General features: G+C 67.3%; 105 protein-coding genes, 1 pseudogene and 1 riboswitch (2 of these 107 only partly in view). Of the genes and pseudogenes, 49 read left to right on the top strand and 57 right to left on the bottom strand.

Annotated elements, in window-relative coordinates; all coding sequences use genetic code 11:
- Positions 1-1,106, bottom strand: the 5' portion of a protein-coding gene (locus tag ACQP2D_RS31790) for a leucyl aminopeptidase (RefSeq protein ID WP_433679596.1). 442 nt of this gene lie to the left of the window's left edge; 1,106 of the gene's 1,548 nt are visible here — the first part of the coding sequence; the start codon lies at positions 1,104-1,106; its stop codon lies beyond the left edge, outside the window.
- A 204-nt stretch (positions 1,107-1,310) separates the two neighbouring features.
- Between ACQP2D_RS31790 and gcvT the strand changes: the two genes are divergently transcribed.
- A complete protein-coding gene (gene gcvT / locus ACQP2D_RS31785; RefSeq protein WP_433679595.1) occupies positions 1,311-2,411 on the top strand; it encodes a glycine cleavage system aminomethyltransferase GcvT in 1,101 nt (366 codons plus the stop codon).
- A 57-nt stretch (positions 2,412-2,468) separates the two neighbouring features.
- A complete protein-coding gene (locus ACQP2D_RS31780) occupies positions 2,469-3,569 on the top strand; it encodes a branched-chain amino acid aminotransferase (RefSeq protein WP_433679594.1) in 1,101 nt (366 codons plus the stop codon).
- A 13-nt stretch (positions 3,570-3,582) separates the two neighbouring features.
- On the opposite strand, the gene ACQP2D_RS31775 is transcribed toward ACQP2D_RS31780, so the two are convergent.
- From ACQP2D_RS31775 to ACQP2D_RS31755, 5 genes are all read right to left on the bottom strand, one after another.
- Positions 3,583-4,296: an MBL fold metallo-hydrolase gene (locus ACQP2D_RS31775; RefSeq protein WP_433679593.1), complete on the bottom strand. Its 714-nt coding sequence runs from the start codon at positions 4,294-4,296 to the stop codon at positions 3,583-3,585.
- Between the two features lie 130 nt (positions 4,297-4,426).
- Positions 4,427-5,176 (bottom strand): adenosylcobinamide-GDP ribazoletransferase, encoded by a 750-nt coding sequence (locus ACQP2D_RS31770; RefSeq protein WP_433679592.1) that lies wholly within the window; start codon positions 5,174-5,176, stop codon positions 4,427-4,429.
- Between the two features lie 4 nt (positions 5,177-5,180).
- A complete protein-coding gene (gene cobT, locus ACQP2D_RS31765; RefSeq protein WP_433679591.1) occupies positions 5,181-6,299 on the bottom strand; it encodes a nicotinate-nucleotide--dimethylbenzimidazole phosphoribosyltransferase in 1,119 nt (372 codons plus the stop codon).
- A 172-nt stretch (positions 6,300-6,471) separates the two neighbouring features.
- Positions 6,472-7,026 (bottom strand): bifunctional adenosylcobinamide kinase/adenosylcobinamide-phosphate guanylyltransferase, encoded by a 555-nt coding sequence (gene cobU, locus ACQP2D_RS31760; protein ID WP_433679590.1) that lies wholly within the window; start codon positions 7,024-7,026, stop codon positions 6,472-6,474.
- 76 nt (positions 7,027-7,102) lie between these two features.
- A complete protein-coding gene (locus ACQP2D_RS31755; RefSeq protein ID WP_433679589.1) occupies positions 7,103-8,086 on the bottom strand; it encodes a helix-turn-helix domain-containing protein in 984 nt (327 codons plus the stop codon).
- A gap of 86 nt (positions 8,087-8,172) precedes the next feature.
- Between ACQP2D_RS31755 and ACQP2D_RS31750 the strand changes: the two genes are divergently transcribed.
- On the top strand, positions 8,173-8,331 hold the full coding sequence (locus tag ACQP2D_RS31750; protein ID WP_433679588.1) for a hypothetical protein: 159 nt from the start codon (positions 8,173-8,175) through the stop codon (positions 8,329-8,331).
- A 61-nt stretch (positions 8,332-8,392) separates the two neighbouring features.
- On the opposite strand, the gene ACQP2D_RS31745 is transcribed toward ACQP2D_RS31750, so the two are convergent.
- Positions 8,393-9,064: a DUF3043 domain-containing protein gene (locus tag ACQP2D_RS31745; RefSeq protein ID WP_433679587.1), complete on the bottom strand. Its 672-nt coding sequence runs from the start codon at positions 9,062-9,064 to the stop codon at positions 8,393-8,395.
- A gap of 173 nt (positions 9,065-9,237) precedes the next feature.
- On the opposite strand from ACQP2D_RS31745, the gene ACQP2D_RS31740 reads away from it, so the two are divergent.
- Together ACQP2D_RS31740 and ACQP2D_RS31735 are read left to right on the top strand one after the other, a co-directional pair.
- Positions 9,238-9,588 carry a HesB/IscA family protein gene (locus ACQP2D_RS31740; RefSeq protein ID WP_040688522.1) on the top strand — a complete coding sequence of 117 codons (351 nt, stop codon included), beginning with the start codon at positions 9,238-9,240 and terminating at the stop codon, positions 9,586-9,588.
- A gap of 206 nt (positions 9,589-9,794) precedes the next feature.
- Positions 9,795-10,763, top strand: a complete 969-nt coding sequence (locus ACQP2D_RS31735; protein ID WP_433679586.1) for a carbohydrate kinase family protein — start codon at positions 9,795-9,797, stop codon at positions 10,761-10,763.
- A 95-nt stretch (positions 10,764-10,858) separates the two neighbouring features.
- Here ACQP2D_RS31735 and asnB read toward each other — a convergent pair whose 3' ends face one another.
- Complete coding sequence (gene asnB / locus ACQP2D_RS31730) at positions 10,859-12,802, bottom strand: asparagine synthase (glutamine-hydrolyzing) (protein ID WP_433679585.1); 1,944 nt, start codon at positions 12,800-12,802, stop codon at positions 10,859-10,861.
- A gap of 531 nt (positions 12,803-13,333) precedes the next feature.
- Here asnB and ctaC point away from each other — a divergent pair.
- Together ctaC and ACQP2D_RS31720 are read left to right on the top strand one after the other, a co-directional pair.
- On the top strand, positions 13,334-14,386 hold the full coding sequence (gene ctaC / locus ACQP2D_RS31725; RefSeq protein WP_433685825.1) for an aa3-type cytochrome oxidase subunit II: 1,053 nt from the start codon (positions 13,334-13,336) through the stop codon (positions 14,384-14,386).
- A gap of 13 nt (positions 14,387-14,399) precedes the next feature.
- The gene (locus ACQP2D_RS31720) at positions 14,400-14,816 is read left to right on the top strand and encodes a cytochrome c oxidase subunit 4 (protein WP_354961057.1); all 417 of its coding nucleotides are present in this window, start codon (positions 14,400-14,402) and stop codon (positions 14,814-14,816) included.
- A gap of 64 nt (positions 14,817-14,880) precedes the next feature.
- On the opposite strand, the gene ACQP2D_RS31715 is transcribed toward ACQP2D_RS31720, so the two are convergent.
- The 20 genes from ACQP2D_RS31715 to ACQP2D_RS31620 all read right to left on the bottom strand — a co-directional run bounded on the left by ACQP2D_RS31715 (position 14,881) and on the right by ACQP2D_RS31620 (position 33,878).
- Positions 14,881-15,606 carry an SUKH-4 family immunity protein gene (locus ACQP2D_RS31715; RefSeq protein WP_433679584.1) on the bottom strand — a complete coding sequence of 242 codons (726 nt, stop codon included), beginning with the start codon at positions 15,604-15,606 and terminating at the stop codon, positions 14,881-14,883.
- Between the two features lie 113 nt (positions 15,607-15,719).
- Positions 15,720-16,544, bottom strand: a complete 825-nt coding sequence (locus ACQP2D_RS31710; protein ID WP_433679583.1) for an SDR family NAD(P)-dependent oxidoreductase — start codon at positions 16,542-16,544, stop codon at positions 15,720-15,722.
- A 143-nt stretch (positions 16,545-16,687) separates the two neighbouring features.
- On the bottom strand, positions 16,688-17,965 hold the full coding sequence (locus ACQP2D_RS31705; protein WP_433679582.1) for an FAD-binding oxidoreductase: 1,278 nt from the start codon (positions 17,963-17,965) through the stop codon (positions 16,688-16,690).
- 52 nt (positions 17,966-18,017) lie between these two features.
- The gene (locus ACQP2D_RS31700) at positions 18,018-19,577 is read right to left on the bottom strand and encodes an alkaline phosphatase D family protein (protein WP_433679581.1); all 1,560 of its coding nucleotides are present in this window, start codon (positions 19,575-19,577) and stop codon (positions 18,018-18,020) included.
- A 73-nt stretch (positions 19,578-19,650) separates the two neighbouring features.
- The gene (locus ACQP2D_RS31695) at positions 19,651-20,115 is read right to left on the bottom strand and encodes a nitroreductase/quinone reductase family protein (protein WP_433679580.1); all 465 of its coding nucleotides are present in this window, start codon (positions 20,113-20,115) and stop codon (positions 19,651-19,653) included.
- A 154-nt stretch (positions 20,116-20,269) separates the two neighbouring features.
- A complete protein-coding gene (locus tag ACQP2D_RS31690; RefSeq protein WP_433679579.1) occupies positions 20,270-20,509 on the bottom strand; it encodes a hypothetical protein in 240 nt (79 codons plus the stop codon).
- A complete protein-coding gene (qcrB, locus tag ACQP2D_RS31685) occupies positions 20,506-22,131 on the bottom strand; it encodes a cytochrome bc1 complex cytochrome b subunit (RefSeq protein WP_433679578.1) in 1,626 nt (541 codons plus the stop codon). Before qcrB (ACQP2D_RS31685) ends, ACQP2D_RS31690 begins: the two co-directional genes overlap by 4 nt.
- A complete protein-coding gene (locus ACQP2D_RS31680; RefSeq protein ID WP_433679577.1) occupies positions 22,128-22,253 on the bottom strand; it encodes a hypothetical protein in 126 nt (41 codons plus the stop codon). The genes qcrB (ACQP2D_RS31685) and ACQP2D_RS31680 overlap by 4 nt, the downstream gene beginning before the upstream one ends.
- Positions 22,254-22,439: 186 nt before the next feature.
- Entirely contained in the window at positions 22,440-23,312 is an 873-nt protein-coding gene (locus ACQP2D_RS31675; protein WP_433679576.1) for a hypothetical protein, read from the bottom strand.
- Between the two features lie 294 nt (positions 23,313-23,606).
- Positions 23,607-24,296 carry a phosphoribosylanthranilate isomerase gene (locus ACQP2D_RS31670; RefSeq protein ID WP_433679575.1) on the bottom strand — a complete coding sequence of 230 codons (690 nt, stop codon included), beginning with the start codon at positions 24,294-24,296 and terminating at the stop codon, positions 23,607-23,609.
- Positions 24,297-24,362: 66 nt separating this feature from the next.
- The gene (locus ACQP2D_RS31665) at positions 24,363-25,088 is read right to left on the bottom strand and encodes a lysophospholipid acyltransferase family protein (RefSeq protein WP_433679574.1); all 726 of its coding nucleotides are present in this window, start codon (positions 25,086-25,088) and stop codon (positions 24,363-24,365) included.
- Between the two features lie 134 nt (positions 25,089-25,222).
- Positions 25,223-26,236 carry an ROK family protein gene (locus ACQP2D_RS31660; protein ID WP_433679573.1) on the bottom strand — a complete coding sequence of 338 codons (1,014 nt, stop codon included), beginning with the start codon at positions 26,234-26,236 and terminating at the stop codon, positions 25,223-25,225.
- The gene (locus ACQP2D_RS31655) at positions 26,233-26,697 is read right to left on the bottom strand and encodes a hypothetical protein (RefSeq protein WP_433679572.1); all 465 of its coding nucleotides are present in this window, start codon (positions 26,695-26,697) and stop codon (positions 26,233-26,235) included. The genes ACQP2D_RS31660 and ACQP2D_RS31655 overlap by 4 nt, the downstream gene beginning before the upstream one ends.
- The gene (locus ACQP2D_RS31650; RefSeq protein ID WP_433685824.1) at positions 26,694-27,947 is read right to left on the bottom strand and encodes an ArsA family ATPase; all 1,254 of its coding nucleotides are present in this window, start codon (positions 27,945-27,947) and stop codon (positions 26,694-26,696) included. The genes ACQP2D_RS31655 and ACQP2D_RS31650 overlap by 4 nt, the downstream gene beginning before the upstream one ends.
- Positions 27,948-27,985: 38 nt before the next feature.
- Positions 27,986-28,423: an SRPBCC family protein gene (locus tag ACQP2D_RS31645; protein WP_433679571.1), complete on the bottom strand. Its 438-nt coding sequence runs from the start codon at positions 28,421-28,423 to the stop codon at positions 27,986-27,988.
- 45 nt (positions 28,424-28,468) lie between these two features.
- Entirely contained in the window at positions 28,469-28,852 is a 384-nt protein-coding gene (locus ACQP2D_RS31640) for a polyketide cyclase / dehydrase and lipid transport (RefSeq protein WP_433679570.1), read from the bottom strand.
- A gap of 273 nt (positions 28,853-29,125) precedes the next feature.
- Positions 29,126-30,253: a glycosyltransferase family 4 protein gene (locus ACQP2D_RS31635; protein ID WP_433679569.1), complete on the bottom strand. Its 1,128-nt coding sequence runs from the start codon at positions 30,251-30,253 to the stop codon at positions 29,126-29,128.
- A gap of 774 nt (positions 30,254-31,027) precedes the next feature.
- Positions 31,028-31,969 (bottom strand): hypothetical protein, encoded by a 942-nt coding sequence (locus ACQP2D_RS31630; RefSeq protein ID WP_433679568.1) that lies wholly within the window; start codon positions 31,967-31,969, stop codon positions 31,028-31,030.
- A gap of 63 nt (positions 31,970-32,032) precedes the next feature.
- Positions 32,033-33,058 (bottom strand): NlpC/P60 family protein, encoded by a 1,026-nt coding sequence (locus ACQP2D_RS31625; protein WP_433679567.1) that lies wholly within the window; start codon positions 33,056-33,058, stop codon positions 32,033-32,035.
- A 244-nt stretch (positions 33,059-33,302) separates the two neighbouring features.
- Positions 33,303-33,878, bottom strand: coding sequence for a C40 family peptidase (locus ACQP2D_RS31620; RefSeq protein ID WP_433679566.1), 576 nt, complete (start codon positions 33,876-33,878; stop codon positions 33,303-33,305).
- 604 nt (positions 33,879-34,482) lie between these two features.
- Here ACQP2D_RS31620 and ACQP2D_RS31615 point away from each other — a divergent pair.
- Both ACQP2D_RS31615 and ACQP2D_RS31610 read left to right on the top strand, forming a co-directional pair.
- Positions 34,483-36,252, top strand: coding sequence for a DEDD exonuclease domain-containing protein (locus tag ACQP2D_RS31615; RefSeq protein ID WP_433679565.1), 1,770 nt, complete (start codon positions 34,483-34,485; stop codon positions 36,250-36,252).
- Positions 36,253-36,257: 5 nt separating this feature from the next.
- Positions 36,258-36,533: an Lrp/AsnC family transcriptional regulator gene (locus ACQP2D_RS31610; protein WP_433679564.1), complete on the top strand. Its 276-nt coding sequence runs from the start codon at positions 36,258-36,260 to the stop codon at positions 36,531-36,533.
- An 81-nt stretch (positions 36,534-36,614) separates the two neighbouring features.
- On the opposite strand, the gene ACQP2D_RS31605 is transcribed toward ACQP2D_RS31610, so the two are convergent.
- The 3 genes from ACQP2D_RS31605 to ACQP2D_RS31595 form a co-directional block, all read right to left on the bottom strand.
- Positions 36,615-36,905 (bottom strand): hypothetical protein, encoded by a 291-nt coding sequence (locus ACQP2D_RS31605; RefSeq protein WP_433679563.1) that lies wholly within the window; start codon positions 36,903-36,905, stop codon positions 36,615-36,617.
- Between the two features lie 151 nt (positions 36,906-37,056).
- Positions 37,057-38,118, bottom strand: coding sequence for an anthranilate phosphoribosyltransferase (gene trpD / locus ACQP2D_RS31600; protein ID WP_433679562.1), 1,062 nt, complete (start codon positions 38,116-38,118; stop codon positions 37,057-37,059).
- 70 nt (positions 38,119-38,188) lie between these two features.
- Positions 38,189-38,614 (bottom strand): hypothetical protein, encoded by a 426-nt coding sequence (locus ACQP2D_RS31595; RefSeq protein ID WP_433679561.1) that lies wholly within the window; start codon positions 38,612-38,614, stop codon positions 38,189-38,191.
- A gap of 255 nt (positions 38,615-38,869) precedes the next feature.
- On the opposite strand from ACQP2D_RS31595, the gene ctaE reads away from it, so the two are divergent.
- The 4 genes from ctaE to qcrB (ACQP2D_RS31575) all read left to right on the top strand — a co-directional run bounded on the left by ctaE (position 38,870) and on the right by qcrB (ACQP2D_RS31575) (position 43,242).
- Positions 38,870-39,481, top strand: coding sequence for an aa3-type cytochrome oxidase subunit III (ctaE, locus tag ACQP2D_RS31590; protein ID WP_433598635.1), 612 nt, complete (start codon positions 38,870-38,872; stop codon positions 39,479-39,481).
- A gap of 61 nt (positions 39,482-39,542) precedes the next feature.
- Positions 39,543-40,424: a cytochrome bc1 complex diheme cytochrome c subunit gene (gene qcrC / locus ACQP2D_RS31585; RefSeq protein ID WP_433679560.1), complete on the top strand. Its 882-nt coding sequence runs from the start codon at positions 39,543-39,545 to the stop codon at positions 40,422-40,424.
- A gap of 23 nt (positions 40,425-40,447) precedes the next feature.
- Complete coding sequence (gene qcrA, locus ACQP2D_RS31580; protein WP_433685823.1) at positions 40,448-41,623, top strand: cytochrome bc1 complex Rieske iron-sulfur subunit; 1,176 nt, start codon at positions 40,448-40,450, stop codon at positions 41,621-41,623.
- Positions 41,620-43,242, top strand: a complete 1,623-nt coding sequence (qcrB, locus tag ACQP2D_RS31575) for a cytochrome bc1 complex cytochrome b subunit (protein ID WP_433679559.1) — start codon at positions 41,620-41,622, stop codon at positions 43,240-43,242. The genes qcrA and qcrB (ACQP2D_RS31575) overlap by 4 nt, the downstream gene beginning before the upstream one ends.
- 58 nt (positions 43,243-43,300) lie before the next feature.
- Here qcrB (ACQP2D_RS31575) and ACQP2D_RS31570 read toward each other — a convergent pair whose 3' ends face one another.
- Positions 43,301-43,819 (bottom strand): polyadenylate-specific 3'-exoribonuclease AS, encoded by a 519-nt coding sequence (locus ACQP2D_RS31570; RefSeq protein ID WP_433679558.1) that lies wholly within the window; start codon positions 43,817-43,819, stop codon positions 43,301-43,303.
- A gap of 107 nt (positions 43,820-43,926) precedes the next feature.
- On the opposite strand from ACQP2D_RS31570, the gene ACQP2D_RS31565 reads away from it, so the two are divergent.
- Positions 43,927-45,312 carry a class II 3-deoxy-7-phosphoheptulonate synthase gene (locus tag ACQP2D_RS31565; RefSeq protein WP_433679557.1) on the top strand — a complete coding sequence of 462 codons (1,386 nt, stop codon included), beginning with the start codon at positions 43,927-43,929 and terminating at the stop codon, positions 45,310-45,312.
- An 82-nt stretch (positions 45,313-45,394) separates the two neighbouring features.
- Here the strand turns inward: ACQP2D_RS31565 and pknB are convergent, their stop codons facing one another.
- Positions 45,395-47,368, bottom strand: coding sequence for a Stk1 family PASTA domain-containing Ser/Thr kinase (pknB, locus tag ACQP2D_RS31560; RefSeq protein WP_433679556.1), 1,974 nt, complete (start codon positions 47,366-47,368; stop codon positions 45,395-45,397).
- A gap of 151 nt (positions 47,369-47,519) precedes the next feature.
- Here pknB and ACQP2D_RS31555 point away from each other — a divergent pair, with 151 nt between their 5' ends.
- Positions 47,520-47,888, top strand: a complete 369-nt coding sequence (locus ACQP2D_RS31555) for an Rv2175c family DNA-binding protein (RefSeq protein WP_433679555.1) — start codon at positions 47,520-47,522, stop codon at positions 47,886-47,888.
- A 248-nt stretch (positions 47,889-48,136) separates the two neighbouring features.
- Here the strand turns inward: ACQP2D_RS31555 and ACQP2D_RS31550 are convergent, their stop codons facing one another.
- The 4 genes from ACQP2D_RS31550 to ACQP2D_RS31535 form a co-directional block, all read right to left on the bottom strand.
- Entirely contained in the window at positions 48,137-49,102 is a 966-nt protein-coding gene (locus tag ACQP2D_RS31550; RefSeq protein WP_433679554.1) for a phytoene/squalene synthase family protein, read from the bottom strand.
- Positions 49,099-50,682, bottom strand: a complete 1,584-nt coding sequence (locus ACQP2D_RS31545; RefSeq protein ID WP_433685822.1) for an alpha-(1->6)-mannopyranosyltransferase A — start codon at positions 50,680-50,682, stop codon at positions 49,099-49,101. The genes ACQP2D_RS31550 and ACQP2D_RS31545 overlap by 4 nt, the downstream gene beginning before the upstream one ends.
- Positions 50,683-50,875: 193 nt before the next feature.
- Positions 50,876-52,459: a phytoene desaturase family protein gene (gene crtI / locus ACQP2D_RS31540; protein WP_433679553.1), complete on the bottom strand. Its 1,584-nt coding sequence runs from the start codon at positions 52,457-52,459 to the stop codon at positions 50,876-50,878.
- Positions 52,460-52,482: 23 nt separating this feature from the next.
- Positions 52,483-53,631 (bottom strand): polyprenyl synthetase family protein, encoded by a 1,149-nt coding sequence (locus tag ACQP2D_RS31535; RefSeq protein WP_433685821.1) that lies wholly within the window; start codon positions 53,629-53,631, stop codon positions 52,483-52,485.
- A 174-nt stretch (positions 53,632-53,805) separates the two neighbouring features.
- Here ACQP2D_RS31535 and ACQP2D_RS31530 point away from each other — a divergent pair, with 174 nt between their 5' ends.
- Positions 53,806-54,867, top strand: coding sequence for a methylenetetrahydrofolate reductase (locus tag ACQP2D_RS31530; RefSeq protein WP_433679552.1), 1,062 nt, complete (start codon positions 53,806-53,808; stop codon positions 54,865-54,867).
- 259 nt (positions 54,868-55,126) lie between these two features.
- Here the strand turns inward: ACQP2D_RS31530 and ACQP2D_RS31525 are convergent, their stop codons facing one another.
- Together ACQP2D_RS31525 and ACQP2D_RS31520 are read right to left on the bottom strand one after the other, a co-directional pair.
- Positions 55,127-55,579, bottom strand: coding sequence for a hypothetical protein (locus ACQP2D_RS31525; RefSeq protein ID WP_433679551.1), 453 nt, complete (start codon positions 55,577-55,579; stop codon positions 55,127-55,129).
- A gap of 37 nt (positions 55,580-55,616) precedes the next feature.
- Complete coding sequence (locus tag ACQP2D_RS31520) at positions 55,617-57,035, bottom strand: helix-turn-helix domain-containing protein (RefSeq protein WP_433679550.1); 1,419 nt, start codon at positions 57,033-57,035, stop codon at positions 55,617-55,619.
- A 267-nt stretch (positions 57,036-57,302) separates the two neighbouring features.
- Between ACQP2D_RS31520 and ACQP2D_RS31515 the strand changes: the two genes are divergently transcribed.
- The 4 genes and pseudogenes from ACQP2D_RS31515 to ACQP2D_RS31500 form a co-directional block, all read left to right on the top strand.
- The gene (locus ACQP2D_RS31515) at positions 57,303-57,686 is read left to right on the top strand and encodes a hypothetical protein (RefSeq protein ID WP_433679549.1); all 384 of its coding nucleotides are present in this window, start codon (positions 57,303-57,305) and stop codon (positions 57,684-57,686) included.
- Positions 57,683-58,081 (top strand): hypothetical protein, encoded by a 399-nt coding sequence (locus tag ACQP2D_RS31510; RefSeq protein WP_433679548.1) that lies wholly within the window; start codon positions 57,683-57,685, stop codon positions 58,079-58,081. The genes ACQP2D_RS31515 and ACQP2D_RS31510 overlap by 4 nt, the downstream gene beginning before the upstream one ends.
- 99 nt (positions 58,082-58,180) lie before the next feature.
- Complete coding sequence (locus tag ACQP2D_RS31505) at positions 58,181-58,609, top strand: hypothetical protein (RefSeq protein WP_433679547.1); 429 nt, start codon at positions 58,181-58,183, stop codon at positions 58,607-58,609.
- 407 nt (positions 58,610-59,016) lie between these two features.
- A pseudogene (locus ACQP2D_RS31500) lies at positions 59,017-59,505 on the top strand (methylenetetrahydrofolate reductase); the annotation flags it as partial.
- 99 nt (positions 59,506-59,604) lie between these two features.
- On the opposite strand, the gene ACQP2D_RS31495 reads toward ACQP2D_RS31500, so the two are convergent.
- Genes ACQP2D_RS31495 through ACQP2D_RS31440 form a run of 12 tightly spaced genes read right to left on the bottom strand, consistent with a single transcriptional unit; the run spans position 59,605 to position 72,243 of the window.
- Complete coding sequence (locus tag ACQP2D_RS31495) at positions 59,605-60,756, bottom strand: LLM class flavin-dependent oxidoreductase (protein WP_433679546.1); 1,152 nt, start codon at positions 60,754-60,756, stop codon at positions 59,605-59,607.
- Complete coding sequence (locus ACQP2D_RS31490) at positions 60,753-61,559, bottom strand: DUF1684 domain-containing protein (RefSeq protein ID WP_433679545.1); 807 nt, start codon at positions 61,557-61,559, stop codon at positions 60,753-60,755. Before ACQP2D_RS31490 ends, ACQP2D_RS31495 begins: the two co-directional genes overlap by 4 nt.
- Positions 61,556-62,935 carry an NtaA/DmoA family FMN-dependent monooxygenase gene (locus ACQP2D_RS31485; protein WP_433679544.1) on the bottom strand — a complete coding sequence of 460 codons (1,380 nt, stop codon included), beginning with the start codon at positions 62,933-62,935 and terminating at the stop codon, positions 61,556-61,558. The genes ACQP2D_RS31490 and ACQP2D_RS31485 overlap by 4 nt, the downstream gene beginning before the upstream one ends.
- Before the next feature lie 55 nt (positions 62,936-62,990).
- A complete protein-coding gene (locus ACQP2D_RS31480; protein WP_433679543.1) occupies positions 62,991-64,661 on the bottom strand; it encodes a dipeptide ABC transporter ATP-binding protein in 1,671 nt (556 codons plus the stop codon).
- Positions 64,658-65,530 (bottom strand): ABC transporter permease, encoded by an 873-nt coding sequence (locus tag ACQP2D_RS31475; protein ID WP_433679542.1) that lies wholly within the window; start codon positions 65,528-65,530, stop codon positions 64,658-64,660. Before ACQP2D_RS31475 ends, ACQP2D_RS31480 begins: the two co-directional genes overlap by 4 nt.
- Positions 65,523-65,654 carry a hypothetical protein gene (locus tag ACQP2D_RS31470; RefSeq protein ID WP_433679541.1) on the bottom strand — a complete coding sequence of 44 codons (132 nt, stop codon included), beginning with the start codon at positions 65,652-65,654 and terminating at the stop codon, positions 65,523-65,525. The genes ACQP2D_RS31475 and ACQP2D_RS31470 overlap by 8 nt, the downstream gene beginning before the upstream one ends.
- Positions 65,647-66,651 (bottom strand): ABC transporter permease, encoded by a 1,005-nt coding sequence (locus ACQP2D_RS31465; protein WP_433679539.1) that lies wholly within the window; start codon positions 66,649-66,651, stop codon positions 65,647-65,649. Before ACQP2D_RS31465 ends, ACQP2D_RS31470 begins: the two co-directional genes overlap by 8 nt.
- A gap of 2 nt (positions 66,652-66,653) precedes the next feature.
- On the bottom strand, positions 66,654-68,273 hold the full coding sequence (locus tag ACQP2D_RS31460; RefSeq protein ID WP_433679538.1) for an ABC transporter substrate-binding protein: 1,620 nt from the start codon (positions 68,271-68,273) through the stop codon (positions 66,654-66,656).
- Positions 68,270-69,421, bottom strand: coding sequence for an LLM class flavin-dependent oxidoreductase (locus ACQP2D_RS31455; protein ID WP_433679537.1), 1,152 nt, complete (start codon positions 69,419-69,421; stop codon positions 68,270-68,272). Before ACQP2D_RS31455 ends, ACQP2D_RS31460 begins: the two co-directional genes overlap by 4 nt.
- Before the next feature lie 6 nt (positions 69,422-69,427).
- Positions 69,428-70,402 (bottom strand): ABC transporter substrate-binding protein, encoded by a 975-nt coding sequence (locus ACQP2D_RS31450; RefSeq protein WP_433679536.1) that lies wholly within the window; start codon positions 70,400-70,402, stop codon positions 69,428-69,430.
- Positions 70,403-70,420: 18 nt separating this feature from the next.
- A complete protein-coding gene (locus tag ACQP2D_RS31445; RefSeq protein ID WP_433679535.1) occupies positions 70,421-71,224 on the bottom strand; it encodes an amino acid ABC transporter ATP-binding protein in 804 nt (267 codons plus the stop codon).
- A complete protein-coding gene (locus ACQP2D_RS31440) occupies positions 71,221-72,243 on the bottom strand; it encodes an amino acid ABC transporter permease (RefSeq protein WP_433679534.1) in 1,023 nt (340 codons plus the stop codon). Before ACQP2D_RS31440 ends, ACQP2D_RS31445 begins: the two co-directional genes overlap by 4 nt.
- A 10-nt stretch (positions 72,244-72,253) precedes the next feature.
- Positions 72,254-72,347: riboswitch (SAM riboswitch) on the bottom strand.
- Positions 72,348-72,674: 327 nt separating this feature from the next.
- On the opposite strand from ACQP2D_RS31440, the gene ACQP2D_RS31435 reads away from it, so the two are divergent.
- On the top strand, positions 72,675-73,388 hold the full coding sequence (locus tag ACQP2D_RS31435; protein WP_433679533.1) for a hypothetical protein: 714 nt from the start codon (positions 72,675-72,677) through the stop codon (positions 73,386-73,388).
- Positions 73,389-73,559: 171 nt separating this feature from the next.
- On the opposite strand, the gene ACQP2D_RS31430 is transcribed toward ACQP2D_RS31435, so the two are convergent.
- From ACQP2D_RS31430 to ACQP2D_RS31410, 5 genes are all read right to left on the bottom strand, one after another.
- On the bottom strand, positions 73,560-74,726 hold the full coding sequence (locus tag ACQP2D_RS31430; protein WP_433679532.1) for a glycosyltransferase: 1,167 nt from the start codon (positions 74,724-74,726) through the stop codon (positions 73,560-73,562).
- A gap of 217 nt (positions 74,727-74,943) precedes the next feature.
- The gene (locus ACQP2D_RS31425) at positions 74,944-75,609 is read right to left on the bottom strand and encodes an LppM family (lipo)protein (protein WP_433685820.1); all 666 of its coding nucleotides are present in this window, start codon (positions 75,607-75,609) and stop codon (positions 74,944-74,946) included.
- Between the two features lie 99 nt (positions 75,610-75,708).
- Positions 75,709-76,779 (bottom strand): carotenoid biosynthesis protein, encoded by a 1,071-nt coding sequence (locus tag ACQP2D_RS31420; RefSeq protein ID WP_433679531.1) that lies wholly within the window; start codon positions 76,777-76,779, stop codon positions 75,709-75,711.
- Positions 76,776-78,344, bottom strand: a complete 1,569-nt coding sequence (locus ACQP2D_RS31415) for a phytoene desaturase family protein (protein ID WP_433679530.1) — start codon at positions 78,342-78,344, stop codon at positions 76,776-76,778. The genes ACQP2D_RS31420 and ACQP2D_RS31415 overlap by 4 nt, the downstream gene beginning before the upstream one ends.
- Positions 78,341-78,958, bottom strand: a complete 618-nt coding sequence (locus ACQP2D_RS31410; RefSeq protein WP_433679529.1) for a GNAT family N-acetyltransferase — start codon at positions 78,956-78,958, stop codon at positions 78,341-78,343. Before ACQP2D_RS31410 ends, ACQP2D_RS31415 begins: the two co-directional genes overlap by 4 nt.
- A 172-nt stretch (positions 78,959-79,130) precedes the next feature.
- Here ACQP2D_RS31410 and ACQP2D_RS31405 point away from each other — a divergent pair, with 172 nt between their 5' ends.
- The 24 genes from ACQP2D_RS31405 to ACQP2D_RS31290 all read left to right on the top strand — a co-directional run bounded on the left by ACQP2D_RS31405 (position 79,131) and on the right by ACQP2D_RS31290 (position 106,714).
- Positions 79,131-79,571 carry an SAV_6107 family HEPN domain-containing protein gene (locus tag ACQP2D_RS31405; protein WP_433679528.1) on the top strand — a complete coding sequence of 147 codons (441 nt, stop codon included), beginning with the start codon at positions 79,131-79,133 and terminating at the stop codon, positions 79,569-79,571.
- A gap of 122 nt (positions 79,572-79,693) precedes the next feature.
- On the top strand, positions 79,694-80,116 hold the full coding sequence (locus ACQP2D_RS31400) for a DUF3040 domain-containing protein (protein ID WP_354958034.1): 423 nt from the start codon (positions 79,694-79,696) through the stop codon (positions 80,114-80,116).
- Between the two features lie 448 nt (positions 80,117-80,564).
- Entirely contained in the window at positions 80,565-80,996 is a 432-nt protein-coding gene (gene mraZ / locus ACQP2D_RS31395; RefSeq protein WP_330253784.1) for a division/cell wall cluster transcriptional repressor MraZ, read from the top strand.
- A gap of 216 nt (positions 80,997-81,212) precedes the next feature.
- On the top strand, positions 81,213-82,190 hold the full coding sequence (rsmH, locus tag ACQP2D_RS31390) for a 16S rRNA (cytosine(1402)-N(4))-methyltransferase RsmH (protein ID WP_433679527.1): 978 nt from the start codon (positions 81,213-81,215) through the stop codon (positions 82,188-82,190).
- The gene (locus ACQP2D_RS31385; protein ID WP_433679526.1) at positions 82,187-83,023 is read left to right on the top strand and encodes a hypothetical protein; all 837 of its coding nucleotides are present in this window, start codon (positions 82,187-82,189) and stop codon (positions 83,021-83,023) included. The genes rsmH and ACQP2D_RS31385 overlap by 4 nt, the downstream gene beginning before the upstream one ends.
- Positions 83,024-83,025: 2 nt before the next feature.
- A complete protein-coding gene (locus tag ACQP2D_RS31380) occupies positions 83,026-84,933 on the top strand; it encodes a peptidoglycan D,D-transpeptidase FtsI family protein (protein ID WP_433685819.1) in 1,908 nt (635 codons plus the stop codon).
- An 89-nt stretch (positions 84,934-85,022) separates the two neighbouring features.
- Positions 85,023-86,681 carry a UDP-N-acetylmuramoyl-L-alanyl-D-glutamate--2,6-diaminopimelate ligase gene (locus ACQP2D_RS31375; RefSeq protein WP_433679525.1) on the top strand — a complete coding sequence of 553 codons (1,659 nt, stop codon included), beginning with the start codon at positions 85,023-85,025 and terminating at the stop codon, positions 86,679-86,681.
- Positions 86,678-88,216, top strand: a complete 1,539-nt coding sequence (locus ACQP2D_RS31370; protein WP_433679524.1) for a UDP-N-acetylmuramoyl-tripeptide--D-alanyl-D-alanine ligase — start codon at positions 86,678-86,680, stop codon at positions 88,214-88,216. The genes ACQP2D_RS31375 and ACQP2D_RS31370 overlap by 4 nt, the downstream gene beginning before the upstream one ends.
- The gene (mraY, locus tag ACQP2D_RS31365; RefSeq protein ID WP_433679523.1) at positions 88,213-89,289 is read left to right on the top strand and encodes a phospho-N-acetylmuramoyl-pentapeptide-transferase; all 1,077 of its coding nucleotides are present in this window, start codon (positions 88,213-88,215) and stop codon (positions 89,287-89,289) included. The genes ACQP2D_RS31370 and mraY overlap by 4 nt, the downstream gene beginning before the upstream one ends.
- 49 nt (positions 89,290-89,338) lie before the next feature.
- Positions 89,339-90,784, top strand: coding sequence for a UDP-N-acetylmuramoyl-L-alanine--D-glutamate ligase (gene murD, locus ACQP2D_RS31360; protein ID WP_433679522.1), 1,446 nt, complete (start codon positions 89,339-89,341; stop codon positions 90,782-90,784).
- Complete coding sequence (ftsW, locus tag ACQP2D_RS31355) at positions 90,781-92,322, top strand: putative lipid II flippase FtsW (protein ID WP_433679521.1); 1,542 nt, start codon at positions 90,781-90,783, stop codon at positions 92,320-92,322. The genes murD and ftsW overlap by 4 nt, the downstream gene beginning before the upstream one ends.
- Positions 92,313-93,431 (top strand): undecaprenyldiphospho-muramoylpentapeptide beta-N-acetylglucosaminyltransferase, encoded by a 1,119-nt coding sequence (gene murG, locus ACQP2D_RS31350; RefSeq protein WP_433685818.1) that lies wholly within the window; start codon positions 92,313-92,315, stop codon positions 93,429-93,431. Before ftsW ends, murG begins: the two co-directional genes overlap by 10 nt.
- A gap of 95 nt (positions 93,432-93,526) precedes the next feature.
- On the top strand, positions 93,527-94,966 hold the full coding sequence (gene murC / locus ACQP2D_RS31345; RefSeq protein WP_433685817.1) for a UDP-N-acetylmuramate--L-alanine ligase: 1,440 nt from the start codon (positions 93,527-93,529) through the stop codon (positions 94,964-94,966).
- A 6-nt stretch (positions 94,967-94,972) separates the two neighbouring features.
- On the top strand, positions 94,973-95,677 hold the full coding sequence (locus ACQP2D_RS31340; RefSeq protein ID WP_433679520.1) for a cell division protein FtsQ/DivIB: 705 nt from the start codon (positions 94,973-94,975) through the stop codon (positions 95,675-95,677).
- Positions 95,678-96,043: 366 nt separating this feature from the next.
- Positions 96,044-97,282 (top strand): cell division protein FtsZ, encoded by a 1,239-nt coding sequence (gene ftsZ, locus ACQP2D_RS31335; RefSeq protein ID WP_433679519.1) that lies wholly within the window; start codon positions 96,044-96,046, stop codon positions 97,280-97,282.
- 38 nt (positions 97,283-97,320) lie between these two features.
- Positions 97,321-98,046, top strand: a complete 726-nt coding sequence (pgeF, locus tag ACQP2D_RS31330; protein WP_433679518.1) for a peptidoglycan editing factor PgeF — start codon at positions 97,321-97,323, stop codon at positions 98,044-98,046.
- A 62-nt stretch (positions 98,047-98,108) separates the two neighbouring features.
- A complete protein-coding gene (locus ACQP2D_RS31325; RefSeq protein WP_433685816.1) occupies positions 98,109-98,828 on the top strand; it encodes a YggS family pyridoxal phosphate-dependent enzyme in 720 nt (239 codons plus the stop codon).
- Positions 98,829-98,963: 135 nt separating this feature from the next.
- Entirely contained in the window at positions 98,964-99,740 is a 777-nt protein-coding gene (locus ACQP2D_RS31320) for a cell division protein SepF (RefSeq protein WP_433679517.1), read from the top strand.
- Positions 99,741-99,864: 124 nt separating this feature from the next.
- Positions 99,865-100,155 (top strand): YggT family protein, encoded by a 291-nt coding sequence (locus ACQP2D_RS31315; RefSeq protein WP_040688811.1) that lies wholly within the window; start codon positions 99,865-99,867, stop codon positions 100,153-100,155.
- An 80-nt stretch (positions 100,156-100,235) separates the two neighbouring features.
- Entirely contained in the window at positions 100,236-101,093 is an 858-nt protein-coding gene (wag31, locus tag ACQP2D_RS31310) for a DivIVA-like cell division protein Wag31 (RefSeq protein WP_433679516.1), read from the top strand.
- 89 nt (positions 101,094-101,182) lie between these two features.
- Positions 101,183-101,383 carry a hypothetical protein gene (locus tag ACQP2D_RS31305; protein ID WP_433679515.1) on the top strand — a complete coding sequence of 67 codons (201 nt, stop codon included), beginning with the start codon at positions 101,183-101,185 and terminating at the stop codon, positions 101,381-101,383.
- A 294-nt stretch (positions 101,384-101,677) separates the two neighbouring features.
- Positions 101,678-104,809, top strand: coding sequence for an isoleucine--tRNA ligase (gene ileS, locus ACQP2D_RS31300; protein WP_433679514.1), 3,132 nt, complete (start codon positions 101,678-101,680; stop codon positions 104,807-104,809).
- Positions 104,810-105,257: 448 nt separating this feature from the next.
- Positions 105,258-105,701 (top strand): NlpC/P60 family protein, encoded by a 444-nt coding sequence (locus ACQP2D_RS31295; protein ID WP_433685815.1) that lies wholly within the window; start codon positions 105,258-105,260, stop codon positions 105,699-105,701.
- Positions 105,702-105,754: 53 nt separating this feature from the next.
- Positions 105,755-106,714 (top strand): hypothetical protein, encoded by a 960-nt coding sequence (locus ACQP2D_RS31290; protein WP_433679513.1) that lies wholly within the window; start codon positions 105,755-105,757, stop codon positions 106,712-106,714.
- A 114-nt stretch (positions 106,715-106,828) separates the two neighbouring features.
- Here ACQP2D_RS31290 and ACQP2D_RS31285 read toward each other — a convergent pair whose 3' ends face one another.
- Positions 106,829-107,704, bottom strand: a complete 876-nt coding sequence (locus ACQP2D_RS31285; protein ID WP_433679512.1) for a UTP--glucose-1-phosphate uridylyltransferase — start codon at positions 107,702-107,704, stop codon at positions 106,829-106,831.
- Between the two features lie 429 nt (positions 107,705-108,133).
- Between ACQP2D_RS31285 and ACQP2D_RS31280 the strand changes: the two genes are divergently transcribed.
- From ACQP2D_RS31280 to ACQP2D_RS31265, 4 genes are all read left to right on the top strand, one after another.
- On the top strand, positions 108,134-109,612 hold the full coding sequence (locus ACQP2D_RS31280) for a DNA polymerase IV (protein WP_433685814.1): 1,479 nt from the start codon (positions 108,134-108,136) through the stop codon (positions 109,610-109,612).
- A 96-nt stretch (positions 109,613-109,708) separates the two neighbouring features.
- Positions 109,709-110,212: a hypothetical protein gene (locus tag ACQP2D_RS31275; protein WP_433679511.1), complete on the top strand. Its 504-nt coding sequence runs from the start codon at positions 109,709-109,711 to the stop codon at positions 110,210-110,212.
- A gap of 125 nt (positions 110,213-110,337) precedes the next feature.
- Positions 110,338-113,595, top strand: coding sequence for an arabinosyltransferase domain-containing protein (locus tag ACQP2D_RS31270; RefSeq protein ID WP_433679510.1), 3,258 nt, complete (start codon positions 110,338-110,340; stop codon positions 113,593-113,595).
- 97 nt (positions 113,596-113,692) lie between these two features.
- Positions 113,693-113,925 carry the 5' portion of a type II toxin-antitoxin system HicB family antitoxin gene (locus tag ACQP2D_RS31265; RefSeq protein WP_433679509.1) on the top strand. It continues 169 nt past the right edge of the window, so only the first 233 of its 402 coding nucleotides appear in the window; it begins with the start codon at positions 113,693-113,695; the stop codon falls past the right edge of the window.

The following is a 113,925-nucleotide window of genomic DNA, read 5'->3' as shown; positions in this document are numbered from 1 at the left end:
GCGCGCACGATCGCGTCGGCCAGGATGAGGCGGCCCTCGGCATCGGTGTTCAGCACCTCGACGGTCTTACCGCCGTACTGGGTGAGCACATCGCCGGGACGCTGGGCGGTGGCCGATGGCATATTCTCCGCCATCGGGACGGTCGCGATCACGGTGACCGGCAGCTCCAGCTTGGCCGCGGCGACGGTGGCCGCGATGACCGCGGCGGCGCCCGCCATATCCGAGGTCATATTCTCCATATTCGCGGCGGGCTTGATGGAGATGCCGCCGGTGTCGAAGGTGATGCCCTTGCCGATCAGCGCGACCTTCTTCCTATCGCCGCCGCGATAGGTCAGGCGGACCAGTCGGGGCGGGCGTGAGGAGCCCTTGCCGACGCCGAGCACACCGCCGTAGCCGCCGTCGGCGAGCGCCTGATCGTCGAGCACCTCCACCTGCAGCCCGGCGGACTCGCCGAGAGTCTTTGCGCGGGCGGCGAATTCGGCCGGGTACAGGTGGCTGGGCGGGGTGTTGACGAATTCGCGTGCGGTGGCGATCGATTCGGCGACCACCCAGTCGTGCTCGAAACCCTTGCGATAGGACGCGCTCGGATCGCCGACCAGGAGCTCGACCTTGCGCACCGGCTGCTCATCCGGCTTGCCGTTGGCGCTCTCGGATTTGAACGCGGTGAATGTGTAGGCGCCGAGGAAGAAACCCTCGGCGGTCGGGCCGATGCCGCCCTCCAGCCCCGACAGTGTCGTCACGACCCGGCCGACACCGGTCAGCGAGCGCGCGGCCACGCCGGCCGAGCGGCGGATCTGCTCGGCATCGATCTTGTCCGCGGCGCCGAGTCCGACGGCGAGCACACTCTTCGCACCCAGACCGGCGGGCGCCGGAATCCGGGTCAGTTCCTCGGCCTTGCCCTTCGCGCCGACGGCGCGCAGCTGTTCCTGAAGCGCGGCGCGTACCTCCGCGGTGAGGATGTTGTCGACGAAGTCGTCCTCCAGGGTGGCGATCGTCGGGCCGTCGTCACCGGACACCAATCCGATCACCAGGACGTCGGTGTCGGGGCCGATGGTGTCGACCAGGTCCAGTTCCGGTCCGAGCGAGCGATCTGCAACAGCGGTCATGGGCACAGGCTATTAGGTCGACGCTCGGTGGCGCACTGCGACATCACCGGATCGGGGTTCGTACCTGCGATTGTGGCAGTACCGGAAGCCGACGGCACGGCGCACACCCTGCCGGAGGACGGTCCGGCCCTGCTGCCCATGTGGTTCCGGGGCTGATCCACGGCGCGGGCGCGGGCGGGCCGGAGGCGGCGTTAAGCTCGCCGGGTGACCGAGACGAATCTGCTGCAAGGCCCGATCCATGACGTCCACGTCGAGCTCGGGGCGAAGTTCGCGCCGTTCGGCGGGTGGCAGATGCCGGTGTCGTACGCGGGGACCGTCGGCGAGCATCAGGCGGTGCGCACGACCGTCGGCCTGTTCGACGTGAGCCATCTCGGCAAGGCGACGGTGCGCGGCGCGGGTGCGGCGGCGTTCGTGAATTCGGCGCTCACCAATGATCTCGGCCGGATCCGGCCGGGCAAGGCGCAGTACACACTGTGCTGCGCGCCCGACGGTGGCGTGATCGACGATCTGATCGCCTACTACGTCAGCGATGACGAGATCTTCTTGGTGCCCAATGCCGCGAACACCGCGGCGGTTGTCGCCGAGTTGCAGAAGGTCGCGCCCGAGGGCATCACGGTGACCGATGAGCACCGCGACTACGGTGTGTTCGCGGTGCAGGGCCCGCGTTCGACGGAGGTGCTCACTGCGCTCGGGCTGCCGACCGATATGGAGTACATGGCCTACGCCGACGCCGATTGGGGCGGGCGACGGGTGCGGGTCTGCCGAACCGGATACACCGGTGAACACGGTTATGAGCTGCTGCCGCGTTGGGCCGATGCCGAGCCGTTGTTCCGTGCGCTCGTCGAGCAGGTCCGCGCACAGGATGGACAGCCGGCCGGACTCGGCGCACGCGATACGTTGCGCACCGAAATGGGTTACCCGCTGCACGGACATGAACTGTCCCTGGAGATTTCGCCGGTGCAGGCGCGCTGTGGGTGGGCGGTCGGCTGGAAGAAGCCCGAGTTCTGGGGCAAGGGTGCACTGGAGCAGGAGAAATCGGCCGGGCCGCGGCGAATCCTATTGGGACTCAAGGCACTCGATCGGGGCGTGCTGCGGCAGGGACAGTCGGTATTGCGCGACGGCGTACCCGTCGGCGAAACGACCTCTGGCACCTTCTCGCCCACGCTGCAGATCGGCATCGCCCTGGCTTTGCTCGATACCGACGCGGGCATCGAACCGGGTGCGCAGGTCGAGGTCGACGTCCGCGGTCGCCGACTGCGCTGTGAGGTCATCCGCCCGCCGCTCGTCCAGGTCCGCACCTCCTGATCGGGGCTTGCCGAACACGCGCGCCGCGGCGTGACGGCGCCGGATAGGATCAGGCGCATGACCGTTGCCGCACAGTTCACCCGTGTTCCGCATCCCGCGCCCACTCCGGCGCAGCGGGTAGAGGAGATCCTGGCGGCACCGGGTTTCGGTCGCTTCTTCACCGACCACATGGTTTCCATCGACTACACCGAGGGCGAGGGGTGGGGCAATGCCCGCGTCGAGCCGTACGGGCCGCTGGCGTTGGATCCGGCGACCATGGTGTTCCACTACGGCCAGGCCATCTTCGAGGGACTGAAGGCCTACCGTCAGCACGACGGCAGCGTCTCCTGTTTCCGCATCGACGCGAATGCCACGCGTTTCCGCAAGTCCGCGCGCCGGATGGCGATGGCGGAACTGCCGGAGGAACTATTCATCGAATCCGTGCGCCAACTGCTCGAGGTCGACGGCGGCTGGGTGCCCGCGGCCGGTGGTGAGGAGTCGCTGTACCTGCGGCCGTTCATGTTCGCCACCGAGGCCGGGCTCGGCGTGAAGCCCGCCTCCGCCTACAAGTACCTGCTGCTGGGTTCGCCTGCGGGCGCGTACTTCCCGCGAGGTGTGAAGCCAGTGCGGGTCTGGCTGTCCACCGAATACGTGCGCGCGGCACCGGGCGGCACCGGCGAGGCGAAGGTCGCCGGTAACTACGCGGCCTCGCTGCTCGCCCAGGCGCAGGCCTCGGAGAAGGGCTGTGATCAGGTCGTCTGGCTCGACGCCTGCGAGCGCCGCTACGTCGAGGAGATGGGCACCAACAACCTGTTCTTCGTCTTCGGTTCCGGCTCCGAGGCGCGCCTGGTGACTCCCGAACTGTCCGGTTCGCTGCTGCCCGGCATCACCCGGGACTCGCTGCTCACCCTCGCCGCCGATTCGGGCTATGTGGTCGAGGAGCGCAAGGTTTCGGTCGAGGAGTGGCGCAAGGGCGCCGAATCCGGTGAGATCACCGAGGTTTTCGCGTGCGGGACCGCCGCGGTGATCACCCCCGTCGGCTGGGTTCGCTCCGCCGAGGGCGAATTCTCCGTCGGCGGTGGCGAACCCGGTGAGGTCACCATGGCGCTGCGCGATACGTTGACCGGCATCCAGCGTGGCACCTTCGCCGACATCCACGGGTGGATGCGCGGCATGTAGGTGGCCTCGGCGTTCAGCTGGGCATGAACATGCGCCATTCCTCCAGGGTTTGCGGCCGCATGACGTAGTTGCTCTCCTTGACCGAGGACAGGGACGCGGAGGGTTCCTCGGAGTACCAGTGGCCCGGGTAGACGACCGGGTCGCCGGACAGATTCGCGAGATAGCGCAGGCTGCGGAACATTTCGTCGGAGTCACCGCCGGGGAAGTCGGTGCGGCCGCAGCCGTCGACGAAGAGTGTGTCGCCCGCGATGAGGCGATTGTCGAACAGGAAGCACTGGCTGCCCGGTGTATGGCCGGGGGTGTGCAGCAATTCGATATCGAAGGCGCCGACGCCGACCTTGTCGCCGTGCTCGTGTCCGGTGAGCTCACTCGGTGCGATGCCGGTGACATTGGCGACCCAGGACAGCTCCTGGGCATTGACGTGCACCGGAACGCTCGTCTTCTCGAGCAGTTCCCGAACTCCGCGCAGGGTGAATCCGAGCATGGTCCCGCCGACATGATCCGGATGGTGATGGGTGGCGAGCACCCCCGTCAGCCGCAGTCCGTCGCCCTCGGCGATATCGACCAGATCTCCCGCCGCATACGCCGGATCCACCACCACACACTCTCCGGTCTCCCGGTCGCCGATCAAATAGGCGAAGTTCCGCATCTGAGTCGCGATCGGATCACCCACGGCGAAGTCCCGACCGGATAACAGCTGACGAAAGTAGAGGCGCTCGGAAGACATACCGCCCACCTTATTGCCCGACCCAGACAATGCGCGCACCACGCCAGCTATCTCCTGGTGCGGAGTGCGCCGGACGGCCCGGCCGGGCTGCTGGACGAGGGCCGGTTGGTGCTGGTTCGCGGCGGGTGGGTCAGGTGCCCAGGGATAGTCCGGCTGCGCTGATGGCGACGGAAATCTCGAGTGTCGCGCCGAGGATATCCCCGGAGAGGCCGCCGAAGCGGCGCGTGGTATGTCGGACCAGCTGGGCCGAAATACCCAGGGCGACAAGGACAACGAGCGGACCGAGCCAGCGGTGCTCCGGGACCGTCAAGGCGCTGGCGACGAGGGCGAGCGCCACCCAGAGCGCGATGGTGATCGGGCGCTGGGTGCCGGCGACCAGTGCGCCGAAGCCGGTGTCGGGGGCGGCCTCGATGCCGCGGCGACAGGCGAGCACCACCGCCACCCGGCCGACGGCCACTGCGAGCACCACCGCGAACCAGCGGTCGGCCTGCACCAGCCCGGCGAACGAAAACGCCTGGATCCCAACGGCGAATACGATCGCGGCCACCCCGAACGGCCCGGCCCCACCGCTCTTCATCACCTGCCTGGCGCGCTCGGGCGAGCCATAGGACCCCAACCCGTCCATCGTGTCGGCCAGCCCATCCACATGCATCCCCCGAGTGATCAGCGCCAACCCGGCAACCACAACCAACCCCGCGAGCGGTGCACTCGACCCGGCCCACACCAGCACCCACAGCATTCCGGCAGCAGCCCCGCCCAATCCGGCCCCCACCAACGGCGCCAGTGCGATCGCCCGCCCGGCCGCCCCACGATCGACACTGTCCGGCCCCCGCACCGGCAGCACCGTCAGCCAGGACACCGCAAGCCGCAAACCGGCCACCTGCCTATTTCCGCAGGTCCGGTTGCCCGGTCGTGTCAGGGACAATGCTGGTCACGGCTTCGGCTTCGGCTTCGGTGGCCGAATCGGCTGTGCTCACACCGGCGTCCGCGAAGGTCGCCATTTCGGCGAGGGTGGCCACGGCGGCGCGCAGGATGGGGAGGGCGGTGAGGGCGCCGGAGCCCTCGCCGAGGCGCATGTCGAGGTCGAGGAGGGGGTCCAGGCGCAGGTGCCGTAGCGCGAGGGTGTGGGCGGGTTCGGTGGAGCGGTGGCCCGCGAGCCACCAGGCGCTGGCGCCCGCCGCCAGGTCCTCCGCGACCAGGGCGGCCGCGGTGACCACCACACCGTCGAGGATGACGGGGGTGCGGCGGATCGCGGCTTGGGCGAGGAAACCCGCCATGGCGGCGAAATCGGCGCCTGCGGCCACGCGCAACAGCTCCACCGGATCCTTGGCGACCGGGCGGGCGCGGCGCATGGCATCGCGGATCGCGGCCACCTTGCGGACCCAGCCCGCATCGTCCACCCCGGTGCCGCGGCCGACGGCGGCGATCGGCTCGGTATCGGTGAGGGTCGCGATGAGGACGGTCGCCGGAGTGGTGTTGCCGATTCCCATATCGCCCGCGATCAGCAGGTCGGCGCCCCCGTCGATCTCCTCGTCGGCGATCGCCGTGCCCGCCGCGAGTGCCGCCTGGATCTCCTCGTCGCTGAGCGCGTCCTCACGGTCGATCGCCCCGCTGGACCGGCGCACTTTGTGCGCGTCGACCCGCGCATCGGTATCGGCGTCGACGGAGATATCGACGACGCGGACGGTCGCGCCAGCCACCCCGGCCAGCGTATTCACCGCCGCTCCGCCGCCGAGGAAATTGGCGACCATCTGCGCGGTCACCTCACTCGGGTATGCCGAAACACCATGGCGCGCAACGCCGTGATCCCCGGCGAACACCACCACCCGCGCCCGCTCGAACTGCTTCGGCGGACATACTCCCTGGCATGCCGACACCCAATTCCCCAGTGTTTCCAGCCGCCCGAGCGCGCCACCGGGTTTGGTCAGCTGCGCCTGCCGCTGCTCCGCCGCCGCCCGAATTGCCGCGTCGGGTGGCGTAACCGGTCCGAATCCGTCTGTCACTATCGAGCCTTTCCGGGTCGGGGCAGTTCATTCCTACACCGCGCAGTCCTTATCCGGCCCAATCTTGCCGCCACCGCCGTCCACTCGCTCAACCACCCTGCGCCTGTCGTCCGCGAACAGCCGCAGATCCGCCTCCCCGCGGTGGCGCGGACCCGCGATATCCCGTGCGGCCTTACTTCAGGCGCAGCGGCAGGCCCGCGACGATGAAGAAGGCTTCATCACAGGATTGCGCGAGGCGCTGGTTGAGGGTGCCGATTTCATCGCGGAACAGGCGGCCGGAGCGGGTGGCCGGGATGACGCCCATACCGACCTCGGGGGTCACGATCACCAGGCGGCTCGGATAGGCGGCGACAGCGGTGACGAGGGCGTCCGTGTCAGGGGTGATGGTGCCGCGCGGGGCGTCCCAGGCGGCGCGGGCATCGATGCGGGCGGTGAGCCAGGTGCCGATATCGTCGATCAGTGTGGTTCCGGCCGGGGGAGCGGCGCTCAGCACCGCTGCCGGATCGGCGCTTTCGAGTACGGTCCAATCCGCGGGTCTGCGGTCGCGGTGGCGGGCGATGCGTTCGGCGAAGTCGAGATCGGTCGGATCGGGAATCGCGGTGGCGATATAACGCACCGGGCCGCCTTCGGCCGCCAGCACTTCCGCGAACGCGGACTTGCCGGACCGCGCGCCGCCGAGTACCAGGATGCGGTGCGGGCGGTTGTTGGCAGGTGAGCTGTCCGACACCGCAGCACCGTATCAATTCGGCCATTGTGGTTGCCGTTGACCGCGGCGACCTAGGGCGCGGGCCGCGTTGGCGTGCTCAGGAGCGTTGTTCGGTCGCCTCCGCGGCCCCGAAGCGGCGGCGGTACTCGGTCGGGGCGATGCCGACGACCTTCTGGAAGTGATGCCGCAGCAGCGCGCCGGAACCGAAACCGGCTTGTGCGGCAATCTGTTCCAGACCCTCGTCGGTGTCCTCGAGCAGGTGCTTGGCGTAGAGCACGCGCTGGTTGGTCAGCCATTTCACCGGGGTGGTCCCGGTTTCGGCGGCGAAGCGGCGGGCGAAGGTGCGGGTGGACATCACCGAGCGGGCGGCGAGATCGTCGATCGTATGCGGCAGCTCGAGGTTTTCGCTCATCCACTGCAGGGTGGAGCTGAGGCTGTCGGAGGTGCATTCGGGCACCGGGCGCTCGATGAATTGGCGCTGTCCGCCATCGCGCTGTGGCGGCACCACCATGCGCCGGGCGATCGCGTTCGCGACCGAGCTGCCGATCTCCCGGCGCACCAGGTGCAGGCAGGCGTCGATGCCCGCCGCCGTGCCAGCGGAGGTGATCAGATTGCCTTCGTCGACGAACAGCACATCGGGATCGACGGTCGCCTCCGGGAACTGCGCGGCCAACTGGTCCACATAACGCCAGTGTGTCGTGCATTTGCGACCGTCGAGCAGTCCTGCCGCTCCGGCCAGGAACGCCCCGGAACACACGGTGAGCACGATCGCCCCGGCATCCGAGGCCGCGCGGATCGCGTCGATGACGCGCTGGTCGAGCCCCTTTTCGAAGGCGGAAGCGGGGAAGGCCGGAATCGCCACCAGATCGGCCTTCGCCAACTCCTCCAGCCCGTACTCCGGCGTAACCGTGATACCCGGCGTGGTGGACGGCAGCGGCTTGCCCGGTTCGGCACCGCACACCTTGAAATCGAATCCGGGCAGTCCGTCCGCGGTGCGATCGAGCCCGAAAACCTCACAGACCACGCCGAATTCGAACATGGCCAAGCGCTCCGAGAGCACAACGGCGACCTTGGACAGCATGGCTACAGGCTACCTGGCTGAATCTTTGCGGACAATGTCAGTACAGCCACTTTCGGCGGTAAATCATCGCGCGCAAAATTACTGCCATGATTACTTTTCTCGTAAGTATGGCGGTCGTGGTGGGCTTCGCGGTCCTCATCACGCGAGGAGGCGCCCGCGCCGGATCAGCGAATGTCATCGATCGTGACGCCCAGCGTCTGCAGTCCGATCTGTCCGCGATCCTCGCCCGCTCACACCACCACTGACCCGGAAACGCCGACAGCCGCACACCTCCTGGAGGCGTGCGGCTGTCGGGACGTGATGGATCTAGACCGCGTCGCCGGGGCCGACGCGCGGCTTGGGTGCCCGCATCTTGCGGATCTGTGAGGCGCGGACGAAGGCATACCAACCCAGCTTGTACCCGGTATCGGTGCTGTCCGGGAAGCGCTCCCGGACCCGCCCGTTGACGATCCGGCCGAGCAGGAACCCCTCGGCGATCATGAACACCATCATCACCAGCATGGCCAACGTCACAATGGTCTGCAGCGCGGGCGCCACGAACATCGACAGGATCAGCACCAGCGCCATCGGCATGAACAGCCCGACCAGGTTGCGCCGGGCGTCGACGATGTCACGCACGTACGCCCGCACCGGACCCTGATCCCGGGGCAGCAGATATTTGTCCTCGCCGGCGAGCATCCTGGCGCGCCGATCCTGGGCGGCCAAACGGCGCTCGGCCGAGGCCGCCTTGCGCTCTTCGCGGTTGCCGCGCGTGGCCTTGCGCCGGGCGCGCGCCTCCTTGGCGGTGAGCGGTGCCGGAGCGACCGGGCCGCGCCGCTTGCCTTGGGCGTCACGACGTTTCGGGGTGGGGCGGCCCTTGCCTTCGGTGGCGGTGGCCGCTTTCGAGATGGAGACTGCGGTCGAGCCGCCGTCCGAGCCCGCCGTCTGGTCGGCGCTCTCGTCGGTGGTGCTGGACTCGCCGCGACGGAACAATTTCACGCGACCAGGCTATTCGATGCAGTATGCAGCCGGAAATGTGGTCGGTGGGAGGTTGTGTCCACGGTCGGGTCCGGTGGTGGCAAGATGGGGGAATAACAGCCCGCTGAGTGGTGTTGACAGCCACGAGCCGTGCGCTGTTCACGGGTTGAACACAGCTGTCCTGAGGAGAGTTCATGACTGTGCAAGACGAGACGACCACCCACGGTGTGACCCTGACCGACGCCGCCGCCAGCAAGGCGAAGGCGCTGCTGGACCAGGAGGGTCGCGACGACCTCGCCCTGCGTATCGCCGTGCAGCCGGGCGGCTGTGCCGGCCTGCGCTATCAGCTCTTCTTCGACGACCGCTCGCTCGACGGTGACCTGACCGTCGACTTCGGCGGGGTCAAGCTGGCCGTCGACCGGATGAGCGCGCCGTACGTGCAGGGCGCCTCGATCGACTTCGTCGACACCATCGAGAAGCAGGGTTTCACGATCGACAACCCGAACGCGACGGGTTCCTGCGCCTGCGGCGACTCTTTCAACTGATCTCCGACAGTCTGTCGCCGGGTCCATCCGCGACCCGGCGATTTGCCGACCGCTCGTCCACCATGAGAATCGTGCGGCACTCGCTGATCGGCTGAATATTGGCAGCGGCGGGCAGGCGTATCCAGGGAGACGGGAAGGTACGGTAAAGGCGGGATCTTGTTTCCCGAGTCTTCACCGTCTAGCCGCCTACCGAAGGGCTCAGCTTCGTGTCTATCGCCGTGTCCGCGTCCATTGCGACCGACCATCTCATGCGCTTCCCCGGAAGGTTCGCCGACGCGCTGCTGGCCGATCAGCTCGACCATGTATCGGTGAGCTTCCTCGTCGATGATCTGCAGATCCGCAAGGGCGGGGTCGGCGGCAATATCGCCTACGCCATGGGCGTTCTGAACCGCACACCGCTGCTCGTCGGCGCGGTCGGCGCGGATTTCGGGGAGTACCGCGCCTGGCTGGAGAAGAACGGCGTCGACTGCTCCACCGTCAGGATCTCGGAGCGGGCGCATACCGCGCGCTTCGTCTGCACGACCGATGACGATATGGCCCAGATCGCCTCGTTCTACCCGGGGGCGATGAGCGAGGCCCGCGATATCTCGATCGGTGAACTCGCCGAGGATCACACGCTCGATCTGGTGCTCATCGGCGCCAATGATCCTGAGGCCATGCTGCGGCACACCGCCGAATGCCGCGAACTCGGCATCCCGTTCGCCGCCGACCCGTCCCAGCAGCTGGCCCGCCTCGACGGTGACCAGGCCGTCCAGCTGATCGACGGCGCCGCATACCTTTTCACCAATAAGTACGAGTGGGCGCTGCTGCTGCAGAAGACCGGTCTGAGCGAGGAGGAGGTCGCGCGCAAGGTCGGCATCCGCGTCACCACCCTCGGCAAGGACGGCGTGCAGATCGTCGACCGCGACGGCACCGAGGTGACCGTCGGCGTGGTCCCCGAGGTGAACAAGGTCGAGCCGACCGGCGTCGGCGACGCCTTCCGCGCGGGCTTCCTCACCGGCCACACCGTCGGACTCTCGCTGCAGCGCTCCGCCCAATTGGGTTCTCTAATCGCGGTTCTCGTCCTCGAGACCATGGGCACCCAGGAGTGGACCCTCAGCAAGGACGATGCCCTCGAACGCCTCACCGCCGCCTACGGTCCCGAAGCCGCCGCCGATATCAAGCCCCTCCTCTGACCTTCCTGGACCGCTCGCACAACGGCCGCATCTACCACGAAAGGTAGGTGCGGCCGTTTGTGTTGCGCCGCGCGCCGATTCGCGCGCGGCAACGACTACAGCGAAACCGGGTAGACCGGTTCCTGGATATCGGGGGTGATGCGGTGTTCGACGAAGATGCCGTGCCAGATCATGAACACGAGCAGGGTCCAGAGGCGGCGGCTGTGGTCGCCGCGGCCTGCGCGGTGGTCTTCGAGCATGCCCTTGATCGCGCCCTTGTCGAGCAGGTGATCGGTCTGCGATTCGGCGATCTGCAGGTGGGCCCAGTCGTAGAGTTCGGTGCCGCGCAGCCAATGCCGCAGCGGGACCGGGAAACCCAGTTTCGCGCGGTGCAGCACATGCGGCGGGACGATGCCCTCCAGCGCCTGGCGCAATGCGTATTTGGTGGTCTCCTTGGTGATCTTCTGCTCGTACGGCAGCTGTTCGGCCACCTTCAGCACCTCGGAGTCCAGGAACGGCACCCGCAGCTCGAGCGAATTCGCCATGGTCATCTTGTCGGCCTTGACCAGGATGTCGCCGCGCAGCCAGGTGTAGAGATCCAGATGCTGCATGCGCGCCACCGGATCCCAGCCGCGCGACTGCGCGTAGATCGGCGCGGTGACGTCCTGGTGGGTCCACTCCGGCCGGAATTCCCGCAGCACCGCACGCAACTGTGCGTCGCTGAAGCTGCGCGCGTTGCCGTAGTAGCGCTCCTCGAGGGGGAGTGAGCCGCGGTGCAGCAAGCTCTTGCCGCGCGTACCGTCCGGAATCCGCTCCGACAGCCGACCGGCCAGCTTGCGGACCCCGCGCGGCAGATATTCGAAGGGCTTGAGCGACAACGGTTCCCGGTAGATCGTGTACCCGCCGAACAGCTCGTCCGCGCCTTCACCCGAGAGCACCACCTTGACGTGCTTGCGCGCCTCCTTGGCCACGAAGTACAGCGGCACCAGCGCCGGGTCGGCCACCGGATCGTCCAGGTACCAGACGATTTCGGGGATCGCCGCGGCGAATTCGGCGGGGGAGACCACCTTCACGATATGCCGCGCGCCGATCGCCTCTGCACTCTCGGCCGCCACATCGACCTCGGAGTAGCCCTCACGCTCGAAGCCGGTGGTGAAGGTGATCAGCTTCGGGTTGTGCCGCATGGCCAGCGCCGCGACCGCAGTGGAGTCGATACCGCCGGACAGGAATGAGCCGACGGTCACATCCGCGCGCATGTGCTTGGCGACGGAGTCCTCCAGCGCCTCGGCGATCTCCCGGTAGCGGGCGTCCGCCGAGCCGGGAGCGAAGGCCCGCACCTTGAACTGCGGGTCGAAGTAGCGGGTGATCTTCGGCGCCTCGCCCGCCCGCACGGTCGCGTAGTGCCCGGATTCCAGGCGGCGGATGTCCTTGTGCAGCGTCTCCGGTTCCGGCACGTACTGCAGCACGGTGTAGTGCTCCAGCGCCCGCGGATCCAGAGCATCGGAGAGTCCGAGCGCGGGCAGCAGCTCCAACAGGCTCTTCTTCTCACTGCCGAACGCGGTCCCGCCGGGGCCGGTCGCCAGGAACAGGGGCTTGATGCCGAACGGATCGCGGGCCAGGAACAACTCCTGGGTCTGGGTATCCCAGATCGCGAACGCGAACATGCCGCGCAGCTTGCGTACGGCCTCTGGGCCCCAGTAGTGGAAGGCTGCGACGATCGCCTCGCCGTCGCCCTCGGTTTCGAAGATCTTGCCGTCCGGGAACTCCTCGGCATGCGCCTTAGCGAGCTCCGCGCGGATCTCGATGTAGTTGTAGATCTCGCCGTTGAAGGTCAGCGCGTAGCGCTCCCGATTCTCGGCCGGACCCCAGCGCAGCGGCTGGTGTGAATGTTCGATGTCGATGATCGACAGGCGGTTGAAGCCGTAGATCACATGATCGTCGTGCCAGGTGCCACGCTCGTCCGGGCCGCGATGGCGCACGCAGTGCAGGGCGTTGTACACCCGCTCCACGACGTCGTCGGTTGCCGCATCAGATGTCAGAAATCCGAGCAGTCCACACACGGCGTCGGCAACCTCGTTTCCTACTTGGTACGGGCACTGGCCCGAATCACTGGGTGGCTGCGCCCGATAGTGGTGGGCGCACAGGGCGAAATCTCGTGTCCGAGTATGCCGCACCGGGCGGATTCGTGTATCGCGCCACCGGATCGTCCGCGATCACCGGTCTCGCCGACCCCCTCGCATCCGGCATCCGAAATGTTGTGTCCGCCTGCGTCGCACGTGCCGAATCCGGTCGCGGGGCCCGCGCTGTACTGGGACGATGTCCGAGTGACCGGACCCGCCCCGGGATCGGTGGAGTGTCGAATCCGACCCGACGTCAAACGGGGCGCCGGTTTGGTCTACGCTGCGTAGTACTCAGGACATTCTTAGGTGGATCGCCCGCCGAAGCGGGCGGGCCGACCGGAATGCCCTGAAACGTGCTTAAGACGTACCGCCGGGCGATCGCAACCCGGGCGGTGCACTGTCGGAATGTGTGGCGACCAGGAAGGCGTGAGCGTGGCGCACAAGGCGAGCGAAGAGATCGGGGCACGACCCGTGAAGGGTCGGCAGGGCCGCATCCTTCGGCGGGTCGGCTTGGCGGTGTCCTTGGGGATCACCGCGATGCTCGTCTCGGGCTGCTCGATCGACAATGTTTGGCTGCGATTCGGCTGGCCCTCGGGTGTCACGCCGCAGGCCACCCGGATGCGGGAACTGTGGACGTGGTCGGTCATCGCGGCATTGGCGATGGGTGTGCTGGTATGGGGTCTGACCTTCTGGACCGTCACCTTTCACCGCAAGAAGAAGGACTCCCCGGAGTTCCCGCGCCAGACCGGTTACAACGTGCCGCTGGAGCTGACCTACACCGCCGTGCCGTTCGTCATCATCGCGGTGCTGTTCTACTTCACCGTGGTCGTGCAGAACTACGTGCACGAGAAGGTCGCCAACCCGGACGTGACCGTGGACGTGACCGCCTTCCAGTGGAACTGGAAGTTCGGCTACCGCAATGTCGACTTCAAGGACGGCTTCCGCTTCGACGGTATCGATAAGGCCCGCGAGGACGCCAACCAGGAACAGCTCGAGGAGTACAAGGAGCGGACCAAGGACGGTCACCCGCAGCCGGGCCCGGTGCACGGCAAGCCGGAGAACGACATCCTGTCCTACCTGCACTACGACAAGGTCGAGACCGTCGGCTCCAGCAGCGAGATTCCGGTGCTCGTGCTGCCGACCGGCAAGATCATCGAATTCCAGCTGGCCGCCGCCGACGTGGTGCACGCCTTCTGGGTGCCGGAGTTCCTGTTCAAGCGCGACGTGATGCCGAACCCGAAGGAAAACCACTCGGATAACGTCTTCCAGATCACCAAGATCGAGAAGGAAGGCGCGTTCGTCGGCCGCTGCGCCGAGATGTGCGGCACCTTCCACTCGATGATGAACTTCGAGGTCCGTGCGGTGTCGCCGGAGAAGTTCACCAAGTACATTGATGCGCGCAAGGCGGGGAAGACCAACGCCGAGGCGCTCGAGTCCATCGGTGAATCCCCGGTCGCCACCTCCACCCAGCCGTTCAACACCAAGCGCGATACCAAGAGCGCGGCCGCGGCAGAGAGCAAGTGAGGACTGATCTGATATGAAGATCGAAGCGCGGATTTTCGAACTGCTCACGGTGTTCTTCGTGATCGTGGCGATCGTGTACGGCTACTTCACCGGCCAGTCGCGGACCGGTGTCGAATGGGCCGGCACCACCGCTACGGTGCTGACCGCCGGTCTGTCGCTGATCATCGGCACCTACTTCCGGTTCGTCGCACGTCGTCTCGACCTGCGTCCGGAGGACTACGAGGACGCCGAGATCGTGGACGGCGCAGGCGATCTGGGCTTCTTCTCGCCCGGCAGCTTCTGGCCCATCACGCTGGCCGCGGCGGGCTCGATCACCGCCCTCGGCCTGGCCTTCTTCCAGTTCTGGCTGATCGGCATCGGCGTGGTCTGCATCCTCGGTGCGGCCGCCGGTCTGGTCTTCGAGTACTACCTCGGCCCGGAGAAGCACTGAGCGAGTAGCTCTTTCCGAAGCGCCCTGCCGGATTCCGGTGGGGCGCTTCGGCGTTTCCGAGCGGTCAGCTGGGGAAGCTGTTGATCAGTTCCACCCAGAGCGATTCCCGGCCATCGGGTCCGGTCAAATTGTCGATCTCCGCCATGGCGGCCAGCACCGCCGCTATATCGACGTCGGTACGTTCCCACACCTGCTCGCATTGCTCGAGGTACGCCGCGTGGATGGCATCGGCGTCCTCGCCCCGTTCGATCAGCGCGACGCGGGTTCCTGGAAATGGTGGTTCGGTCTCGGTCACTTCCCGCAGGATCCGGCTGGCGGCTCGCCACCGCCAGGCGACCTCGAGGAACTGGGCGACCGAGGAGTTGAGATAGGTGACGGCGGGGTTGTAGAGGTCCGGGTATCGGTCCTGCATCACCGGCGGCAAGTCGGCGGTCGTGAGTGGCGCCTTCTTCAGGCCGAACACCGTCCCGTCACCGGCGAGCGCCCCGATCATCGGGGTGAGCGGGTGCCGCCCCCATCGACCCAGCCGATAGAGCCGTCGATCCGCGGTGAGCAACCGACGCTCCTGGTCGCTGGCGATGGCCGGGGTCAATTCCGGCTTGACCCCGAGCTGTGGATCGGCCGCCATGGGCGTATCGCTCGGCATTCCCCAGGCCCGCAACGCGGCCCGATCGCGCTCCGGCAGGTTCCACATGGCAACGCTGTCCGGCATCCGCACGCGATCGTCGGTAACCAGCGAGTCGACCGGTGCCCGAAGTACGAGCCCCAATCGCTTCTCAACAGTGTCCACGACATATGTCTACCCGTTTGCCCAGCAATTCCGGCTACTGCTGAGCCGCAGGCGTGGATTACGACGAGACCGGACGGTCGCTGGTGGAGCGGGGCCAGCCCACGCAGCACGGGCTACAACGAGGCGAGGCGCGACAGGAGACGGTTGGTGGAGCGGGGCGCTACCCCCGCCAGCCCGCGCAGCGTGCGGGCGAAGCGGGGTTCGAGATGGGCCGGGCGGGTGCGGATGGCCGTTTCGATGAGCCGGGCGGCATCGGTGGGCTCCAGCGCGGGTTCGGCGACGAAGTGCGCGATGGTTCCGGATTCGGGTTGGACGGCCGGATACCGGACACTGGTCACCTGGATGCCGCGGGGCGACAGTTCGGCGTCCACGCACTGTCCGAAGGTGGTCCAGGCGGCCTGGGAACTGGCGTAGGAGGCGAAATTCGGTGCGGCGCCGGTATTCAGGCTCCACGGGCCGACATTGATCACGTGGCCGGAACCGGACTCCAGCATGGCGGGCAGCAGACCGAGGGTCAGGCGCAGCGGGCCGAAGTAGTTGGTGGCCATCATGCGCTGGTAGTCGCGGAAGCGGTCCAGCGATGGGGATACCGGGCGACGCACCGGGCGGCCCGCATTGTTGATCAGCACGTCCACGGTGCCGAATTCGGTCAGCACCCAATGCACGAGCTCGTCGACATCGCCCAGTGCGGAGATATCGCAGCGGAACCACCCGGCATGACCGCCCGCGTCGACGATCTCATTGCAGGCGGCCACGAGCCGGCCCCCGCGCCGGGCCACGAGCAGCAGCTGAGCGCCGTGGTCGGCAAGAAGGTCGGCGGTGGCGCGGCCGATCTCGGAACAGGCGTCGGTCACGAGCACCCGCAGGCCCTCGATGGATTCGGGACGCTGCCGCTTACGGTCGGGCAGCCGGGCTGGGGCGGGGCGGAATTCGAGCATCAGAGCAACCTTCATTCAGATGGGCTGAACCAACGCATCGACACCCCGCCGACAGTGTCGAAGTCGACCGCTGACGCCAGCGATAGCTGTGCCGCCGAAGGACGGTGAAGCTATTTGCTGGCGACTATGCGGCGCGACACAGTCTAATCCGCGGAGTCGTACCGCAGGGCGCGTTCGGAAACGCAGATCTCATCGATTCCGGTGACGATGTCGCGCAACAGTTCTGAGGGCAACGCCGATGGCCGCAAACGACAGGTAAAGGTGATCAGTCCGTGATCTTCGACCGACAGCCCGCGCGCCTGTGCCTCCTCGCGCAGGTACTTCGAGCGCACGCCGTAGGTCATCGCGGAGATGACGGTGAAGCAGCCGGTCCGTTCCCGGTGTCCGGCAAACAGGTCGTGCAGTCGGTAGAAGACCGAGGTGTAGGTCGACAGCGGCGCGAAGATCGCGACCCGGTAGGCCGGGCCGCGCTCCGAGGAGCTGATCACGGTATCGGCCAGGTACTCCGCATCGCGCAGCGTCAGCACCTTCGGGGCGAACATGAGTGCGCCGGCGGCGGCATTGCGCACGGGTGCGCCCGCGCGTCCACCCGCCGCGGAGGCGATGGCGCCCAACGACTTCCTGGTCTTGGAGCCGACCTCGCGACGCGCGCGCAGCGATCGGGTCGGGGTGGTCGGATACAGGCTCGACCACTGACCGAAGCGCACGGTCCCCAACTGCACATGTCCGGTGCCGACCGGTCGTGACACCTTCAGCGGTGCGGTATCGACCCAGCGACCGACCTGGAGTGCGACATTGCCCGGCCGGGCGATTTCGGCGTAGGCGTGTTCGACGAAGGAGTCGAAGTCGAGGAACCGGTCGGCGTCGGTGGTGAGCCAGGTGTGGTCCTTATCGATATCGATCACATCCAGGGTGAGCGCGGTGATGATGCCGGCGCGCCCGCCCGCGCCGAGGATCCGGTGGAAGCGCTCGGTGTGGTGGTTGCGCCCACAGGTGCCGATGCGCCCGTCCGGATCGACGTACTCGAGATCCACGATCTGATCGATGAACATGCCGTACTTGTGCGATGCCGTGCTCACGCCGCCGACCGAGGCGAAACCGCCAGCGGTGATATCGCGGTGGTCGCCGATGATCGGCAGACCGAGCCCGTGTGCGCCGAGGCGGCGATCGATATCGGACAATTTGGCGCCGGCCTGCACGCGCACGGTGCGTCTGCCGAGGTTGATATCGAGCACCGCGTTCATCTTTCGCAGCGACACCACCGTGCGTGGATCGGGTAGCAAAAGACCATCGTCGATCGGTTCGCCGCCGCGCACCATGAGGTTTTCCGCTCGACCGCGTGAATTCCGCACAGTACGAACGACATCCGCGGTGTCACGAGGTAGATATTCTTCGGCGGCGACAGTGTGCGGCGTGCTCATGGATCGAAAGCTAACCACAGCGCGGGCTCCGATGCTCGTTCGATCTCGACGGTTAGCGAATCGGCGGCGCGAGCCGCTGGCTGAACAGGACAGATCCGGTCGCATCGCAGAGGTTGACCGTCAGTTCCCTTGACTTGCCGTCGATCAATACCTCGCCGAAATGTTGGTAGCTGTCCAGTGGCGAGGCGTTCTGGATGGTGGGGGCGTGTACGAATACCGCCTCCGGACCGAAGGTGCCGTCCAGCGGATTCGGGCCGAACGCACCGGCATTCAGCGGTCCGGAGACGAACTCCCAGAATTCGTCGAAGTCGGTGAACGCGGCGCGCTCCGGCGCGTAGTGGTGGGCCGCGGTGTAGTGCACATCGGCGGTCAGCCAGACCACGCCGCCGACCTTGTTCGCTTTGATGGCCGAAAGCACCTGGGCGATCTCGGTTTCCCGTCCGGACGGTGCGCCGTTGTCACCGTTGGCGGGGCCCTCATAGGCCGTCACCTGCTGTTCACCGTCCTTGACGACCAGACCGAGCGGCAGGTCATTGGCGATGATCTTCCAGGTGGCCTTGGCATCGCGCAGACCCTCGATCAGCCACTTCGTCTGTTCCGGACCGAAGATGCGACCGTTGGGTCCGTTGTCGATGTCGTTGGTGTCCTTATAGGTCCGCATATCCAGCACGAAGATGTCCAGCAGCGGGCCGTAGGAGATCTTTCGGTAGAGGCGTCCGTCCACCGCCTCATTGGGCTCCAACGGCATCCACTCGTGGAAGGCCTGCCAGGAGCGGGTGGCGAGGGTGTCCATGCTGCGCTCGGTATAGCCCTTGGTCTCGGCGACCAGGCCGCCGTGGTACCAGTTGTTGACGGTCTCGTGGTCGTCCCACTGGACCACCTGGGCGACCGCGGAATTGAAGCGGCGGTAGTTCTGGTCGGTCAGGTTGTAGGCGTAGTTGCCGCGGAACTGCTCGAGCGTCTGAGCGACAGCGCTTTTCGCCTCGGAGACGATATTGCGCCAGATGCGCCCGTCGGGCAGTGTCACCGATTCCCGCAGCGGCACATCGGCGTAGATCGAATCACCGGAGTGGATGAACAGATGCGGATCGCGCGCGGCCATGGCCGAGAAGATCTTCATGCCGCCGAGTTCGGGATTGATGCCATAGCCTTGGCCCACTACGTCGCCGGACCACTGCAGCTTGATATCGGCCGCGCCCGTTGGCACCGTGCGGAATACGCCCGTGATCGGTTCGGAGGTGGCGCCGTCCTCGCCTTCGAGGGTCACCCGGTAGTGCACCTGCTGACCCGCGGGCAGGCCGTTGACGCGCACCCGTCCGGTGCCGTCGGCGTCCGGGGTCAGCAGCGGGCCGGTGAATCGTTTGGCGTCGGTGAAGGATTCGGTGGCCGCGGTCTCCACGATCAACTTCGCCGGCTGATCCGAGCGCGCCCAGATCAGCGCGCCGTCGGTGCGCGGGTCGCCGACCGCGACGCCGTGCGTGAGATTCGGGCGCCGACGGACCAGTGCGGGACCGTCATTCGAACAAGCGGCCAGTGCCGGGGCCGCGACGAGACCGAGGGCGGAGGTGCGCAGCAGCGTCCGTCGGGAGATCCCGAAGTCCGAACCAGTCATTCGCCCACCCTGGCGCAGGGAGTCCAACACCGCGTGAACTCCTACCGTCTGCTCGGCCAACAGGCGCGCGTTATCAGCCGCGCGGTCGAAGTTCGATGATCGGGATGAGCCGGTCGGTCTTCTTCTGGTAGCCGAGATAGCGCGGCTGCTCGGCGGTGATCTGCTGCCAGGCCCGCTCGCGCCGCTCACCGTCCAACTGTTCGGCCGTTACCTGGAACTTCGTGCCACCGACCTCGGCCCACACCTGATCGGGATGTGCGGCGATATTGTGATACCAGCCCGGATGTTGGATCGCGCCACCCATGGAGGCGACGACGAGCCAGCCACCGTCGTCGGCCGGAAAGCGGCTGACCGTCACCCGGCGTTCCGAACCGCTCTTCGCGCCGACCGTGGTCAGATACACCAGGTCCATGCCGAGGAATCGGTCGTGGCGGAATCGGTGGTATCGCTCCATGGTCCGGGTGAGGAAACGGTAGACCGGATTCGGTGACGGCGGCTTGGACCCTCTGGTCCCCGCCGGAATCTTGTGAAAGCTCATGATCCGCTCCTATGCGGCTCGGAACTGTGTGCACCTAACAGCATGACACTTCGGTGATCACTACCTCGACCGATCGCGGCAGCAACGAACCGAAGGCCCCGAACCTGGGTGGTTCGGGGCCTTCGGTCCGGGCCGTGGTGCGTGCCCGAGGTCCTCAGACGGTGTTGTCGACGAGGATTTCATAGGCGCGGACGGCGTCTTCGGGGAAGACGAGTACGCGGTGGCGGTCGGGGTGGCGGGTGGTGTGCGCCGGACCGGTGGTGGCCCGGATTCCGTGGTAGTGCAGTAGGTCACGCACCGCGTGTGCGGTGGTCGAACCGGCCACCGTCGCGGCCGCGACGAGCAGTCCGTAGTCCTCGGTATCGGGCGCTTGCGAGCGCTCGAGCCACATCATGGTGCGTGCCTTTCACCGTCGGCGGAGATTCGGTCCTGGTACTTCTGTAGCACGGCGAGCTGTTTGCGTTCCTCCGCGTGCTCGATCTCGAAGTATCGCGCGGATTCCGCCGCCGGATCGGGTCGCAGGAAGCTGCCGGTGCCCGGTTTGCCCGCCGAACCCAATTTATTCATCTTCTTCGGTACCGCCGCCCCCTGGTAGGGCAGGGGTACCGGGTGGCCGTGCTCGTCGACCGGTCCGAGCGACTGGTGCACCTCGATGTACTCACCGTGCGGCAGTCGCTTGATGATGCCGGTCTCGATGCCGTGCTCGAGCACCGCCCGGTCACTGCGCTGTAGACCGAGGCAGAACCGGTAGGTGATGAAGTACGCGATCGGCGGCGCGATCAACATGCCGATGCGACCCATCCAGGTGGTGGCGTTGAGCGAGATATCGAATTTGAGCGCGATGATGTCGTTGACGCAGGACAGCGTGAGCACCACATAGAACGTGATCGCCATCGCACCGATGCCACTGCGCACCGGCACATCTCGCGGCCGCTGCAGCAGATTGTGTGCCGCGTAATCCTTGGTGAGCCGCTTCTCGATCCACGGGTAGGCGGGCAGGATCACCAGCACCACACCCATGACGACGGCCACCCAGAATGCCGCCGGGATGGTGTAGTTGCCGATATAGATCTCCCATGGCGGCATCAGACGCGTCAGACCGTCGGTCCACATCATGTAGAAGTCCGGCTGTGAACCCGCCGACACCTGGGCCGGGTTGTAGGGCCCGAGTTCCCAGATCGGATTGATCTGGAACAGACCACCCATGATCGCGACCGTGGCGAGGGTGAACATGAAGAACGCACCCTGGTCGGCGGCGAAGACCGGCACGATGCGGGCCCCGACGACATTCTTCTCGGTGCGTCCCGGCCCGGGGAACTGCGTGTGCTTCTGATACCAGACCAGCGCGATATGCGCGGCGATCAATGCCAGCATGATGCCGGGGAACAGCAGCACATGGGTGATGAACAGGCGCGGAATGAGCACCTCGCCGGGGAACTCGCCGCCGAAAAGGGCGAAGTGGGTCCAGGTTCCGATGATGGGGATGCTCATCGTGATGCCGCCGAGCGGCGCGCGCAGGCCGGTGCCGGAGAGCAGATCGTCGGGCAGGCTGTAGCCGAAGTAGCCCTCGAACATGGCCAGGATCAACAGCGTCGAACCGATCACCCAATTCGCTTCGCGTGGTTTGCGGAACGCGCCGGTGAAGAAGATCCGCAGGCAGTGCACGATGATCGCGGCCACGAACATCAGTGCGGCCCAATGGTGTACCTGCCGGACGAACAGACCGCCGCGCACCTCGAACGAAATATCGAGCGCGCTCGCATAGGCCGCCGACATGTGCACACCGCGTAGCGGTTGATACGCGCCGTCGTAGACCACCTCGGTCATCGACGGATCGAAGAACAGCGTCAGATATATGCCCGAGATGAGCAGAATGATGAAGCTGTACAACGCGATCTCGCCGAGCAGGAACGCCCAGTGCGTCGGAAAGACCTTATTGATCGAGCGTTTCACGAAGGCGGCGGCGCGGTACCGCTCGTCGGCCGCATCGGCCTGATGCGCCACCTTCGAGCTCATCGCGCGATCCCGTACGAGCCGGGTAGGCCGAACGGCGGCGTGGGCGCCTGCGCCGCGAATGCCACCTCCGCGACGCTCTCGTCCGCCACCTCATAACCAAGGAACAGCACAGGCATGGTCATCTCCTTCTCCGCCGGAAGCTGTCTACGCATAAGACGCATCGGTGGCGCAAAAAGTGACAGCCCCGATGCGAGAAATCCTGCTGGACTGTGGGATGCGGGGGTCTTCGGCGAATGCCGGAACTCGAGTGCCTGATAGGAGTGCACTTCGGCGGATGGGTGAGTGACGCAGATCTCGGCGTCGAGGGCTCAGGAGGGGAGTTCGTTCAGCGCGGAGAGGAAGCTGTCCGAGGGGTAGATGCAGAGTGCTTCACCGGTGTGCTCGGTGGTGGCGGCCAGTTCGATGGTGCGGTCGTGCCACCAGTAGACGTCCTGGCTGACCGGCCACGGGCGCTGGGCGTAGTCGAGCACAGCGACCTGCGCGAGCACCGTGGTGGCCCGCACGACGTCGAGATTCGCCACCGGATGCGCGTAGATCTGGCGCTGGGACGGCACCGCGAATACCGACCCCGCCGGTCCGACCACCGGATACTCGTCCAGCCAGCGCGCGTGCGCGGTGATGTAGTCGGAGATGCCGCTCAGCATGGTGATCTCGACACCGTCGGACATCGGCGCATCGATCCGATGGGTGATCGCCTCCAGCGGACCGTCCGCGCGGGTGTTCTGTTCGGCGAGGATGAACAGGTCGCATTCGTCGATCGGCCACTGCCGCAGCATCGGATAGGTGATCGGCGCCATGGTGTGCACCTGATCGATCAGCACCCGCTGGACCAGTCCGGGCGCGACCTCGCGGTGCACCACATCCGGTGTCCCGCCCTGCCCGGAGTACAGCCGAGTCCGGATCAGCCCCCGCATCATCGCGAAATTCCCGGTATCGAGCGGATCGCGATCGATCTCCAGATCGACCAGGCCGGTACTGAGATAGTCCGCCACCAACGCGGGCCACTGATCCGGCGGCTCATCGGCCGCCATCCGCCGCAAATTCGTCAATCCGACCATGACATCCCCCGCGGGCCCGGACAGCATCACGTCATCGGCGTTCGCCACCCGGCAGGAATACCCGAGCTGATGTGCCGCGGCCACCGCCAGCGATAACAACAGATCCGTCCCTGCCTCGGACATTCGTGGCCCCTAGCTCGTCTTGCGAGGCCGCTGCCACCGCCGGACCCCGCACCTACCGCACCCGGAACACTTACCCCGCTGATTGTGCCCCTACTACACGCGGCCCGCTCGAATGTTGCCGAGATCGTTCCGTCGCATCCCCGCGCGCCGAATCCGCTGCGCCGCAACAACCCATGAACGGCAACCTCGGTACCAGCACGGCCCATTCGGCAGATGCGGCCGGAAGGGTGAGCGGAAATCCTGGTACGGCAGCCGCGTCACCGCCGCGACCTCGGTCGCCCGGGCCGCTCGTGCTCATGGCTGTGGGGCTGGGAATGCGAATGACCCAGGTGACCGGTGCGCCGCCGTCACGAAGGCCGCGCACGCATCGGGTTGCTTATCGCCGGTGGCTGTTTCGACCCCGCTATTGGCGTCCACCGCGAAGGGACGCACAAGCGCGATGGCGTCGGCGACATTGTCCGGGCCGAGCCCTCCGGCGAGCACGACCGGGCAGCCGAGTTCGTGTAGTGCGGTCACCACGGCCGCGCTCACCGACCAGTCGTGAGTCAGTCCGGTACCGCCCAGACGGTCCGCGGTGCGCGAATCGAGCAGCACCGCATCACAATCCGGTGCGACCGAACGCGCGGCGTCGACCGCTTCAGGGCCGGTGACATGCACCGCCTTGATGATCTTGCGCCCAACCGAGGTCTTGCGAACCTCGCGAACCGTGTCGATCGAGACGAGCCCGTGCACCTGGATCGCGTCCACACCCACCCGGTCGGCGAGGTCGACGATCGCGGCGGCGTCTTCCAGATGGGTGACAAGGACCCGAGTGACGTACGGCGGAGCCAGGCGCGACAACTCGGCGGCGCGCTCGGCGTCGAGGGCGTCCTCGCTGAAATGGGTGATCCCCGAGATGAATCCGATGGCGTCGGCACCGGCGTTCAGCGCAATCCGCAGATCGTGCTCGGACCTGATACCGCAAATTTTTGCGCGCACCGTCACGACTCAACGATATCCGTCGAGTGGCCGTATCGGTGCGCGCCCGGCCCGGAACCCGGTTGGCCCGGACTAGCTGGCCGCGGTCTCCGGGATGCGGGTGGCCTCGGGGGCGGAGCCGGACGGGACGCCCTTCTTCAGGCTGGCCGCGTAGACGTCGACGTATTCCTGGCCGCCGAGTTGCATGAGTTCGTACATGACCTCGTCGGTGACGGCACGTTCGACGAAGCGGTTGCCGCCCATGCCCTCGTAGCGGGAGAAGTCGATGGGGGCACCGAATTTGACGGTGACCTGGTGGCGGCGCCAGCGGAACGGGCCGGGCGGGCAGACCTCGAAGGTGCCGATGACGGCGACCGGAATGACGGGGACACCGGTTTCGAGAGCGAGCCGCGCCAGACCGGTCTTGCCCTTGTAGAGGCGGCCGTCGGGGGAGCGGGTGCCCTCCGGGTAGAGGCCGACGAGGTGGCCCTTGTCGAGCAGTTTGCGGGCGGCGATGAGAGCGTCCTCGGCCGCACTGGCACCGCTGCGGTCGATCGGGTACTGGCCGGTGGCGCTGAAGAAGAACTTCTGCAGCCGACCCTTGAAGCCGGGGGTGTTGAAGTACTCGGCCTTGGCCAGGTAGCTGATGCGGCGCGGGCTCATCAGTGGCGCGAACAACCAGTCCGAGAAGGACAGGTGGTTCCCGGCCAGAATGGCGGGCCCGTCGGCGGGAATGTGTTCCACGCCTTCGACTGTCGGACGGTTGTAGAGGTGCATGAACGGTCCTGGGAACAGGTACTTCAGCATCCAGTAGAGCATGGCGTCCTAACCCCCGCGGCCGGGATCGTTTACGGGTACAACCGTCAGTTGCCGACTTTACCGTCGGTTACAGATCACATCCAAGCGGAGCGGTGTATCTCACCACATGTTCTCGAGTGCTGATATCCGACCGCTCAGTGGGTGGAACGCGCGGCCCACGATCGGCCGCGTCCGGTGTCGACGAGGGTGGCTCTGGCGAGTTCCGCCGCGCCGATCATGCCCGCCGCCTCACCGAGTTGGGTGGTGCGGATCCGGGCCAGCGGCCGATGGCCGGCGCCGGTGATCGCCTGCGCGTATTCCTCGCGGGCCTCGTCCAGGAACAGACCCGCCGAACTGCTGACGCCACCGGCGATCACGATCAGTCCGGGATCGAAAATATCGCTGACGAAGGCCAGCCCGAGCCCGAGCCACCGCGCGAAATCGGCCATGACCGCCACGGCAAGGGGGTCGCCGTCCTGTGCCGCCCCGGCCACTCGGCGTCCGGTCAGCGAGCCGGGATCGCGCAGCACCTCGCGCGCCAGCACCGTCGAATGCACCGGATCGGTGGCCAGCATCTCGATCGCGGTATCGACCAGAGCCGTTCCGCTGCAGTACCTTTCCCAGCAGCCGCGCTTACCGCACGGGCAGGCCCGGCCCTGCGGCACCACCTGCAGATGTCCGAGTTCGGGTGCGACGCCATGGGTGCCCCGATACAGTTCGCCGTCGATCAGCAGCGCCGCGCCGATGCCGGTGCCGATCGCAACCAGCACCGAATTGTGTCCGCCCGCCGCCGCGCCGAACCGGTACTCGGCCCACATGGCGGCATTGGCGTCGTGCTCCAGGATCACCGGCAGTTCGAGACGTTCGGTGAGCCGCTGCGCGACCGGGGCATCCTGCCACGGTAGGTGCGGTGCGAAGCGCACCGTCGAGCGATCGCCGTTGATGAACCCGGCCACCGCCAGACCGACCGCGCCGATCGGGTGTCTGCGACATAGCTCGCGGACCGCGCGGTCCAGCGCGTTCTCCAATGCCCGCGCCGAATGCGGCGTCGGGGCGACAACGGTGTCGAGTACCTCGCCGTCGCCGTCGACCACCGATGCGCGAATGTTGGTGCCGCCGACGTCGATTCCGACGGTCAGCGGTCGCGCATCTGCTACTCGCGCGGTCATGCCTTGATCGTCACGGGGATGCCGACGTAGCGGGCCCGCTCGCGCCCGCCCGGGGTCGAGTGTGCGCGGGGATTCGCCTCGGCCGCTGCCGGTGCGCCCCCGTTCTGCTCGACGACGGCCGAATGATCGTGCGGTACACCGTCATCGGGCATGACCGGATCGACCGGCACCCCGGCCAGCGCCTCGCGCAGCACCGTGACGATTGCGGTGCCGTGATCGGCCACCACCGCGAGCACATCGTGGTGCTCACCGCGCACCAGTGCGGCCGCCGCGCACACCGGGCACCAACTGCAGCTCGACCAGTCCGGCTGTCCATCGGCGGCTCGGCGCAGCGCCGGCTCGACCCGCTCCAGCACCGCCTCCGCGAGCAGTTTCAACTCCGCGGCGAATTCGCCGAGGCCGTCATCGGGATCGGCACTGCCTGGCCGGCCATCCGCCTGGCCGCCGCTCGGATCGGTCATACCGGCCACGCCTCCGGGTCCGGACGGAAACGCACGACCAGATAGCCGTGATCGAGTTCGGCGCCATCGACCGTGCACCGCCGCAATACCGGAGCCAGGCGCACCCGGCGCCGGACCCCGTCCGCTCCCACGATCAAATCGTCCTCCACTCGTCCCAGTCGCAGCGTCGCCGCATCGACGACGGGCAGGTGCATCCGCATCGCGTACACCGAATGCAGACCGGTGCCCGACTCCAATCGAACCACCGGCTGGCCGGAACTTGTGCGAACCTCCGCCGGATTGTCGCGCAGCCCGGGGTCGGTGTCTAACCGCTCGCCCGAGTCCATCGCGTACGACAGGGCGGCCAGGGAGGTGAGCCCGACCGGTTCGGGCCCGGTGTGCTGGGCGATCAGCACCCGCGTTCCATTCATACCCCGTTGCAGCCGGTTCACCACGTCCAACTGTTCGGCGCGCCGATTGAGATACCACTGCACCGCCGGATGGGAGGCGACCTCCAGTGCGGTCGGCGGCGGCGTGGCGGGCAGCACCTTGTTCACCACCACCGCGTCCAAGCGCAGACCGAGCAGCGCCGCGGCTGAACGCACCCGCTCCGATTCGGCGATGGCCACCTGTTCGGCGACGGTGATCAGCCGCGCGCCGGTGCGGGCGTGATCGGCGAGCAGATCGCGCACCTCGGTCACCGCCTTGACGATTCGTTCGATCGTGGTGGCGAGCACCGCGCGGCGCAGATCGGTGCTCACCGCGCTCAGCGCCCTCGCGTGCTGCGGCCACACCCGCTCCGTATAGCCGAGCAGGGTTTCCGGTGCGGTGATGATGCGCAACATATCCGCCGACGGCGGGCAGTCGACGACGATCACATCCCAGTCGTCCTCCTGGACGAACTGGGTGATCTCCACCAGCATCAGCAATTCCTGCACGCCGGGCAGTCCGGTCAGTTCGGCCGGATCCAGCGCGGCCAGGTCGACGCCGTGCTCGTGGCCGGTTCCGGTGGCCAGCATCCGCACCACCTCGCGGAACCGATCCTCCAGCAGCGCAAGGGAATCGACCTCGATCACATCGAGTCCGGGGAGCACGCCGGCGATGCCGGCCACGGTGCCGGGATCGTGCGGAAATCGGAAGCCGAGCGCGTCACCGAGCGAATGCGCCTGATCCAACGAGGCCACCAGCACCCGCTGACCACCCCGTGCGTAGGCCATGGCGGTGGCGCAGGCCAATGTCGTCTTGCCGACCCCGCCCTTGCCGATGAACAGTTCGACCCGGGTCCCGGCTGCCTCGGGCGTGTGCGTGATCAGCCTTCGACCCGTTTCTTCAGTTCCTTGAGTGCGGTATCGGTGATCACCTTCTCCGCCTTGCGCTTGAACATGCCGATCATCGGGATGTTCAGGTCGACGGTGAGCTCGTAGGTCACCTCGGTGGTGCCGTCGGGCTGGTCGATGAGTTCGTAGGTGCCGTCCTGCGCCTTCTGCAGATCGCCGCTGATCAGCGTCCAGCTGACCGATTTGTTGTCCGGCCGCCAGGTATAGGACAGCACGTAGGTGTCCTTGACGACTCCGGCGTCCAGCACGAAGCGCGCGGTACGCGCCCGGCCGTCGGGGCTTTTCTCCAGTACCTCAACCGATTTCGCCGCCGAGACCCACTCCGGGTAGGACTCCAGATCGGCGATGACGGACATCACCCGCTGCGACGGTGCGTCGATGATGATCGACCTCTGAGTCCTGTCGGCCATGGCGGACAACGATTCCTTTCAGCTGCTCTGCTGTAGTTGTGTGCGTCAGCGGGCGGTGGTGTGGGCCGGTGCGACACCCGCCGCGCGGCCCGCCTCCAGCCTGGCCTTGATCTCGAACGACATCGTCTTGCCCGCCACCCGGCGGGCCCGATTGGCGGCGGCCGGATCGCGGGTCGGCGCCTTCGGTTCGGCGTGCAGGAAGTAGTGCAGGATCACCCCGTCCAGTGCGGGCTCCAGCCATACTTCCATGGTCCCGGTCAGTGCACCGGTGACCGTCCAGCGAATCCCCTTGTCGGCCCGGTCTTCCCGGACCTCGAGGTCGAGGTCCGGCCACCAGCGGCGCCAATTGTTCGTGCCCGACAAGATCTCGGCGACCGCGCCACCCGGGGCGGCGACGAACGTCTGATCCGCGACCTGAATGCTGCTCACGGCTGCACCTCGCTGACGCTCGGCTCCGCCGTGCGCAGAGCGCGCTGGCACATGGTTCGTTCGCTGCGCTCTCTCACGGCTGCACCTCGCTGACGCTCGGCTCCGCCGTGCGCAGAGCGCGCTGGCACATGGTTCGTTCGCTGCGCTCTCTCACGGCTGCACCTCGCGGACGCTCGGCTCCGCCATGCGCAGGGCACACATGGTTCGCTCGCTTCGCTCACTCACAGCCCGACTGTAGTAGATAACAGCGCTGGACCGTAGGCCGCCGCCACCTTATTGCAGCAGCTGACGCAACCGCGCGCCCAGGCTGTCCCAGCGCCACTGCTCCTCGACCCATTGGCGCCCCGCCGCACCCATCTGCGCGGCGGCGTCGCGATCGGACAGGATGTCGACGATGGCATTGGCGATCTCGGTGGTATTGCGTCCATCGACAACGCGGCCGGTCTTGCCCTCCAGCACGGTCTCCGGCGCACCGCCCGAACGCCCGGCGACCACCGGCACGCCGGATGCTGACGCCTCCAGGTACACAATGCCGAGACCCTCGACATCGAGCCCGGCCCCTCGGGTCCGGCTCGGCATCGCGAACACATCGGCCAGCGTGTGGTGGGCGGCCAGTTCGCTGGACGGGACCCGGCCGGTGAAGACCACGTCCTCGGCGACACCGAGAGCCACAGCGAGAGCGTGCAACTTGTCCTCGTACGGTCCACCGCCCGCGACCACCAGCACCGCACCGGGGATGCGGTCGCGGATCTCGCGCATGGCGATGATCAACGCGTCCTGTCCCTTGCGCGGAACCAGCCGGGACAGGCACAGGATGGTCGGCCGATCGCCGAGGCCATAGCGCTCGCGCAGCTCCGCACGCGCGGCCGGATCCGGCCGGAACACCTCGGTATCGACACCCGGCGGCAGATATTCGAGCGCGGCATCGGGGCCGAACGCCGAGGCGAACCGGCCGCGCGTATACCGGCTGACATAGGTGACGACATCGGTGTGCTCGCCGATCACGCGCAGCGCCTGCCGCGCGCCCGGCAGCATCGACCAGCCGACCTCGTGCCCGTGGGTACTGGCCAGAATCCGGGTCGCGCCCGCGCGCCGCAGCATCGGCGAGAGCAAGGCGAGCGGCGCCGCGGCACCGAACCACACGGTGTCGCAGTTCTCACCGCGCAGCAGTCGCGCCGCGCGCCGCAACACCAGCGGGGTCGGCAGCATCAGCGTGGTGGGGTGGCGAACCACCTGGAACTTCTGCTTAGCATCGAATTTCAGATGACTGTCGCCGCGCCACCGCGGAGCGTAGACAACCAGATCATCGGGCGGCAGCTCACCGGCCAGCGCCTGCAGATACGACTGGATACCGCCCGGCCGCGGCGGGAAATCATTGGTAACCAGCAGAGTTCGGGCCATGCGAACAAACTACTGTGTTGGATTTGCCGCGCCTTCGGCGCTGTGTCTATTTGCAGCGCCTGCGGCGCTGCGTGTTCGCGGCCCCCTGATGTCTCGCGTCCGAGCCGTCGAGACTCGCGACTTCGTCGCATGCGCTTCGACGACTCGGACGCGAGACGGGCCGCGAACGGTCGCTCGTAAGACTCGCTCCGTGGTGGTCGGCTCGGGCGGGAAGGTTCGGCACCGGATGGATACCGATCACGCGGCTGAGACGTGTGCTTGCGGCGCATGCCCTTCCATGGCGCGGGCGTGAGACGGGCTGGGAAGGGTCGCTCATAAGACTCGCTCCGTGGTGGTCGGCTCGGGCGGGAAGGTTCGGTACCGGATGGATACCGATCACGCGGCTGAGACGTGTGCTTGCGGCGCACGCCCTTCCATGGCGCGGGCGTGAGACGGGCTGGGAAGGGTCGCTCATAAGACTCGCTCCGTGGTGGTCGGCTCGGGCGGGAAGGTTCGGTACCGGATGGATACCGATCACGCGGCTGAGACGTGTGCTTGCGGCGCACGCCCTTCCATGGCGCGGGCGTGAGACGGGCTGCGAACGGTCGCTCGTAAGACTCGCTCCGTGGTGGTCGGCTCGGGCGGGAAGGTTCGGTACCGGATGGATACCGGTCCTGCGGCTGAGACGTGTGCTTGCGGCGCGGCCCCTTTTTGTGGCGCGAGCGTGAGATGGGCTGCGAACGGGTCGCTCGTACGACTCGCTCCGTGGGGTCGGGAGTGTGGTAACGGGCCGACTCAAGCGGCGTGTGCCGACAACCAGTTTCGCCAGTCGGCGACCAGGTCGGTGCGGCTGGTGCCGAGGACCTCGCGCATGATGCGGTCCTCGCTGGCGGGGTCCTGTTTGCCCGCGGCGATGCGACGGTAGAGCTCTACCAGGCGCGGTTGGTCGAACTTGTCGGCCACGAATGCGCAGACCGACCAGCCCAGCTCATAGGCGGCGACGGCGCCGGTTCCGGCGAAATCGGCGTCGGCCGGGAGATCGGGCGGGATATCGCCGGCGCGGACCCGGGTGGCCACCGTCGGCGCGATATCGGCGAAGCGATGTCCGGTGCCGAGGTGGGCCACGAATTCGGCGAAGCCCTCGAGCATCCACTGCGGTGCGCCGTCCACGGTCTGGGCGCGGGTCGCGATGTGGGTGAGTTCGTGACGCAGCAGGGTGCGCAGGCCGTCGCTGTCGAGGCGGCGTCCGGCGTCGGCGCTGAACACGACGCGCTGTCCGGTTGGCTGGGCGCCCGGCACGAAGGGGTCGGCGACCGAGGCCGCGGCGACATCGGCGGGCATATTCGTCGAACGCACCAGCGCGGCGAACTCCGACGGATTCGATGCGACCACCACCAGCGCGGACTGGGTCCAGCCCGCACCCCAGACGCCGGTGACGGCCGTGGTCGCGGTGGCGAGTTCGCCGGCGAGGATATCGATTTCGGCCCGTTGCGCGGGATGACCGACGACCAGTGACTGCTGGTCGTTCCCGGTCGGCACCTGTTCGGTGACGAGCTGTCCGAAGGGTTCGAGAGTCCGGCGGATCGCGGTCAGGCGCGTATCGTCATCGGCCGCGGCGCGCAGACTGCCGACCGAAGTCGGCTGGGCCGCATGCAATTTCGGCAGTACCCAATTCGGGACCAACAGCAGTGCGCCACAGGTGCCGGTCAGCACGATCACCATTGCGACAGTGGCCACGAATTGGAAGCGTCGCCGCACGAACAACCACGTGCGAGCGCGCCGCAAGCTACTCATAGCTGATCAGTATCGCCGAGCCGAGTGATAAGGCGTCGACCCCAGGGGGGCGACGGCCACCGGAACGCCGAACGTCGACGCGTGCAGCATGAGTCCATTGCCCGCGTAGATGCCGACATGGGAGATATCGGAGTAGAAGAACACGACATCGCCGGGCTGCAGATCGCTCTTGTCCACCGGAGTGCCGTAGGTGGCCTGCTGGGAACTGGTCCGCGGCACATCCTTGCCGACCTGTTTGAAGGCCCACTGCACGAGTCCGGAGCAGTCGAACTGGTGTGGTCCGGTCGCGCCCCAGACATATGGGTCACCGATGCGGGTGAGTCCGGCGGCCAGCGCACTGGTGCCACTGCCGGGAACCAGGCCGCGCAGCAGGGTGTCGGTATCGAATCCGGGTGGGAAGGGCGATCCGGCCAATGCCGATTTGTCCTTGGTGGACAACTGACCCCACGCCTCGACCACCTGCGCGATCGACCCCGACAGGAAGGACCGCTTGCGCTCGAGATCGGCGCGCACCTGGTCGGCCTTATCGGAGGCGGCGCGGGCGGTGTCGGCGGCGGTGCGCGCGGACTTCTCCGCCTCGGTCGCGGCCGCGGTGGCCCGCCTATAGAGATTGAGCTGTTCGGAGTTCTTCGCCGAGATCACGTCGATGGTGGACATCTGGTCGAGCAGACGCTGCGGTGAATCGCTCAGCAGGACGGCGGAGAGCCGGTTGGTGCGTGCGCCCTGATAGGCGGCGATCACGGTGCGATCGATGATCGGCTGGAACTTGCGGACTTCGTCGCGGGCCGCATCGGCGGTCTGGGTGGCCGCCGCGAGTGTGGCGTCGGCGTCGTGCAGGGCGGCGAGTTTGGTGTCGAGATCGGCCTGCGCGCCGAGTGCCTGTTGATTGAGCTGTTCGGATTCGCGCGACAGGTCGATCATGCGCTGCACGGCCTCGCCGGCGGTGGTCGGCAGGGCGGCCGGATCGGCCCCGGCTGGACTGCCGCTGTGGAGTGCCGCGGCCAGGACTCCCGCCGCTAATGCCCCTCCCACCAGACGTTTCGTGCGATGTCTCCGGTGATGTGTCACAGCGCGCCAGGCCCCGTTTCTCTCGTGAAGCGACGTCTCGCCTCCGTGAGCTGCGGCAACGTTTTGCCGCGGACGCCGCAACCCGGGAAGGTCTCGATTAGGTTACGGAATGGCGTAGGTCCGTGTCCAGTGGGCCACAAAACGATCACCTATGCCATCCGGACGCCCGGCCGTCGGGACGGCCGGGCGCGGAGATCGGAAGGGTCGCTCAGAAGCGGCGAGCACCCGCGACCGGCATCGAGGAGATCGGCGCGAGCTTCACCGGAGTGCCGGAGGTGGAGGCGTGGACGACATTGCCGTCACCGGCGTACAGGCCGGAGTGGCTGCCGCCGTAGAACGACACCAGGTCGCCGGGCTGCAGATCGTCGAGCGAGACCGGGGCGCCGGCGGCGAGCTGCTCACCGCTGGTGCGCGGCAGCTCCAGGCCCGCCTGCTCATAGGACCACTTGACCAGGCCGGAGCAGTCGAAGGCGTTCGGGCCCGCGGCGCCGTAGACGTATGGGGCGCCGATCTTGCTCATCGCGGCGTCGAGTGCGACATCGCCGAGGGACTTCTTGGGAGCCAGGAAGGGCAGCGGCGCCGGGGCGCCGGGCACCTCGATGCCAGGGATACCCTGCGGGATCGGGATCTCGTTCGGAACATCGAACGTGCCGACGCCGGGGATGGTGACCGGCTGGGCCGATGCGGGCGCGGCGGGCAGCAGGAGGGCGCCGAGCGTGGCAGCTCCGACGGCTCCGGCCGCGACGGCACGCTGTGCATGTCGCTTGACGGTGTTGGTCGCCATGGTGCGGTTCTCCCAATCTGCCCCACGACGCCGCACCCGGTGGTGCAGCGGACTTCTGTTCGGACACCGTCGGGTGGTGCGCCGGACTCCGTGAGGTCTCGAAAAGGTTACGAACACATCACGGTGGTTTGTAAAGTCGAAGGGATCCGAAATGGCGATGCTCAACAAATTTGCCGCGGATTATGTGCGAGATCTGTCACAGCAATCACGAAACAATAACGACCGGCCATTATCCGAGTGTGTCGGTGTTGCTATCGAGGTGGCCGCCAAGTGACGGCAGCCTGTCTCAGACGCGGTGTTTGCCGGAATTTTCCCAGGTCAGAAAGGTATATCGAGCTGCTATCGACCGGGCATGTCGAACCGATCGGTCTCCTTGTCGGTCCCGGCCGCAGCGCGCCGAGGGTGTCGACATCGAACACCCGGGCGTGTCCGACGGATTGATGCCATTTTGAAAACAATGTGACCTGCATCACTTTTTGGTGTTCTAGATCATTTTGTGGGAATCGGAGCGAAATCCGCGCCGTGCAATTCGGTATTTCCACGGCGAAATCCGAGGTGGCGTTCCCGGGCGTTCCTGTCGTACCGAGGCCCTACGCTGCACGCCGTGCCCGATCCGACGCCGCGCCAGGCCGCCGCACGGCAGCTGGCCTTCGACGAGCTCGAGACGCCGCTCTACGACACCACCTTCGTAGTCGTCGACCTGGAAACCACGGGCACCAGCCCGGACGGCGATGCCATCACCGAGATCGGCGCGGTGAAGGTACGCGGCGGCGAGGTGTTGGGGGAGTTCGCCACGCTGGTGAACCCCGGGCGGGCCATCCCGCCCGCGATCGTCCAGATCACCGGGATCACCACCGCGATGGTCTACGAGGCGCCCCGGATCGAGGCGGTGCTGCCGGGTTTTCTCGAATTCGCCAAGGGCGCGGTACTCGTCGCGCACAACGCTCGCTTCGATATGGCGTTCCTGCGCGCCGCCGCGGCCCGCATGGATACGCCATGGCCGAGCGGGCCGGTGGTGTGCACCGTGAAGTTGGCGCGGCGCGTGCTCGCCCGCGACGAGGCACCCTCGGTTCGACTGGGCGCGCTCGCGCCGCTGCTCGGTGCGGCCACGCAGCCGAACCACCGCGCCCTCGACGATGCGAGGGCCACCGTGGACGTGCTGCACGCCCTCATCGGCCGGGTCGGCAATCTGGGCGTGCACAGCCTGACCGAACTGCTCGACTATCTGCCGAATGTCACGCCGCGTCAACGTGCCAAACGGGTCCTCGCCAATGATCTGCCATCGAGTCCCGGCGTCTATCTCTTCCGCGGGCCCTCGGACGAAGTCCTCTATATAGGGACGGCGGTGAATTTGCGTCGCCGGGTGCGCAACTACTTCACCGGATCCGAGACCAGGGGCCGGATGAAAGAGATGGTGTCGCTTGCCATTCGGGTCGACCATGTGGTGTGCGCACACGGGCTGGAGGCCGGGGTGCGCGAACTGCGACTCATCGTCGCGCATACCCCGCCCTATAACCGGCGCTCGAAATTTCCCAAGCGCGGTTGGTGGATCACGCTGACCGAGGAACCGTTCCCCAGATTCGCGATCGTGCGCACACCGACCGCGGAGGCGTTGGGGCCCTTCTCTTCTCGGACCGATGCCAACGATGTCGCGCTCACCATCGCCGAGCACAGCGGCCTGCGCACCTGTACGACGCGACTGCCGCGCGACGGTCGCCACGAGTGCCCGCCCGCGGTGGTCGGCGGGTGTCCGGCGGCCGTCGGTGGCAGTCCTATATATAGAGAGGAATACGAACCCGCCGCGGCGGGTGTTCGGGCGCTGTTCGCCGGGCATTCGGACGCGCCACTGCGTGCCATGTTCGACCGTATCGAAACCCATTCGCACGCCGAACATTTCGAGGCCGCCGCGCGGTTGCGCGACCGGACCGTCGCGGTGGTTCGCGCCCTGCAGCGCACACAGCGACTGTCCGCGGTGGCGCGGATCGCCGAATTGATCGCGGCGCATCCCGATGGTGCGGGCGGGTGGGAGTACGCGGTGATCCGGTACGGGCGGCTGGCGGGGGCGGGGACCTCGGTGCGGGGTGTGCCGCCCATGCCGGTGATCGAACGCATTGTCGCGGCGGCGGAGACCGTGCTGCCGGAGCCGGCGCCGCCGCTGCGCGGCGCCGCACCGGAGGAGGTCGGTCTGGTCACACGGTGGCTCGGGCGTCCGGGCGTCCGGATCGTGCGCGCCAGTGAGGGATACGGCGAACCGATCCGCGGGGCCGGGCGCTGGGCGGGGTGGGCCGAGCTCGCCGATGCGGCCGCCCGCGCTCGCCTCCCGGAGCAGCACGCCGAACTCGGGGAGGACCGGCGCGGCGACCGCCTAGGCTGACAGCCATGATTACCGCGATCGTGATGATCCAGGCCCAGAACGCCCGCATTCCCGAGACCGCGCAGGCGGTCGCGGATACCGAGGGCGTCACCGAGGTCTATTCGTGCGCGGGCGATGTCGACCTGATCGCGATCGTGCGGGTGCGCGACCACGAGCAGATCGCCGAGGTCGTGACCGGCCGCATCGACAAAACCCCCGGTGTCGCGCGGACAACCACCCACATCGCCTTCAAGTCCTACTCCAGCGCCGATATCGAAGCGGGCTTCTCGCTGGGCGAATGACTGCGGCGGCCGCGGTCGGGAACCGCACTTCTCATGGGCATACGTGGATCCGAGGAGTCCGCGTATGAGCAGGAGCGCGGCTCAGGGGACCAGGATGGAGGCACCGGAGAAGGTCCCGGAGGCACCGGAGAGGAGCACGGCGCTCGCTTCGCCTTTGCATCCGACCAGGGGGTAAACGGTGACGGCGGCGTCGGTGTGGTTCTCGATGGCCAAGGGGGAGGCGCCCCCGCCGATCTGCACACAGCCGGACGGCTCGTGGTACACGGTGCCGTTGACGACCAGGCTGCCCTGCGCCGCATTCGCGGCGGGTCCGTTGGCAATCGTCGCCGCGATCGCCAGCACGCCCAGTAGCGCGTAAACGCCCCGCTTCATATCTGTGCTCCCTAGCCGCTAGAGACGGGCGGCGCAGGCCCGACGTCGAGCACGGGGGCAACGCCGGCTGCCGCCGTCACTGTAACCGCTGCGGCCGGATAGTGCCTGACCTGTGACGCACGATATGCGCCGCGCGCGTGTCCGGCGCGGGTCAGTTGTCGCCGAGGGTATTGGTGAGTTTGGCCCAGCGGTCGAGGAGGGCAGCGGATTTGCCCGTGTCAATGGCCTCTGCGGCGCGTCCGATGCCCGCCGCCAGCGCGTCGTGCACATCGGCGTCGGGATCGCCGGTGCCACGCGACAGTTCGTAGGCGACGATGGCGGCGGCGGAGTTGAGCAGTACCGCATCGCGCACCGGGCCCGCGGTACCCGCGAATACGCTGCGCGCGACGCCCGCATTGACTTCGGCGTCGCCGCCGCGCAGCGCGTCCAGATCCACGCGGGCGATACCGATGCGGGTCGGGTCGATGGTCGTCTCCCGCAGTTTGCCGCCCGACACCACCCAGGCGGCGGTGGTATCAGAGGTGGTGATCTCGTCGAGGCCGTCGTTGCCGCGCACCACGATGGCGCTGGCGCCGCGTTCGGCGAAGACCCCGGCGATCACCGGAAGCAGATCGGGAAATGCGCAGCCGACCAGCCCGGCCCGCGGTTGCGCCGGGTTGGTGAGCGGGCCGAGGACATTGAAAACGGTGGGGATGCCGATCTCCTTGCGGGCCGGACCGGCGAAGCGCAGCGCGGGGTGGAACAGCGGCGCGAAACAGAAGCCGATGCCGACCTCGCGCACGCAGCGAGCCACGGCCTCGGGTCCGAGCGCCAGCTTCACGCCCAACGCCTCGAGCACATCGGCGCCGCCGCTCTTCGAGGAGGCCGCGCGGTTGCCGTGCTTGACCACCGGGACTCCGGTCGAGGCGACCACGATCGAGGACATCGTCGAGATGTTCACCGAACCGGATCGGTCGCCGCCGGTTCCGACGATGTCCACCGCATCGCCGTCGACATGGACCAGGCGGGCGTGGCCGAGCATGCCGGCGGCCATTCCGGACAGTTCCGTGGGAGTCGGGCCCTTGATCTTCATCGCGACACCGAATGCGGCGATCTGAGCCTGCGTGGCATTGTCGGTGAAGATCTCATTGATCACCCATGCCGTATCGTCCGCCGCCAGATCGCCACCTTCGGCGATGGTCCCGAGCACCTGGGGCCAGCTGCGCACCCTCATATCCGCTTCTCCCGTCACCACCGGTTCGCGCACCAGTTTGTCGCGCTAAAGCCTAGTTGGCGAGACGTTGTTACTGCTGCGCGGTCGCGGAACCGGGTTGCAGCGCATCCCAGCCATCCGCGACGCCGTCGTGGCGCTGTGCGAGACCGACCATCCTGGATCGTTCCTGCGAACAATGCAGTGCGTCGAGCAGTTGGACCCGTTGCAGGATCAGCGATTCCAGTTCGTGCGGACTCGGATTCGCGGTGCGTGGGGCCGCGGCGTATCCGTCCTGGGCGGCGATGCCGCACACCTCGGCGACCTGTTCGGGTGGCAGCCGCAGGTGGTGGCGCAGCAGTGCGGGTGCGTCCGGATCGAGAGCCGAGGCGCGCGCGAGTGTCGTCGAACACGCCTCGGAGTCATCGAAGCACTCCGCGACGACTACTAGATCGGAACGGGTCGGATCGAGCGATTCGGGTTCGTTCCCGCCGAATAGCCGTTGCCACCAGCGCGTCACATCCGCCTCCTGATCTCAGCTTTTACTTACCAACGTCTGTCATGCTCGCCCACGGCGCAACGCAGCTCGGCCGACTCCCGCAGCGCAGCGAGTCCCTACCGCTCGGACGTGGACCTTCGGGGCCGCCGACACGCCCCGCCGTGGGCCCGGCAAATTGAACACGAGACCCCGTCTGTCCGTGCGTTTTCCGACACGGGAGGACAAGTTTCGCACCCGGGTACTTGTGTCGTACTACGACGAGTCATACTTACCCCCGTGACGACCGCAGTAGGGACCCCAGGATCGGCCATTACTCAGCGTGTGCATTCGCTGAACCGGCCAAACATGGTGAGCGTCGGTACCATCATCTGGCTGTCCAGCGAGCTGATGTTCTTTGCCGGGCTCTTCGCGATGTACTTCGTCGCGCGCGCCCAGGCCCACGGCAACTGGCCGCCGGAACCGACCGAGCTGAACCTGAAGCTTGCCGTGCCGGTCACCACCGTGCTGGTCGCCTCCTCGTTCACCTGCCAGATGGGTGTGTTCGCGGCGGAGAAGGGTGACGTGTTCGGTCTGCGCCGCTGGTACGTCATCACCCTGATCATGGGTGCGATGTTCGTGGCCGGTCAGGGCTACGAGTACACCAATCTGGTCAAGGAAGGCACCTCGATTTCGAGCAGCGCCTACGGTTCGGTGTTCTACATCACCACTGGTTTCCACGGTCTGCACGTCATCGGCGGTCTGATCGCCTTCGTGTTCCTGCTGGTCCGCACCAAGGTGAGTAAGTTCACCCCCGCACAGGCCACCGCCGCGATCGTCGTCTCGTACTACTGGCACTTCGTCGACATCGTGTGGATCGGGCTGTTCGCCACGATCTACTTCGTCCGCTGAGCGGGCCAGTACCCCCAAATCTTTTGCACAAGTCGGTTCCGTCTACTCCAAAGGGACACAGATGAGTTCATCTCCCCCGTCAGCGCCAGAGCCCGCCAGCCCCAGCGCGGCGATCAGCGGCCAAGATGTCGCGGCCACCAAGACGCGTAAGCAGCGCCGCATGCGGCGGCGCATCGCGGGCGGGCTTGCGCTGCTGGTGGGCCTCGTCGGAGCCGGATTCCTTGCCACTGCCATCACGCCGGACCCGCAGGTCGCGACCGCGCACGAGGACCAGTCCGCGCTGATCCGCGACGGCAAGCAGCTCTACGAGACCTCCTGCATCACCTGCCACGGCGCCAACCTGCAGGGTGTGCCCGACCGCGGTCCGAGCCTGATCGGCGTCGGCGAGGCCGCCGTCTACTTCCAGGTTTCCTCCGGTCGCATGCCGATGGCGCGCAACGAGGCCCAGGCCCAGCGCAAGCCACCGAAGTTCGACGCCCATCAGATCGACGCGCTCAGCGCGTACGTCGCGTCCAACGGCGGCGGCCCGAGCGTGGTGCGCGACGCCAACGGCGAGATCGCCGAGGAATCGCTGCGCGGTCCGGATGTCGCCCGCGGTTCGGAGCTGTTCCGGATGAACTGCGCGTCCTGCCACAACTTCACCGGCCGCGGCGGCGCGCTGTCCTCCGGTAAGTTCGCCCCGCCGCTGGAGCCCGCGAGCGAGCAGCAGATCTACGATGCGATGCTCACCGGCCCGCAGAACATGCCGAAGTTCTCCGACCGGCAGCTGAGCCCGGAAGAGAAGCGCGACATCGTCGCCTACATCAAGAACGCCACCGAGGAGAAGAGCCCGGGCGGCTGGGATCTCGGCGGGTTCGGTCCTGCGACCGAGGGTCTGGCCATGTGGGTGGTCGGCATCACGCTCGTCGTGGGTGCCGCGATGTGGATCGGATCCCGTTCATGAGCGAAAACAAGGAGCCAAACGACATGGGTCGGCCGGATGAGGGCCACGACGGTGCGGAGCCGTCGAACGAGCGGGTGAACACCACACCGGCGGAGCCCACCGAGGAAGAACTCGACGCGATGACTCGCGACGAGCTGGTCAAGCTCGGCACCGAGCGCGATGACGTCGACGTCGCCTACCGGCGTGAGCGGTTCCCGGTGCCGGGCACCCGCGCCGAGAAGCGCGCCGAGCGGCAGGTCTCGTTCTGGTTCGCGGTATCCGGTATTGCCGCCGCGGTCCTGATCGGTGTGTTCCTGTTCTGGCCTTGGGAGTTCAAGGGCTCGAACGAAGAGGGCCACACCGCTTACTCGCTGTTCACCCCGCTGGTCGGCCTCAGCTTCGGTATCGCGGTGCTGGTCATCGGTATCGCGGTGGTGCTGATCCGCAAGAAGTTCATCCCCGCCGAGTTGTCCATCCAGCAACGCCACGACGGGCCCTCGCCCGAGGTCGAGCGTCGCACCCTGGTCGCCGAGCTGCAGGATGCGCTCGACACCTCCACGCTGGGCCGCCGCAAGATGATCACCCGGACCGCGGGCGCCGGTGTCGGCGTGCTCGGTATCGGCGCGCTGCTGGTCTTCGTCGGCGGCATGATCAAGAACCCGTGGGCCAAGGGTGACAAGTCGCCGCTGTGGGTCTCGGGTTGGACCCCGGACTTCCCGGGCGAGACGATCTACATCCGCCGCGACACCGGTCGCCCCGAGGACGTCGTGTTGGTGCGTCCCGAGGACATGGACGCGGGCGCGATGCAGACGGTGTTCCCGTGGAAGGAGAAGTGGCGTGGTGACGAGCACGCGACGCTGCAGTCCCTGCACGGTATCCGCAACGCCGTCATGCTGATCCGGTTGCGCAGCGAAGACGCGCAGAAGGCCATCAAGCGTAAGGGGCAGGAGAGCTTCAACTACGGCGACTACTTCGCCTACTCGAAGATCTGCACCCACCTCGGTTGCCCGACGTCGCTGTTCGAGTCGCAGACCAACAAGATCCTGTGCCCCTGCCATCAGTCGCAGTTCCTGGCGACCGAATGGGCCAAGCCGGTCTTCGGTCCCGCCGCTCGCGCACTGCCGCAGCTGCCGATCACCGTCAACTCCGAGGGCTACCTGGTCGCCGCCGGCGACTTCATCGAGCCGCTCGGACCGGCCTACTGGGAGCGTCGTTCATGAGTCGGGTTGCAGCCCAAGCCCACGCCGCGGACGAGCGGTACCGCGCCGCCGCGTTCATGAAGCGGTCGATCAACAAGGTCTTCCCGACCCACTGGTCGTTCCTGCTCGGCGAGATCGCGCTCTACAGCTTCATCATTCTGCTGCTGTCGGGTGTGTATCTGACCCTGTTCTTCGATCCGTCGATGAGCGAGGTCGTCTACAACGGCGCCTACCAGCCGCTGCGTGGTGTGACCATGTCGCGGGCCTACGAGACGGCGCTGAACATCACCTTCGAGGTGCGCGGCGGTCTGTTCGTGCGCCAGGTGCACCACTGGGCCGCGCTGCTGTTCGCGGCGTCGATCATCGTGCACCTGTTCCGTATCTTCTTCACCGGTGCATTCCGCAAGCCGCGTGAGGCGAACTGGGTCATCGGCTGCCTGCTGCTGATCCTGGCGATGTTCGAGGGCTTCTTCGGTTACTCGCTGCCCGACGACCTGCTCTCGGGTACCGGTCTGCGGGCCGCGTTCGGCGGTATCACGATGAGCATCCCGATCATCGGCACCTGGATGCACTGGCTGATCTTCGGTGGTGACTTCCCGGGCGACATCATCATCCCGCGCCTGTACATCGCGCACGTGCTGCTGTTCCCCGGCATCATCCTGGCCCTGATCGCCGCGCACGTCGCGCTGGTCTGGTACCAGAAGCACACGCAGTTCCCCGGTCCGGGCCGCACCGAGAACAATGTCGTCGGCGCGCGCATCGTGCCGGTGTTCGCCTCGGATCAGGGCGCGTTCTTCGCCTTCACCCTCGGCATCGTGGCGATCCTGGCCGGTGTGCTGCAGATCAACCCGATCTGGAACCTGGGTCCGTACAACCCCTCGCAGGTGTCGGCGGGTTCGCAGCCCGACTTCTACATGATGTGGACCGACGGTCTGGCGCGTCTGATGCCGCCGTGGGAGCTCTACCTGGGTCGCTACACGGTGCCCGCCGTGTTCTGGGTGGCGCTGATCATGGGTCTGGTGTTCACGGTGCTGATCGCCTACCCGTGGATCGAGCAGCGCCTCACCGGCGACAAGGTGCACCACAACCTGCTGCAGCGCCCGCGCGACGTGCCGGTGCGCACGGCGATCGGTGCGATGTCGATCGGTTTCTACGTGGTGCTGACGCTCTCGTGCGTCAACGACATCCTGGCGCTGAAGTTCGACATCTCGTTGAACGCCACCACCTGGATGGGCCGCATCGGCCTGCTGGTCGTGCCGCCGGTCGCCTACTTCCTCGCCTACCGGTTCTGCATCGGTCTGCAGCGCAGTGACCGCGCGGTGCTCGAGCACGGCATCGAGACCGGTGTGATCAAGCGCCTGCCGCACGGTGAGTACATCGAGGTGCACCAGCCGCTCGGCCCGGTCGACAGCCACGGCCACCCGATCCCGCTGGAGTACCAGGGCGCGACGGTGCCCAAGAAGATGAACAAGCTGGGTTCGGCCGGTCAGCCGGGCACCGGCAGCTTCCTGCGCGCCGACCCCGCGCACGAGATCGAGCAGGCCTTCGAGGCCGAGCACGCGGAAGAGCACAAGCAACTCGCCGTGCTGCAGCGGGTCCAGGAACAGGCGAACGGTAAGAACGGCAAGTCCGGCCACTGATCGCCCAGCTCGAAAGCAGAAGGCCCCGAGTCGAATATCGACTCGGGGCCTTTCGCTGTTAAAGGGAAACCCGGCGGCGCGCCGCCTCGATGGCCTCGAATTTGGCCAGGTTGTGCCGGGCGTCAGCGAGGGCGTCGTGGGCGTCCGGGGGGACCGGGGGGAGTTCGGTACGGCCATGGGCCTCCCAGTGCTGACGCAGTTCGTTGGTGTAGCGCGGGAGGGCGTTGGGCAGGTCGACCATGGAGCCCCAGAGTTGGCACAGGGCGACGTGGTCGTAGGCGGCGACCCAGGCCCACAGTTCCGGAGTGACGCTGGGGCGCGGGACGAGGAATTCGTAGAGATCCTTGCGGATCTGTTCGCGGCTGCGCCATAGCGGCGAGGACGGCGACGGGAGCTGTGGGAGTACGTAGCGGCGCACCCAGGGGCCGGCTCGCTCGGCGTCGAATTCGGTTGAGACCGCGTAGTATTCGCGGCCGTCCTCGCAGACCACACCGATCGAGACGAGGTCGATGGTGACCCCGTCCTCGATGAATTCGCAGTCATAAAAATATCGAAGCGAGATCGGTCTCTCCTCCAAAGATCGGTACGGTGCGGCCATAGTGCCCGGCTATTTACCCTAGGTGGGCAGAATCCACCCCTTATACCGGGTACCTGCGCGGGCCGGAGGGTCCGTATTCTGTACGGGTGAACTGGACCGTCGACGTACCGATCGATCGCCTGCCGGAGCTGCCGCCGCTCCCCGCAGAGCTGCGTAGGCGGCTGGACGATGCTCTGGCGCGTCCCGCGCTGCAGCAGCCGTCGTGGGATACGGAGCAGGCGGCGATGATGCGCACCGTGCTCGAGAGCGTCCCGCCGATCTGTGTGCCCGCCGAGGTGGAGGAGTTGCGCACGCAGCTCGCCGAGGTCGCACGCGGTGAAGCCTTCCTGATGCAGGGCGGTGACTGCGCGGAGACGTTCGCCGACAACACCGAACCGCACATCCGCGGCAATATCCGGACCCTGCTGCAGATGGCGGTCGTGCTCACCTACGGCGCCAGCCTGCCGGTGGTCAAGGTCGCGCGGATCGCGGGACAGTACGCGAAGCCGCGTTCGTCCGATACCGATGCGCTCGGCCTCAAGTCCTATCGCGGCGACATGGTGAACTCGCTGGTCGCCGATGCCAAGGTGCGTGAGCATGATCCGTCGCGGCTGGTGCGTGCCTACGCCAATGCCAGTGCGGCGATGAATCTGGTGCGCGCGCTGACCGGTGCGGGCATGGCGGATCTGCATCGGGTACACGACTGGAACCGCGATTTCGTGGCCAAGTCGCCCGCGGGTGCGCGCTATGAGGCGTTGGCCGAGGAGATCGACCGCGGCCTGGCCTTCATGACCGCCTGTCGGGTGAACGACCCCAGCCTGCAGTCGGCCCGCATCTACGCCAGCCACGAGGCGCTGGTGCTCGACTATGAGCGCGCCATGCTGCGCCTCGGCGAGAATCCGGCGGGCGAGCCGGTGCTCTACGACCTGTCCGCGCACTTCCTGTGGATCGGCGAGCGCACCCGTCAGCTCGACGGCGCGCATATCGCCTTTGCCGAACTGCTCGCCAATCCGATCGGCCTGAAGATCGGCCCGACCACCACGCCGGATCAGGCCGTGGAGTATGTCGAGCGGCTCGATCCCAATAATGAGCCGGGCCGGTTGACCATTGTTTCCCGCATGGGCAACACCAAGGTCCGCGACGTGCTGCCACCCATTATCGAGAAGGTGCAGGCGACCGGGCACCAGGTGATCTGGCAGTGCGACCCCATGCACGGCAATACCCACGAGGCCTCCACCGGCTACAAGACCCGGCACTTCGACCGGATCATCGATGAGGTGCAGGGCTTCTTCGAGGTGCACCATGCGCTGGGTACCCACCCCGGCGGTCTGCACATCGAGCTGACCGGCGAGGACGTCACCGAATGTCTCGGCGGCGCCCAGGACATCTCCGATATGGATCTGTCCGGTCGCTACGAGACGGCTTGTGATCCGCGGCTGAATACTCAGCAGTCGCTGGAGCTGGCCTTCCTGGTTGCCGAAATGCTGCGCTGAACACGGCTTTTCGATCGAGGGACAGCGGCGCCGCACCGAGTGTGCGGCGCCGCTGTCGTCTTCGGGGTGCGGGCTACCGCGGTCAGGGCAATGCGGTCAGGGCGACCGTTGCGCCCGCCTCGACATTGGCGCCCCCGCCGGGGTTCTGGCCGATCACCACGGAGCTGTCGGACTGGGTGAGCTGGCGCACCGTCACCTGCAGGCCGAGGGCCTGTAGTTTCGAGCGGGCGTCGCCGACGCTCTCGCCGACCAGCATGGGCACCTTCACGGCATTGGAGACGATCAAGGTGACGCCGTCACCGGACTGGATGGTGGTGCCCGCGGCAGGATCGGTGCCGATCACCTTATCCGCCTCGATGGTGCGATCGAACTGAGTTCTGGTCTCGCGCACCGTGATTCCGGCGGCGGTGAGCACCTTATTGGCTTCCTCGGTGGTCTTGCCGCGCACATCGGGCATCTTGACCGGCTGGGATCCCTTGCTGCGGTACACCTTCACCTGCGCGGCCAGCGGAAGTACCGTTCCCGGAGCCGGGTCTACCTTGGCCAAGGTGCCCTTGGGTGCCGAACTGCCGGTTTCGCCGGCGTCCACCGGTTGCAGTCCGGCATCGCGGATGAGCTGGTTGACCTTCGAAATCTCGTCGCCCGCTTTGATATCGGGCACCCGCGGTTTGCCACTGGAGATCAGCACGGCCACGGTCGAACCTTTGGTGACCTTGGATCCCGCCGAGGGGTCGGTGCCGACCACGCCGCCGACCGGAATGGTGTCGGAGGTCTTCTGTCGGAGCTCGGTGGCGAAGCCCGCGTTCTCCAGTGCGGTGACCGCGCTGGCCTGATCCTTCCCGGCCACTGATGGAACCGCCGAATAGCGGCCGAAGCCCAGGTACCAGCCGCCGATCCCGACCAGCAAGGTCAGGGTCGCCACGATGGCGACCCACAGCAGGACCGTGCGGCGCGATTTCACGCGGTCGTCCGCGAAGGGCGACGGCTGTGGCGATTGCGACGGCGGATACTGATCGCGCGGGCCGTAGGTGTTCGTCGGCGGCCCGTAGTTATCGGGCGGGCCGTAGTCGGGAACCCGGGGCCGTGGCGCGGTGACCACCTTGGTGTGCTGCATCGACTGCGGTGCGGGCGGTGCCATGGCCCTGGCCTGCTGCTGATTCGGCGCCGCGACCTGGTAGCTGGCGCTGAGATGTTCGGCCGAATCCTGCGGTGCTGGCACCCGATACGGCGGCAGATTCAGCGCGACGCCGATCGAATGCAGTTCGGCCGCCATCTCGTTCGCGTCGGCGAAGCGGTGCGCGGGTTCGCGGTTGGTGGCGCGCGCGATCAGCTCGTCGAACTCCGGCGGTATCCCGGCGATGAATTCGCTCGGGCTCGGCACATCGTTCTCGATGCGCTGATATGCCACCGATAGCGAGGTGTCGCCGGTGAACGGGACCTGCCCGGTGAGCAGTTCGAAGATCAGGATGCCGAAGGAGTAGACGTCGCTGCGGGAGTCGGCGGTACCCGTGGTCACCTGCTCGGGGGCCAGGTAGGCCGCGGTGCCGAGTATCACGCTCGCCGAGGTCGTCTTCGCGGCCGCGACGGCGCGCACCAGGCCGAAGTCGGCGATTTTGACCTCGCCGGAATCGGAGATCAGCACATTCTCCGGTTTGATATCGCGATGGATCAGCCCCGCCGAATGCGCGACGCCGATCGCGGCCAGTACCGGCTCGGCGACCGCGCGCACCGCGTGCGGTGGCATCGGACCGCGCTCACGCAGAAGTTCGCGCAGCGTGCCGCCCTCGACCAACTCCATGATCAGGAACGGATGTTCGCCGTCCACGCCCTGGTCGTAGACCGCGACCAGGGATGGATGCTTGAGCTTGGCGACCGCGCGCGCCTCGAATTCGAACCGGGACAGGAACTGCGGATCGGCGGCGAACTTCGGGTCCATCACCTTGATGGCGACCGGGCGGTCCAGTCGGGTGTCCACCCCGCGGAAGACCATCGACATCCCGCCCCGCGCGATCGGCGCGTCGATGCGGTAGCGCCCCTCCAGGATTTGCCCGATCAAGTGATGTCCTCCGGCTTTCACAAAGTTCTCACCCCTCGCTGCGTACGCGACAAGCGATCGACCGCCTCATGCGGCCCGCCCACGATGGTATCGGCGATCGCCGCCCGGGTGTCTCACGCCGTGCGGGGCGGGACCGTCTACCGTTATCCGCGTGAGTGCATTTCCTTGCAGTGCTGATGTTCTTCCTGAGTCGGTGGCGGTGATCCCGCTGCCCGAGGTGGCCGACAAACTCGGGCTCGTAGTGACCAGGGTGCATCAGATGCTGCGCGACCATCAGCTGCTCGCGGTGCGCCGCGATGGCGTAGCGGGTGTGCCCGAGCGATTCTTCGACGAAACCGGTGCGATCGTGAAGCCGCTGCCGGGCCTGATCACCGTCATGAAAGACGCCAAGTACACCGACGAGGAGATCCTGGAGTGGATCTTCACCGACGACGACAGCCTGCCGGGCAAGCCCGTCGACGCATTGCACGGCCCGCTGGCGCGCGAGGTACTGCGCCGCGCCGCAGCGGAGCCCTTCTGAATTTTTGGCCGCGCGGGCGCGGCGTGTTCGCGGCCCCCTGGTGTCTCGCGTCCGAGCCGTCGAGACTCGCTCCGTGGTGATCGCCTCGAGCGGGTCGCTCGGTGTCCGGGGTGCACCGTTCGGTGGCCGAGGTTCGTGCCTGCGTCGCATGCGCTTCGACGACTTGGACGCGAGACGGGCCGCGAACGGTCGCTCGTAAGACTCGCTCCGTGGGGAGGTGGCGTAGGGTCGGCGGTGATTCCGCGAGGTCAGAGCCGTGGGCGGCGCAATATTGCGGTGCCGAACTCGGCTGCGGCAACCCGCAGCCGACGGCGGCGGGGGACCACCGCGCGCCCCGCGAAGACCGCGTAATCGGCGTCTTCGATGCGTTCCAGGATGTCCGAGTAGAGGGTGCTGGCGGTGCGGATGGCGGGGCGGACTCGGGGGTCGAGCAGGTCGATGCCCGGGTTGGCGATGCGGTAGATGTCGCGGTTGATCGCGATCAGATGGGCCAGTGCGCGGCGCAGCCGTTGATCGGTGTGCCCGGTGCGGCGGCAGTGGGCCAGTAGGTCCGCGTCGACGCCGAAGGCGGCGAGTTCGTCCGCGGGGAGGTAGATGCGGCTGCGGTCCAGGTCCTCGGCGATATCACGCAGGAAGTTGGTGAGCTGGAATGCCTCGCCGAGCGCCGCGGCGGCGGGTTCGGCCTCGGCGACCGGCACGACCGTGCCGAGTACCGGCAGCAGCTGCAATCCGATCGCGGCCGCGGATCCGCGCATGTATTCGCGGAGGTCGGACATGGTGGCGTAGCTGGCGTGGAAGCGCGCGGTACCCGGCACATCCATGCGCATGGAGTCCAGGAAGGTCCAGAAGTGCTGGGGGGCAATGTCATAGCGTCGAATGGTGTCGGCCAGCGCGATCAGTACATCGGTGCGTTGGGCGGGTCCGTTGACTGCCCGCGCACCCTGCTCCAGCGCCACCCGGAGCTGTTTTTCGACCAGATCCAGTTCGCCCGCCGGGCCGTGCTCGGCGTCGAGCGTCGGGTGATCGACGATATCGTCGACGATCCGCGCGAACGCGTAGAGCGCGTGTACGGCGGGTCTTCGCCGTGCGGCGAGCAATCGGGTGGCCAGGAAGTACGTGCGGCCGTGCGCGGCGGCGATTCCGCGGCAGACGCGGTACGCCGCGGCCAGTTCCGCATCGCGCGCGATACCGGCGGCTAGCTCGACCTCGGTCATGACCGGGTGACGGCGACCGGATCGCTCTCCGGTGGGGTGGCGCGCAATCGCAGTGGGTCGACGGTCCGCAGCGACAGCGCCGCCACCACAGCGGCGAAGGTGGCCGCGGTGACATGCCAGAAGCTGTAGAGCCCGATGGAGCCGTCCGGCTGGAATACCAGCATCAACCAGGTGCACAGCCCGACCAGCACCATCAGCGTGGTGGTCGACAGGGCGAATCCGGCGGCCAGCGCCAGCGGCCAGGAGTAATACCAGGGCAGTGCGGCGGGCGAGAGGATGACGATGGCGACGAAGGCGATGAGGATGCCGAAGACCGCCTCGCGCTCGCTGTGCCGGAACCGCCACCAGGTCCAGGCCAGCACGGCGACCAGCGCCACCGCGCAGAGGGCACGGGTCACCACCAGGACCGGATCCATCGCGAACGGCGTCACCCAGCGCACCATATGCGCCATGATCGTCGGCAGCGAGAGCCAGTTGATGATCTTCTTCGAGCCGGACAGCGCGGTCAGCCAGCCGATGCCGACCCCGGCGATGGCCGATGCGGCCACGAAGACCGCCGCGAAGACGCTCAATCCGAGTCCGGCGATCTTGGCGAACATCAGCGCCGGATGCGGTACTTCCGCGCTCGGTCGCGCGGGTTCGGCCGTGTCCTCGACGTGCTCGGTGGCACCCGGTGACTGCGCGGCGCGTTGCAGCGCGCGGCGTTCGCGTTCGTGCAGCATCCAGATCCACACCAGGAACGGCAGCGCGACGCCCGCGGTCGCCTTGATGGCGACGCCGATCGCGACGACCACGATGCCGGCCACGTGATGGCGCTCGAGCACCAGCGCGATACCCGCGCACATCAGCCCGACCATGAGCATTTCGTTGTGCACGCCGCCGATGAGGTGGATCAGCACCAGCGGATTGAGCACCGCCAGCCACAGCGCGACGGTCGGCTTACCGCCGAGATGTTTGGTCAGATATGGCACCGCCCACATCATCAGCGCCAGCCCGGGCAGCATGACCAGCCGCAGCGCGATGGTGCCGGCGACCACGTTGTCGCCGGTGATCGCGGTGATGGCGCGGCCGAGCAGCAGGAAGATCGGGCCGTAGGGCGCGGTCGTCGCGGTCCAGACCGGGCTCACATTGTCCAGCAGCACACCGGGATTGGCGACCGGCGGGGATACGTAGGGATCGAAGCCGTCGCGCAGCAGCGCGCCCTGGGCCAGATACGAATACGCGTCGCGACTGAACATCGGCACCGCGAACAACAGCGGGAAGATCCAGATGCCGACGATCGCGCGCAGTTCGTTCAGTGTGACCCCGGCATCGGGCCGGTCACCGAATCCGATCGTGGTGCGGCCCAACCGCACCCACGCGGTGATCATCAGCAGCACCCCGACCCAGATGACCATGGTCGACAGCACGTAGCCGTGCCCGAAGCGCAGCCAGGACAGATGCATCGACTCGAGCAGCGGATCGCGTTTGCGGACGCTGCCGGCGCCGAATCCGCCGAAGGTGATCATCAGCGCGCCGAAGAAGCCGAGCAGCGCCGCGTGGCCCTCGGGGCTGCGGGCGAAATCCGCGGAGGTCCGCATCCAGGTGCGGAATCCGGGCTCGTGGGTGGGCAGGGTTGCGCGGTGCGCCGGAGCGCGGTGCGCCTCGGCTTCGGTCGCGGTGTTCGCGTCGTCGGTGGGGGCGGGAGCCGTCGTCTCAGGGGGATGCATGTGGTGTCGGTCCCCCCGGGGTGGTCGGCGGTCGCAACCGCTGGTGATCAGGTCGGCCGTTAGTTTATCGGCTTGCCGGGAACACTATCCCGCTGGTGCTCGGGGATTCATCCCGAGCGGGCCGGGCGGCACCGGTGATCCGGTTTGCCGCTAGTTTTCCGGACAGCAGCGTGGTCGGCACGCCGACACCCGGAGTGGTGCCACAACCAGCGATAACCACATTGTCGCTGTCGCCGGAGAAATTGCGTGGCCGAAACGGTCCGGTCTGCCGGAACAGATGTGCGGCGGAGAAGGGTGTGCCCGCCAACATGCCTTGGCCACGCCAGGTGCCGGGCGTGTCGAGGTGGTCGACGGTGAAATGTTCGGCGATGCCGTGATAGCCGCGCCCTTCCAGGACGTCGAGGAGTTCCCGCAGGTACGAGGGTCCGAGTCGGTCCCAGTCCAGCGGTGCGGCATCGAGGTTCGGGCAGGGGGCGAGCAGCGAGAACGGTTCGTATCGGCCGTCTTCGCGATCGATGTGGAGGGTCGGATCGGTGAGTGCGGGCCGGGTGAGCAGCAGCGATGGGTCGCTCATCAGACGACCCCGACCCGGCCGCGCCGCGATCTCGTCGAAGGTGCGATCCCAGGCGTCGCCGAAATCGATGGTGTGGTGGGCCTGGATCGGCCAGGTCGCCGCGACCGCCGCGGGGATGGTGCCGTGTGCGACGACGGCCGACGGGGCGGCGCGCAGTCGGCGGCGACGGCGCACGCCGAATTGGTCGAGTGAGCCGAGGTCGGCGGTGAGAACCACGGCGTCGCAGTCGAAGCCGCGGCCGTCGGCGGTATGGATCCTGCTGGCCCGGCGGTTCGCGTACTCGATGCCGGTGACCTCGGTGTTCAGCTCCAATATGCCGCCCGCCGCGGTGAAGGCGTCCGCAAGGGCGGCGGTAATGGCGCGCATACCGCCTTCGGGGAAGTAGACGCCGAGCGAGGTGTCCATATGCGGGATCGCACCGTAGACCGCCAGTGCCTTGGCGGGAGCCATACCCGCGTAGAGGGCCTGGAAGGTGAACAGCCGGGCCAGGCGCGGATCGCGCAGGAACCGGCCGACGCGCGGGCCGAGCCTGCCGAATCCGCCCAGGCGAACGAGTGCGGCGAGTGCGCGGCGTTTGGCCGGGTAGCGGACCATATCGAGCGGCGAATCGAAGTTCGTATCCATGAACTCGCCGAATTCGGCCTCGTAGATCCGCGCCAGCCAGGCCCGCAGCCGTCGGTAGCGCAGCGCCTCCTCATCGCCGCACACGCGAGCCACCTCGATCGCCATCGCCTCGGGATCGGCGAAGACCCGCAGCGTCGAGTCGTCGGCGAAGCGGGCGTGATAGCTGGGTGCGAGTTGGTGGATGCGCAGCGGCGGGGTGCAGGTTTCGCGGGTCTCGCCGACGGCCGCGAGTGCGTCGTCGATCAGCTCCGGCAGGGTGAGTACCGTTGCGCCGGAGTCGATTTCGTAGTCGGGGCCGCGATACAGCCCGACTCGGCCGCCCGGATGGTCGGCGCGCTCGAGCAGGGTAACGGTGTGCCCCGCCCCGGTCAGATACAGCGCCGCGGCGAGTCCGGAGAGGCCGGCGCCCACCACCACGACGCGATCGGTCGGTCCCACAACGGTTTTCATGGAAATCTCCTCGCGATTCGCCGCTAGTGCGTGCGACTCGTCGCGGCCAGGGCCATGGCGCGCAACCGCTCCTTGGCGGCGGGCGTCGCGGTACTGGATGTCAGTGCGGCCAGGCCCTGTTCGGTGAGTTCGGTGATGCGGCGCTCCACCTCGTCGACCGCGCCGAGGTCGGTGATCACCCCGCGCAGGTGCTCGACCTGGTCCGCGGTCAGATCGGTGCCGATGCTGGTGCGCAGCAGGGCGGCGGCGGCCGGGTCGGTGGCATCGGCCCGGTGCAGCGCCTCGGCGACCAGCACGGTGCGCTTGCCCTCGCGCAGGTCGTCGCCGGATGGCTTGCCGGTGACCGCGGGATCGCCGAAGACGCCGAGCAGATCGTCGCGCAACTGGAAGGCGATACCGATATCGGTGCCGAAGGTGCGGTAGGCCTCGATCAGCCGCGGATCGGCGTCCGCGAGGGCGGCACCCAGGTGCAGGGGGCGCTCCACCGTGTAGGCGGCCGTCTTGTACCGGTTGATGCGCAGCGCTGCCGTGACCGATTCGTCGCCCGCCGATTCGCCGTGGATATCGAGCAGTTGCCCGCCGAGCACCTCGGTGCGCATGAGCGCCCAGACCGGCGCGAACCGGGCGAGTCCGGCGGCGTCGAGTCCGGCGGCGTGCACCATGTCATCGGCCCAGGCCAGCGCCAGATCGCCGATCAGGATGGCGACGCTGGTGCCGAAGTGTTCGGAATCACCGGCCCAGCCGCGGTCGCGGTGGCGCTGTTCGAAGTCGACGTGCACGGTGGGGAAGCGGCGGCGGGTTCGCGACGAGTCGATGATGTCGTCGTGGATCAGCGCGCAGGCCTGCACCAATTCGAGTGCGGCAGCGGCGTTCAGGACCGCGGCGGCGGCCGGGCCGGTGGGGTCGCCGCCCGCGCCGAGCCAGCCGGTCCAGGCGAAGGCGGGTCTGGTCCGCTTGCCGCCGCGCAGCACGAAGAGCTCGAGCGCGTCCGCGGCCTGGACGAAGACCGGACCGAGCGGTTCGACGGCGGCGCGCCGGGTCAGGAAGAAGGCCCTGAGCGCGTCCTCCACCGCCACGACGAATCCGGGGGTGCCCGGCGTCGGCGGTAGGTTCGCGGGCGGGGTGCTCCGAGGCGTCTGGATACCGGTTCCGGCGGACAGGGGAGCCTCCAAGGTCGTGCGGGTGCTGGGCGCGCGGTGGAGCATGGCGCTATAGGTGCTTCGGTGCCGGGCGCGGGCGGTCGCGCGTGTCGCCCGGCGATGGCGAACGTGTCGCCTGGTCGCAGAATACGCGTTCGGTCACGACGACCCGACAGGGCCGTGACCGGCCACCACTACACTGGACCGGTGACTTTCGATAACGTGCGGGGACGTTCGACCCCTGGCCGACTGTCCCCGACGCCGCCGATCGTCTCTGGAACACCCTCGGTCGTACAGAGTCTGCGGACCCATTCGGGGGGTTCCGTGCCCTTCTCGGTGGAGTTCAATCCGCCGCGTGACGCCGCGGGCGAGGCGCGGCTGTGGCGGGCCGCGCGCACCTTCGAGCGCATGCATCCGGCCTTCGTCTCGATGACCTACGGTGCGGGCGGCAGCACCCGCGACCGCACCGTGCGGATCACCGGCGCACTGGCCCAGGAGACCACCCTGCTGCCGGTGGCGCATCTGACCGCCGTCGAACACAGCGTCGCGGAACTGCGCTCGCTGGTCGGCGCGTACGCCGATTCGGGTATCCGCAATATCCTGGTGCTGCGCGGTGACCCGCCCGGCGATCCGCTCGGTGAATGGCGCAAACATCCCGAGGGTGTCGCCTATGCCGAGGAGCTGGTCCGCATCGTCCGCGATCTCGGCGACTTCCATGTCGGCGTCGCCTCGTTCCCGCAGGGGCACCACCGCTCGCCGGATCTGGAGCACGACACCGCGTATCTGGCCGCGAAACTGCGTGCGGGCGCGGAGTATTCGATCACCCAGATGTTCTTCGACGTCGAACACTATCTGCGCCTGCGCGATCGCCTCGCGGCCTTCGATCCGATCGAGGGCGCGAAGCCGATCATCCCGGAGTTGATGCCGATCACGTCCCTGCGCACCGTCGCGCGGGCCGAGGAACTGTGCGGCCGTCCGCTGCCCGCTGCGGTCATCGAGCGTTTGCGCAGGGCCGCGGGCGACGGCCCGGAGGAGAACGCGGCCGCGGTCCGCGCGGTCGGCATCGAAATCGCGACGGAGATGGGCCAGCGGCTCATCGATGAGGGCGCACCGTGCCTGCACTTCATCACACTGAACTTCGCCAAGGCCACCGGTGAGGTCCTCACCAACCTCGGCTATGGCGTAACCGCCGCGCCCACTTCCTCCGCCTCCCCGAATCTTGTGCCGGTCGTGGGTGCCGCACCTGTGGCGTCGCGAGCCGACAGCTAGGTGGACGGTCGGGTGCTGGACGCGCCCGCGCCGTGTGCGACGAGGTGACCCGCCCGCCGTCGCGGGAACAGGTCGAGCAGGTGCTCGAGGTACTGCAAACCCCTGGGTTTCGGTACACGCCGGGAGATGTCGGCTTGGGCCGTCGTTCTGCGCCTGCGCGATCTCTAATACCTCGAGAACCCAGCATGGGCCAACGACCCGCCGCCACCCGACACAACGGACCGAGATGATCCCAACGCACGAACCTACCGAGTGGCCTTTATTCCCGCGCAGCGCCGTCCGGCCAGACGATCTCGACCGGCACACCACGCTCACGGGCAAGCTCGACCACCGTGCCGGTACCGCCCGGCTGACTTGCATCCCCATCCCATACCGCGACAAGACGCGTACACGATGACAGCATGGCTTCGTTCGCGGCTTCGTATGCCTGCCTGCCTGCGTCGTTGAAGTCCATCACGTGCACCTTCGACGCGCTGCTGAGCAGCTTGTCGAAGAGTTCGGCATGGTCCGGTTTGACCTTGCGCTCGCGGTAGTTCCGCGATGGCAGCACTACCTCGAGCGATCCGCCAGCATCGAGCACTGCCCGCGCGAACACCGAGTCGGCGCCGCGTGCAATGCAACTGACGCCAACCAGCTTGGAGACCGTGTCGCCCCCGAGGATCTTGCTGATCGCTTCGTACACGAGCGGCACGGTGGCCTCGGTAATGTTCATGTGCCCAGTTACCCCGATCCGCACCACTCAACTCCTCCTACGCCGTCGCAATCAGCAACGGTTTCATCCGACCACGAAGTTCGGCCACCCGGCCGACTTGCACGAACTGTTCTGTCGCCCGATAGACCTTGATCAGCTTCTTCTGAACGCGATCCGAGGCTGTTTTCCCGACCGCTTCAACCGCAGTCTCGCCGATCCGGCAGGCTTCTTCCACTTCGCCCTCGATGAGTCGCGCCTCGACCATTCCCAACTGGTCCAGCGCAGCACTGCGCCGCCGATTCGGACGGCGCAGCTCGATGGCCTGGCCGATCTGCTCCGCTGCCGCAGCCGCAAACACAGGCTCTCGCCGCGCCATCTCCAATAGCCGCCCGCCGACCGTTCCCACCAGCTCCGCAGCATCGAAGTAGTTGATCCAATACGGATCGGTGCTCGGGTCCGAAGAGGTGAGTGCTTCGTGGGCTCGGTCGCACGCTCGGCGAAACGCTGAGGGCCGACCCAACTTCCCGTATGCCCACGCCTCCCGGGTGTGCAGCATGGCGTGAACGGTCGCTGTGAGTCGGTTGCCGAAATGGTCCTGCGCGATGCGAATCAGCTCGAGCGCGTCAGTGGCTCGCTCCCGTTCTACACTCTCGCGCCGCGCATCTAGTCCGTAGTGATCCAGCGCTAGCAACTGGCGCGCCATACCGGCCAGCGCGTTTGCGCACAGCGCCGGGTCATCTGCTTCCTTGGCTGCCCGGACTGCGACAGCGTAGTACTGTTGCGCTTTGCTCTGGCGGCCGGAGTCCCACGACATCGTTGCGGCGGTTTCAGCCAGCAATGCCTTGGCCCTCGTCAGTCGCCGCTTGATCTCGGGCGGATGGGAATCGCGCAGCATCTCGTTTACCTCGCTGAGCTGACCAATGACGGCCTTGCGGCGCAGCCCACCGCCGAACTGGTCGTCCCACTCGCGGAAGATCCGAGCCGAGTTCTCGAGCTCGAGCGCCTCTTGGAGACCGACACCCACTGCGGTGATCCTCGGTGGGATCTCCTCCGAAGAGGAAAGCCACCGTTCCAGCGGCTCGAGAAGATGGGTGCCCACTACCACGCCGAGTAGGGCGCGGCCGACTTGGCGGCGATCCAAGAGAAGATCCTCCCTGATAAGGCCGTCTGCGACCGAGGTAGGTTCCCCGGTCCATGTACCGGGAACCCACTGGACGACAACGGATTCCGTCGAATACTCGGCAAGTTGGCTCTCAACTTCCGCCGCGAACCGGGCACGCTGCTCGGGTGTGGCGCGGGCGAGCATCGTGTCCAGGATCCCGGCGCACTTGTCGCCCAGAATGATTGCGTCGCCCAGGTGACGCCACTTTGTCACTGTGCTTTTCGCGATACCGGCCCGGTTCGCGAACCGAATCTGAGTGAGCCCCAACGCTTCCCGCAAAGCTGTGGCTTCGGCACCGGTCCATTTGACCTGCATACCCAACATTCGCCCCCTGCTGTGAGCGCGTATACCGCAAGTAGACCGAAGTAGACCGCCAGTTAGACCAGCGTAGACCGCGGCGACCTTCCGACATGCCTGAACAGGCGCGATGGTTTGTACAGCACCCGGCGCCGGGGCGATGCAGCCCATGCTCCCTCCCCCGTGGGAGCGCTCACCGATCTTGTGTCCCGCAAACAGGATTGGTGAGCCGATTTCCCCGGCGCCTGGTGCCCCCGACTGGAACAGCGCTGAGGGGTGTCACCCGTGCCAGCAGAACTCAAAGTCGCCATCGTCGTAGCGGCGGTCCTCGTCATGGTGGGGATCACAACCTACGCCCTAGTGCAGATATTCGGCCCGAGAGCAAGGCCCGAGAACGCGGTCCCTGCAAGCGAAATCCTGGAGCGCTTGAAGTCCGACCGCTCGACTTCTCACAGCGCTTTGGCGATCTCCCATACGGTGGAGGAAGCGGATGATGATGATCGCATCGGCTGGATCCAATTCGCCGACGGATCATGGGCCGCTGTCGATGGGGACGGAAATCCCGGCGACGAGTTCACCATCCCGGTCGACGAACTGCCCGCACTGCACGCCGATGTTGTAATCGCCGTCGAACCGGCATCCGTCGTCGACATCGAGGTCGCCCGGTGAGGCCCCCGATCGCCGAAATGCCCGGCCCCCACACGTATCAGCCCGGCCCGCACGACGCCGGGGTCCGCCGCTATTTCGGTCTCGGCCAGTTCGCACTACTGAGCAACGCCACCTACCAGCAGCTCCGCAAGTGGCGGCACAGCGCTGTGACGTGGGTGCCCTCACCGGACGTAGTAGTTGGAGACCACCCGGGCTGGTCCCTGGCGTGCATTCGCTCCTGGTCGCAGGGCGGCCCGCCCTTCGCCCGGCCACGCACCGTCATGTTTGCCGACCAAGCCGCTATGAGAGCGCGCTACCACGGCATGCCGACCAACACTCTGTGGGCGTGCATCGGCGACGGCACCATTCCCCGGCCGGTGGTCTGGATCGACGACCGTCCCGGCTGGCTGTCGTGACGCCGTGTCCGTCACAACACCCGTCCCCGGCTGTGCGTTGCCGGGGACGGTTCTGATCTCTCCCGTGGGGCACGGGAGCAGTAGGTAATGGAGGATTCCATGGGATTCAACGCGATTCGGGCAGCCGTCACAGTTGTCGCCATCAGCGCCGCATTACTCGGCGGGCTGACGCTCACCACCGCGCCGGTCGCGCAGGCCGCTGGCGGTGTCTGCACCTTCGCCTTCAACAAGAACCCGTACGTGCTGCACGAGGCTGTCGTCGTGGGCGGAATAGTGGAATGCAATCCCGCCCCTATCGCGTTCCGCATCGAGTTGCAGCTGTGGCATCGGTCGGGCACCAGCAACCCACAGCCGAAGGGGGAACCCGCCGTTTCCACGCAAATCCCCAACCCACACCTCAACGTCGCCGCGATGGCGTTGGACTGCGTACCCGGCGTGTGGCAGGGCCGGATCGTCATGCGAGCTACCTGGGACACCGGGACGGATGAGGGCCGCAACGCGACCGCGCCCACCTTCATCCAGTGCTAAGTTGGCCCCGATGAAGCTGCTCTATATCAGTAGCGGCCCTGCCACGTGGTCGAGTCGCTGGTTTCGGCATAGCCGAAGCCTTTACTACCGGTTTCGGCATGTCTCCCGCGAGCCCGGCTACACCGGTGAGAACCAGTGGAGTCCTCACCGCGAATACTGCGGTTGGGTCATCCGACCGGCCAGAGGATGGCGTCGGATCCGCTGGATAACCCCGCCCCTGCACTACACGCGCGCCATCCCCGCTGACGACATGTACGCCGTCGGCAGTTGGATGCTGGAGAAGCTGGAGAAGTAAGCCCGGTAACCTAATTCAGCGAATTCCGCCCCGCCTCCCGAATCGGAGGCGGGGCGCGTTGCTTGTCATACAGACCGGTTAGTCTGCGCTCGTGGCGATCAGTGAGGTAGACCTAGTCCATCTCGTCGAGGGCGGCGTCGACGTGTTCAAGGTGTTAGAGATCGGCGTCGACGTCGAACACTATCTGCGCCTGCGCGATCGCCTCGCGGCCTTCGATCCGATCGAGGGCGCGAAGCCGATCATCCCGGAGTTGATGCCGATCACGTCCCTGCGCACCGTCGCGCGGGCCGAGGAACTGTGCGGCCGTCCGCTGCCCGCTGCGGTCATCGAGCGTTTGCGCAGGGCCGCGGGCGACGGCCCGGAGGAGAACGCGGCCGCGGTCCGCGCGGTCGGCATCGAAATCGCGACGGAGATGGGCCAGCGGCTCATCGATGAGGGCGCACCGTGCCTGCACTTCATCACACTGAACTTCGCCAAGGCCACCGGTGAGGTCCTCACCAACCTCGGCTATGGCGTAACCGCCGCGCCCACTTCCTCCGCCTCCCCGAACCTTGTGCCGGTCGTGGGTGCCGCACCTGTGGCGTCGCGAGCCGACAGCTAGGTGGACGGTCGGGTGCCGGCTGGGCCCGACGAATTGTGCATGTGCGGGTATACCCGTGCCGCAGCCCCGGTGCTCGAGGACCAGGGCTGCGGCACCGGGTCAGGCGGCGCGCGCCGACCGTAAGCCCCAGGCATCGGCGAGGAGCCGATGGGATTCGAGGCGGTCCTCGTGGCGGTGGGTGACGCTGGTGACGAGGAGTTCGTCGGCCCCGGTGACTCGTTGCAGGGCCTGCAGGCGTTCCACGACGGTGCGCGGGCTGCCGACGAACTGGGTGGCGATGCGGTCGTCGACCAGACGGCGCTGTTCCGCGGTCAGCGGCGTGGCGGTGTCGGGATCGAGGAAGTCGGCCGCGCCGGTGCCGCTGCGGATGCTGTGCACCCAGTGGCCGTAGGTGGAGGCCAGATGCTGGGCGCGGGCGTCGTCGGCGGCGACGACCACATCCGCGGAGATCACCACATAGGGCTCGGCGAGATCGGCCGAGGGCCGGAAGGCCGCCCGGTAGGCAGCCACCGCGTCCAGCGCGGTGCCGGGGGAGACGTGGTAGGCCGCGGCGAACGGGAGGCCGAGTCTGCCTGCCAGTTCGGCGCTTTCGCTGGCCGAACTGCCGAACAGCCACAGCTCGACCTGTGCGCCCTCGCCCGGAACCGCGTGCAGCGCAATGCCTTCGGTGCTCCGGTAGGTGCCGTTGAGCAGTGCCCGCACCTCATCGACCTGGTCCGGGAAGTCCAGTGCCTGTGCGCCCTGCTGTTGCAGTGCGCCGAGTGCGGCGATGAACCTCGACTTATCGGTGATCCGACCCGGATCGAACGGCGGCGGAACCACCACGCCGTCGCGGACCTCGGTGCGACCGGTCACGGTATCGACGACCGGGTGACCACCCTTCTGGTGGGCGGTTTGTGCGCCGAATTGGGTGCGGCGATGTCCGGATCGGCCGAGGCCGAGATCGAGTCGGCCCGGATAGATGGCATCGATGGTGCCGAACGCCTCCACGATCGATGCCGAGGTGTGATGGCCGACCTGGACCGCCGCCGAGCCGACCCGAATGCGCGTGGTGGCCGCGGCGACCAGACCGATCAGCGTGATCGAGGACGAACTCGCCACCGAGACGAAGTGATGTTCGGCCAGCCAATAGCGGCGGTAGCCCCACTGTTCGGCGTGCTGGGCCAGATCGATCGTGTTGCGCAGGGCCTGCTGTGCGGTCGATCCGGCGCTGACCGGGGCGAGGTCGAGGATGGAAAGGGGGATCGTCATGCGGACCGTCCTAGGCGCGGATGCTGTTCTCCCGCTTCGATGGCCACCCGCAGCCGGTTCTCGACGGGGGCCAGCGGGCAGGTGGCGAAATCGGTGAAGGCGCACGGCAGATTGGCCGCTCGGTTGAAGTCGAGGCGTACGGTGCCGTCCGCATCGGGTGCTGCCACCGCGAGCGAGCGGGCCGCGGGATAGGTGGTGACACCGCTGGTGGCGTCGGTGAACAGCACTCGCAGACCGGTCGGCTCACCGAAGGCGATGAAGCGCTCGGTGGCCTCGCCGATGGTGAATTCGATGGTGCCCGAGGCGGTGTGGTGATGTTCGAGGCCGTCGACGACGGCGCCGGTGGTGATCGTGCGTGGCTCGTCGAACGGTTCGAAGCGCCCCTCGACCACCCAGCGCGGGTCGGGTGCGTAGGCGGGAATGCCCTCGAAGCTCAGCAGCGTCGGCGCGGCCGGATCGTGCACGCGCACGGCGTACCGGCCGGTGCGGCGGATCACCTCGAGCACCCGATTCTCGTGCAGCACACTGAGTCCCGGCGCGCCCTCGGCCGGTGCGATGATCTGCACGCCCGCGATACCGGTGCTCTCGAACTCCAGCCGGTCGGCGGGTTGGGCGGTGATGAACACCTTGTCGTCGGTGACCCACCAGGTGCCGGGCACATCCGGTAGGCGCTCGGGTTGGTCGGTGAGCCAATGCAATCCGGTCAGGCTCAGGAAGCCGAGCGGATCGCGCAGCTGATCCTCCCGTGCGGTGTGCCAATGCGCCCACTCGGTTTCGAAAAGACTGGTGATGCTGGTCGTCATGACGCGCTGGCTCCTTCGAGTATGCGATTGCGATGGGGATGGCGTAGGCCGAGGTGGTCGCGCAGGGTGGTGCCGGTGTATTCGGTCCGGAAACTGCCGCGCTCCTGCAGTTCCGGAATGACGCGGTCGACGAATTCGTCGAGTCCGCCGGGGGTGAGATGTGGGACGAGGATGAAGCCATCGCTGGCGTCGGCCTGCACATAGGTGTCGATCTGCTCGGCAACCGCGGTCGGGGTGCCGACGAACTGCTGCCGCGCGGTCACCTCGATGATCAGCTCGCGAATGCTGAGCTTGTCCGCCTCGGCCCTGGCCCGCCATTCCTCGGCGACCGCGCGCGGATCCTTGGCGTGACGCACCCGGCCGCGGGTGATGGTCACATCGGCCTCCGGTTCGATATCGGGCAGCGGACCGTCCGGGTCGTAGTCGGAAAGATCACGGCCCCAGACCTGTTCGAGGAAGGCGATGGCGGTCTGCGGGCCGACCTGCTGCCGGCGGATATGTCTGGCACGCTCTTCGGCCTCGGTCGCGGTATCGCCGAGTACGAAGGTCGCGGCGGGCAGGATCTTCAATTCCTCCGGCGTGCGACCGTATTTCGCGAGTCGGCCCTTGATATCGGCGTAGAAGCGCTGTCCCGCTTCGAGGGAGCCGTGTCCGGTGAAGATGGCGTCGGCGGTGGCGGCGCCGAATTCGCGACCGTCATCGGAATCGCCCGCCTGCAGTAGCACCGGATGTCCCTGCGGGCTCGGTGGCAGCGGGAATCGTCCGGCGATATCGAATTGGGTATTGCGGTAACGGGTTTCCGGGATTTCCCGGGCGAAGACGCCGGCCGTGCGGTCGACCACGAGTGAGTCGGTGGGCCAGCTGTCCCAGAGTGCGCGGGTCGCCTCGACGACCTCGGCGGCCCTGCGGTAGCGCAGGCTGTGCTCCAGATAGCCGCCGCGGCGGAAGTTTTCACCGGTGAACGCGTCGGAGGAGGTGACGACATTCCAGGCCGCCCGGCCACCGGAGAGGTGGTCGAGCGAGGCGCGGCCGAGACCGGCGAAGTCCAGGCTCTGGATCGCCTTGGCCAGGTGGAAGGGTTCGGTGTGGGTGACCGGTGCCTGGGGGAGCAGACCGATGCGATGGGTGGCGGCGGCGACCCGCGCGGCGATCGCGACCGCGTCGAGTACACCGCGTGTCACCTCGTGTCCGCCGGGCTGCGGGGCGAAGGAATCGGGCAGGAATACGGCGTCGATACCGGCCTTCTCGGCGGTTGCGATCGCATCGACCCAATAACCACCGGTGAACAGATCCTCCGCGCGGGAATCCGCGCGCCGCCACGACGCGGGATGTACGCCGGTTCCGTCGAGCTCGATGGCGAGCAAGAACTCGGTCATCAGTACCGTCCTTTCCAGTCGATGCGTGGCGCGGCAGCGGCTTCGTCGGCGCACGTCATCGGGCCGCCCCCGAGGCGTGCGGTGTGGGAATGGCCGACAGCAGTTCGCGGGTGTACTCGTGCTGTGGGTTGTCGAAAATATCGGCGGTGGAACCGGATTCGACGATGCGGCCGTGGCGCATCACCGCGACGCGGTCGCTGATGCGGCGCACGACGGCGAGGTCGTGGGAGATGAACAGATAGCTCAGTCCGAGTTCGGTTTGCAGACGGTCCAGCAGTTCCAGGATCTGGGCCTGCACCGAGGCGTCGAGCGCGGAGACCGGTTCGTCGAGCACCAGCAGATCGGGGTGCAGGGCGAGGGCGCGGGCGATGGCGACGCGTTGGCGTTGTCCGCCGGATAGTTCCGCGGGGCGGCGCAGCGCGAAGTGCTCCGGCAGCGCAACCTGGTCGAGCAGTTCGCGGACCCGCGCCTGCCTGGCCTTGCGGTCACCGACCGCATACGCCCGCAGTGGTTCCTCGATGATCGAGCCGATCCGCCAGCGCGGATCCAGTGAGCCGTAGGGATTCTGGTAGACCACCTGGAAGCGTTGGCGCAGCGCGCGCAGCCGCCCGCCCTTCACGGAGGTCAGATCGTGTCCGTCGAAGGTGACCGCGCCGCTGTCGGGTTCGGTGAGCCGCAGGGCGATTCGCGCGGTGGTCGACTTGCCGGAGCCGGACTCGCCGACCAGCGAGAGGGTTTCGCCGCGCCCGAGTTCGAATCCGACGCCCGCGACTGCGGTCACCGCATCACCGGCCTGTGCGCGAAAGCGCTTGTGCACATCGCGAACCGTCAGCAGCGGTGGACCGGCACTGACCCGCGATGTGCGGAAACCGTCGAACGGAGCCAGGCTGGGCGAGGCCGCGAGCAGCCGCTTCGTATACGGATGCCTGGGTTCGGCGAGCACCGTTGCCGTCGGACCGGTTTCGACGATCTCCCCGCCGCTGAGTACCACGAGGCGATCGGCCCGTTCGGCGGCGATCGCGAGATCGTGGGTGATCAGCAGCACCGCGGTGCCCCTGGCCGCGGTCTGTGCGGCGAGTTTGTCCAGCACCCGCCGCGCCACCGTGGCGTCGAGCGCGCTCGTCGGCTCATCGGCGATGACCAATTCCGGTCCGGCGATCAGCGCCGCCGCGATCAGTACCCGTTGCCGCTGGCCACCGGACAATTCGTGCGGATACTGCGCGGCCCGCAGTTCCGGTCGGTCCAGTCCGGCCTCGGCGAGCAGTTCGACTGCCTGCGCGGCCGCGTCGCGCCGATCGGCCAGCCCGTGGACCAGCAGCGATTCGGCGACCTGAGCACCGACGCGACGCACCGGATTGAGTGACAGCCCGGGATCCTGGGGCACGAATCCGATGCGCGCACCGCGAATGCGCCGCAGCGCGCGCTCGGATCCGGTGTCCACCTTCTCCCCGTCGAAAGTGACGGTTCCGCCGGTGATCTCGGCATTTGGTCCGAGCAGGCCGATCACCGATTGGGCGAGCGTCGACTTGCCGGAACCGGATTCGCCGACCAGTGCCACGACCTCGCCGCGGCCGACGGTGAGGGAAACGTCCGCCAGTGCGGTGACGGTGCCGCTGTCGGAGCGATAGCGAACGTACAGGCCCTCGATGCCGAGTAGGGCCGGCCGAGAGTCCGTGATGGTATCCGCTCCGTCCGCGACCTCGGCGGCTGTGCTGCGCTCACTCATGCGCGGTGACTCCTTCCTGCGGCGCGGCCGAGGCGTTGGGCCGAGAGAACGACGACGATGATCACCAGGCCGGGCAGGGTGGTCAGCCACCAGGCGGTGGCGAGAAAGTTGCGGCCCTCGGAGATCAGCGAGCCCCATTCGGGTGTCGGCGGTTTCGCGCCATAGCCGAGGAAGCTCAGTGCGGACACGGCCAGCACCGCCATGCCGAATTCCACCGCGGCCAAGGCGAGGACGGGCTGATAGGAGTTCGGCAGGACGTGGCGGGCGAGCACCGTGTACCAGCGAACGCCGCAGGCGTGTGCGGCCTCGACATAGGGTGCCTGGCGCACGCGCAGCACCTCCGAACGCATGACCCTGGCGAAGTTGGCGATCAGCGAAACACCCACCGCGACGGCCACGTTCCGGGTGCCGAAGCCGAGCGCGGTGACCAGGGCCAGCGATAGCAACAGCGACGGAATCGACAGCAGCACGTCGACGAATCGCATGATGACGGTGTCGACGATGCCGCCGATCGACCCGGACAGCAGTCCGAGAATCGAACCGGCGACCAGCGCGATGGCGACCGCCGAGAGGGTGGCGGTGAGCGAGAGCCCCGCGCCGTGCACCATCCGGGTGTACAGATCGCGCCCGAGATTGTCGGTGCCGAACCAGTGCTCGGCACTCGGCCCCTGGAACTTCTGTGCGGGTACGGCGGTCAGCGGGTCACCGCTGGCGAATACCGAAGGGAACAGCGCCCAACCGAGTGCCAGGGTTGCGACGGCACCCGACAGCACGACTACGGTCTTGCCGCGCAGCGACTTCCACCGCAACACAGGCCGCCGCAGCCCGGGTAGCGCGACGCGCCTCGGCTCATCGAGTACGTCAACCATGATCGGCCACCTGCTGTCGAAGGTCGTCGGCGAGCTGCCACCAGCCGAGCGCGAGGAGTACGGTGCTGTCGCGCACTGCGGTGGTTCGGTCGCGCAGCATGTGGCGAACGGATGCCTCAGGCATGCACGACCACCTCTTGCGCGGTATCGGTATCGGTGGCCTCGGAATCGGTTGTCACACTGCGGGAGCGCCCGGCTATGCGCGGATCGAGCAGCGGATACAGCAGGTCCACTGCCAGATTCACGGTGACGAATACGGTCGAGGTGAGCAGCACGATGCCCTGCACGACCGGAATGTCCTGGGCGAGTACCGAGGTCTGGGTGAGCCGCCCCACGCCCTGGCGGGCGAAGACGGTCTCGACCACTACCGAACCGGCGAGCATATTGCCGACCAGCACTCCGGCGATGGTGAAGGTGGGCACGCTGGCGGGTCGCAGCACATGTTTGCGCAGCACCCAGGAGCGCGAACCGCCCTTGGCCAGTGCCACATCGACGAACGGCTGCCGCCAGGTCGATTCGAGTCCGGCCGTCAGCACCTGCGCGATGACCGCGCCGATCGGGATCGCGAGGGTCAGCGCGGGCAGCACCGTGCCCTTGAAGCCGTGACCGCCGAATGCCGGGGCGAGGTGCCAGCGGAACGAGAACAGCTGCATCAAGAGCAGTCCCGTCCAGAATGTCGGCACCGAAACCCCGAGCGAGGGGACCGAACTCAGCGCGTTGCGCAACCACGGACGCCGGGTGTAGGTCGCCGCGAAGGCCAGGCCGACCCCGCCGATCACGGCGAACAGCAGGGCGAGTCCGGCCAATCCGAGGGTGTTGGGCACCGCGTCACCGAGTGCGCGGGTCACCGGCTGGCCGGTGCTGATGGAGTGGCCGAGGTCGCCGGTCGCCGCATTCGTCAGCGCGGTCCAGTACTGCTCCCACAGTGGGCGATCCAGTCCATAGCGCGCCTGCAGTTCGGCGATCGCGGCCTTATCGATCGGGGTGCCGGCACCGGCACCGTCGGCCGCGATGGAGACCGGATCGGCGGGCAGCAGGTACAGCACTACGAACGAGATGGTGAAGGCCGCCCACAGCACCCATATCGCCTGCAATACCCGCACGATCACATACCGAGCCATGACTACCGCCCGCTCAACCAGGTATCGAAGAACTGCAGCCGGGCCGAGGCCTCGAACTTCAGATCCCGCACGCTCTGCGCCGCGCCGATGGCCTGGGACAGTTCCACCGTCGGAATCCACAGCCCCGCGTCGAGCACCGCCTGTTGCGCGGTGCGGATCAGTGCGGTGCGGGCGGCGGCATCCGAGGCGCTGAGCTGACCGTCGAGCACGTCGTCGAGGGCCGGGATGCGTTCGCGGGCATTGAGATTGCGGCCGTCGACGCTGAACGAGGTGCGCAGGATGTCACCGTCGGCGCGGGTGGTGTTGTAGTAGGTGGCGTCGAAATCCTTGAGGTTCTGCCGGGCCGTGCTTTCCGGGCCCGACACCAGATCCAGCTTCAGCTCGACACCGATCTGGCGCAGCTGCTGCTGTACCAGCTCCAGAATGGCCTGGTTGCCCGCGAACGCCTGACTGAAGAGCACCGAGAAGGACAGGCGATCACCATTCTTCGTGCGAATGCCGTCACCGCCGGGCGTCCAGCCCGCCTGGTCGAGGATGCCGCGCGCCTTGGCCGGGTCATAGGCCAGCCGCGCCGAAAGATCCTGGTAGCCGGGCGTGCTGCTGGCCAATGTGCTGGTGGCGGGTTTGAACTGCGGACCGAGTACGGTGTCCACCAGTTGTTTCCGGTCGATCGCTGGCAGCAGTGCCTGGCGCACCGCCGCATCGCGCAGCGGGCCCCTGGTCACATTGGTCTGGAAGCCGAATGGCACACCGGGATTCGCGGTGCTCAGCACCCGACCGCTCGCGGCCTCGATCTGCGGCGCGTCCTGCGGCAGCGCGTCGCTGACCGCGTCGAGCTGGCCGGAGATGAGACTGCCGGTGCGGACACCGGATTCGGGCACGACCGTGAATTCGATCTTGTCGAGGTAGGCCTCGCCCTGATGGGCGAAGACCGCCGAACCCCAGTTGTACCCCGCGCGTTTGGCCAGGGTCGCCGAGGCATCCTGTCGCCAGGACGCATAGGTGAACGGGCCGCTGCCGATATTGTCGCCCAGGCAACGCTGATCGGCAGGCTTGGCCGTGGTGGCATCGCCTTGAATGCCGAGTTGAGCCGTCGAGGACGCCTGCAGGAACTGGGCATTGGGCTTGCTGAACTCGACCCGGGCCGTCAGCTTGTCGACCGCGGTCGTGCCGACATAGTTGGTGAGATAGCTGGAGCCGAGCGGTGTTTTCGCCGCGCCTAGCTTGATCACCGAATCGAAGGTGTTCCGCACCGAATCCGCGGTGAGCGGTGTGCCATCGCTGAAGGTGATGCCGTCGGCCAGGTGGAAGGTGAATAGCTTGGCGTCGGGTGAGATCTCCCAGCTCTTGGCCAGCCAGGGCTTGATCTCACCGGTCTTGGGATCCTGGTCGGTCAGCGAATCCACGATCTGACGGGTCACGTAGAGCGTCTGGTTGGTGCCGGCCTGTGCCGGATCCGAGCAGGTCGGCGCCTGGGAGAGGCCATAACGCAAGGTCCCGCCCGGCTTCGGCGGGCCCGCGTCAGCGCCGCCCGAGGCCGAATCACTGCCGCAGGCGGCCAGACTCGCGGCCGCGGTGACGGCGGCGGCCACGGCCGCGATGCGATGGCGGGGACGGATCACTGTGGTACTCCAGATGTTTCGGTGCGGACGAGTTCGCCGCGGGAATCGATGTCGTATTCGGTGCCGGGACGCCCGGCACCATGGCCGTTTGCGGCGGCGTCACGGTTGCTGGCCAGCGGCCTACTCGGAATGCGGCGGCGCAGTTCGGGCGCGACCTCGGCCTGGAAGAGTTCGAGACTGTCGCGATGTTCGGCCTCGGTGCGGCCGTCGCGCTCGGCGGACAGATGGATCACCTCGTGCCCGAAGGCCTCGTGCTGGCGGCCCACCTTGTCGATCACCTGCTCGGGACTGCCGACCAATGCCGAACTGCGTGCGACGAAATCGTCGAGGGTCTCGAAGACGATCGGCAGGCCGAGCTTGCGCGCCAGCGCCAGCCGCGCCTCGAAGATCGGGCGGTACACATCGAGGGCCTGCTGGGACGTGCGTGCCACGTGGAATCCGGCGGTACCCGCGCCGACCAGGGCGTCGGCCGGGTCGTGCCCGTAGTACTCCCAGCGCTCCCGATAGTGGCGCACCAGTTCGGCATACGGTTCGATCGGATTGGTGACATTGGCCGAGAACAGTGGGTCACCGTGGCGCGCGGCGAGTTCCACCGAATCGCGGCTGGTCGCGCTGCCGTGCCAGATCCGGATGCGCGGCTGCCACGGCCGCGGCAGGGCCTTGGCCTCGACCAATTCCGGACGGAACCGACCCGACCAGGTCACGCTGTCGCTGTCCCATAGCGCCCGAAACAGTTCGTAGCCTTCGCGATTGCGATCCCACTGGTCCTCGGTGGTGACGTGGTACAGCTTCGCCTGTGCCGCACCGTTGCCCTTGCCGATGATCAGTTCGAGGCGGCCGCCGGAGAGGTTGTCCAGAGTCGAGTAGTCCTCGAACGCGCGCACCGGATCCAGCAGACTCAGCGTGGTGACCGCGGTGAACAGGCTGAGCCGGGAGGTGACCGCCGCGATATGGGACAGGAGCACCGGCGGCGCGGCCGAGAGGAACGGATCCTCGTGCCGCTCACCGACGGCGAACCCGTCGTAGCCGAGTTCCTCGGCGAGACGAGCCTGGTCGATGACATTGGTGAGTCGCTCCCTGGTCCCAGGCAGCCGTCCGGTGCTCGGGTCGGGCACCCGGGTAACGAGGGTGAACAGCAGGAATTTCATCTGCGATCACGACTTCTTCGGTAGGCCGGGCGGATTGATCCGCGAGCTCGGCACGGTCTCGGTCTTCAGCCCCCACCGGTCGATGACCTGCTGGTAGGTGCCGGTCTGGATGGCGTTGTCGATGGCCTTGTTGATGGCGCCGATCAGACCGTTGTCCTTCTTGGTGAGCACACCGATTTCGCCTTGCAGCGTGTCACCGGCGCCGGAGAAGGTCGCGACGATCTTGGTCTGGTTCGCGGTGGTGCTGTGGTAGATCGCGGACGGATTGGGGCCGATGTAGCCGTCGAGGCGCTGCGAGGCCAGCGCCAGGTAGTAGTCGGTGACCTGCTGGAAGTAGGCGATATCGATCGCGGGCAGGCCCTCGGCGACGTTCTGCTCGTTCCACTTGACCAGCAGCTGCTCCTGATTGGTGCCGCTGCCGACGCCGATCCGCCTACCCGCCAGGCTCTTGCGATCCCTGTAGTCGAGCGTGCTCTGCTTGGGGATCTCCAGTGCGACGGTGTCATTGCGGTAGGTGGCGAAGTCGTATTTCTCCTTGCGCTCCTCGGTCACGGTGACGTTGGAGATGAACACATCCGCTTCGCCGGAGTCGACTCGCACGAAGTTCTGCGACCAATCGGCCACCTGCGCAACGAGTTTCAGACCGAGAATGTCGGCGATCAGTGCGGCGAAATCGACCTCGGACCCGACGATGGTCTTATCGTCGGTGGCGTAGAACCGCAGCGGGGGTGCCGCGCCGCCCGATCCGGTGACCACCAGCGTGCCGCGGTCGCGAATGGCCTGCGGCAGTTCGGCGGCGATGGCATCGACCTTGGGCGCGTGGATCCGGCCGGACTGGCCGGGGGACAGGTCGAAGGTGATCGAACCGGCGGGCTGCGCGGAGTTTTCCGCATCGGGGTCGGTGCCGCAGCCGGTGGCCAGCAACGCGACCGTGGCGGCCAGGCCGACCAGGGCGGAGAGCTTCATTGAATACCTGTTCATCGGGAGCGCGCACCGCGCTCAGCGGACTCGGGACAGAAATGCGCGGGTGCGCGGGTGCTGGGGGTTATCGAGTACGGCGGCGGGCGGGCCCTGTTCGACGATCACGCCGCCGTCGAGGAAGACGACGGTGTCGGCCACCTCACGGGCGAAACCGATTTCGTGGGTGACGATCACCAGCGCGGTGCCGCCGTCGGCGAGATCGCGGATCACGTCGAGGACTTCGCCGACGAGTTCCGGATCCAGTGCCGAGGTCGGTTCGTCGAACAGGATCACCGGCGGTCGCAGCGCCAACGCCCGGGCAATGGCCACCCGCTGCTGCTGTCCGCCGGACAGCCGACGCGGATAGGCGTCGGCCAGTTCGCCGATGCCGACACGGTCCAGCAGTTGCTCGGCCTCGCGCTCGACTTCCCGGCGCGGGCGGCCCTGTGCGGAAATCGGTGCGAGCGTGACATTGTCGAGCACCGTCAGATGCGGGAACAGGTTGAACTGCTGGAAGACGAAGCCGATATGCGAACGCTGTTTGCGCACCTCGCGATCCGACAGCGCGTGCAACCTATTGCGGCGCAGTCGATATCCGATCAGCTCGCCGTCGATGTGCACGGTGCCCGCGTCCAGCGACTCCAGATGGTTGATCACCCGCAGCAGCGTCGACTTGCCGGAGCCGGACGGGCCGATCACGGTGACCACCTCACCCGCCCGAACCGTCAGATCGATGCCGCGCAGAACTTCGGTGGTGCCGTAGGACTTTCGTACGCCGCGAACCGCTACCGCGGCGGCCCGGTCGACGCTGGTGTCGATCGTCTCGGTGACCGGCGCGCTCATCGGGTGGCTCCGCGCGGTGCGGCGGAACCGCTTTCGGCGATTTCACGCAGCTTGTGCCACACCTGCTGGATCGGAGTCGGTGGCGGTGTGCGGTGCGCGCCCTTGGCGTAGTGCCGTTCGATGTAGTACTGCGCCACCGAGAGAATCGTGGTCAGCACGATGTACCAGACCGTCGCGACCATGAGCAGCGGCACCACCCGGCCATTGCGTCCGTAGATCACCTGGACCTGGTAGAAGAGTTCCGCGATCGCCATTACCGAGACGATCGAGGTGCCCTTGAACAGGCTGATCACCTCATTGGTCGCATTCGGCAGGATCGAGCGCATCGCCTGCGGGACGATGACGGTGCGGAACTGTCGCAGCCGCGGAATCCCGAGCGCGGCGGCGGCTTCCAGCTGTCCGGGATCGACGGAGATGAAGCCGGCCCGGATGATCTCGGCCGAATACGCGGCCTGATGCAATGCGAGGCCGATGACCGCCGCGGTGAACCCGCTGATCACCCCGTTCACCTCGAAGGTGAGAAATCCAGGACCGAACGGGATGCCGAGCGACAGCGTTTTGTAGAGGTAGGCGATGTTGAACCAGAACAGCAGTTGCACGATCAGCGGAATCGAGCGGAACGCCCAGATATAGACCCACGAGATCACCCGCAGCACCGGATTATTCGACAACCGGGCGATTGCCAGTGCGGTGCCGATCAGGAATCCGAGTGCCGTACCCCACAGGGTCAGCTCCAGGGTGACCTTCAGCGCCGATAGCACCGACTTCGCGGTGAAGTACTTGGCGAAGGTCGACCAATCCCAGCCCGGATTGGTGACCAGTCCATGGACGAACTGCGCGAGCAGTACCAGCGCGACGGCGCTGATCACCCAGCGCCACGGATGCCAGGTCCTGGCGATCGGCGGTGCGCCGGTGGTGGTTACGGCAGTGCCGGGTGCACCCGATGCCGTGGCATCGGGTGTGTGGGCACCCGGTATCGGAACATCCGAGAGGGCATCGGATGCGACGGACGCGCTCATGATTTCGGTTCCTCCATCGTTCCCGGCGGAAGCACCCGCACCCGGTGACCGGGGGGTTGCTGCGACGTCGACGAGCCAGGTCTCTCGGTCGCTCTGGATGGTGTGTCCGACGCCGAGCACGGGTCGGTCGGTCTAGCCGAAATATCATGCGAAGCAGGCGAAGTCCGGCACAAGGGTACGAATCAGCGTGAGCGCAGATCTTGTCCGAACGGTTGTGAACAGGGATTATCGACCGGGTCGTGCGGTGGATCGCGAGGCTTCGGGTGTAGTCCCTCCGGCGTATTTCGCCTGGAGGGGGTACCCCGCGTGCCATCGTGACGGTCGGGTGGGTTGCGCGACGCGACGGCGTTGCCGGTCGAAATCAGCCCGGTTCTGTTGGTTTGCTGGAGTACTCTCTGACCTCATTCGTGCCCGACGATGAGGAGGTTCACGTGACCCTGCTGCGCCGTCTGACCACGCTTACCGCCATCGCGACCGGTGCGGCTGCGCTGACGCTGGCCGCCCCCGGCCTCGCCGCCGCGGTACCGGCGCCGATACCCGGACCCGCAATCCCGGCGGCGACCCCGCCGTCCGTCCAAGCCGCACCCGGAGATGCGTTCGGTGCTTACCAAGCCACTGTCGAGGCGCTGCGCGCTGTGGGCATCGACCCGTTCCTGTACCCGGCGGCCGCGGCGTTCTGCTCCAGCGGCAACTCCCTCGGCCTGGTCCCCGCCGTCGCGGGTGCTGTCCCGGGGCCGTGGCCCAAGACCACCGTGGCCATTCCTGGACTGGACCTTTCCGCGGTCAAGACGGGCCAAACCCTGTTCACCTTCATGCCCTACGGCGTAGCCACCGACAGCACGAACGTCTCCGGCATGAACGTCGCCTGGCTGAATCTGGCCAATGGCCGCAGCGGCGTCACCGCCATGGGCCCGCTCTCCGACGTCGTCCGAACCATGGTGCCCGCCGAAATCCCCGCCGAAATACGACCACTCGCCGAACGCGCCTTCGAGAACTTCTTCGCCACATTCCCCACCGGCGGCATCCGCGCCGTCCCCGTCGACACCGGTTCCGGCACCGTCCTGGCCGCGGTGTTCGGCACCGTCGACAACGCCGGCAAGCCCTGCTTCTTCCTGCCGACCGTCGGCATCACCTCGGTGCGCTGAGCCCGGCGAACATCCGAGGTCGCCAGGCCGCGCCGCTGGACCCTGGCCCGGATGTGGCGTCAGCTGATTTCGGGCATGCGGCTGCCTGGTTCCGGGGTTGATCAGGATCCGGTGGAACTGATGGCGGGGTCTCTGTCGGGCATTACCGCCATGGATTCGGCCTGATCTTGATCAGTGGGTGGTGTCGAGGTGGCGGGATTTCCAGGTCAGGGTGTTCGCGCGATGGGCTCGGCGCGAGCGGGACCACAGGCGGAGATAGGCGGCGATGGAGACCGGGTGTGCCAGGGCGGCAAGGATATCGGCGCGGGTAAGGGCGCCGCTTTCCAATGAGCGGGCGAGTAGGCGACTGGTGACCGCGGCGGTGTAGCCGAGGAGACCGGTGGCCCGCAGCCGGCCGCGACCGGCGACGGCGGCCAGCGGCGGTATCCAATAGGCCAGTGCCGCAATGGCTCCCACGGCCGCGCCGCCGGCGGTCGTGCCGCCGTAGGCCGACCACAGCCAGCGGGTATAGCCCGCCTCGAGTTCGGTCGCGTCCCGGTACATGCGGGTGCGCGCGGCGCGACCCGCCGTGACCACCGCGGTGCGGCGACCGGAACGGCGCAGGGCGCGAGCGATATCCAGATCCTCGGTGGGGCTGGCGGCCACCGCCGCGTGACCGCCGATGGCGAAATAGGCGGTGGCATCGAAAACGAGGAATTGGCCGCAGGCGACCGCTGTCGATGGTCTGCGGCTCCGATTGGCGATCCCGATCGGCAGGCTCGCCGCCCACGACCAGCACAGCAGCGGCTGTACCAGCGCTTCGGCAACCGATTCGGCAACCTGATACGGCCAGGGCGATAACAATGCGGCCCGACTCCGCCGCAATTCGGCGACCGCCGCGGCGATCGCGCGCGGGGCCACCCGCACATCGGCATCGAGGAAGATCAGCACCGCCGCATCCGCCCGCTCGGCCAGCCGGGCACAGGCCGCGGCCTTCCCGGTCCACCCCGGTGCGGGTTCGGCCTCGGATCGAATCACCGTGAATCGCCGATCACCCGCGATCGCCTCCGCGGCCGCCGCTTCGGTCCCGTCGCTGGACGCGTCGTCGAGAATCAGCACCCGCAGCCGTGGCACCCCCACCTGACCCCGCAGATCATCGATCAGCTCGGGCAGCCGCCGCGCCTCGTCGCGCGCCGGAATACAGATCGTCACGGGTTCGAGAACCGGCGTCGGCACAATCGGCAGCGTGCGCACCGTCACCCGATTGAACAGCGCGATCCCACAACCGATCAGCGCGATTGCCGCACCATACGGCGTCGCGACCGCCAAGCCCTGCCGCAGCGTCTTCGCTTCCGTCACGGCATCGCCTCCCCGGCGCGTCGAATGACGCCGTCGTCGGGCCGATTATGCGCGCGCCACGTACTCGCGTTTCGTATCGACGCGATCCACGCGTCCGGCGGCGTCATGAATCTCGCCCCGTGTGCGCTCGTCACGGTCACAATCGTGCCGCCGTGGCGCTCGGCATCGACGGGTGTCGGCGTTCCGCATCGAAACAATTGGGGTGCGAGGTGGGAATTCAGCGGCGTACGAGCGAACGCCAGAGGCTGCTCATGGAGAAACTGAATTCGGGGGCGCCGGGAGGTGCGGGGTTTCGGTTCATGTAGGCGATGGCGGCGACAATCGCCGCGACGGCGAGGGTGATGCCGCCGACGATGCCGGCCCAGCCCGCGAAGGAGCGGGTATTCGGATCGGCGTAGCTGACTTCGGCGCGCAGCGTGGAGACATCGCCGGCCGGCAGTTTCCAGGAGACGGTGGAGTCGTCCTCGCGGTTGCCATTGGTTTTGGCGACGCGGGCCGGGAAGGCCACCGTGAACTGCACGTCCGAGCCGTGCGGCGGAACGGATTTCAGGTCGACCCGGCCGTTGAGGCTGACCAGGTCGCCGGTGCGTTGGAACGACAGATTGAACATGCCCTGGGTCTGATCGGAGAGTCCGCCGAGCTGGCCGACCTCACCGAAGGACAGATCCTCGAAGAACACCTTGCTGCCGACATAGCCGTCCTGGCTGTACGGCTCGACCCGCACCTTGGCGGCCAGCGAGTCGGGCGCCTTCAGCTGCGGGCCCTTGTCATTGGCGTCCGCGGGCACGACCGCGGCCACGATCCGACCGGAGACCCGGTCATTGGACGACACACCCATCGAAACCTGCACCCGTAGGCAGCCCGCGAGCATGGGCACCAGCATTGCGGCCAGCAGTACTGCCGCCGCTACCCGCACCCCGGGCCGGGGTGAACGTAGAACCGGGGCATCGGGGATCGCGGTGAGAGGACTCGGCTGCACGGCTCACATCGTGCCAGGCCCACGCCCCCGATTGCCACGCGACGGGCGGAACGCGGGTCGGCCGAAGCTTCCGGCCGATGGCGTCCGCACCGTTTCATTCCCCCGAGCCCTGATCAACCGCACCAGCAGCGGCACACCGAGCACTCCCAGCCCGACACATCCGTACCATGCCGAATACGGCAGATCGAGGAACACCGCATGCGCGAGCGTCGAGCCGAGCCACGTCCACAGAAATACCACTACCGGCACCAGCGCCTCGGTCGGAATCGGAAACCAGCGCCCTGTGCCGGCCTCTCGCACCCCCACAGTGCGCGTCCCCGCCACGCGAGCCAACGCGGTCAGTAGCCCCGCCATCACCAGCGCCACCGCGAACCAACCCAGATAGTTCGTATACGGAATCGCATCGAGTCCGGGCAAACCCCAACCGGTGGCACACCAACTCCACTGACCATCCGCCACCATCTGCGGATCCAGGAACAGATCCCAACCCACCGCGCCGACCGCCGTCAGCGCAATCCGCCCGGCCGTCCGGCTGGTCAGCAGTCCGGCCACGACCCACACCGGGTACAGCCCGCCCGTCCAGGCCAGCGCGACCACCAGCGGCACCCCTGCCACCGCTGGCCCCAACCTGCCGTCGGCATAGTCATAGCAGCCGAATGGGAATCCCGTTGCGGTACCGATGATCTCGGCGAGCAGTCCGAGCCCGGAGACGATCACCAGAAATCCCGCGGCATACCGAAACCCGCGCGTCGCCGCCGCGTGCACCAATGCCGTCCCCGCTGAAAGCAGTACAACCACAACGGTCACCCGATCGCGAGCGACGCCCGAGGACAGCGGATAACCGATCTGCACGAGCACCAGCAGCACCGCGAAACCCGCAGGCACAAGCAATCGTGGCGTCCATTGCGCGGACGCCCGCAAACGCGGAATCCGGAGCGCACTGGGTCGGCTCTCATCGAAGCGGCGCACACCAGAATCCGCGCCGGACACCCGGTGGGTGATCTCCGAATTCGCCGGGCCGGGCACCTGCACTTCGGGGTGCTCGATCGGCTCCGGTGCGCTGGGCTCGGTCATCGCCTGCGCAGCAAGGGAAACCGGTTACGGCGTCGATCATGCAGCACCAACCGCGCCGCACTGCGCCCACTGGCTCCGGACACCCCACCACCCGGATGCGTCGAGGCCCCGGTCAGATACAACCCCGGCGCCCCTGGCACCCGCTGCCCGGACAATTCCGGCAGCGGCCGCCACAGCATCATCTGATCCAGGGACATCTCCACGTGCATCACATTCCCGCCGCGCAGCCCCAGCTCGCGCTCCAGATCGACGGGCGTCTGCACGTGCCGCCGCAGCACACTCGCCGCGAAACCCGGCGCATAGGAATCGACTTCGGCGATAATCCGATCGGCCTCCGGCTCGGCGTGCGCGGCCCAGTCGCTCCCGTCGGCCAGCTCGTAGGGGTGCCACTGCGCCCAGAGCGAGAGCTGATGTTCACCGGCGGGGGCGATGCTCGGGTCCAGCGCGCTGAAGCTCATCGCGAGTACCACCGGGCGCGGCGGCAGATCCCCCGCCGACGCCGCACCGTGCGCCCGGCGCAGCTGCCGCCGATCCGATACGAGAAACTGCAGGCCGTTGGCGGATTCGGCGGTCGAGCATCCGGGGTAGCGCGGCAGCGCGCTGGTCGCGAGTCGCACCACCATGCCGATGCCGGGACCGACCCGGATCCGCCGTTGCCAATCGTCGAGCACCGCACCGTCGAATCCGCCGTCCCGCAGCAGATCCAGCGTGGTCAGCACGTGCGTGCCCGCGATTACGGTATCCGCGTCCAGATTTCGGCCCGAGGCGGTCGAAACCCGCCAACCCGTACCGACCTGGCGCAGGGCCGTGACCGCATCGCCGATCGACACCACGCCACCGTCGGCACGCAACCGTGCGACCAATGCCGCTGTCAGCGCCCCACTTCCGCCCACGGCCCGGCCCGGCGGCAGTGTATGCATCAGCGCGGCGAATCCGACCATCGGCGCGGTCCCCGGTTCCGACATCGGCGGCCCGGACTGCGCCCCGAACCAGGCCAGCGACGCCTTGAGCCGCTCGTCGTCGAAATAGGCGTCCAGCAGTGCATCCCCGGTCTGCAGGAACTCCCGCGACAGCGCACTCCCGCCATCGCGCGCGTCGAGCCCCCAGAACGAGCGCAGCAGCCTGCCCGGCGTCGGCGTGCCGCCGAACGCGCGCATCACCCGCGCCGAGCGCGGCCCCCAGATCTCGACGAAGCGCCGATACGCCGCCGCGTCCCGCGCACCGCAGACCTCCGCGATTCCCGCGCAGGTGCGATCGAGATCGCGATGAAATACGATCGGCGCGCCGCCATCCGGTCCGGCGGGCGTGAAACCCCAGGGATCACAGTCGATATAGCGCAGCCCGAAGCGCGACAGCCGCAATTCCTCGATGATCCCGGTATGGCGCACCATGATGTGCGCCGACGAGCCGCGATCGACCAGATGGCCGGGAAAGCGTTCGACCGTCGATACCGCGCCGCCGAGCACCTCGTCGCGTTCGAGCACCGTCACCTGCTCACCGGCGCGGGCCAGATAGCACGCGGCGACGAGTGCGTTGTGGCCCGAGCCGACCACCACGACAGTCACAGCGGCAGCCGCCGCCCGAGGATCGCGAACGGTCTGGTATCTCCCGCGAAGACGAAATTCCGGATCACATCGGTGAATCCGAGTCGCCGATACAGCCGCCAGGCGCGATTGGCCTCGCGCTCCACCTCCGGTGTGGACAGCAGCACCGCGCTCTCGGTGCGATTCGCGAGCAGTCGCGTCAGCAGCGCACCGCCGATGCCCCGGCCCTGCGCCGAGGGGTGCACATGCAGTTCGGTCAATTCGAAATAGTCCGAAAGCAGTTCGCGCGTAGAGTGTTCCGGCCAGCCCGAGCGCCGCATTCCGCTGTGCACCTGCTGATGCCACCACTGGTGGGCGGCGCCGTGATAGCCGTAGGCGATGGCCACGAGCGGCGCGGTCCGCAGGTCGATCTGCCCGGAATCATCGGGGACGACGGCGGCGACGGCCTGCCAGCCGGGCCGGGTGGTGTGTTCGGTCCACATCGGCGCGCGATGGTGTTCGGTGCCGTGCGGATATTGCATCGCCGCGACGTACACCGCCAGCGCATCGTGCAGCCGGGAGCGTAGCGCCGTGATCGGGAGATCGATGACGACGGGTGCGTTGGCGGGGGTGTGTTTGGGCTTGACGGCGGTCATGGCTCTCGTCGGTCCGCGGAAAGTTGTCGGTGGGTGTCCCTATATTCAATCTCAATTCAAACGTTCGAATACCTGTTCGATCCGCGCGGTGCTGGGAACTCGGCGTTCGCGCCCCACGATAGGCCAGGTGAGCGGCGTTGAACGACTCTGAACGAACTCGGAGGGACGGCTGATGTCTGGTCGGATCGAACACCGGGGGCAACCCGGCAAGGCGGGCAAGCTGCTGCAGCGGGCGGACGGCCTCCTGATGCAGGCGGCGGGGGAGCGCGACCCGCGCGAACGTTTTCGGACCGCGTATCTCGCCGCATTGCGCGGTGCCGGTGCGGTGCTCGCGTATACCGGGGCGGACGCCGCGCCGCGGGCGCGCTCGCGCAACGCCTGGGTGCTGCTGCAGCGCGCCGCGCCCGAATTCGTCATGTGGGCCGACTACTTCAGTGCCCGTTCGGAGATCAGGGCGGCGCTGGAGGCTGGGTTGGATCGCAATATCGATGATCAGCAGGCCGACGAGTTCTATTCGCGGGTGGGCGCATTCCTGCACGACGTCGAAGATCTGCTGAACACCGGTGCTCGTTTGCGTCCCGCGCCGGGGTGGTCGGGCGGTATGACCGCTTAGTTATCGGCGAGTAGGTGGTACGGCACTGATCGAACTCGTATCATTGGTGGCAGATAGCCGACCTTGGCTATCTGTCGCCTACCCGGAGGCGACAGCCACGTCCTAGTGCCGGGGGAGGTACCGTGCCACTCTCCGAGCACGAGCAGCGCATGCTCGAACAGATCGAGAGCGCGCTCTATGCTGAGGATCCGAAGTTCGCGTCGTCCGTCCGCGGCGGACGCCTTCGCTCGACCTCGAGTCGCCGCAGACTCCAGGCCGCGGCCCTGTTCGTCCTTGGTCTGTTTCTACTGGTCGCTGGGATCGCCGCTCCGGTGAAGCTCGGCGACTTTCCGATCATCAGCCTGATCGGATTCATCGTGATGTTCGCCGCAGGCGTGCTGTTGCTGCTCGGCAGCTCCAAGGGCATCGCCAAGGGCGACCGGTCGGGCAATGCCCAATCCGGTGGCGCGAGCGGCGGATCGAGCGGACGTGGGCGACAGCGCAAGTCCGGTGGTTTCTCCGAACGCATGGAGGATCGGTTCCGGCGCCGCTTCGATCAGGAGTAGCGCGCTCGTAGCCGACATCTACATATCGAACGCGCCGCCGCACCGAAAAGGTGCGGCGGCGCGTTCTCATGCGTGAGCCACCCGGCTGCTGGATGATCCCCGCGGGCGGTTCCCCACAACGCCCCACGATCTTCCCCCACCATGCCCCACCATCCGCCCGTGCGGTGGTCCATGATCGGCCGAAATGGGGTGCACCAGGGCGTTTGCTGGTTGTTGTCGGGCGATCGTCTCGCCGTGTGGCGCGTGTCGCCAGAACACGGAAAAAGTTCTCCACCACCGTGATAGCTGGGATGACCTGCGCAATCGACGACGCGGGGAGCCAGATCACCCTGAGTTTCGATTGAAAGTGGGGGAAAGTGGGGTAATGTGGAGCGCGCACTAGAGGAAGGGCATACATCCGAGGTGATCGTGCTCCCCGCGCGGCGGGGTTCATCCAGGAGGTAGCGGGATGTTTCTCGGTACCTACACACCTCGGTTGGATGACAAGGGGCGACTGACGTTGCCTGCGAAGTTTCGAGACGATCTGGCGGGAGGGTTGATGGTCACGAAGGGTCAGGACCACAGCCTTGCCGTATATCCCAAGGAAGAGTTCACCGCGCTCGCTAGGCGAGCCGCGGCGGCGTCTCGAAGTAATCCGCAGGCGCGCGCGTTCGTCCGGGCACTCGCGGCCGGAACGGATGAACAGCGTCCGGACGCCCAAGGCCGGATCGTGTTGTCGGCCGATCATCGTCGCTACGCGAACCTTTCGCGGGACTGCGTGGTGATCGGATCGGTCGACTTCCTCGAAATATGGGATAAGCAGGCGTGGGAGTCCTACCTCGCCGAGCACGAGGAGGACTACGCCGAAGCGAGAGACGAGTCGCTGGGCGGCATCTTCTAGCCCTGAGCGAACGAGTGCCACGCGGCCTCTGCCCGGACGCGCGGACCCTGACGTACTTCCCCGACGCCAGGTGCCGAGGCTCCGGTCAGAGACCACGCGGCATTCGTATTTTCCAAAGCAGCTGTCTAACAAGGCGACCCGTGAGCGGGCGTAACGAGTGACCCATTGGCACCGCTCGGTGCGCGACGACGCGAGGCACGATTCCGGGAGGACGAGGTGAACCGTGAACAGGACGGCCCTCGCCATGTTCCGGTTCTGCTCCAGCGGGCCGACGCGTTGCTCGGCCCGGCTTTGTCCGAACCCGGTGCCGTCTATGTAGACGCGACACTGGGTTTGGGTGGCCACGCCGAACATTTCCTACGGACGTATCCGAACATTCGTCTCATCGGACTCGACCGTGACACCCACGCGCTGGCGCTGGCGGGGGCACGACTGGCCCCGTTCGCGGATCGAATCACCTTGGTGCACATCCGATATGACGGAATCGCCGCCGCGCTGACGCAGGCCGGACTGCCGACCACCGGTTCGGTGAGCGCCATCCTGATGGATCTCGGTGTCTCCTCGATGCAGCTCGACGAGGCCGAGCGCGGATTCGCCTACTCCGTCGACGCGCCGCTGGATATGCGGATGGACCCGACCACCGGCATCACCGCCGCGGATGTGCTCAATACCTACAGCCACGGCGATTTGGCGCGCGTACTGAAAACCTATGGCGAGGAACGCTTCGCGGGCAAGATCGCCGCCGAGGTGGTGCGCCGTCGGCAGCAGAAGCCGTTCACCACCAGTGCTGAACTCGTCGAATTGCTCTACGCGACAATTCCGGCCGCGACCAGGCGGACCGGCGGTCATCCGGCCAAGCGGACCTTCCAGGCGCTGCGGGTGGAGGTCAACGGCGAATTGGATTCGCTGCGGGCCGCATTGCCCGCCGCGCTCGACTCGCTGCGGGTCGGCGGCCGGATCGTGATCATGTCGTATCAGTCGCTCGAGGATCGGGTGGTCAAACAGGAGTTGTCGGCGCGCACCACGTCACGGACGCCGGTCGACCTGCCGGTCGAATTGCCCGGTATGGGACCGGAATTCAGGTTGCTGACCCGCGGGGCCGAGAAGGCGACGGAACAAGAGATCGAAGAGAACCCGAGGGCGGCTCCCGTGCGCATGCGCGCGGCGGAGCGAATCGAGGAGGGGACAGCATGAGCGTGCGCACGCGTACCGCCGAGGCGCCGGGCCGGATCGCCCGCCGGGTTCAGGCCGCGGAGCGGGTGAAATCGGGTGCCGCACAACGCGCCTACGCCAAGCGCCGAATGCGTGCGGAACACTCGGGGGAGCACCAGGACCTGCCGAAGCAGCGCGCCTCGGCGATGGCCGCGCGAATTCCGTTCGTGGCGGCCATCATTGCGATGCTCGGCTGCGGTCTCGCGCTCACCCTGCTGCTCACCACCCGCTCGGCGGAGGACAGCTATCAGCTCGGCGACGCCAGGGCGACCAACCGCAAGCTGGCCGACGAACGGGCGGCACTGCAGCGGGAGGTGGAGGCCGCCGATTCCGCGCCCGAACTCGCCGCGCGGGCCCGCGAACTCGGCATGATCCCGGCCAAGGATCCGGCCCGCTTGGTGGTCGGAGCGGACGGCGGCGTGACGGTGATCGGCAAGCCGACGCCCGCCCAGGGCGCGCCGGTGCCGCCGCTGAACCCCTCGCCGAGCGCGCCCACCACCACGCCGGTAAATAACGCGCAGGCGCGCGGCGAGCGAGTTATTCCGGTGACGATCACGCCGCCGCCGACCGCCCAGCCGAGCGCCGGTCAGCCCGCGAACGCCGGTCAGCCCGCGAACGCCGGTCAGCCCGCGAACGCCGGTCAAGCGAATAGCGTTGCCGTACAGGGGAGTCCGCAGCCGAGTCCGACACCGGCGAGTGCACTGCCGACGCCGAGTCCGCTCGCGCAGGCCCCGGTGGAAACGCCGCAGCCGGTGGCACCTCAGGCGGAAGCGGTGCAACCCGAACCACTCGCCCCGGACGGGGGCGCTAGGTGAGCATGCGCCAGACCCGGCCCGCGTCGCGCCAGCGCCGCGGGCCCGCGGCGTCCACGGCGGGATCATCGCGGGCGACCGGTGCGGCCAGACCACGGACGGCCACGGTCGACCGGCCGCTGCGCCTGCGCCTCGGTGTCGGTCGGGTGATCATGCTGGTCGCGTTGGCGGTCGTGGCACTCCAATTGCTCTGGGTGCAGAGTATTTCCGCGCCGAGCCTGTCCGGGCAGGCGGCCGACCAGCGCACCACCCGCAAGATCGATACGGCCACTCGCGGCCCGATCACCGACCGCAATGGCAAGTCCCTCGCCTTCACGCTGAGCGCGCAGGCCCTGAACTTCCAGCCGGTGGTGGTGCGCAAGCAACTCGCCGACGCGAAGGCCAAATCGGCCAAGGCACCGGATCCGGAGGAGCGACTGAAGGCCATCGCCAAGACCATCCACGACAGACTCGGCAAGGACGCGCCCGCCGAATCCGCGCTGCTCGACAAGATGAAGAGCGATACCCCGTTCGTCTATCTCGCCCGCAATGTCGATCCGCGCATCGCCTCCGATATCACCGTGCTCTATCCCGAAGTGGGCGCCGAACGCCAGGATGTGCGCGAATATCCGGGCGGATCACTGGCCGCCAATGTGCTCGGCACCACCGGCTGGGACGGACACGGCCAGATGGGGTTGGAATCGTCACTGGACTCGCTGCTGGCGGGCACCGACGGCTCGCACACCTACGACCGCGGATCCGATGGCGCGGTCATCCCCGGCAGCTGGCGCGATAAGCAGCCCGCGGTGAACGGCTACGGCGTCGAGTTGACCCTGGATTCGGATCTGCAGTACTACGTCCAGCAGCAGGTCCAGCAGGCCAAGGAGATGTCCGGTGCGAATGCCGCCTCGGCCGTCGTACTCGACGCGAAGACCGGTCAGGTGCTGGCGATGTCGAACGACAACACTTTCAACCCCGCACTGGGATCCCAGCATTGGGGCAATGCCGAGATGCAGAACCCCTCGGTGCAGGATCCGTTCGAACCCGGCTCGGTCAACAAGATCGTGACCGCGGCCGCGGCCATCGAATACGGATTGACCAACCCGGATGAGGTGCTGCAGGTTCCGGGTGAGATCCAGATGGCGGGGGCCACCGTGCACGACGCCTGGGAGCACACCACCGCGTCGTATACCACCACCGGCATATTCGGTAAGTCCTCCAATGTCGGCACGCTGATGCTGGCGCAGCGGGTCGGTGAGGACCGGTTCGCGGATATGGTCAACCGGTTCGGTCTCGGTCAGCGCACCGGTGTCGGGCTGCCGGGCGAGAGCCCGGGGCAGGTACCGGCGCGCGACCAGTGGTCCGGCGGCACCTTCGCGAATCTGCCCATCGGACAGGGCCTTTCGATGACCACCCTGCAGATGACCGGGATGTACCAGGCCATCGCCAATGGCGGCGTGCGGATTCCGCCGCGCATCGTCAAGGCCAAGACCGCGCCGGACGGCACCCGCACCGAGGAGCCGCAGCCCGAGGGGGTGCGGGTGGTCAGCGAGCACACCGCGGCGACGCTGCGCACCATGTTCCAGGCGGTCGTGCAGCGCGATCCGATGGGTGTGCAGATGGGCACCGGCGCGCCGGCGGCGATCGATGGCTATCAGGTGGCGGGTAAGACCGGCACCGCGCAGAAGGTGGACCCGAGCTGCCGCTGCTACTCGACGTCGTCGTTCTACATCACCTTCGCCGGTATGGCGCCCGCGGACAATCCGCGCTACGTCATCGGCCTGATGCTCGACGCACCGATTCGCAGCTCCGACGGCAGTGGCGGCGGGTCGGTGGCACCCCTGTTCCACAACATCGCCTCCTGGGCGTTGCAGCGTGACCGGATCCCGCCCTCGCCCGAGCCTTCCCGACGATTCGTTCTGCAGGCTTCATAAGATTGGAGCCACGTTGTCCGGCCGTGCGCCGACGTCGGTAACCTGACTCGACGTTCCCTGTCTTCCCATTGATCAACTCAGTCCGATCCGTGCCGATTCCCGAGAGGAGCCTTGTGCCCGCCCAGTCCAGCCAGCACGCGCTCCGGCCGACCAACCCGAGGTCGACGTCGTTGTCCACCGTGCTGGCACTGACCGGTGCCAGCTCATCGCGCGCGGATCTCACGCAGATCCAGGTCACCGGCATCGAGCAGCGCTCGAACGCGGTGCTGCCGGGTGATCTGTTCGCCGCGCTGCCCGGCGCGCAGTCGCACGGGGCCCGGTTCGCGCGCGACGCCGTCGAGCGGGGCGCGGTCGCGGTGTTCACCGACCCGGCGGGTGCCGAACTGATCGGTGACATCGATGTACCGGTGCTGGTCCGCGAGCAGCCGAGGTCGGTGCTCGGCGAGCTGTCGGGCGCGCTCTACGGCAATCCGTCGCAGCGGCTGCGCATCGTCGGCATTACCGGTACCTCCGGCAAGACCACCACCGCATATCTGGTGGAGGCCGGATTGGCGGCCGCTGGCCTGTCCACCGCGCTGATCGGCACCATCGAGACCAGAATCGGCGGCCGCCGGGTGCCGAGCGCGTTGACCACGCCCGAGGCGCCGCAGCTGCACGCGATATTCGCGCTGATGGTCGAGCAGGGTGTGGACGCGGTGGTGATGGAGGTCTCCAGCCACGCGCTCGCGCTGGGCCGGGTGGACGGGGTGCGCTTCACGGTGGGCGCGTTCACCAATCTCTCGCAGGACCATCTGGACTTCCACGCCGACTTCGAGGACTACTTCGCCGCCAAGCGCAGGCTTTTCGAACCGGCGTCGCCGGTCGCCGCGCGCACCGCTGTCATCTGCGTCGACGATGAGTGGGGGCAGCGCCTGGCCGCCGACCTCGCCGACCCGATCACCGTATCCACCATCGGATCCGGCACCTGGCAGCTCACCGGCGAGGTATCCGCGCACGGCGGCGAGCAGGAGTTCAGCGCCGCCGGACCCGAGACGAATGTCGATGTGCGCCTGCGACTTCCGGGCCGGTACAACATCGCCAACGGACTGCTGGCGGTCGCGGTGTGCGCGGCCGCGGGAGCCGATCCCGCCGTCGCGGCGCCCGCCCTGGCCACCGTCGACGTGCCGGGCCGGATGCAGCGGGTCGAGCGGGGGCAGGATTTCCTGGCGATCGTCGACTACGCGCACAAACCCGCCGCGGTGGAGTCGGTGATCGCCACGCTGCGCGAGCATCTCACCGCGGATACCGGCGGTCGGTTGGCCGTGGTCGTCGGTGCGGGTGGTGACCGGGATGCGGGCAAGCGAGCGCTGATGGGTGCCGCCGGTGCGCGTGGCGCCGATCTGCTGATCATCACCGATGACAATCCGCGCACCGAGGATCCGGCGGCGATCCGTGCCGCATTGCGTGCGGGCGCGCTCGCGGTTGCGCAGGCCGAACGCGGCGAGGTGCGCGAAATCGGGGACCGGGCCGCGGCCATCGCGGCCGCCGTCGACTGGGCTCGTCCCGGTGATGTGGTGCTGGTGGCGGGCAAGGGCCATGAGGCAGGGCAGGAGATCCAGGGTGTGAAGCATCCGTTCGACGACCGCGAGGTGCTCGCGGCGGCATTGGAACGACGGGAGCGGGGCCTGCGTGGCGACCAGCCGACGCAGGACGGCAACACTGAGCAGAGTCCGCAGGGGTCGGACGCGGAGGACTTGACGGTTTCATGATCGAGATGACACTGCGGGAGATCGCGGCGGTCGTCGGCGGCACGCTGCACGATGCCCCCGACCCGGAGGTGACGGTAACGGGTTCGGTCGAATTCGATTCGCGCCGAATCGGTTCCGGTGATCTGTTCCTGGCCCTGCCCGGCGAGCACGCCGACGGCCACGACTACGCGAAGACGGCGATCGATGCCGGTGCGGTCGCGGTGCTCGCGGCTCGTCCGGTGGGCGTGCCGGCCATCGTGGTGACCCCGAGTCCGGGTACTGTGCCCGCGAAATCCGTTGCGCTGGCTGGTGATTCGGATGGGTCGGGGGCCGCGGTGCTGGCCGCGCTCGCTACGCTCGCCCGGGTGAGTGTCGAACGTCTTTCCGCCGCCGAGGGCGGCCGATCGGACACGGCCGCCGGCGGACTCACCGTGGTCGGGGTCACCGGCTCCTCGGGCAAGACCTCGACCAAGGATCTGCTCGCGGCCGTGCTCGCGCCGCTGGGCCCGGTCGTCGCCCCACCCGGATCGTTCAACAATGAACTCGGTCACCCGTGGACCGCGCTGCGCGCCGATGCCGACACCCGCTTCCTGGTGCTGGAACTGTCCGCACGCGGCCCGGGACATATCGCCGCGCTCGCGCGGGTCGCACCGCCGAAGATCGGCGTTGTGCTCAATGTCGGCACCGCCCATCTCGGCGAATTCGGCAGCCGCGAGGCCATTGCGCAGACCAAGGGCGAACTCGTCGAGGCGCTGCCGCCGAACGGACTCGCTGTGCTCAATGCCGACGATCCGCAGGTGGCCGCGATGGCCGCGCGCACGAATGCCCGTGTGGTGACGGTCGGGCAGGCGACGAACGCCGAGATCCGGGCCACCGACGTCCAACTGGACGCCGAGGCCCGCGCGGGTTTCACGCTGCACACCGGCAAGGGCAGCATTGCGGTGCAATTGGCCGTACACGGCGAACACCAGGTCGGCAACGCACTGGCCGCGGCCGCGGTCGCGCTCGAATGCGGCGCCGACCTCGAGACCGTCGCGCGGGCACTGTCCGGTGCGCACGCCGCATCGGCACGCCGCATGGATGTGCGGACCACCGCCGACGGCATCACCGTGGTCAACGACTCCTATAACGCCAATCCGGATTCGGTGCGCGCCGCCTTGAAGGCCCTGGTGAGCATGTCCCGCGCGGGTGACACCCCGCGCCGCAGCTGGGCCGTGCTCGGCGAAATGGGTGAACTGGGCGAGGAATCCGTTATCGAACACGACCGGATCGGCCGCCTCGCGGTGCGTCTTGATGTCTCCCGGCTGATCGTGGTCGGCACCGGAAGGCCATCCCACGCGATGCATCAGGGTGCGGTAATGGAAGGCTCGTGGGGCGAGGAGTCGATCCTCGTGCCCGATATCGGCGCGGCCATCGCGCTGCTCGACAGTGAGGTCGAGTCGGGTGATGTGGTGCTGGTCAAAGCATCCAAGGCGGTCGGCCTCTGGAAGGTCGCCGAACATCTGACCGGCGCGGAGCGTGCGGGAACTAGGGGTAGCACGGAGGCTCTCGGATGAGGCAGATTCTGTTCGCGGCGGGGATCGCGCTGGCGGTCTCCATCCTGCTGACGCCGCTGTTGATACGGATCTTCGCCAGGCAGGGTTTCGGCCAGGAGATCCGGGTCGACGGTCCGGCCAGTCATCAGGCCAAGCGCGGCACCCCGACCATGGGTGGTGTGGCCATCCTGGTCGGCATGTGGGCCGGCTACCTCGGCTCACATCTGATCGGTATCGGCTATGACGCCGACGGGCCGTCCGCATCGGGCATTCTGGTGCTCGGGCTGACCACCGCACTCGGTGTGGTCGGCTTCCTCGACGACTTCATCAAACTGCGCAAGCAGCGCAATCTGGGGCTGTCGGCCGCAGGCAAGTACGTCGGTCAGATCAGCGCCGCGGTCCTTTTCGGGATCCTCGCATTGCAGTTCCGCGGCGGCAACGGGTTGACTCCGGCGAGTAAGCACCTGTCCTATGTCCGTGATATCCCCACGGTGTCGATGGGCGTGATCATCTTCCTGTGCTGGGTCTGTCTGCTGGTCGTGGCCTGGTCGAATGCGGTGAACCTGACCGACGGCCTGGACGGTCTGGCCGCGGGCTCGATGAGCCTGGTGCTCGGCGCCTACGTGATCATCACGTTCTGGCAGTACCGCAATGCCTGCGCGACGATTCCGGAGGCGGGCTGCTACAACGTGCGCGATCCGCTGGATCTGGCGCTGGTGTGTGCCTCGGCCGCCGCCGCGTGTGTCGGCTTCCTGTGGTGGAATGCCGCACCGGCCAAGATCTTCATGGGCGATACCGGTTCGCTGGCCCTGGGCGGCATGCTCGCGGGACTCTCGATCACCACGCGAACGGAATTGCTGATGGTCGTGATCGGCGCGCTGTTCGTCGCCGAGACCGCCTCGGTGGTGCTGCAGGTCGCGGTGTACCGCACAACCCGCAACCGGCTATTCAAGATGGCGCCGTTCCATCATCACTTCGAACTCAGCAAATGGGCCGAGACTACGGTGATCATCCGGTTCTGGCTACTGGCGGCCATGGCGTCGGCGGTCGGACTCGGCCTGTTCTATAGCGAATATCTCTCAGCGGTCGGGTGAAGTAGCGATGGTCGAACATTCTCCGAGGGCCCTGCGAACACCGGGGCCCATGCTCGAATTCCTGCGCGGCCGTGAGGTTCTGGTGGCCGGATGGGGCGTCTCGGGTCGCTCGCTGATCGAACCGCTGCGCGATATCGGCGCGCACCCGGTGGTCACCGACGGCGGCGCGGCCGCGTTGGCCGAGGCGGCCGGGCTCGGCCTCGACATCGCGACCTGTACCGAACTGGAATCCGCGGACTGGAGCCGGTTCGCGCTGGTCATCACCAGTCCGGGGTGGCGCCCGGACTCACCGGTGCTCGCCGCGGCGGTGACCGAGGGCACCCCGGTCTGGGGCGACGTCGAATTCGCCTGGTGGGTCGATCAGGCCAGAATCTACGGTCCGGTCCGCAAATGGCTGGTGGTGACCGGCACCAATGGCAAGACCACCACCACCGCGATGGTGCATTCGATCCTGCGCGCGGCGGGTATCGCCAGTGTCGCCTGCGGCAATATCGGGCTACCGATCCTGGACGCGTTGCGGCGCAATCCCGGTCCGCAGGTGCTCGCGGTCGAACTGTCCTCATTCCAATTGCATTGGGCGCCTTCGGTGCGGCCCGAGGCCGGCGTGGTACTGAATGTGGCCGAGGACCATCTGGATTGGCACGGCGGCCTCGATGCCTATGCCGCCGCCAAGTCCAGAGCACTGTACGGCCGCGTCGGCGTTGTCGGACTCGATGATCCGGTGGCCGCCTCGCTGGCCCGGCGCAGTAAGGCGCGCCGGACGGTCGGCTTCCGGATCGGCGTGCCCGCCGATGGCGAACTCGGTGTCGTGGACGGCAAACTGCTCGACCGCGCCTTCACCAAGGCCGCGATCCTCGCCGAAGTCGGCGATATCAGCCCCAAGGGCCCCGCCGGTGTCGCCAACGCGCTCGCGGCCGCGGCGCTGACCAGGGCCATCGATATCGCACCGCAGTTCGTGCGGGAAGGCCTCATCGAGCACAAGGTCGGTCCGCATCGCGCCGCATTCGTGCGTGAGCTGGCCGGGGTCGAATTCATCGACGATTCCAAGGCCACCAACCCGCATGCCGCACGCGCATCGATTCTGGGCCACCCGCAGGTGATCTGGATCGCCGGTGGGCAATTGAAGGGCGCCTCGGTCGAGGATCTGGTCGAGGAGGTCGCCGACCGGCTCGGCGCCGTCGTGCTGCTCGGCGCCGACGCGCCGGTAATCGCGGCCGCATTGGCGCGACACGCGCCCGAGGTCCCGGTCATCGAGGTCCGCGCGGGAGACCATGCAGGCATGGGTGACGCTGGGATCGATGAGGCCGCGAGCGCCGACGCCATCATGGCGCGTGCCGTTCGCGCTGCGGCCGGACTCGCCCGGCGCGGCGACACCGTGCTGCTGGCCCCGGCCGCGGCCTCCTTGGATATGTTCACCGACTACACCCACCGCGGGCGCAGCTTCGCCGCCGCGGTGGCCGCCCTGGAAGACGGTGACATCGGGCGGCAACTATGACCGAGAACCCGCGGCGGAGACGGCAGCCGAGCGTGACCACGGAGGGATCCGGGAGCGCCGCCGATCGGACACCGCGGCGGAATCGGCTGGCGGCCACCAAATTCGGCGCCTGGCTGGCGCGCCCGCTCGCGTCCTTCCATCTCGTCGTCACGATCGCGACGCTGCTCACCGTGCTCGGCTTGGTCATGGTGCTCTCGGCGTCGAGCGTCGAGGCGTATGTCGATGGTGGCTCGGCGTATTCGCTGTTCATCCAGCAGGCCATGTTCGCCGCGATCGGTGCGGTGCTGTTCTATCTGGCGCTGCGGATTTCGCTGCGACGGCTGCGGCAGTGGTCGTTTCCGCTGTTCGCGATCTCGGTGCTGGCGCTGGTGCTGGTCCTGATCCCGGGCATCGGCTCCCAGGTGCAGGGCGCGCGGCGCTGGTTCTTCCTCGGCCCGATCTCGGTGCAGCCCTCGGAGATCGTGAAGGTGACCCTGGTGGTGTGGGGTGCGCATCTGCTCGCCTCGCGCCGCTCCGAACAGGCGAGCCTCAAGGAGATCCTGGTGCCACTGGTACCAGCCGGTCTGCTGGTGTGCCTGCTCGTCGTGCTGGAGCCGAATCTGTCGACCACGATCGCGCTCGGCATCGTGCTTGCCGCGCTGCTGTGGTTCGGCGGGCTGCCGGTGCGGCTGTTCATCACCATCGCGATCTCGGGCGTCATCGCCGCGGGTGTACTCGCGCTGTCCGCAGGCTATCGCTCGGACCGCATGCGCGCGTTCTTCAATCCGGGCGACGATCCGCAGGGCATCAATTACCAAGCGCGCCAGGCGTTGTACTCACTGGCCGATGGCGGCATCTGGGGCCGTGGTCTCGGGCAGAGCCGGGCCAAATGGCAATACCTGCCGAACGCGCACAACGACTTCATCTTCGCCATCATCGGCGAGGAACTCGGTTTCCTCGGCTGCGCACTGGTTTTGGGGCTGTTCGCGCTGTTCGTCTACACCGGCCTGCGCATCGCCAGCCGCTCGGCCGATCCGTTCCTGCGGCTGCTCACCGCGACCGCGACGACCTGGATAACCGGTCAGGCGCTGATCAATATCGGCTATGTGGTCAACTTGCTCCCGGTGACCGGCCTGCAGCTGCCGCTGGTCTCGGCGGGCGGCTCGTCGCTGGCGATCACGCTGTTCATGTTCGGCATCATCGCCAATGCGGCCAGACATGAACCCGAGGCGATCGCGGCGCTGCAGGCCGGACAGGACGGCCGATTCAGCCGACTGCTGCGGCTGCCCAAGCCGGAGGTGTACTCACCGGCCAAGGCGGACGCGGCGCGGGCGCGCACGGCCGCGGCCAAGGCCAAGGCCGCCGAACAACGGGCACGGGCCGAGCGGGCCAAGGCCGAGCGGGCGCGGGCGGCACTGCCGCCGAGCCGACGGCCGCAAGCCGACCCGGGCCGGCGCCGCGCGCCGGAGAGCCGGGGGACGAGTTCCCTGCGGGCGACCAGGGCGTGGGAGCCGAGCTATCCGATAAACCATGCGAGAGATCGGGGAAGATCCAGGTGAGTGACCCACTGTCGGTGATCGTCGCTGGCGGTGGCACCGCGGGCCATATCGAGCCCGCGCTGGCCGTCGCCGACGCGCTGAAGCGACTCGACGATTCGATCCGGGTCACCGCACTCGGCACCGAACGCGGACTCGAGACCAAACTGGTGCCCGAGCGCGGCTATCCGCTCGAGTTGATCCCGCCGGTTCCGTTGCCGCGCAAGCCGACCGCGGATCTGCTGCGCCTGCCCGGCCGGGTGCGCGCCTCGGTGGCCAGGACCAGGGCTGTCATCGATGAGGTCGGGGCCGATGTGATCGTCGGCTTCGGCGGCTATGTCGCGCTGCCCGCCTACCTCGCGGCGGGTCGAGGCTTATCGGGGCGCAGGCGCGTGGTGCCGGTGGTGGTGCACGAGGCGAATGCCAAGGCGGGCATCGCCAATAAGGTCGGCGCCAGGCGCGCCACCAGAGTGCTTGCCGCCGTACCCGATTCCGGACTCGCCAACGCCGAGGTCATCGGCATTCCGGTGCGCGGCTCCATCACCGCACTGGATCGGGCCGCGCTGCGGGCCGAGGCCCGCGCGCACTTCGGCCTGCCCGCCGAGGGGCCGGTGCTGCTGGTCTTCGGCGGATCCCAGGGCGCGGTGTCATTGAACAAAGCGGTCTCCGGCGCGGCACCGGAGCTGGCCGCGGCGGGTGTTTCGGTGCTGCACGCGCACGGCCCCAAGAACACCCTCGAAGTGCGGGAATCGGGTGAGGGTGGGGCGTGCTATCGCGCCGTGCCGTATGTTTCCCGGATGGACTTGGCCTATGCCGCCGCGGACGCGGTCGTCTGCCGTTCCGGCGCGATGACCGTTGCCGAGGTGTCGGCGGTCGGCCTGCCCGCGTTCTATGTACCGCTGCCACACGGCAACGGTGAGCAGGAACTCAATGCCAGGCCGATCGTCCGCCAGGGGGGTGGCAGAATCGTCCCCGATGCCGAGCTGACCCCGAAATACGTGATCGACGAGGTGATACCGCTGCTGACCGACCGCGCACGGCTGATCCAGATGGGCCTGTCCGCCGCAGGCGCCGGGCATCGCGATGCCGCCGACGAGCTGGCGCGCATTGTCGTGGAGGTGAGCGGCCGGTGACCACGGGTGCCGATGCCACCGAATCCGGGGCGATCGAGTCCGGGACCGCCGACGAGGCGCGCTCGGCCTTGCCGCCCGAATTGGCGCGTGTGCACATGGTCGGGATCGGCGGAGCCGGAATGTCCGGAATCGCCCGCATCCTGCTCTCGCGCGGCGGCTCGGTCTCCGGTTCGGACGCCAAGGAGAGCCGTGGCGTGCTCGCATTGCGGGCCCGCGGCGCCCAGGTGCGCATCGGTCACGACGCCAGCGCCCTCGATCTGCTGCCCGGCGGCCCGACCGCGGTGGTCACCACCTACGCCGCCATCCCGAAGACCAACCCCGAACTGGTCGAGGCGAACCGGCGCGATATCCCGGTGCTGCTGCGCCCCGCCGTGCTCGCATCCCTGATGCAGGGGCACCGAACCCTGCTGGTCTCCGGTACGCACGGCAAGACCTCCACCACCTCGATGCTGATCGTGTCGTTGCAGCACTGCGGATTCGATCCGTCCTTCGCCGTCGGCGGTGAACTCAACGAGGCGGGTACCAATGCGCACCACGGCACCGGTGAGATCTTCGTCGCCGAGGCCGATGAGAGCGATGGCTCGCTGCTGCAATACGACCCGGATGTCGCGGTGGTCACCAATATCGAATCCGATCACCTGGACTTCTTCGGTACCGATGAGGCCTACGTCCAGGTCTTCGACGATTTCGCCGATCGCCTGACCGCGGGCGGCCTGCTGGTGGTGTGTCTGGACGATCCCGGTTCCCGTGCGCTGGCCGAGCGGATCGGTCCGCGCTTGGCACAGAAGAATGTCCGGGTGCTCGGCTACGGCTCGGGTGAACTGCCCGACGCACCGGTGCCGGTCGGGGTGCGACTGCACAGCTGGGAGCCGCGCGATGTCGGCGGACTCGCTCAGTTCCAACTCGCCGACGAGGCCGCACCGCGCACGCTGCGACTGTCGGTACCCGGTCGGCATATGGCACTCAACGCGCTGGCCGCGCTGCTGGCCGCGCGTGCCGCGGGAGCCGATGTGGACGAAATCGTCCAGGGGCTGGAGGGTTTCGGCGGTGTGCACCGCCGGTTCCAGTTCGCGGGCCGGGAAAACGGCGTGCGGGTCTTCGACGACTACGCCCACCACCCGACCGAGGTGCGGGCCGTACTCGGCGCCGCGGCCGAGTTGGTGCAGCAGGAGGCCCGCGACGGCGCCCGCTCTCGGCAGGGTCGGGTCATCGTGGTGTTCCAGCCGCACCTCTACAGCCGTACCGCCACCTTCGCCCAGGATTTCGGTGCGGCGCTGAGCCTGGCCGACGAAGTCGTCGTGCTCGATGTCTATGGCGCGCGGGAGAAGCCGCTGCCGGGTGTCAACGGCGCACTGGTCGCCCAGGCCGTCACCAAACCCGTGCACTACCAGCCGGATATGTCGCGGGTCGGCCGTCAGGTCGCCGGACTCGCACTGCCCGGTGATGTCGTGATCACCATGGGTGCCGGCGATGTGACGATGCTGGGCAGCCAGATCCTCGACGGCCTGCGAGCGCGTCCGCAATACGGCAGGTGACCCTCGATGCGAACCGCGGGTGACTGGTTCGACCAGTGGGCCCGGCTGAGTCGTTCCGGCCGCGTCCGACTGTGGAGTTTGCTCGCCGTGTGCGTCGTGACAGTTCTCGCGGTGCTGGCTTGGTTCACCCCGATGCTGTCGGTGAGCACCGTCGAGGTCGACGGATTGGTCACGGTGCCCGAACAACAGGTACGCGACAAACTCGAGATCCCCTCTGGGCGCTCGATGTTGCGCATCGATACCGATGCGATGGCCCAGCGGGTGGTGAGCATTCCGAAGGTGCGCAGCGCGCGGGTGCAACGGGTATTTCCGTCCAAGGTCAAGGTGACGGTCGTGGAGCGCACGCCCGTATTGTTCTGGGACAGCCCGCAGGGCGCGCATCTGATGGATGCGGACAGTGTCGAGTTCGCAATCGACGAACCGCCCATCGGTGTGCCGAAGCTCGATACCGCCGATCCCGGCGCCGCGGATCCGGTCACCCGCGCGGCGGTCTCGGTATTGTCGGCGCTGCCTGCGGCGCTGGTCGTTCAGGTGGACGAGGTTGTCGCGCGGTCGATTTCGAATATTTCACTGAACCTGCGCGATGGTCGCACGGTACTGTGGGGTGGAACCAATGACGCGGAACGCAAGGCGGCAGTGGTAATGCCGTTGTTGACCCGCGATGGAACGGTGTTCGATGTTTCGAGTCCGAATCTGGTCACGGTAAAGTGATCGATACCCATTGTGCCCAGGGGATTTTCGATGGAACTGTGACCGCAGTGGGAACAGGCCAGCGAGACCGGGGGTTCGGGGGCAACCGTCCACGATACGGCGTGTTGTGCGGCGAGACGAGAGGGATCACACAAGATTCTGTCAGTCGTTTCGGCGCGCCTGCGCGCCTATCGCGGCGGCTGCGAATAGCGTTCCGCAGCAGTCGGATACTTGACATAACGCCAACCCTATGGTTGAGGTTTAGGGTTTGCTCGGGCAGTGACGCACCTCGCGAATCTGCCGGAGCAAAACAACCGGGGTTTCCCGCGGGCTGAATGTCGAGGATCCGAAAACGACAGACTTTAGATCGAAGGAAGGCGAGAGCCCATGACGCCCCCGCACAACTACCTTGCTGTGATCAAGGTCGTCGGTATCGGCGGCGGCGGCGTGAATGCCGTCAACCGGATGATCGAACAGGGACTCAAGGGAGTCGAGTTCATCGCGGTCAACACCGACGCGCAGGCGCTGCTGATGAGCGATGCCGACGTCAAACTCGACGTCGGCCGTGAGCTCACGCGCGGTCTCGGCGCCGGTGCCGACCCGGAGGTCGGACGCAAGGCCGCCGAGGATCACAAGGATGAGATCGAAGAGGTGCTCAAGGGCGCCGACATGGTCTTCGTCACCGCGGGCGAGGGCGGTGGCACCGGTACCGGTGGCGCGCCCGTCGTCGCCAGCATCGCGCGCAAGCTCGGCGCCCTCACCATCGGCGTGGTCACGAGGCCGTTCTCCTTCGAGGGCAAGCGGCGTGGCAACCAGGCCGAAGTGGGCATCAACCTGCTGCGCGAATCCTGCGACACGCTCATCGTCATTCCGAACGATCGCCTGCTGCAGCTCGGCGACGCCGCGGTGAGCCTGATGGACGCCTTCCGTTCCGCGGACGAGGTGCTGCTCAACGGTGTTCAGGGCATTACCGATCTGATCACCACCCCGGGTCTGATCAATGTCGACTTCGCCGATGTGAAGAGCGTGATGTCCGGTGCGGGTAGCGCGTTGATGGGTATCGGTTCGGCGCGTGGCGAGGGCCGATCGGTCAAGGCCGCCGAGTCGGCGATCAATTCGCCACTGCTCGAGGCGTCGATGGACGGTGCGCACGGCGTGCTGCTCTCGATCGCTGGCGGTTCGGATCTGGGTCTGTTCGAAATCAATGAGGCTGCCTCGCTGGTGCAGGAGGCCGCGCATATCGAGGCCAATATCATCTTCGGTACCGTCATCGACGATTCGCTCGGCGATGAGGTTCGCGTCACGGTGATCGCCGCCGGTTTCGACGGCGGCGGCCCGGCCCGGCGCACCTTCGATGCGGGCCGCGGCGCGATCGGGTCGGGTCGGGCCGGTGAGATCGGTCAAACCAGCCGGGCCAGCGAGATCGCCGCGTCCGCGCGCACCGAAACCGCTTCCGCCGCAGGTCAACCCAGCTCTACCCGGGGCGCGGTGCCCAGCTACCGCGATACCGAGCGGCCCCGTGCACTGGCCGAGCCGACGGTGGCGCACAACTCGCGCTCGCATATCGAGCCGCCCGATTCCGATGACGATGACGACGTCGATGTGCCCTCGTTCATGCGTCGGTAGAAAAGCCCGACACTGCGAGCCCTATTAGGCTCGCAGGTATGACAGCGCCGACACTGACCGTTCGCCGGGTGAGCACTACAAGGGCGGGCGGTTTCTCGGCGCCGCCGTACGATTCGTTCAATCTCGGGGATCATGTGGGGGACGACCCGGCGACCGTGCAACGGAACCGGGACCGGCTGGCCGAGGGGATCGGCCTCACGCCGGATCGGCTCGTGTGGATGGAGCAGATCCACGGGCGCAATGTCGAAATCATCGATGGGCCACGGGATGCGCCGGTGCCCGCCACCGACGCACTGGTGACCACGGTGCCCGGCCTGGCGCTGGTGGTGCTCACCGCGGACTGTGTGCCGGTTCTGCTATCCGATGACGAGGCGGGCGTCATCGCGGCCGTACACGCCGGTCGGATCGGGGCACGTATCGGCATCATGCCGCGGGTACTGGACGCGATGGTTTCGGTCGGCGCTCGCCTCGAGCGCATCGGTGCCTTCCTCGGCCCGGCCGCATCGGGCCGGCAGTACGAGGTGCCCGCCGCGATGCGCGCCGATGTCGAGGCCCATTTGCCCGGCAGCGCCACCACAACCGTGCGTGGCACTCCCGGCCTCGACCTGCGCGCCGGGATTCGGCGCCAACTCGCCGAGGCCGGAATCGGCGGGGTCGCCGTCGATCCGCGCTGCACGATCGAGGACAAAACGTTGTTCAGCCATCGCCGTGGCGCGCCGACCGGCCGCATGGCCGGGGTGATCTGGATGCAGGCGGACGCATGAGCGAGCGCAACGAGCGAATGATCGACACAGCCGCGGCACCGGAATCCGTTGCGGCCGAGGCGATGGACGGTCGGACCGCCGAATTGGCGGCGAATCTCGCCGAACTGAACAAGCGGATCGGAGCGGCATGTCATGCCGCCGGGCGTGATCCGGGTTCGGTGCGGCTGCTGCCGGTGACAAAGTTCTTTCCTGCCAGTGACGTCGCGATCCTGTACCGCTTGGGCTGCAGGGAATTCGGCGAATCCAGGGAGCAGGAGGCCACCGCCAAGGTCGCGGAGTTGGCCGCGCTGGAAGACGCACGCTGGCACATGATCGGTCGGCTGCAGCGCAACAAGGCGCGTACCGTCGCGCGCTGGGCACACACCGTGCACTCGGTGGACAGCGAACGTCTGGCAACGGCCCTTGACACCGCGGCGCGGGCCGCATTGGACGCCGGAGAGCGCAGTGAACCTGTTCGAGTTCTGGTCCAGGTGAGCCTGGACGAGGATCCGGGCCGCGGTGGCGTCGCCCCCGAAGATCTTGTGGCACTGACGGATCGGGTGGCCGCCGCGACGGGACTGCAGCTCGCGGGCCTGATGGCGATCCCCCCGCTCGACGCCACGCCGGACGACGCTTTTGCACGCCTGGCAACTTTGCACGAGGTGATACGCGCGAATCATCCCGATGCTGTCGAATTGTCCGCCGGAATGTCGAGTGATCTGGAATCGGCGATCGAACACGGTTCGACCTGTGTGCGTGTCGGTACCGCCTTGATGGGCGCTCGACCGATAACCTCGGCGTAGCAAAGAAACCTCATCAGTCACATTCGACACATATGCTGGGACTGGAGAGGGCTGAGCAAGACTTCAACACCCGGCCGCCACCGGGGCCGAAGGAAGGTCGACCGAAATGAGCGAACGCGACAGCGAGGTGCAGTCATGAGCACGCTGCACAAGTTCAAGGCGTACTTCGGCATGGTTCCGCTCGAGGATTACGAAGACGATTACGTCGCCGAACCCGCCCCTCGTGGCGTGGACGAGCGTGGCTCCCGTCGGCCCCGGCCCCGTGACTACCCCGAGCGCGCCGGATACGGCGCGGACCGCTATGCCGACGACCGCTATGACGATGAGCCGGATTACCCTGAGCCCGCGTACAAGTCGCCGTACAAGGCGGGTTATCCGATGTCTCGGCGCGATGACTACGTCGACGAGCCCTATGTGGACGACCGCTATGACGCGCGGCCGCGTCCCACCAGGATCGATTCCGCACCGGCCGCCAGCCGATTCCGTGCGGGCGGGAATGCGCCGATGCTGCGGGGAGCCACCAGAGGTGCGCTCGCCGTCGATCCCGAGGCCGAGGAGCGGCGCATGGAGGAGCGCGTGCGCCCCGAGCCCGCTCCCGCACGCCGGCCGGGGATCTTCGAGGACGGAGGTCCCTTGTCCAAGATCACGACGCTGCGCCCGCGCGACTACAGCGAGGCCCGCATCATCGGTGAGCGTTTCCGCGAGGGCAACCCGGTGATCATGGACCTGGTCGATCTGAGCAACGCCGATGCGAAGCGCCTGGTCGACTTCGCCGCTGGTCTGGCCTTCGCGCTGCGTGGATCATTCGACAAGGTCGCGACCAAAGTGTTCCTGCTCTCACCGGCCGATGTCGATGTCTCCGCCGAAGAACGTCGCAGGATCGCCGAAACCGGCTTCTACAACCAGAAATAGCGTTGTGCCTCGGGGGTTCTGTTAGACCCGTTGCGTATGGGGCGGACCTAATCGAGCGGCTGACAAGCAGTCGCCAGCGGTGTGGTCATTTTGCGCGACGCGGATTTTGGGGCAGAGTGAGGCGGTGGCCTTGTTCGCGGTGCTGTACTTCGTACTGTTCATCTTCTGGCTGTTGTTGATCAGCCGCGTGATCGTCGAGTTCATCCGTAGCTTTGCCCGGGACTGGCGCCCTAGCGGCTTCGTCGTCGTGATCCTCGAGGTGATCTTCACCATCACCGACCCGCCGGTGAAACTCCTGAGGCGGTTGATACCACCGGTGTCATTGGGAGGAATTCGGCTCGATCTGTCGATTATGGTCCTGCTTTTCGTCGTCTTCATCTCGATGACGTTTGTGGGCGGCCACGCCGACGGGTAGCCCCAGTGTGACAGAATGAACCGAGAAGATAGCTTGCTAGATCTGCTAGATCTCCAAAAGACGCGTGAAGGGATCCTTCCATGCCGCTGACCCCAGCCGATGTGCACAACGTCGCGTTCAGCAAACCGCCGATCGGGAAACGCGGCTATAACGAGGATGAAGTAGACGCCTTCCTGGATCTCGTGGAGCAGGAGCTCTCTCGCCTTATCGAGGAGAACGCTGACCTGCGGCAGCGGGTTGCCGAGTTGGATGCGGAACTGGCCGACGCCAAGAAGAATCGCCCTCTGGCGCAACCGAACCCGGCGAAATCGCCGGTGCAGCAGGCCCCGCCGCCCGAGCCGATCAAGCCCCCGGTGCAGCAGGCTCCGCCGCCGCCACCGATGCCCGTCGCCGCGCCGGTAGCCAAGGATGCGCCGAGCGCCGATGCGAACCTGCAGGCAGCCAAGGTGCTCAGCCTCGCCCAGGAGATGGCGGACCGGCTGACCACCGATGCGAAGACCGAAGCGGAGAATCTGCTCTCCAATGCGCGTGCCAATTCCGAACGCCTGGTAGGCGATGCCAGGACACGTTCGGAAGCGATGATCGCCGATGCCCGGCAGAAGTCGGACGCGATGCTCTCCGATGCGCAGACCCGCTCGGACAACCAGCTACGGCAGGCCAAGGAGAAGGCCGACGCGCTGCAGGCCGACGCCGAGCGCAAGCACGCCGAGATCATGGCCACCATCACCCAGCAGCGCAGCGTGCTGGAGAGCCGGATCGAGCAGCTCAAGACCTTCGAGCGCGAGTACCGCGTGCGGCTGAAGTCGTACCTGGAGTCGCAGCTCGAGGAGCTGGAGAACCGTGGCTCGGCCGTTCCGGTCGACGGCGGCGAGGCCTTCGTCGACGCCAATACCGCGAACAATCTCGCTCCCGCGTCGTTCGCCAAGGGCGGCAAGTAATCTCGTATTGGAGAGACATCTCCGCTGTAGTTGCTGTTCGAGTAGCTAGAGCTACCTGCCGAACCGCCTGGCATGCCTAGGGGGTCATCATGCTCGTCTTGACGCTCGTCCTTGCCGCGATCGGATTCGCCCTGCTAGTGGCCGCGCTGACCACCGGGTCGGTGCTGTGGGCCTGGGGTTGCATCCTCATCTGTGTCATTGGCGCTGTGCTGTTGCTGGTCAGTGCGCTCTCCATGCGGAGTTCCGACAGCGACGCCGCGCCGCCACCCGGTCGGCATGCGAAACGGTGAAGTGGCCACAACCAAGTGGTTTGACCGCACTGGTTAGAATCAAACATGTATACGGCGTCGATCCGGCCATCACCGGGGAGCCTTCGGAAGAACGGTGCGCCTCGCGCGCCCAGTAGAACCGAACGGGTGAGCCCGTTACAGCTCATAACGAGAGGTCCTGGTGGTTGCGCGGATCGTGCGCGGCTCCCGGGCAAGCGGGGTGGTACCGCGGTTTCGACGCAACGGGCGTCGTCATCGTCCCCGTGCTGAACAGATACGCGCTACGGCGCGGCGGCACGAGGAGACGCATCCGCGATGGCGGACGAACCTTCCAGCAGCGCATACCCGCGCGTCGATCTGGGCGCTGGCAGCGGGGCATCCTTCCCTGACCTGGAGCGTCGCGTGCTCGACGGCTGGGCCACCGACGACACCTTCCGTGCCAGCATCGAGAACCGCTCGGGTGCCGGAGAGTTCGTCTTCTACGACGGACCGCCGTTTGCCAACGGATTGCCACATTACGGACATCTGCTCACCGGGTATGTCAAGGATCTCGTCCCACGTTTCCAGACGATGCGCGGGAAGCGGGTCGATCGGCGTTTCGGCTGGGACTGTCATGGACTGCCCGCAGAAATCGAAGCGGAAAAGCAGCTCGGTATCACGGACAAATCACAGATCGATGCTATGGGGCTTGCGGAATTCAATGCGGCCTGTAAATCCTCGGTGCTGCGTTACACAGGTGAATGGCGTGATTATGTGACGCGTCAGGCTCGCTGGGTCGACTTCGACAACGACTACAAGACGCTTGATCTCGACTTCATGGAGTCGGTGATGTGGGCGTTCAAGTCGCTGCACGAGAAGGGCCTGATCTACCAGGGCTTCCGGGTGCTGCCCTACAGCTGGTACGAGCAGACGCCGCTGTCGAATCAGGAAACCCGGCTCGACGACGCGTACAAGATGCGTCAGGACCCGGCCGTCACCGTGGATATGGTGCTGCGCGTCCCCGCCGACCATCCGCTGCACGCCCTCGATGGCGCCAACGCGCTGATCTGGACCACCACGCCGTGGACACTGCCGTCGAACCTGGCGATCGCGGTGCATCCGGATGTGCGCTACACACAGGTGCGCGCCGCCGACGGTAAGCGCTATCTGCTGGCCGCCGAACGGGTCACGCACTATGCCCGCGAAATCGGCGACGAGCCCGAAGTGCTCGGCGAGTACGACGGTGCCGCCCTCGCGGATCTGTCGTATGCCCCGCCGTTCGACTTCTTCGTCGGCCATCCGAACGCGCACCGCGTGCTGACCGCCGACTATGTGACCACCGACTCCGGCACCGGCATCGTGCACCTCGCACCGGCCTTCGGTGAGGAGGATATGGACGTCGCAACGGCCAACGGCATCGAGCTCGTGCAGCCGTTGGATCCGGGCGGCAAATTCACCTCGATGGTGCCGCCGTACGAGGGCATGATGGTCTTCGACGCCAACCCGGCGATCATCAAGGACCTCAAGGCCGCGGGAAAGCTGCTGCGGCACGAGACGATCGAGCACTCCTACCCGCACAGCTGGCGCTCCGGCCAGCCGCTGATCTACATGGCGGTGCCGTCCTGGTTCGTCGCGGTGACCAAATTCCGTGACCGGATGGTCGAGCTGAACAAGCAGATCACCTGGGTGCCCGAGCACATCCGCGACGGCCAGTTCGGCAAGTGGCTGGAGGGTGCGCGGGACTGGAATATCAGCCGCAACCGGTACTGGGGCAGCCCGATCCCGGTGTGGGTGTCCGATGATCCGGCCTATCCGCGCACCGATGTATACGGCTCACTCGACGAGCTGGAGCGCGACTTCGGCGTGCGCCCGACCGATCTGCACCGGCCGATGATCGACGAGCTGACCAGGCCCAATCCGGACGATCCGACGGGTCGGTCGACCATGCGCCGGGTGCCGGAGGTCCTGGACTGCTGGTTCGAGTCCGGTTCGATGCCCTATGCCCAGGTGCATTACCCGTTCGAGAACAAGGAGTGGTTCGACAACCACTTCCCCGGCGATTTCATCGTCGAGTACAACGGGCAGACCCGCGGCTGGTTCTACACCCTGCACGTGCTCTCGACCGCGCTGTTCGACAGCCCGGCCTTCAAAACCGTTGCCGCGCACGGCATCGTGCTCGGTGACGACGGGCTGAAGATGAGCAAGTCCAAGGGCAACTATCCGGATGTGAACGAGGTGTTCAACCGGGACGGCTCCGATGCGATGCGCTGGTTCCTGATGAGTTCGCCGATCCTGCGCGGCGGCAATCTCATCGTCACCGAGCGCGGTATCCGCGAGGGGGTCGGCCACGCGCTGCGCCCGCTGTGGAACGCATGGACCTTCCTGCAGCTCTACGCCTCGAAACCCGGTGTGTGGCGCACGGATTCGCCGCATGTGCTGGACCGCTACATCCTGGCCAAACTCGCCGTGACCCGGGATGCGATGACCGAGGCGCTCGAGGTCTACGACATCGCGGGCGCCTGTGAGGAGTTGCGCTCGTTCGCCGACGCGCTGACCAATTGGTATGTGCGCCGGTCGCGTTCGCGCTTCTGGGAGGAGGACCGGGATGCGGTCGACACACTGCATACGGTGCTCGAGGTCGTCACCCGGCTGGCCGCGCCGCTGCTGCCGCTGATCTCCGAGGTGATCTGGCGCGGGCTCACCGGCGAGCCGTCGGTGCACCTGGCCGATTGGCCCAAGGAGGGCGAGCTGCCGGAGGATTCGGATCTGGTGGCCGCCATGGACGAGGTCCGGGTGGTCTGCTCGACGGTGCTGAGCCTGCGCAAGGCCCAGAACCTGCGGGTGCGCCTGCCGCTGGCCGAGGTCACCATTGCCGCGCCCGACGCCGAGCGGATGCGGCCCTTCGCCGACATCATCGCCGACGAGGTGAACGTCAAGAAGGTCGACCTGACCACCGATGTCGCCGTGCACGGCCGTTTCGAACTGGTCGTGAACGCCCGTGCCGCCGGCCCGCGCCTGGGCAAGGATGTGCAGACGGTGATCAAGGCGGTGAAGGCGGGCGAATGGTCCGAGAACGCCGAGGGCGTGGTCACTGCGGCGGGCATCGAACTGCTGCCGGAGGAGTACACCCAGCGCCTGGTCGCGGCCGAACCCGAATCCACGGCGGCGTTGCCCGGCAATGCGGGTCTGGTGGTACTCGATTCGCAGGTGACCGAGGAACTCGAGGCCGAGGGCTGGGCCCGCGATGTGATCCGCGATCTGCAGGAGACGCGAAAGTCGCTGGGGCTCGACGTATCCGATCGCATCACCGTGGTGCTCGCGGTACCCGAGGACAAGCAGGCGTGGGCGCAGGCGCACCGCGATCTCATCGCGGGTGAAATCCTCGCCACCGAGCTGAGTTTCGGTGATCCGGGCGCGGATGCCGCCGATATCGTCGGTGGTGTGCGGGTGTCGATCGCCAAGGTCTGACGCGGCGGCGTGCGGGGCGAGGCCATCTCGGCCTCGCCCCGCATCGTGTGATATAGATCACACGCTGAGAAATAGCTGATTCGCTGTTGTGGTCGCACAATGCCCGGCACAATCGGGCATGTTGCTGCTGATGCACAGATTCACTCCTGTGACGGCAGTAAACGTTCGTGCTTGAACTGCTCTACCTGAAATACCTTGCACCGCACGTGGATACGTGCTGGGCGCAGGTGCTGTGATGTGCGGTTCCATCCCCGATTTCGAGGTCGGTACCGCGCGGTAGCCGGGTCGACGGAAGGGGAGAGCACACATGATCAGCCAGCTCGGAAAGGCATTGCGTCGGATAGCCACTGGTTTTCTGGCATCGACCGTCGTCGCGCTGGCGCTGGCCGGGCCGGCGCACGGCGATACCGGTAGCGCCTCCGGTTCGGGCGGCTCCGGATCGAGTGGCATGGGTTCGAGTGGCACGGGTTCGGGTGGCTCCGGTTCGGGTGTCCCCGGCTCGGCGTCCGGCAGCTCCAGCGGCTCCGCGGGATTACCGTTTCCGAGTGTTGCCGGACTCGGCGCCTTGGCCGCGGCATACACCCAGGTCGGGAAGCCCTACCAATGGGGCGGCACCGGTCCGCTCGCGTGGGACTGCTCGGGTCTGGTGCAGTGGTCGTTCGCGCAGGTGGGAGTGCGGCTGCCGCGCACCACCTGGCAACAGGCCAGGGTCGGCGCCGCGGTCCCGTTGTCGGCGCTATCGATGGGCGATGTCGTCATTCTGAACGAGGACGCGTCGCACGTCGGTATCTACGCGGGCTCCGGCCAGATCCTCGACGCCCACGACTGGGGAATCCCCGTCGGCCTGCATCCGCTCAGCCAGTTCCACATCTATACGATCCGTCGTTTCTGAGCCGGATCGGCTACGTTTCCACCGAACAGCGCGGCTGCGCGGAGACGGAAACGATGGGGAACGAGATGGCGATCGGTGTGCGTAGAGGATCGGCACTGCGGGCGGCGGGTGCCGTCGCCGGGGCAGTACTGCTCGTCGCGGCGGCAACCGGCTGCGGCGACGATAAGAAGGACGCCGTGTCCTCGGCACCCGGTGTGCTGGATGGTTTTTCGAAGCCGGAGAGTGTGCTGATCGCCGGGGACAAGTGGTTCGTATCGAATATCGGTGCGGCGCAGGAGCCGATGACCAAGGACGGCGACGGCTTCCTCTCGCGGCTGGATTCGACCGGCAAGGTGATCGAACGCAAGGCGATTCCGCGTGCGGGGGATCCGCCGCTGAACGCGCCCAAGGGGATGGCCTACGCGGACAACAAGGTGTTCGTCGCCGATATCGATCGCGTCGTCGGCTATGACGTCGACACGCTGGGACAGGTCTTCGAGGCCTCGCTCGGCGGCGATGCCGCCGCGCTGCTCGATGACATCGCGGTGCTCGACGACAAGACCCTGCTGGTCACCGATACGGTGCGCGGTGCGGTGTACAAGCTCGATCTCGAGAGCAAGAAGTTCGGCACGTTGACCACGTCGATTCCGGGCGCCAATGGCATCGTGCTCGACAAGTCGACCAAGACCGCCTACGTCGCCGGACTCGGCGCGCACTTCGAGGGCGGCGATCTGTTCAAGTTCGGTATCGAGCACGCACCGGCTGCCGTGGGCAAGGTCGGCACGGTGCACGGCGTATTCGATGGCATCGCACTGCTGCCCAACGGCGATCTCGCGGTATCGGACTGGGTGTCCGCCGATAAGCCGGTGCCCGGCACGATCAAGATCTATCACACCGACGGCACCGAGGTCTCGATCGTCAAGTTGCCCCAGGATCTGCACGGACCGGCCGATTTCACCCTGGACGGGTCCGGGAAGAACCTGATCGTGCCGGCGGTGGCCGACGATAAGGTCGCCATCGTCGCGCTGCCCTGAGCCCGATCGAACGGGGGCCGATCGAACCGATGCATTCGAACCGGGGGCCGATCGAACCGGGGCACGATCGGACTCAGGCCCGATCGAACCGGGGCACGATCGAACCGGCCCGATTCAGTCGACGAGCTGGCGCAGTAGCGGCCCGTACTGCGGATGGGCAAGGGCCGAGGCGAATTGCGCGACCAGGTAGTCGGCCGGGTTACCGGTGTCGTACCAGCGGCCCTGGATGACCTGGCCGAAGACCGGACTGTCGGCGGCGTGCACATTGATCGCATCGGTGAGATAGACCTCGCCGGTGCGGTGCTCGTACCACTGCTCGGTCTGTCTGCGCAGCTCGCAGATGATGCCGGGGGTGACGACATAGCCGCCGATCGCGGCGAAGTTCGAGGGGGCGTCCTCGGGCTTCGGCTTCTCCCGCAGACCGGTGATGCGCAGCAGGCCGTTGCCGTGGTCGTCGGCGACGACCGGGACGCCGTAGCGCTGGGATTCGGACGGATCCATCGGCATCAGTGCGAGCACCGGGGCACCGGTCGCCTCGTAGGCGTCGATCAGCTGCTGTGCCCGCGGAACCCGGGCGACGAAGACGTCGTCGGGCCACAGCACGAGCATCGGCTCGTCGCCGAGATTGCGGGCGGCATTGAGCACCGGGGTGCCGTTGCCGTAGGGACCGTGCTGGTCGAGGTAGGTGATGTGTCCGAGCCTGGACAGTTCGCCGACCTCTTCCACCGCGTCGGCGTATGCGTCCTTGCCGTCGGCGCGCAGTTGGGCGACCAGCGCCGGATTCGGGCGGAAGTGGTCCTGGATCAAGGACTTTCCGCCGCTGACCACGATCGTGATATCGGTGATTCCGGATGCGACCAGCTCGCGGACGGTGTGCTCGATGACCGGCTTATCGCCGACCGGCAGCATCTCCTTGGGGATGGCCTTGGTCAGCGGCAGCAGGCGCGAGCCGATTCCGGCGGCCGGGATCACGGCCTTGCGGATCTTCATGATCCGATCATCACATATCCGGCCGGGTCCGAACGGCCGATCCCCAGGCTTCGGCAATGCCGGCCCAGGTGGCAACACATTGGAATCGTGCCAGGTCACGGCGGGTCGGGCAGCGCTGAGCGCCGCGCGCGCCCGGCCGCCTCGCCGCCGAGGTCAGCAGCAATTTCGCAGTAATTACGCGGCTGACGCAGATCTGGCGCCCAGGTTGCCCGCCGGTGCGCACAGGTTGGGTGCGCCGCGCGTGAGTTCGCCCGGTAGATCCGTACGCGGCAGATGTGTCGGGGGCGCGGCATAGTCGACCGGTCGGCCACGGCTCGCGTCGGTGCCGACCTGTCGGTGGGGCGGCGTAGATTTCCGGGCGTGAGCACTGATAACACCGAGGGGGCCGCGGCCTCGCGCACGGCCCGGCGGTGGGTGCTGCACATCGATATGGATGCCTTCTTCGCCTCGGTCGAGCAGCTGACCCGGCCGACGCTGCGTGGCCGCCCGGTGCTGGTCGGTGGTACCGGTGGGCGTGGCGTGGTCGCGGGGGCCAGCTATGAGGCGCGGGTATTCGGTGCGCGCTCGGCGATGCCGATGCATCAGGCGCGGCGGCTGGTCGGGGTGACGGCGGTGGTGGTGCCGCCGCGTGGCGCGGTGTACAGCGTGGTGAGCGCGCAGGTTTTCGACGCGCTGCGCAGCCGCATTCCGGTGCTGGAGACGCTGTCTTTCGACGAGGCATTCGGCGAACCCGCCGAATTGGCGGGGGCGAGCGTCGAGCGGGTGCGCGAATACTGTGAGGAGCTGCGCGCGCTGGTGCGCGCGCGGACCGGGCTGGTCGCCTCGGTGGGTGCCGGGACCGGGAAGCAGCTCGCCAAGATCGCTTCCGGAATGGCCAAACCCGATGGGGTGCAGGTGGTTTCGCCGGATGAGCAGCAGCAGCTGCTCGCTGGCCTGCCGGTACGCAAACTATGGGGGATCGGGCCGGTGGCCGACAGCCGTTTGCGCTCCCTCGGCATCGAGACGGTGGGCGCCTTCGCCGCTCTGCCGGAATCGGAGGCGGTCTCGATCCTCGGCGGCAGCGTCGGCGCGGCGCTGCACCGGCTGGCCCGCGGCATCGATGACCGCCCGGTCGCCGAGCGCGCCGAGGCCAAGCAGATCAGCGCCGAGAACACCTATGAGACCGATATCGTCACGATGGCCCAGCTGCGCCCGGCCATCGAGGCGATGGCGGCGGCCGCGCACCGTCGCCTGGACAAGGACGGACGGGCCGCGCGCACCGTGGTGCTGAAGCTGAAGAAATCCGATATGAGCATCGTGACCAGGTCGTTCACCCTGCCGTACGCGACGACCGAGCTGGCAACGCTGACCACTGCGGCGCAGCGTTCGGCCATCGATCCGGCCGAGCTCGGGCCGATTCGGCTGGTCGGTGTGGGCTATGGCGGGCTGTCGACCGTGCGGCAGGAATCGCTGTTCCCGGAGCTGGATCAGGCGCCGGTGGAGGATGCTGGCGTCTGGGAAGGCGATGCGGCGCATTCCGATCGTTGGGGCGGATCGTCCGAGGCCGAAAGCGGCCCATCGGCCGTCGTGGCGGCGCTCGATACGGGATCGTCGGTCGGGCAGGCGGGCGTCGGGACCGAGCATGCCGAGACCGCATTCGGGGTGGCGTCCGCGCAGCGGGTTTCGGTGGCCACGCAGTCGAGCGTCGTTGCAGCTCAGGGCGATTCACCACCGCGGAAGGCGACGCTGTGGTATCCGGGACTCGATGTCACCCATCCCGAATTCGGGCACGGGTGGGTGCAGGGTGCCGGACTGGGTGTGGTTACCGTTCGGTTCGAGACCAGCTCGACAGGGCCCGGTCCGGCGCGTACCTTCGCCACCGACGACATCAGTCTGTCCCGGGCGGATCCGCTCGGCAGTCTCCGCTGACAGGTAGCCTGGGTCAGTCGTGCAGCGTCGCCGGTCCGGGTGACGGTTGCCGTTGGTGGAACGACATGTACCTACTCGAACGCAAAGGACGAGCAGTTGAAGCTTCGTAAGACTGGACGCATCGCCATCGCCGCTCTGGCCGTCGTTGCCGCACTCGGCATGACCGCCTGCAGCGATGACAAGGACAGCAAGCCGGCCGCGAAGACGAGCACCAGCGCCAAGGCATCGGCCAGCGCGAGCGCGAACACCAACCTGCCGCCGGTCCCCACCGCCGCGGAGCTGAACACCCAGCTGCAGCGCGCGCTCGATCCGTCGGTGCCGAACTCGGAGAAGCTGGACGGCGTGCAGGGCGCGCAGGCCGACCCGGAACTGCCGAACCGCCTGGCCGAGGCCGCCAAGAGCGCCAACATCACGGTGACGGTCACCGATGTGACCAGCTTCGGCGACAGTGTCAACGCCAAGGCCAAGGTCGTGCTCAACGGCCAGGAGAACGTTGTCGACGTGCCGTTCGTCGCCGAGGACGGCAAGTGGAAGATCCAGAAGGCCTGGGCCTGCACCATGCTGACCAACCTGGGCCAGCAGTCGACTGCCTGCAGCTGATGCTATGGTCGCGGCCGAGCCGGGCAGCGCCCCGGCGTCGGTCGCGGCTGTGCGCTGGCTGAGAATCAATGCTGTACACCAGCAAGAACTTTCGTTTGGAATAGTTACCGTTAGGATCAGGCCCCGTGGCTGACACGATGGTGTGGGCGGGGCAGCCGTCCGTCGAGGAATCCGAACCCGGGACGGCACAATCGAACAGACATGGTGGTTGGGCCGGGCCGATCGCGCTGATCGCGGGCCTATTGGGCGCATTGTTCGCGGTGGCGGTGCCGCTGCTGCCGGTGCGCGTGGACGCGGCGACGCTGAATTGGCCGCAGGCCGGTTCCGCGCGCAGTATCGAGGCGCCGCTGATCTCCTATGCGCCACTGACTTTCGATGCCACCCTGCCCTGTGCGGCGATCAACCAGCTCAGCGCCAAGGGTGGCACGCTCGTGGCGACCGGACCCAATGGTGCGCCCGATCTCGAGCGATACGGATTCGTCGCGCGCGTACAGGCCGCGGCCGACACCCCGGCACGGCTGGATGTGGTGCTGCGCAACCAGGCATTGCTCAGTCTGCCGGTGGCCGAGTTGGTTCCGGGCTGCGAACTCACCGTGCACGCCGACAACACCACGGCCACGGCCACCGTGGTCGGATTCGAGGCGCCCGGATTCCCGGTGGTGCTCAATGGCGACTACCGGCCGCAGATGGTCGGCATCTTCAGTGATCTGGCCGCGGCCGACGGTGCGCACGTCAGCGCCGAACTCGACACCCGATTCTCGTCCACGCCCACGCCGCTCAAGCGCGCGGCGATCTGGCTGGCGGTGCTGTGCACGATTGTTTCGCTGGTCGCGCTGTACCGGCTCGATCGGCGCGACGGTCGGCGGGTGCGCCGCTTTCTGCCGCAGCGCTGGTGGACGTTCTCACTGCTCGACGCCGTGGTGCTCGGCACCATGCTGGTCTGGTACTTCATCGGGTCGACGACCTCGGATGACGGTTACCAGTTCGGTATGGCGCGCGCCTCGGGTGTCGCGGGCTACATGGCCAACTACTTCGCCTACTTCGGGGTGCCCGAAAATCCGGTCGGCACACCATATTACGACCTGATCCGGATCATGACGCAGATCAGCACCGCCAGCCCGTGGGTGCGGCTGCCCGCGCTGTGCTGCGGTGTGCTGATGTGGCTGCTGCTCAGTCGCGAGGTGGCGCCGCGGCTCGGTGTCGCGGTGCGGCACAACCGCGTCGCGATGTGGACCGGTGCGCTGGGCTTCCTCACCATCTGGCTGGCCTATGACAACGGACTGCGTCCGGAACCGCCGGTGGCGCTGGGACTTCTGCTCACCTGGTGTCTGGTCGAGCGCGCCATCGCGACCCGGCGGTTGCTGCCGGCCGGATTCGCGATCCTCGTCGCCGCCTTCGCCTGTACGGCGGGGCCCTCCGGTGTCATCTGTATCGCGGCGCTGCTGGCCGGATTGCGGCCGGTCGCGCGAATCATCATGGCCCGCGTCGACACTCGGGGTTCGGCGCGCGTGCTCGGTTACGCCATGCTGCTCGCGCCGCTGCTCGCCGCCGGCGCCGTCGCGCTGGCGATCATGTTCGCCGATCAGCCGCTGGCGGCGATGTTCGAGATGAAGCGCATCCATCACATCGTCGGACCGGATGTCGAGTGGTTCAACGACTATCTGCGCTACCAGTACCTGTTCCAAGGTGAGACCGACGGCTCCGTCGGCCGCCGGATCGGCGTGCTCGCGATGTTCGCGGGGCTCGTCGCATGCGTACTCGTGTTGCTGCGCAAGGGCGGTCGCATCCCGCTGACCGCCGCTGGCCCGACCCGGCGCATTCTCGGTGTCACCGTCGGCGCGCTGCTGCTGATCATGGTCACGCCCACCAAGTGGACCCATCACTTCGGTGTCTACGCGGGTGTGGCCGGAGCCGTCGCGATGGTGACCGCCATGGCCGTCGCACCGCGGGTGCTGCGCGCACCGCGCTACCGCGCCCTGTTCGCCGCGGCGGTCGCGTTCCTGCTCGCGCTGGTGTTCTCCGGTCCCAATAAGTGGTGGTATGTCTCGTCCTACGGCATTCCCTGGTGGGATAAGCCGCCGGTGATCGCCGGGCTCGAGCTCAACAAGCTGTTCCTGCTCGCCACCGCCGCATTGCTCGCGATCGCCGCATGGTGGCATGTGCACGCACCGGAACCCGGTACGCCGCACAAGGTTTCGCGGTTCGCGTGGCGGGTGTCGGTGCTGCCGCCGCTGACCATCGCGCTGGCGCTGCTCGTGGTCTGGGATGTCGGTTCCTTCGCCAAGGCGGCCGTGGCCCAGGGGCCGGCGTTCTCGCTCGCGCGCTCGAATATCGAGGCGTTGACCGGGAAGACGGCCGGTTTGGCCGGACACGTACTGGTCGAATCCGATCCCAATGCGGGCATGCTGCGGCCGCTGACCGGCGACGCGGTGAGCACGCTATCGGGTATCGGGACCGGATTCACCGGTGCGGGCGTGGCTGCCGATCTGCGCCCCGATGACGATTCGAGTCCGACCGGCAGTATCGCCGACGCGTTGAGCAGCAAGTCGGCCTCGGAGAACACGGCTGGAACCGCCTCTCCCGCACTGCCTTTCGGACTGGATCCGGCGACCACACCGGTGCTGGGCAGCTACGGCTCCGGTGACGCGGGCCCCGCCGACCTGACCACCGGCTGGTACCGGCTGCCCGCACCCGGCGACCGCTCCGGCATCATCGCGCTGACCGCGGCGGGTCGGATCAGATCGGTCGATGCCGACGGTATCGTCACGCCGGGGCAGACCGTCGAAATCGAATACGGCGCAACCGATTCCGCGACCACCGCACAGCCGATGGGCAAGGTCGCCCCGATCGATATCGGACCGGCGCCGTCCTGGCGCAATCTGCGCGTACCGTTCGCCGAAATCCCGACTGGCGCGGACGTTATCCGCATCGTCGCCATCGACCGCGACCGCAACCCCAAGCAGTGGCTGGCCGTCACGCCGCCGCGCGTTCCGCAGACCAGAACGCTGAATGAGGTTGTCGGCTCACAGGTTCCGGTCCTCACCGACTGGATGGTCGGCCTGCAATTCCCCAACCAGCGCCCCTACGACCACCGCGACAATATCGCAGAGGTACCCGCCTACCGCATCCTCCCGGACCGTCCCGGTGCCGAGATCACCACCCTGTGGCAGAGCCATGATGGCGGCGGCCCGCTCGGCTGGTCCAATATGCTGCTGCGCCCCCGCACTCTCGCCACCTACCTCGACCAGGACTGGCGGCGAGACTGGGGTGAACTGCAACAACTGACCCGCATAGACCCCAAGGCCGACCCGGCCGAACCCGAGATCACCCAGCAGGATCATTCCGGGCTGTGGACCCCTGGTCACATCAACACCGCCTACTGACCAGCGCCGCTGAACCTGTCGGTACCCACGCGTAGCTTCTACTCTGACGGAGAAGTCACGATCGGGGGGTCCTGCGATGCCGCTGAAGGTTCGGCAGATGCTGGAGATACTGGAGGCGGCCGGATGGTGCGTGGTGCGTATGAAGGGCAGCCATCGGCAATTGCGGCACCCGACGAAGCTGGGCGCGGTAACAGTCGCAGGTAAACATCGGTGCCGACATCCCGATCGGTACCGAGCGCAGTATCCGCAGACAGGCGGGGATCTGATGGAGATGACAGTGAGTACTTACGCGATCATCATCGAGCGTGGCGAGACCGGTGGCTATGGTGC

Source organism: Nocardia sp. CA-119907, assembly GCF_050955995.1.
Classification (GTDB): domain Bacteria; phylum Actinomycetota; class Actinomycetes; order Mycobacteriales; family Mycobacteriaceae; genus Nocardia.
Note: the sequence above shows the minus strand (reverse complement) of the source record. Positions and strands in the feature narration are given on the sequence as shown.

What these genes read in the sequence shown, in the direction of transcription:
- ACQP2D_RS31780 (WP_433679594.1), top strand. Translation starts at nt 2,469, where the DNA reads ATGACCGTTGCCGCACAGTTCACCCGTGTTCCGCATCCCGCGCCCACT.
- ACQP2D_RS31775 (WP_433679593.1), bottom strand. Translation starts at nt 4,296, where the DNA reads ATGTCTTCCGAGCGCCTCTACTTTCGTCAGCTGTTATCCGGTCGGGAC.
- ACQP2D_RS31755 (WP_433679589.1), bottom strand. Translation starts at nt 8,086, where the DNA reads ATGCTGTCCAAGGTCGCCGTTGTGCTCTCGGAGCGCTTGGCCATGTTC.
- ACQP2D_RS31750 (WP_433679588.1), top strand. Translation starts at nt 8,173, where the DNA reads ATGATTACTTTTCTCGTAAGTATGGCGGTCGTGGTGGGCTTCGCGGTC.
- ACQP2D_RS31740 (WP_040688522.1), top strand. Translation starts at nt 9,238, where the DNA reads ATGACTGTGCAAGACGAGACGACCACCCACGGTGTGACCCTGACCGAC.
- ACQP2D_RS31720 (WP_354961057.1), top strand. Translation starts at nt 14,400, where the DNA reads ATGAAGATCGAAGCGCGGATTTTCGAACTGCTCACGGTGTTCTTCGTG.
- ACQP2D_RS31710 (WP_433679583.1), bottom strand. Translation starts at nt 16,544, where the DNA reads ATGCTCGAATTCCGCCCCGCCCCAGCCCGGCTGCCCGACCGTAAGCGG.
- ACQP2D_RS31705 (WP_433679582.1), bottom strand. Translation starts at nt 17,965, where the DNA reads ATGAGCACGCCGCACACTGTCGCCGCCGAAGAATATCTACCTCGTGAC.
- ACQP2D_RS31700 (WP_433679581.1), bottom strand. Translation starts at nt 19,577, where the DNA reads ATGACTGGTTCGGACTTCGGGATCTCCCGACGGACGCTGCTGCGCACC.
- ACQP2D_RS31695 (WP_433679580.1), bottom strand. Translation starts at nt 20,115, where the DNA reads ATGAGCTTTCACAAGATTCCGGCGGGGACCAGAGGGTCCAAGCCGCCG.
- ACQP2D_RS31690 (WP_433679579.1), bottom strand. Translation starts at nt 20,509, where the DNA reads ATGATGTGGCTCGAGCGCTCGCAAGCGCCCGATACCGAGGACTACGGA.
- qcrB (WP_433679578.1), bottom strand. Translation starts at nt 22,131, where the DNA reads ATGAGCTCGAAGGTGGCGCATCAGGCCGATGCGGCCGACGAGCGGTAC.
- ACQP2D_RS31680 (WP_433679577.1), bottom strand. Translation starts at nt 22,253, where the DNA reads ATGACCATGCCTGTGCTGTTCCTTGGTTATGAGGTGGCGGACGAGAGC.
- ACQP2D_RS31675 (WP_433679576.1), bottom strand. Translation starts at nt 23,312, where the DNA reads ATGTCCGAGGCAGGGACGGATCTGTTGTTATCGCTGGCGGTGGCCGCG.
- ACQP2D_RS31665 (WP_433679574.1), bottom strand. Translation starts at nt 25,088, where the DNA reads ATGCTCTACTGGATGCTGAAGTACCTGTTCCCAGGACCGTTCATGCAC.
- ACQP2D_RS31660 (WP_433679573.1), bottom strand. Translation starts at nt 26,236, where the DNA reads ATGACCGCGCGAGTAGCAGATGCGCGACCGCTGACCGTCGGAATCGAC.
- ACQP2D_RS31655 (WP_433679572.1), bottom strand. Translation starts at nt 26,697, where the DNA reads ATGACCGATCCGAGCGGCGGCCAGGCGGATGGCCGGCCAGGCAGTGCC.
- ACQP2D_RS31645 (WP_433679571.1), bottom strand. Translation starts at nt 28,423, where the DNA reads ATGGCCGACAGGACTCAGAGGTCGATCATCATCGACGCACCGTCGCAG.
- ACQP2D_RS31635 (WP_433679569.1), bottom strand. Translation starts at nt 30,253, where the DNA reads ATGGCCCGAACTCTGCTGGTTACCAATGATTTCCCGCCGCGGCCGGGC.
- ACQP2D_RS31620 (WP_433679566.1), bottom strand. Translation starts at nt 33,878, where the DNA reads ATGGCGACCAACACCGTCAAGCGACATGCACAGCGTGCCGTCGCGGCC.
- ACQP2D_RS31610 (WP_433679564.1), top strand. Translation starts at nt 36,258, where the DNA reads ATGATTACCGCGATCGTGATGATCCAGGCCCAGAACGCCCGCATTCCC.
- ACQP2D_RS31605 (WP_433679563.1), bottom strand. Translation starts at nt 36,905, where the DNA reads ATGAAGCGGGGCGTTTACGCGCTACTGGGCGTGCTGGCGATCGCGGCG.
- trpD (WP_433679562.1), bottom strand. Translation starts at nt 38,118, where the DNA reads ATGAGGGTGCGCAGCTGGCCCCAGGTGCTCGGGACCATCGCCGAAGGT.
- qcrC (WP_433679560.1), top strand. Translation starts at nt 39,543, where the DNA reads ATGAGTTCATCTCCCCCGTCAGCGCCAGAGCCCGCCAGCCCCAGCGCG.
- qcrA (WP_433685823.1), top strand. Translation starts at nt 40,448, where the DNA reads ATGGGTCGGCCGGATGAGGGCCACGACGGTGCGGAGCCGTCGAACGAG.
- qcrB (WP_433679559.1), top strand. Translation starts at nt 41,620, where the DNA reads ATGAGTCGGGTTGCAGCCCAAGCCCACGCCGCGGACGAGCGGTACCGC.
- ACQP2D_RS31550 (WP_433679554.1), bottom strand. Translation starts at nt 49,102, where the DNA reads ATGACCGAGGTCGAGCTAGCCGCCGGTATCGCGCGCGATGCGGAACTG.
- ACQP2D_RS31545 (WP_433685822.1), bottom strand. Translation starts at nt 50,682, where the DNA reads ATGCGGACCTCCGCGGATTTCGCCCGCAGCCCCGAGGGCCACGCGGCG.
- crtI (WP_433679553.1), bottom strand. Translation starts at nt 52,459, where the DNA reads ATGAAAACCGTTGTGGGACCGACCGATCGCGTCGTGGTGGTGGGCGCC.
- ACQP2D_RS31525 (WP_433679551.1), bottom strand. Translation starts at nt 55,579, where the DNA reads ATGAACATTACCGAGGCCACCGTGCCGCTCGTGTACGAAGCGATCAGC.
- ACQP2D_RS31520 (WP_433679550.1), bottom strand. Translation starts at nt 57,035, where the DNA reads ATGCAGGTCAAATGGACCGGTGCCGAAGCCACAGCTTTGCGGGAAGCG.
- ACQP2D_RS31505 (WP_433679547.1), top strand. Translation starts at nt 58,181, where the DNA reads ATGGGATTCAACGCGATTCGGGCAGCCGTCACAGTTGTCGCCATCAGC.
- ACQP2D_RS31495 (WP_433679546.1), bottom strand. Translation starts at nt 60,756, where the DNA reads ATGACGATCCCCCTTTCCATCCTCGACCTCGCCCCGGTCAGCGCCGGA.
- ACQP2D_RS31490 (WP_433679545.1), bottom strand. Translation starts at nt 61,559, where the DNA reads ATGACGACCAGCATCACCAGTCTTTTCGAAACCGAGTGGGCGCATTGG.
- ACQP2D_RS31485 (WP_433679544.1), bottom strand. Translation starts at nt 62,935, where the DNA reads ATGACCGAGTTCTTGCTCGCCATCGAGCTCGACGGAACCGGCGTACAT.
- ACQP2D_RS31480 (WP_433679543.1), bottom strand. Translation starts at nt 64,661, where the DNA reads ATGAGTGAGCGCAGCACAGCCGCCGAGGTCGCGGACGGAGCGGATACC.
- ACQP2D_RS31475 (WP_433679542.1), bottom strand. Translation starts at nt 65,530, where the DNA reads ATGGTTGACGTACTCGATGAGCCGAGGCGCGTCGCGCTACCCGGGCTG.
- ACQP2D_RS31470 (WP_433679541.1), bottom strand. Translation starts at nt 65,654, where the DNA reads ATGCCTGAGGCATCCGTTCGCCACATGCTGCGCGACCGAACCACCGCA.
- ACQP2D_RS31465 (WP_433679539.1), bottom strand. Translation starts at nt 66,651, where the DNA reads ATGGCTCGGTATGTGATCGTGCGGGTATTGCAGGCGATATGGGTGCTG.
- ACQP2D_RS31455 (WP_433679537.1), bottom strand. Translation starts at nt 69,421, where the DNA reads ATGAAATTCCTGCTGTTCACCCTCGTTACCCGGGTGCCCGACCCGAGC.
- ACQP2D_RS31450 (WP_433679536.1), bottom strand. Translation starts at nt 70,402, where the DNA reads ATGAACAGGTATTCAATGAAGCTCTCCGCCCTGGTCGGCCTGGCCGCC.
- ACQP2D_RS31445 (WP_433679535.1), bottom strand. Translation starts at nt 71,224, where the DNA reads ATGAGCGCGCCGGTCACCGAGACGATCGACACCAGCGTCGACCGGGCC.
- ACQP2D_RS31440 (WP_433679534.1), bottom strand. Translation starts at nt 72,243, where the DNA reads ATGAGCGCGTCCGTCGCATCCGATGCCCTCTCGGATGTTCCGATACCG.
- ACQP2D_RS31425 (WP_433685820.1), bottom strand. Translation starts at nt 75,609, where the DNA reads ATGCTGGTGCCCATGCTCGCGGGCTGCCTACGGGTGCAGGTTTCGATG.
- ACQP2D_RS31420 (WP_433679531.1), bottom strand. Translation starts at nt 76,779, where the DNA reads ATGACCGAGCCCAGCGCACCGGAGCCGATCGAGCACCCCGAAGTGCAG.
- ACQP2D_RS31410 (WP_433679529.1), bottom strand. Translation starts at nt 78,958, where the DNA reads ATGACCGCCGTCAAGCCCAAACACACCCCCGCCAACGCACCCGTCGTC.
- ACQP2D_RS31405 (WP_433679528.1), top strand. Translation starts at nt 79,131, where the DNA reads ATGTCTGGTCGGATCGAACACCGGGGGCAACCCGGCAAGGCGGGCAAG.
- mraZ (WP_330253784.1), top strand. Translation starts at nt 80,565, where the DNA reads ATGTTTCTCGGTACCTACACACCTCGGTTGGATGACAAGGGGCGACTG.
- ACQP2D_RS31385 (WP_433679526.1), top strand. Translation starts at nt 82,187, where the DNA reads ATGAGCGTGCGCACGCGTACCGCCGAGGCGCCGGGCCGGATCGCCCGC.
- ACQP2D_RS31380 (WP_433685819.1), top strand. Translation starts at nt 83,026, where the DNA reads ATGCGCCAGACCCGGCCCGCGTCGCGCCAGCGCCGCGGGCCCGCGGCG.
- ACQP2D_RS31370 (WP_433679524.1), top strand. Translation starts at nt 86,678, where the DNA reads ATGATCGAGATGACACTGCGGGAGATCGCGGCGGTCGTCGGCGGCACG.
- mraY (WP_433679523.1), top strand. Translation starts at nt 88,213, where the DNA reads ATGAGGCAGATTCTGTTCGCGGCGGGGATCGCGCTGGCGGTCTCCATC.
- murD (WP_433679522.1), top strand. Translation starts at nt 89,339, where the DNA reads ATGCTCGAATTCCTGCGCGGCCGTGAGGTTCTGGTGGCCGGATGGGGC.
- ftsW (WP_433679521.1), top strand. Translation starts at nt 90,781, where the DNA reads ATGACCGAGAACCCGCGGCGGAGACGGCAGCCGAGCGTGACCACGGAG.
- murC (WP_433685817.1), top strand. Translation starts at nt 93,527, where the DNA reads ATGGTCGGGATCGGCGGAGCCGGAATGTCCGGAATCGCCCGCATCCTG.
- ACQP2D_RS31340 (WP_433679520.1), top strand. Translation starts at nt 94,973, where the DNA reads ATGCGAACCGCGGGTGACTGGTTCGACCAGTGGGCCCGGCTGAGTCGT.
- ftsZ (WP_433679519.1), top strand. Translation starts at nt 96,044, where the DNA reads ATGACGCCCCCGCACAACTACCTTGCTGTGATCAAGGTCGTCGGTATC.
- pgeF (WP_433679518.1), top strand. Translation starts at nt 97,321, where the DNA reads ATGACAGCGCCGACACTGACCGTTCGCCGGGTGAGCACTACAAGGGCG.
- ACQP2D_RS31325 (WP_433685816.1), top strand. Translation starts at nt 98,109, where the DNA reads ATGGACGGTCGGACCGCCGAATTGGCGGCGAATCTCGCCGAACTGAAC.
- ACQP2D_RS31320 (WP_433679517.1), top strand. Translation starts at nt 98,964, where the DNA reads ATGAGCACGCTGCACAAGTTCAAGGCGTACTTCGGCATGGTTCCGCTC.
- wag31 (WP_433679516.1), top strand. Translation starts at nt 100,236, where the DNA reads ATGCCGCTGACCCCAGCCGATGTGCACAACGTCGCGTTCAGCAAACCG.
- ACQP2D_RS31305 (WP_433679515.1), top strand. Translation starts at nt 101,183, where the DNA reads ATGCTCGTCTTGACGCTCGTCCTTGCCGCGATCGGATTCGCCCTGCTA.
- ileS (WP_433679514.1), top strand. Translation starts at nt 101,678, where the DNA reads ATGGCGGACGAACCTTCCAGCAGCGCATACCCGCGCGTCGATCTGGGC.
- ACQP2D_RS31295 (WP_433685815.1), top strand. Translation starts at nt 105,258, where the DNA reads ATGGGTTCGAGTGGCACGGGTTCGGGTGGCTCCGGTTCGGGTGTCCCC.
- ACQP2D_RS31290 (WP_433679513.1), top strand. Translation starts at nt 105,755, where the DNA reads ATGGGGAACGAGATGGCGATCGGTGTGCGTAGAGGATCGGCACTGCGG.
- ACQP2D_RS31285 (WP_433679512.1), bottom strand. Translation starts at nt 107,704, where the DNA reads ATGAAGATCCGCAAGGCCGTGATCCCGGCCGCCGGAATCGGCTCGCGC.
- ACQP2D_RS31280 (WP_433685814.1), top strand. Translation starts at nt 108,134, where the DNA reads ATGGATGCCTTCTTCGCCTCGGTCGAGCAGCTGACCCGGCCGACGCTG.